Source organism: Shewanella avicenniae (assembly GCF_017354945.1).
GTDB classification, from domain to species: domain Bacteria; phylum Pseudomonadota; class Gammaproteobacteria; order Enterobacterales; family Shewanellaceae; genus Shewanella; species Shewanella avicenniae.
Window position 1 is genome coordinate 2,766,736 of sequence record NZ_CP071503.1, and the last position, 114,796, is coordinate 2,881,531.

114 protein-coding genes, 7 tRNA genes, 1 other RNA gene and 5 pseudogenes (1 of these 127 cut by a window edge) are annotated in these 114,796 nt (G+C 47.4%); 86 read left to right on the forward strand and 41 right to left on the reverse strand.

Going from position 1 to position 114,796, the window contains the following annotated elements; genetic code table 11:
- Positions 1–660 precede the first annotated feature (660 nt).
- Positions 661–2,010 carry a group II intron reverse transcriptase/maturase gene (ltrA, locus tag JYB87_RS12220; protein WP_207353715.1) on the forward strand — a complete coding sequence of 450 codons (1,350 nt, stop codon included), beginning with the start codon at positions 661–663 and terminating at the stop codon, positions 2,008–2,010.
- A gap of 146 nt (positions 2,011–2,156) precedes the next feature.
- Here the strand turns inward: ltrA and JYB87_RS12225 are convergent.
- Positions 2,157–2,720 (reverse strand): annotated as a pseudogene (locus JYB87_RS12225) (IS5 family transposase); the annotation flags it as partial.
- Positions 2,721–2,777: 57 nt separating this feature from the next.
- Between JYB87_RS12225 and JYB87_RS12230 the strand changes: the two are divergent.
- Positions 2,778–3,934, forward strand: a protein-coding gene (locus JYB87_RS12230) for an IS3 family transposase (RefSeq protein ID WP_207353773.1) whose coding sequence is annotated in 2 segments (ribosomal slippage) — positions 2,778–3,015 and positions 3,015–3,934 — 1,158 coding nt in all. Because the reading frame shifts where the segments join, the coding sequence is not laid out codon by codon here.
- Positions 3,935–3,944: 10 nt separating this feature from the next.
- On the opposite strand, the pseudogene JYB87_RS12235 reads toward JYB87_RS12230, so the two are convergent.
- Positions 3,945–4,313 (reverse strand): annotated as a pseudogene (locus tag JYB87_RS12235) (transposase); the annotation flags it as partial.
- A 17-nt stretch (positions 4,314–4,330) separates the two neighbouring features.
- Here JYB87_RS12235 and JYB87_RS12240 point away from each other — a divergent pair.
- Entirely contained in the window at positions 4,331–4,519 is a 189-nt protein-coding gene (locus tag JYB87_RS12240; RefSeq protein ID WP_207356765.1) for a hypothetical protein, read from the forward strand.
- A gap of 77 nt (positions 4,520–4,596) precedes the next feature.
- Here JYB87_RS12240 and JYB87_RS12245 read toward each other — a convergent pair whose 3' ends face one another.
- On the reverse strand, positions 4,597–5,328 hold the full coding sequence (locus tag JYB87_RS12245; protein ID WP_207353774.1) for a TlpA family protein disulfide reductase: 732 nt from the start codon (positions 5,326–5,328) through the stop codon (positions 4,597–4,599).
- Positions 5,329–6,012: 684 nt separating this feature from the next.
- On the opposite strand from JYB87_RS12245, the gene JYB87_RS12250 reads away from it, so the two are divergent.
- Positions 6,013–6,390 carry a DUF3192 domain-containing protein gene (locus JYB87_RS12250; RefSeq protein WP_207353775.1) on the forward strand — a complete coding sequence of 126 codons (378 nt, stop codon included), beginning with the start codon at positions 6,013–6,015 and terminating at the stop codon, positions 6,388–6,390.
- A 66-nt stretch (positions 6,391–6,456) separates the two neighbouring features.
- Here JYB87_RS12250 and purU read toward each other — a convergent pair whose 3' ends face one another.
- The 3 genes from purU to JYB87_RS12265 form a co-directional block, all read right to left on the reverse strand.
- Positions 6,457–7,293 carry a formyltetrahydrofolate deformylase gene (gene purU, locus JYB87_RS12255; protein WP_207353776.1) on the reverse strand — a complete coding sequence of 279 codons (837 nt, stop codon included), beginning with the start codon at positions 7,291–7,293 and terminating at the stop codon, positions 6,457–6,459.
- Positions 7,294–7,380: 87 nt separating this feature from the next.
- Positions 7,381–8,835, reverse strand: coding sequence for a PTS transporter subunit EIIC (locus tag JYB87_RS12260; protein ID WP_207353777.1), 1,455 nt, complete (start codon positions 8,833–8,835; stop codon positions 7,381–7,383).
- Positions 8,832–9,281 carry a flavodoxin gene (locus tag JYB87_RS12265; RefSeq protein WP_207353778.1) on the reverse strand — a complete coding sequence of 150 codons (450 nt, stop codon included), beginning with the start codon at positions 9,279–9,281 and terminating at the stop codon, positions 8,832–8,834. The genes JYB87_RS12260 and JYB87_RS12265 overlap by 4 nt, the downstream gene beginning before the upstream one ends.
- A gap of 117 nt (positions 9,282–9,398) precedes the next feature.
- On the opposite strand from JYB87_RS12265, the gene JYB87_RS12270 reads away from it, so the two are divergent.
- Entirely contained in the window at positions 9,399–9,584 is a 186-nt protein-coding gene (locus tag JYB87_RS12270) for a hypothetical protein (protein WP_207353779.1), read from the forward strand.
- On the opposite strand, the gene truC is transcribed toward JYB87_RS12270, so the two are convergent.
- Entirely contained in the window at positions 9,574–10,392 is an 819-nt protein-coding gene (truC, locus tag JYB87_RS12275) for a tRNA pseudouridine(65) synthase TruC (protein ID WP_207353780.1), read from the reverse strand. The two genes, JYB87_RS12270 and truC, sit on opposite strands and share 11 nt — an antisense overlap.
- On the reverse strand, positions 10,370–10,687 hold the full coding sequence (locus JYB87_RS12280; RefSeq protein ID WP_207356691.1) for a YqcC family protein: 318 nt from the start codon (positions 10,685–10,687) through the stop codon (positions 10,370–10,372). Before JYB87_RS12280 ends, truC begins: the two co-directional genes overlap by 23 nt.
- 99 nt (positions 10,688–10,786) lie before the next feature.
- Here JYB87_RS12280 and JYB87_RS12285 point away from each other — a divergent pair, with 99 nt between their 5' ends.
- From JYB87_RS12285 to JYB87_RS12295, 3 genes are all read left to right on the forward strand, one after another.
- Positions 10,787–11,803: a DUF3549 family protein gene (locus JYB87_RS12285; RefSeq protein WP_207353781.1), complete on the forward strand. Its 1,017-nt coding sequence runs from the start codon at positions 10,787–10,789 to the stop codon at positions 11,801–11,803.
- Complete coding sequence (locus JYB87_RS12290) at positions 11,800–12,183, forward strand: DUF3301 domain-containing protein (RefSeq protein WP_207353782.1); 384 nt, start codon at positions 11,800–11,802, stop codon at positions 12,181–12,183. Before JYB87_RS12285 ends, JYB87_RS12290 begins: the two co-directional genes overlap by 4 nt.
- 1,646 nt (positions 12,184–13,829) lie before the next feature.
- Positions 13,830–14,060 (forward strand): DUF2789 domain-containing protein, encoded by a 231-nt coding sequence (locus JYB87_RS12295; protein ID WP_207353783.1) that lies wholly within the window; start codon positions 13,830–13,832, stop codon positions 14,058–14,060.
- Between the two features lies 1 nt (position 14,061).
- On the opposite strand, the gene JYB87_RS12300 is transcribed toward JYB87_RS12295, so the two are convergent.
- Complete coding sequence (locus JYB87_RS12300; RefSeq protein ID WP_207353784.1) at positions 14,062–14,427, reverse strand: DUF3192 domain-containing protein; 366 nt, start codon at positions 14,425–14,427, stop codon at positions 14,062–14,064.
- Between the two features lie 153 nt (positions 14,428–14,580).
- On the opposite strand from JYB87_RS12300, the gene JYB87_RS12305 reads away from it, so the two are divergent.
- Positions 14,581–14,940, forward strand: a complete 360-nt coding sequence (locus tag JYB87_RS12305; protein WP_207353785.1) for a hypothetical protein — start codon at positions 14,581–14,583, stop codon at positions 14,938–14,940.
- Positions 14,941–15,714: a Zn-ribbon-containing protein gene (locus JYB87_RS12310; RefSeq protein WP_207353786.1), complete on the forward strand. Its 774-nt coding sequence runs from the start codon at positions 14,941–14,943 to the stop codon at positions 15,712–15,714.
- 5 nt (positions 15,715–15,719) lie between these two features.
- Here the strand turns inward: JYB87_RS12310 and syd are convergent, their stop codons facing one another.
- Positions 15,720–16,361 carry a SecY-interacting protein gene (gene syd / locus JYB87_RS12315; protein ID WP_207353787.1) on the reverse strand — a complete coding sequence of 214 codons (642 nt, stop codon included), beginning with the start codon at positions 16,359–16,361 and terminating at the stop codon, positions 15,720–15,722.
- A 58-nt stretch (positions 16,362–16,419) separates the two neighbouring features.
- Between syd and queF the strand changes: the two genes are divergently transcribed.
- A complete protein-coding gene (gene queF, locus JYB87_RS12320; protein WP_207353788.1) occupies positions 16,420–17,283 on the forward strand; it encodes an NADPH-dependent 7-cyano-7-deazaguanine reductase QueF in 864 nt (287 codons plus the stop codon).
- A gap of 49 nt (positions 17,284–17,332) precedes the next feature.
- Here queF and JYB87_RS12325 read toward each other — a convergent pair whose 3' ends face one another.
- The gene (locus tag JYB87_RS12325; protein WP_207353789.1) at positions 17,333–18,064 is read right to left on the reverse strand and encodes a 4'-phosphopantetheinyl transferase family protein; all 732 of its coding nucleotides are present in this window, start codon (positions 18,062–18,064) and stop codon (positions 17,333–17,335) included.
- A 212-nt stretch (positions 18,065–18,276) separates the two neighbouring features.
- Between JYB87_RS12325 and JYB87_RS12330 the strand changes: the two genes are divergently transcribed.
- A complete protein-coding gene (locus JYB87_RS12330) occupies positions 18,277–19,281 on the forward strand; it encodes a DUF4382 domain-containing protein (RefSeq protein ID WP_207353790.1) in 1,005 nt (334 codons plus the stop codon).
- A gap of 207 nt (positions 19,282–19,488) precedes the next feature.
- Positions 19,489–20,610, forward strand: coding sequence for a patatin-like phospholipase family protein (locus tag JYB87_RS12335; protein WP_207356692.1), 1,122 nt, complete (start codon positions 19,489–19,491; stop codon positions 20,608–20,610).
- On the opposite strand, the gene JYB87_RS12340 is transcribed toward JYB87_RS12335, so the two are convergent.
- Positions 20,605–22,539, reverse strand: coding sequence for a monovalent cation:proton antiporter-2 (CPA2) family protein (locus JYB87_RS12340; RefSeq protein ID WP_207353791.1), 1,935 nt, complete (start codon positions 22,537–22,539; stop codon positions 20,605–20,607). The two genes, JYB87_RS12335 and JYB87_RS12340, sit on opposite strands and share 6 nt — an antisense overlap.
- A gap of 172 nt (positions 22,540–22,711) precedes the next feature.
- Here JYB87_RS12340 and JYB87_RS12345 point away from each other — a divergent pair, with 172 nt between their 5' ends.
- Positions 22,712–23,599, forward strand: a complete 888-nt coding sequence (locus JYB87_RS12345; RefSeq protein ID WP_207353792.1) for a GGDEF domain-containing protein — start codon at positions 22,712–22,714, stop codon at positions 23,597–23,599.
- 86 nt (positions 23,600–23,685) lie between these two features.
- On the opposite strand, the gene sstT is transcribed toward JYB87_RS12345, so the two are convergent.
- From sstT to JYB87_RS12375, 6 genes are all read right to left on the reverse strand, one after another.
- Complete coding sequence (sstT, locus tag JYB87_RS12350) at positions 23,686–24,909, reverse strand: serine/threonine transporter SstT (RefSeq protein ID WP_207353793.1); 1,224 nt, start codon at positions 24,907–24,909, stop codon at positions 23,686–23,688.
- A gap of 120 nt (positions 24,910–25,029) precedes the next feature.
- Positions 25,030–25,917 carry a chemotaxis protein CheV gene (locus tag JYB87_RS12355; RefSeq protein WP_207353794.1) on the reverse strand — a complete coding sequence of 296 codons (888 nt, stop codon included), beginning with the start codon at positions 25,915–25,917 and terminating at the stop codon, positions 25,030–25,032.
- Between the two features lie 97 nt (positions 25,918–26,014).
- On the reverse strand, positions 26,015–26,437 hold the full coding sequence (locus JYB87_RS12360) for a hypothetical protein (RefSeq protein WP_207353795.1): 423 nt from the start codon (positions 26,435–26,437) through the stop codon (positions 26,015–26,017).
- Positions 26,438–26,516: 79 nt separating this feature from the next.
- Positions 26,517–27,047, reverse strand: a complete 531-nt coding sequence (locus tag JYB87_RS12365) for a methylated-DNA--[protein]-cysteine S-methyltransferase (protein ID WP_228729856.1) — start codon at positions 27,045–27,047, stop codon at positions 26,517–26,519.
- Positions 27,048–27,051: 4 nt separating this feature from the next.
- Positions 27,052–28,533 carry an AlkA N-terminal domain-containing protein gene (locus JYB87_RS12370; protein ID WP_207353797.1) on the reverse strand — a complete coding sequence of 494 codons (1,482 nt, stop codon included), beginning with the start codon at positions 28,531–28,533 and terminating at the stop codon, positions 27,052–27,054.
- Positions 28,526–28,663, reverse strand: coding sequence for a hypothetical protein (locus JYB87_RS12375; protein WP_207353798.1), 138 nt, complete (start codon positions 28,661–28,663; stop codon positions 28,526–28,528). The genes JYB87_RS12370 and JYB87_RS12375 overlap by 8 nt, the downstream gene beginning before the upstream one ends.
- A gap of 42 nt (positions 28,664–28,705) precedes the next feature.
- Between JYB87_RS12375 and JYB87_RS12380 the strand changes: the two genes are divergently transcribed.
- Both JYB87_RS12380 and JYB87_RS12385 read left to right on the forward strand, forming a co-directional pair.
- Positions 28,706–30,547 carry an ABC transporter ATP-binding protein gene (locus tag JYB87_RS12380; RefSeq protein WP_207353799.1) on the forward strand — a complete coding sequence of 614 codons (1,842 nt, stop codon included), beginning with the start codon at positions 28,706–28,708 and terminating at the stop codon, positions 30,545–30,547.
- Positions 30,548–30,705: 158 nt separating this feature from the next.
- The gene (locus JYB87_RS12385; protein WP_207353800.1) at positions 30,706–30,909 is read left to right on the forward strand and encodes a hypothetical protein; all 204 of its coding nucleotides are present in this window, start codon (positions 30,706–30,708) and stop codon (positions 30,907–30,909) included.
- A 59-nt stretch (positions 30,910–30,968) separates the two neighbouring features.
- Here JYB87_RS12385 and JYB87_RS12390 read toward each other — a convergent pair whose 3' ends face one another.
- Positions 30,969–32,594 carry a HAMP domain-containing methyl-accepting chemotaxis protein gene (locus tag JYB87_RS12390; RefSeq protein WP_207353801.1) on the reverse strand — a complete coding sequence of 542 codons (1,626 nt, stop codon included), beginning with the start codon at positions 32,592–32,594 and terminating at the stop codon, positions 30,969–30,971.
- Positions 32,595–32,871: 277 nt separating this feature from the next.
- On the opposite strand from JYB87_RS12390, the gene JYB87_RS12395 reads away from it, so the two are divergent.
- The gene (locus JYB87_RS12395; RefSeq protein ID WP_207353802.1) at positions 32,872–35,511 is read left to right on the forward strand and encodes a diguanylate cyclase; all 2,640 of its coding nucleotides are present in this window, start codon (positions 32,872–32,874) and stop codon (positions 35,509–35,511) included.
- Between the two features lie 109 nt (positions 35,512–35,620).
- Here the strand turns inward: JYB87_RS12395 and JYB87_RS12400 are convergent.
- The 8 genes from JYB87_RS12400 to gltX form a co-directional block, all read right to left on the reverse strand.
- Positions 35,621–35,696, reverse strand: a tRNA-Glu gene (locus JYB87_RS12400).
- Between the two features lie 36 nt (positions 35,697–35,732).
- Positions 35,733–35,808: transfer RNA gene (locus JYB87_RS12405), tRNA-Ala, on the reverse strand.
- Positions 35,809–35,841: 33 nt separating this feature from the next.
- Positions 35,842–35,917, reverse strand: a tRNA-Glu gene (locus JYB87_RS12410).
- 38 nt (positions 35,918–35,955) lie between these two features.
- Positions 35,956–36,031: transfer RNA gene (locus JYB87_RS12415), tRNA-Glu, on the reverse strand.
- Between the two features lie 65 nt (positions 36,032–36,096).
- Positions 36,097–36,172 (reverse strand) — tRNA-Glu (locus tag JYB87_RS12420).
- A gap of 65 nt (positions 36,173–36,237) precedes the next feature.
- Positions 36,238–36,313, reverse strand: a tRNA-Glu gene (locus tag JYB87_RS12425).
- A gap of 18 nt (positions 36,314–36,331) precedes the next feature.
- A tRNA-Ala gene (locus JYB87_RS12430) sits at positions 36,332–36,407 on the reverse strand.
- Positions 36,408–36,505: 98 nt separating this feature from the next.
- Positions 36,506–37,915: a glutamate--tRNA ligase gene (gene gltX, locus JYB87_RS12435; protein ID WP_207353803.1), complete on the reverse strand. Its 1,410-nt coding sequence runs from the start codon at positions 37,913–37,915 to the stop codon at positions 36,506–36,508.
- A gap of 391 nt (positions 37,916–38,306) precedes the next feature.
- Here gltX and JYB87_RS12440 point away from each other — a divergent pair, with 391 nt between their 5' ends.
- The 5 genes from JYB87_RS12440 to JYB87_RS12460 all read left to right on the forward strand — a co-directional run bounded on the left by JYB87_RS12440 (position 38,307) and on the right by JYB87_RS12460 (position 44,681).
- Positions 38,307–39,335, forward strand: a complete 1,029-nt coding sequence (locus JYB87_RS12440) for a TRAP transporter substrate-binding protein (RefSeq protein WP_207353804.1) — start codon at positions 38,307–38,309, stop codon at positions 39,333–39,335.
- 59 nt (positions 39,336–39,394) lie between these two features.
- A complete protein-coding gene (locus tag JYB87_RS12445) occupies positions 39,395–40,045 on the forward strand; it encodes a TRAP transporter small permease (RefSeq protein WP_207353805.1) in 651 nt (216 codons plus the stop codon).
- Between the two features lie 8 nt (positions 40,046–40,053).
- A complete protein-coding gene (locus JYB87_RS12450) occupies positions 40,054–41,448 on the forward strand; it encodes a TRAP transporter large permease (protein WP_207353806.1) in 1,395 nt (464 codons plus the stop codon).
- A 72-nt stretch (positions 41,449–41,520) separates the two neighbouring features.
- The gene (locus JYB87_RS12455; protein WP_207356693.1) at positions 41,521–43,317 is read left to right on the forward strand and encodes an ATP-binding protein; all 1,797 of its coding nucleotides are present in this window, start codon (positions 41,521–41,523) and stop codon (positions 43,315–43,317) included.
- Positions 43,314–44,681: a sigma-54-dependent transcriptional regulator gene (locus JYB87_RS12460; RefSeq protein ID WP_207353807.1), complete on the forward strand. Its 1,368-nt coding sequence runs from the start codon at positions 43,314–43,316 to the stop codon at positions 44,679–44,681. The genes JYB87_RS12455 and JYB87_RS12460 overlap by 4 nt, the downstream gene beginning before the upstream one ends.
- 6 nt (positions 44,682–44,687) lie before the next feature.
- On the opposite strand, the gene JYB87_RS12465 is transcribed toward JYB87_RS12460, so the two are convergent.
- Positions 44,688–45,920 carry an MFS transporter gene (locus JYB87_RS12465; RefSeq protein WP_207353808.1) on the reverse strand — a complete coding sequence of 411 codons (1,233 nt, stop codon included), beginning with the start codon at positions 45,918–45,920 and terminating at the stop codon, positions 44,688–44,690.
- A gap of 130 nt (positions 45,921–46,050) precedes the next feature.
- Here JYB87_RS12465 and JYB87_RS12470 point away from each other — a divergent pair, with 130 nt between their 5' ends.
- The 12 genes and pseudogenes from JYB87_RS12470 to JYB87_RS12520 all read left to right on the forward strand — a co-directional run bounded on the left by JYB87_RS12470 (position 46,051) and on the right by JYB87_RS12520 (position 61,511).
- Positions 46,051–46,932, forward strand: a complete 882-nt coding sequence (locus JYB87_RS12470; RefSeq protein WP_207353809.1) for a LysR family transcriptional regulator — start codon at positions 46,051–46,053, stop codon at positions 46,930–46,932.
- A 400-nt stretch (positions 46,933–47,332) separates the two neighbouring features.
- A complete protein-coding gene (locus JYB87_RS12475; RefSeq protein WP_207353810.1) occupies positions 47,333–48,013 on the forward strand; it encodes a TetR/AcrR family transcriptional regulator in 681 nt (226 codons plus the stop codon).
- A 158-nt stretch (positions 48,014–48,171) separates the two neighbouring features.
- Positions 48,172–49,167: a porin gene (locus tag JYB87_RS12480; RefSeq protein ID WP_207353811.1), complete on the forward strand. Its 996-nt coding sequence runs from the start codon at positions 48,172–48,174 to the stop codon at positions 49,165–49,167.
- A 141-nt stretch (positions 49,168–49,308) separates the two neighbouring features.
- On the forward strand, positions 49,309–51,024 hold the full coding sequence (locus JYB87_RS12485) for an FAD-dependent oxidoreductase (protein ID WP_207353812.1): 1,716 nt from the start codon (positions 49,309–49,311) through the stop codon (positions 51,022–51,024).
- A 1-nt stretch (position 51,025) separates the two neighbouring features.
- Positions 51,026–51,343, forward strand: coding sequence for a cytochrome c3 family protein (locus JYB87_RS12490; protein WP_207353813.1), 318 nt, complete (start codon positions 51,026–51,028; stop codon positions 51,341–51,343).
- Between the two features lie 485 nt (positions 51,344–51,828).
- Complete coding sequence (locus JYB87_RS12495) at positions 51,829–52,404, forward strand: RNA polymerase sigma factor (protein ID WP_207353814.1); 576 nt, start codon at positions 51,829–51,831, stop codon at positions 52,402–52,404.
- On the forward strand, positions 52,404–53,483 hold the full coding sequence (locus JYB87_RS12500; RefSeq protein WP_207353815.1) for a FecR family protein: 1,080 nt from the start codon (positions 52,404–52,406) through the stop codon (positions 53,481–53,483). The genes JYB87_RS12495 and JYB87_RS12500 overlap by 1 nt, the downstream gene beginning before the upstream one ends.
- Positions 53,484–53,674: 191 nt before the next feature.
- A pseudogene (locus JYB87_RS18915) lies at positions 53,675–53,932 on the forward strand (secretin and TonB N-terminal domain-containing protein); the annotation flags it as partial.
- A gap of 69 nt (positions 53,933–54,001) precedes the next feature.
- On the forward strand, positions 54,002–57,088 hold the full coding sequence (locus JYB87_RS12505; RefSeq protein WP_228729858.1) for a TonB-dependent receptor domain-containing protein: 3,087 nt from the start codon (positions 54,002–54,004) through the stop codon (positions 57,086–57,088).
- Between the two features lie 229 nt (positions 57,089–57,317).
- Positions 57,318–58,517 carry an amidohydrolase gene (locus JYB87_RS12510; RefSeq protein ID WP_228729859.1) on the forward strand — a complete coding sequence of 400 codons (1,200 nt, stop codon included), beginning with the start codon at positions 57,318–57,320 and terminating at the stop codon, positions 58,515–58,517.
- Between the two features lie 142 nt (positions 58,518–58,659).
- The gene (locus JYB87_RS12515; protein ID WP_207353818.1) at positions 58,660–59,763 is read left to right on the forward strand and encodes an amidohydrolase family protein; all 1,104 of its coding nucleotides are present in this window, start codon (positions 58,660–58,662) and stop codon (positions 59,761–59,763) included.
- Positions 59,764–59,774: 11 nt separating this feature from the next.
- A complete protein-coding gene (locus tag JYB87_RS12520) occupies positions 59,775–61,511 on the forward strand; it encodes an amidohydrolase family protein (protein WP_207353819.1) in 1,737 nt (578 codons plus the stop codon).
- A 100-nt stretch (positions 61,512–61,611) separates the two neighbouring features.
- Here the strand turns inward: JYB87_RS12520 and tyrR are convergent, their stop codons facing one another.
- Positions 61,612–63,156, reverse strand: a complete 1,545-nt coding sequence (tyrR, locus tag JYB87_RS12525; protein WP_207353820.1) for a transcriptional regulator TyrR — start codon at positions 63,154–63,156, stop codon at positions 61,612–61,614.
- Between the two features lie 376 nt (positions 63,157–63,532).
- On the opposite strand from tyrR, the gene galU reads away from it, so the two are divergent.
- From galU to JYB87_RS12550, 5 genes are all read left to right on the forward strand, one after another.
- A complete protein-coding gene (galU, locus tag JYB87_RS12530; RefSeq protein WP_207353821.1) occupies positions 63,533–64,438 on the forward strand; it encodes a UTP--glucose-1-phosphate uridylyltransferase GalU in 906 nt (301 codons plus the stop codon).
- Between the two features lie 3 nt (positions 64,439–64,441).
- Positions 64,442–65,458, forward strand: a complete 1,017-nt coding sequence (gene galE / locus JYB87_RS12535; protein WP_207353822.1) for a UDP-glucose 4-epimerase GalE — start codon at positions 64,442–64,444, stop codon at positions 65,456–65,458.
- A gap of 225 nt (positions 65,459–65,683) precedes the next feature.
- Positions 65,684–66,094 carry a bactofilin family protein gene (locus tag JYB87_RS12540; RefSeq protein ID WP_207353823.1) on the forward strand — a complete coding sequence of 137 codons (411 nt, stop codon included), beginning with the start codon at positions 65,684–65,686 and terminating at the stop codon, positions 66,092–66,094.
- 182 nt (positions 66,095–66,276) lie between these two features.
- Positions 66,277–67,272: a LysR family transcriptional regulator gene (locus tag JYB87_RS12545; RefSeq protein ID WP_207353824.1), complete on the forward strand. Its 996-nt coding sequence runs from the start codon at positions 66,277–66,279 to the stop codon at positions 67,270–67,272.
- Positions 67,273–67,521: 249 nt separating this feature from the next.
- The gene (locus JYB87_RS12550; protein WP_207353825.1) at positions 67,522–69,801 is read left to right on the forward strand and encodes an OmcA/MtrC family decaheme c-type cytochrome; all 2,280 of its coding nucleotides are present in this window, start codon (positions 67,522–67,524) and stop codon (positions 69,799–69,801) included.
- A 345-nt stretch (positions 69,802–70,146) separates the two neighbouring features.
- Here JYB87_RS12550 and JYB87_RS12555 read toward each other — a convergent pair whose 3' ends face one another.
- The 9 genes and pseudogenes from JYB87_RS12555 to JYB87_RS12595 form a co-directional block, all read right to left on the reverse strand.
- Positions 70,147–70,350 (reverse strand): cold-shock protein, encoded by a 204-nt coding sequence (locus tag JYB87_RS12555; RefSeq protein WP_207353826.1) that lies wholly within the window; start codon positions 70,348–70,350, stop codon positions 70,147–70,149.
- Between the two features lie 340 nt (positions 70,351–70,690).
- Complete coding sequence (locus JYB87_RS12560) at positions 70,691–71,359, reverse strand: DUF2982 domain-containing protein (protein WP_207353827.1); 669 nt, start codon at positions 71,357–71,359, stop codon at positions 70,691–70,693.
- A 9-nt stretch (positions 71,360–71,368) separates the two neighbouring features.
- Entirely contained in the window at positions 71,369–72,160 is a 792-nt protein-coding gene (locus JYB87_RS12565) for a YdcF family protein (RefSeq protein WP_207353828.1), read from the reverse strand.
- A 49-nt stretch (positions 72,161–72,209) separates the two neighbouring features.
- A complete protein-coding gene (gene mak / locus JYB87_RS12570) occupies positions 72,210–73,112 on the reverse strand; it encodes a fructokinase (protein WP_207353829.1) in 903 nt (300 codons plus the stop codon).
- A complete protein-coding gene (gene cysQ / locus JYB87_RS12575) occupies positions 73,109–73,948 on the reverse strand; it encodes a 3'(2'),5'-bisphosphate nucleotidase CysQ (RefSeq protein ID WP_228729860.1) in 840 nt (279 codons plus the stop codon). The genes mak and cysQ overlap by 4 nt, the downstream gene beginning before the upstream one ends.
- A gap of 5 nt (positions 73,949–73,953) precedes the next feature.
- Positions 73,954–74,700: a phosphatase gene (locus JYB87_RS12580; RefSeq protein ID WP_207353831.1), complete on the reverse strand. Its 747-nt coding sequence runs from the start codon at positions 74,698–74,700 to the stop codon at positions 73,954–73,956.
- A gap of 214 nt (positions 74,701–74,914) precedes the next feature.
- Positions 74,915–76,071, reverse strand: a protein-coding gene (locus JYB87_RS12585; RefSeq protein ID WP_207353773.1) for an IS3 family transposase whose coding sequence is annotated in 2 segments (ribosomal slippage) — positions 74,915–75,834 and positions 75,834–76,071 — 1,158 coding nt in all. Because the reading frame shifts where the segments join, the coding sequence is not laid out codon by codon here.
- A 316-nt stretch (positions 76,072–76,387) separates the two neighbouring features.
- Positions 76,388–77,352: pseudogene (locus tag JYB87_RS12590) on the reverse strand (IS3 family transposase); the annotation flags it as partial.
- Positions 77,353–77,614: 262 nt separating this feature from the next.
- Positions 77,615–78,376 carry an XRE family transcriptional regulator gene (locus JYB87_RS12595; protein WP_207353832.1) on the reverse strand — a complete coding sequence of 254 codons (762 nt, stop codon included), beginning with the start codon at positions 78,374–78,376 and terminating at the stop codon, positions 77,615–77,617.
- A gap of 189 nt (positions 78,377–78,565) precedes the next feature.
- On the opposite strand from JYB87_RS12595, the gene JYB87_RS12600 reads away from it, so the two are divergent.
- Positions 78,566–78,841, forward strand: coding sequence for a helix-turn-helix domain-containing protein (locus JYB87_RS12600; RefSeq protein ID WP_207353833.1), 276 nt, complete (start codon positions 78,566–78,568; stop codon positions 78,839–78,841).
- Between the two features lie 9 nt (positions 78,842–78,850).
- On the opposite strand, the gene JYB87_RS12605 is transcribed toward JYB87_RS12600, so the two are convergent.
- Positions 78,851–79,303: a hypothetical protein gene (locus JYB87_RS12605; protein WP_207353834.1), complete on the reverse strand. Its 453-nt coding sequence runs from the start codon at positions 79,301–79,303 to the stop codon at positions 78,851–78,853.
- 110 nt (positions 79,304–79,413) lie between these two features.
- Between JYB87_RS12605 and JYB87_RS12610 the strand changes: the two genes are divergently transcribed.
- From JYB87_RS12610 to JYB87_RS12830, 45 genes are all read left to right on the forward strand, one after another.
- Positions 79,414–79,899 carry a hypothetical protein gene (locus tag JYB87_RS12610; protein ID WP_207353835.1) on the forward strand — a complete coding sequence of 162 codons (486 nt, stop codon included), beginning with the start codon at positions 79,414–79,416 and terminating at the stop codon, positions 79,897–79,899.
- Positions 79,892–81,901 (forward strand): transposase domain-containing protein, encoded by a 2,010-nt coding sequence (locus JYB87_RS12615; protein WP_207353836.1) that lies wholly within the window; start codon positions 79,892–79,894, stop codon positions 81,899–81,901. Before JYB87_RS12610 ends, JYB87_RS12615 begins: the two co-directional genes overlap by 8 nt.
- 12 nt (positions 81,902–81,913) lie before the next feature.
- Positions 81,914–82,858 carry an AAA family ATPase gene (locus JYB87_RS12620; RefSeq protein ID WP_207353837.1) on the forward strand — a complete coding sequence of 315 codons (945 nt, stop codon included), beginning with the start codon at positions 81,914–81,916 and terminating at the stop codon, positions 82,856–82,858.
- Positions 82,858–83,088 (forward strand): hypothetical protein, encoded by a 231-nt coding sequence (locus tag JYB87_RS12625; RefSeq protein ID WP_207353838.1) that lies wholly within the window; start codon positions 82,858–82,860, stop codon positions 83,086–83,088. The genes JYB87_RS12620 and JYB87_RS12625 overlap by 1 nt, the downstream gene beginning before the upstream one ends.
- A 9-nt stretch (positions 83,089–83,097) precedes the next feature.
- A complete protein-coding gene (locus tag JYB87_RS12630; protein ID WP_207353839.1) occupies positions 83,098–83,304 on the forward strand; it encodes a hypothetical protein in 207 nt (68 codons plus the stop codon).
- Positions 83,288–83,908, forward strand: coding sequence for a DUF3164 family protein (locus JYB87_RS12635; RefSeq protein WP_207353840.1), 621 nt, complete (start codon positions 83,288–83,290; stop codon positions 83,906–83,908). The genes JYB87_RS12630 and JYB87_RS12635 overlap by 17 nt, the downstream gene beginning before the upstream one ends.
- Positions 83,909–83,922: 14 nt before the next feature.
- Entirely contained in the window at positions 83,923–84,147 is a 225-nt protein-coding gene (locus JYB87_RS12640) for an ANR family transcriptional regulator (protein ID WP_207353841.1), read from the forward strand.
- Positions 84,147–84,611: a hypothetical protein gene (locus tag JYB87_RS12645; RefSeq protein ID WP_207353842.1), complete on the forward strand. Its 465-nt coding sequence runs from the start codon at positions 84,147–84,149 to the stop codon at positions 84,609–84,611. The genes JYB87_RS12640 and JYB87_RS12645 overlap by 1 nt, the downstream gene beginning before the upstream one ends.
- Positions 84,612–84,613: 2 nt before the next feature.
- Positions 84,614–84,685: hammerhead ribozyme type II (locus JYB87_RS12650), an RNA gene on the forward strand.
- Positions 84,686–84,694: 9 nt separating this feature from the next.
- On the forward strand, positions 84,695–84,892 hold the full coding sequence (locus JYB87_RS12655) for a hypothetical protein (protein ID WP_207353843.1): 198 nt from the start codon (positions 84,695–84,697) through the stop codon (positions 84,890–84,892).
- Positions 84,889–85,464, forward strand: a complete 576-nt coding sequence (locus JYB87_RS12660; protein ID WP_207353844.1) for a gp16 family protein — start codon at positions 84,889–84,891, stop codon at positions 85,462–85,464. Before JYB87_RS12655 ends, JYB87_RS12660 begins: the two co-directional genes overlap by 4 nt.
- On the forward strand, positions 85,461–85,973 hold the full coding sequence (locus JYB87_RS12665) for a hypothetical protein (protein WP_207353845.1): 513 nt from the start codon (positions 85,461–85,463) through the stop codon (positions 85,971–85,973). Before JYB87_RS12660 ends, JYB87_RS12665 begins: the two co-directional genes overlap by 4 nt.
- A gap of 2 nt (positions 85,974–85,975) precedes the next feature.
- A complete protein-coding gene (locus tag JYB87_RS12670) occupies positions 85,976–86,401 on the forward strand; it encodes a Mor transcription activator family protein (RefSeq protein WP_207353846.1) in 426 nt (141 codons plus the stop codon).
- A 62-nt stretch (positions 86,402–86,463) separates the two neighbouring features.
- Positions 86,464–86,841 (forward strand): hypothetical protein, encoded by a 378-nt coding sequence (locus JYB87_RS12675; RefSeq protein ID WP_207353847.1) that lies wholly within the window; start codon positions 86,464–86,466, stop codon positions 86,839–86,841.
- A 75-nt stretch (positions 86,842–86,916) separates the two neighbouring features.
- Positions 86,917–87,219, forward strand: a complete 303-nt coding sequence (locus JYB87_RS12680; RefSeq protein ID WP_207353848.1) for a hypothetical protein — start codon at positions 86,917–86,919, stop codon at positions 87,217–87,219.
- A complete protein-coding gene (locus JYB87_RS12685; protein WP_228729861.1) occupies positions 87,212–87,718 on the forward strand; it encodes a lysozyme in 507 nt (168 codons plus the stop codon). Before JYB87_RS12680 ends, JYB87_RS12685 begins: the two co-directional genes overlap by 8 nt.
- Complete coding sequence (locus JYB87_RS12690; RefSeq protein WP_207353849.1) at positions 87,705–88,310, forward strand: hypothetical protein; 606 nt, start codon at positions 87,705–87,707, stop codon at positions 88,308–88,310. The genes JYB87_RS12685 and JYB87_RS12690 overlap by 14 nt, the downstream gene beginning before the upstream one ends.
- A 63-nt stretch (positions 88,311–88,373) precedes the next feature.
- On the forward strand, positions 88,374–88,607 hold the full coding sequence (locus tag JYB87_RS12695; protein ID WP_228729862.1) for a TraR/DksA C4-type zinc finger protein: 234 nt from the start codon (positions 88,374–88,376) through the stop codon (positions 88,605–88,607).
- Positions 88,600–88,935 carry a DUF2730 family protein gene (locus JYB87_RS12700; RefSeq protein ID WP_207353850.1) on the forward strand — a complete coding sequence of 112 codons (336 nt, stop codon included), beginning with the start codon at positions 88,600–88,602 and terminating at the stop codon, positions 88,933–88,935. Before JYB87_RS12695 ends, JYB87_RS12700 begins: the two co-directional genes overlap by 8 nt.
- Positions 88,936–89,241, forward strand: a complete 306-nt coding sequence (locus JYB87_RS12705) for a VpaChn25_0724 family phage protein (protein WP_228729863.1) — start codon at positions 88,936–88,938, stop codon at positions 89,239–89,241.
- 3 nt (positions 89,242–89,244) lie between these two features.
- The gene (locus tag JYB87_RS12710; RefSeq protein WP_207353851.1) at positions 89,245–89,517 is read left to right on the forward strand and encodes a hypothetical protein; all 273 of its coding nucleotides are present in this window, start codon (positions 89,245–89,247) and stop codon (positions 89,515–89,517) included.
- The gene (locus tag JYB87_RS12715; protein WP_207353852.1) at positions 89,507–90,079 is read left to right on the forward strand and encodes a DUF3486 family protein; all 573 of its coding nucleotides are present in this window, start codon (positions 89,507–89,509) and stop codon (positions 90,077–90,079) included. Before JYB87_RS12710 ends, JYB87_RS12715 begins: the two co-directional genes overlap by 11 nt.
- Before the next feature lie 159 nt (positions 90,080–90,238).
- A complete protein-coding gene (locus JYB87_RS12720) occupies positions 90,239–91,912 on the forward strand; it encodes a terminase large subunit domain-containing protein (protein ID WP_207353853.1) in 1,674 nt (557 codons plus the stop codon).
- The gene (locus tag JYB87_RS12725; protein WP_207353854.1) at positions 91,912–93,711 is read left to right on the forward strand and encodes a DUF935 domain-containing protein; all 1,800 of its coding nucleotides are present in this window, start codon (positions 91,912–91,914) and stop codon (positions 93,709–93,711) included. The genes JYB87_RS12720 and JYB87_RS12725 overlap by 1 nt, the downstream gene beginning before the upstream one ends.
- A gap of 1 nt (position 93,712) precedes the next feature.
- Positions 93,713–94,015 carry a hypothetical protein gene (locus JYB87_RS12730; protein WP_207353855.1) on the forward strand — a complete coding sequence of 101 codons (303 nt, stop codon included), beginning with the start codon at positions 93,713–93,715 and terminating at the stop codon, positions 94,013–94,015.
- A gap of 1 nt (position 94,016) precedes the next feature.
- Positions 94,017–95,213, forward strand: coding sequence for a phage minor head protein (locus tag JYB87_RS12735; protein WP_207353856.1), 1,197 nt, complete (start codon positions 94,017–94,019; stop codon positions 95,211–95,213).
- A 2-nt stretch (positions 95,214–95,215) separates the two neighbouring features.
- Entirely contained in the window at positions 95,216–95,701 is a 486-nt protein-coding gene (locus JYB87_RS12740; RefSeq protein WP_207353857.1) for a phage virion morphogenesis protein, read from the forward strand.
- 139 nt (positions 95,702–95,840) lie between these two features.
- Positions 95,841–96,152 carry a hypothetical protein gene (locus JYB87_RS12745; RefSeq protein ID WP_207353858.1) on the forward strand — a complete coding sequence of 104 codons (312 nt, stop codon included), beginning with the start codon at positions 95,841–95,843 and terminating at the stop codon, positions 96,150–96,152.
- 92 nt (positions 96,153–96,244) lie between these two features.
- Positions 96,245–97,435, forward strand: coding sequence for a phage protease (locus JYB87_RS12750; RefSeq protein WP_207353859.1), 1,191 nt, complete (start codon positions 96,245–96,247; stop codon positions 97,433–97,435).
- Positions 97,435–98,340 (forward strand): Mu-like prophage major head subunit gpT family protein, encoded by a 906-nt coding sequence (locus JYB87_RS12755; RefSeq protein WP_324032223.1) that lies wholly within the window; start codon positions 97,435–97,437, stop codon positions 98,338–98,340. The genes JYB87_RS12750 and JYB87_RS12755 overlap by 1 nt, the downstream gene beginning before the upstream one ends.
- Before the next feature lie 75 nt (positions 98,341–98,415).
- Positions 98,416–98,856, forward strand: coding sequence for an HI1506-related protein (locus tag JYB87_RS12760; protein ID WP_207353860.1), 441 nt, complete (start codon positions 98,416–98,418; stop codon positions 98,854–98,856).
- Positions 98,856–99,275: a gp436 family protein gene (locus JYB87_RS12765; protein ID WP_207353861.1), complete on the forward strand. Its 420-nt coding sequence runs from the start codon at positions 98,856–98,858 to the stop codon at positions 99,273–99,275. Before JYB87_RS12760 ends, JYB87_RS12765 begins: the two co-directional genes overlap by 1 nt.
- A complete protein-coding gene (locus JYB87_RS12770; protein ID WP_207353862.1) occupies positions 99,272–99,685 on the forward strand; it encodes a phage tail terminator protein in 414 nt (137 codons plus the stop codon). The genes JYB87_RS12765 and JYB87_RS12770 overlap by 4 nt, the downstream gene beginning before the upstream one ends.
- Before the next feature lie 2 nt (positions 99,686–99,687).
- The gene (locus tag JYB87_RS12775; protein ID WP_207353863.1) at positions 99,688–100,599 is read left to right on the forward strand and encodes a phage tail tube protein; all 912 of its coding nucleotides are present in this window, start codon (positions 99,688–99,690) and stop codon (positions 100,597–100,599) included.
- A 9-nt stretch (positions 100,600–100,608) separates the two neighbouring features.
- On the forward strand, positions 100,609–100,938 hold the full coding sequence (locus JYB87_RS12780; RefSeq protein WP_207353864.1) for a hypothetical protein: 330 nt from the start codon (positions 100,609–100,611) through the stop codon (positions 100,936–100,938).
- A gap of 8 nt (positions 100,939–100,946) precedes the next feature.
- Complete coding sequence (locus JYB87_RS12785) at positions 100,947–101,279, forward strand: hypothetical protein (protein WP_207353865.1); 333 nt, start codon at positions 100,947–100,949, stop codon at positions 101,277–101,279.
- Complete coding sequence (locus tag JYB87_RS12790; protein ID WP_207353866.1) at positions 101,279–104,353, forward strand: tape measure protein; 3,075 nt, start codon at positions 101,279–101,281, stop codon at positions 104,351–104,353. The genes JYB87_RS12785 and JYB87_RS12790 overlap by 1 nt, the downstream gene beginning before the upstream one ends.
- Positions 104,354–104,478: 125 nt before the next feature.
- Complete coding sequence (locus JYB87_RS12795) at positions 104,479–105,084, forward strand: hypothetical protein (protein WP_207353867.1); 606 nt, start codon at positions 104,479–104,481, stop codon at positions 105,082–105,084.
- On the forward strand, positions 105,081–105,704 hold the full coding sequence (locus tag JYB87_RS12800) for a hypothetical protein (RefSeq protein ID WP_207353868.1): 624 nt from the start codon (positions 105,081–105,083) through the stop codon (positions 105,702–105,704). The genes JYB87_RS12795 and JYB87_RS12800 overlap by 4 nt, the downstream gene beginning before the upstream one ends.
- Entirely contained in the window at positions 105,701–106,093 is a 393-nt protein-coding gene (locus JYB87_RS12805; protein ID WP_207353869.1) for a DUF6950 family protein, read from the forward strand. The genes JYB87_RS12800 and JYB87_RS12805 overlap by 4 nt, the downstream gene beginning before the upstream one ends.
- Positions 106,090–109,788, forward strand: a complete 3,699-nt coding sequence (locus tag JYB87_RS12810; protein WP_207353870.1) for a phage tail tip fiber protein — start codon at positions 106,090–106,092, stop codon at positions 109,786–109,788. The genes JYB87_RS12805 and JYB87_RS12810 overlap by 4 nt, the downstream gene beginning before the upstream one ends.
- Positions 109,788–110,096, forward strand: a complete 309-nt coding sequence (locus JYB87_RS12815; RefSeq protein ID WP_207353871.1) for a hypothetical protein — start codon at positions 109,788–109,790, stop codon at positions 110,094–110,096. Before JYB87_RS12810 ends, JYB87_RS12815 begins: the two co-directional genes overlap by 1 nt.
- On the forward strand, positions 110,096–110,836 hold the full coding sequence (locus tag JYB87_RS12820) for a hypothetical protein (RefSeq protein ID WP_207353872.1): 741 nt from the start codon (positions 110,096–110,098) through the stop codon (positions 110,834–110,836). The genes JYB87_RS12815 and JYB87_RS12820 overlap by 1 nt, the downstream gene beginning before the upstream one ends.
- 9 nt (positions 110,837–110,845) lie before the next feature.
- Positions 110,846–112,168 carry a phage tail fiber protein gene (locus tag JYB87_RS12825; RefSeq protein ID WP_207353873.1) on the forward strand — a complete coding sequence of 441 codons (1,323 nt, stop codon included), beginning with the start codon at positions 110,846–110,848 and terminating at the stop codon, positions 112,166–112,168.
- 144 nt (positions 112,169–112,312) lie between these two features.
- The gene (locus JYB87_RS12830; RefSeq protein ID WP_207353874.1) at positions 112,313–113,074 is read left to right on the forward strand and encodes a DNA adenine methylase; all 762 of its coding nucleotides are present in this window, start codon (positions 112,313–112,315) and stop codon (positions 113,072–113,074) included.
- Between the two features lie 79 nt (positions 113,075–113,153).
- Here the strand turns inward: JYB87_RS12830 and JYB87_RS12835 are convergent.
- Positions 113,154–113,342: pseudogene (locus JYB87_RS12835) on the reverse strand (transposase); the annotation flags it as partial.
- Between the two features lie 158 nt (positions 113,343–113,500).
- Here JYB87_RS12835 and JYB87_RS12840 point away from each other — a divergent pair.
- A protein-coding gene (locus JYB87_RS12840; RefSeq protein ID WP_407695816.1) for an IS3 family transposase occupies positions 113,501–114,717 on the forward strand; the annotation gives its coding sequence in 2 pieces (ribosomal slippage) (positions 113,501–113,816 and positions 113,816–114,717; 1,218 coding nt in all).
- Between the two features lie 10 nt (positions 114,718–114,727).
- On the opposite strand, the gene JYB87_RS12845 is transcribed toward JYB87_RS12840, so the two are convergent.
- On the reverse strand, positions 114,728–114,796 hold the end of the coding sequence (locus tag JYB87_RS12845) for a VCBS domain-containing protein (RefSeq protein WP_207353876.1). It continues 2,796 nt past the right edge of the window; only the last 69 of its 2,865 coding nucleotides appear in the window; its start codon lies off the right edge, out of view — the gene reads right to left on this strand; its stop codon occupies positions 114,728–114,730.

The window sequence follows — 114,796 nt, forward strand, 5'->3', positions numbered from 1 at the left end:
CTATTTCAGATTAAAATTTCTATGGCTTAACGCCCTGCTAAGAGGTGAGCAACGCAATACCGAAGCCGCTGCAAACCACCTTAATCACTAAAATCAACGCATAGTAAAAATGCCACGCGTTGCGAATCCCTCTTAAGCCGTTTGTGTACGCCCAGCATGGGCATGAACTAATGAGGTGAAAGTCCTCTGTAGGAAGGTCACCGTTCGATAACATGCTGTTATTAAACGTTAACTACTAGCGAATGGCAAGGGCTTACCCGTGAGGGGCGGTCTGAAGGAAGCCGCTAGCAAATTTGCGAGCTGATGAACAAGAACATCATATGAGGCGTAGGCTGAAGGTGAGTTGGCACAAGACGACGAAACCACGTGATCTAACGGCCACCGTAAATGATGCAGCAGTGCAAAGAAAGTTCATGTCCTTATCTGGGGAGATCTGCTTAGCATGCGATCGGTCATTAACCAGTAAGGCTCTGGTCTACAAGTGTCTTGGCTTTTCAATTTCATCGACTGGAAAGAGCGAATTAGATGAAAACCGATAGCGCATGACGGGGCAACTCGGCATGTGATTAAGCAGAAGTCAGCAGACGGCATAGTAGCCCAACGCCTATCGTAATGGATGGGATATGGTGAAGGCCTGAACATTTAGAAGAAGGAGGAGTCTTGCCAAACTTGTCGATACCCACTACGTCGACAGACGATTACTATCAACAGCGTATTAGCCAGCAACCAGCCTTCAGCAGCAATCTATTTCAGCAACTACTCGAACCTGAGAATCTACACCGAGCTTGGCGACAAGTGAAAGCCAATAATGGCGCGGCGGGCATTGATGGCATGACCATCGAATCCTTCCCGCGCTGGATGCAACAAGGCGGCTGGCAACAGTGTAAATCTCAGCTTGAGCGAGGAGAATATCAACCCTCAGCGGTCAGGCGTGTAGAGATCGATAAATCCGATGGCGGTAAACGCAAATTGGGGATCCCTACCGTGATTGATCGTGTGATACAACAAGCAATCGCTCAAATACTCACGCCGTTGTTTGACCCTCACTTTTCAGTGAATAGCTTCGGCTTTAGGCCGAACAGAAACGCCCAACAGGCGGTACTACAAGTCAGGGATATCATCAAACAGAAACGCAAATTTGCCGTTGATGTTGATCTGTCCAAGTTCTTTGACCGCGTCAACCACGATCTGTTGATGACTCAGTTAAGGAGTAAGGTGCAGGATAAGCGTCTGCTGGCGCTTATTGGCAAATACCTACGAGCGGGCGTCATGGTCAACGACCAATTTGAAGCAAGCTTCGAAGGTGTACCTCAGGGCGGCCCACTCTCACCATTACTATCAAATATCATGCTGGATAGTTTGGATAAAGAACTGGAAAGTCGAGGACATCACTTCGCCCGCTACGCTGATGACTTTATCATCTTGGTGAAGTCTCAACGGGCGGGAGAACGTGTTCTCAAGAGTATTACTCATTATCTTGGTACGAAGCTAAAACTGATCGTTAACGAGCATAAAAGCCAAGTGGTTAAGGTAGGCCAAAGCAAATTCCTTGGTTTCACCTTTAACCGAGGAAAGATCCAATGGCATGCCAACACGTTGCATGTTTTCAAACAAAAGATACGACGACTGACGAACCGCAATTGGGGAGTCAGTATGAGCTATCAACTGTTTAAACTGCGGCAATATATGCAAGGTTGGATCAATTACTTTGGCATAGCCAACGCTTATCAAGGGTGCGTCGATTTAGACCACTGGATCCGTCGCCGAGTGCGTATGTGCTTCTGGCGTCAGTGGCGAAAACCACGGACTAAGGTGCAAAACCTACTGAAACGAGGTGTCAGGATCCAAGCAGCCGTTGCTTGTGGGCTCACAAGTAAAGGCCCTTGGCGTAGCTCGAAAACGCCAGGCATACAGCAAGCGCTGAGTAACGAATATCTGACGAACGCAGGATTGTATTCACTAAGAGATGGATGGATTTCTGTTCATTATCCTAGCCAAATAACAGGTTAGGTGTTCTAGATGAACCGCCCTGTGCGGAGCCGCATGCAGGGTGGTGTGGGGGCTGGAGGCTAGATACCTCCGGCTACCCGATTAGCTACCGCGGCTTTGTTTCCTAAATCGGTTTAGCGAACCTAGTTGTTATAGTTGTTTAAATATCAAACGATATACTGAGTTTCAGGCATACCTAGTCCAATAAGCTTGTTTAAAGCCCTTATCATGGCGTAAGTCTCTCCCACCTGAGCGTTATAATTTCGCATACTCAGCGTCCCTCCCAGTAATTGCTTTATCCTATACATAGCTGTTTCTGAGATTGACCGCCGATGGTAACCATAACGTTTCTTCCACTTTTTATTGGAACCATAAAATTGCTGCCAACTTACCGCTAAATTACGTGGATGCCCACGTTCCCATAAGGCGGCACCTTCCCGTGGTGGGATCAGCGTAAACGCTCGCTTTTTACGAATTGCCATATGGCACTCTCGTGTGTCATAAGCTCCATCGCCTGAGATGCTACGGATTTTCCGGTGGGTTTGTTTGAGCAGATTAGGCAACACTTCTGCATCAGTCACATTTGATAAGCTGAGTTCTGCACCAATGATCTCATGAGTATGAGTATCGACGGCGATATGCAGTTTACGCCACACGCGTCGCTTACCATCTGTGCCATGCTTCTTCACTTTCCACTCACCTTCGCCATAGACTTTCAAACCAGTTGAATCGCCACTGATTTCCTAGACACCTTTTAGTTAGATAAACTAGCTAAAAAAGAGGTGTCCATGAGCCATAAACGTTACCCCGAACAATTCAAAATCGAAGCAGTAAAGCAAGTTACTGTTGCCGGTCATTCTGTTGCTGATGTTGCTCAGCGTTTAGGTACTACCACTCACAGTCTTTATGCCTGGATTAAGCGCTATGGTCCTGATTCCAAGGAACACCTTCAGCAATCTGCTGAGTCCGCCGAAATTCGACGACTACAAAAAGAGCTTAAGCGCGTTACTGAAGAACGTGACCTGTTAAAAAAAGCCGCGGCGTACTTCGCAAGCCACCCCGAGTAAGATACGCCTTTATCCAAGAGCATCATCACAGCCACTCTGTACGACAACTGTGTCAGCTATTTGATGTTCATCCGAGCGGGTATTACGCGTGGAGGAGCTGCGCAAAGTCGAAGCGACAACGTGACAATGAACGACTTACAGGTCAACTCAAACAGTGTTGGCTTGAGTCTGGTGGCGTCTATGGATACCGCAAACTTCATCGAGATCTGCGTGATCTTGGTGAGCAATGCGGTATTAATCGCGTACATCGCCTGATGCAGCGAGCGGGATTGCGAGCACAAGTTGGTTATCGCAAGCCTAGAGCTCGTAGTGGTGAGCAGCATGTTGTAACACCAAATCGTTTAGAACGGCAATTTAACCCCTTAGCGCCGAACAAAGCGTGGGTGACGGATATTACCTATATCAAAACACATGAAGGTTGGCTCTATCTTGGCGCAGTGATGGACTTGTTCTCACGTCGCATTATTGGTTGGTCAATGGGCAGTCGTATCACCAAAGAGCTTGCGCTAGATGCGTTATTAATGGCGGTATGGCGTCGTAAACCTGATGGCAAAGTGCTGGTTCATTCAGATCAGGGAAGCCAATACACCAGCCATGATTGGAATGAATTTTTAAGTGCTCATGGCTTGGAAGGTAGCATGAGCCGTCGAGGCAATTGCCATGATAACGCCGTAGCCGAGAGCTTCTTTCAACTGCTGAAACGTGAACGAATTAAGCTAAAAATCTATGCGACAAGGGACGACGCAAAGATGGATGTGTTTAATTATATTGAGATGTTTTACAACCCAAAACGACAGCATAGTTCCAATGATGGGCTATCACCGCTAGAATATGAACGTCAGTATTTTAATGAGGCTAAAAGTCGTCTAGTGAAGTAGTGGCGATTCAAGTAGAGTCGATAGCCAAGTGCTCAATAGTGCCTCTAGTCTTGGTTTTAAAAGCAATATTGACAGTCTTTGCTCGTTTGCTGATGCTGGTGTAATGTGGACAGGATAAAGGAATATCAGCGAGTTTAAACACCGAATTGATAAAGCCTTGCAGCGCTCGTAGTGGCATGGAGAAAACACGTTTAACCATCAGTGCGGTGGTAATTGCCAGGTCACTGAACAAACGAGGGCGGCCTTTCTTATTCCGTACAACTTCGGATTTCCAATGGGTAATAGCATCCTCATCAATCCAAAAGGTAAGCGAACCTCGATTAATCAAGGCTTGGTTATAGTGGCTCCAATTGGTCGTCTTGTAGCGAGGTTTTGGCACGGTGATAGAGGAAGTTAGTGGTCTGTGCCGATCAGATCTGCGGTTACGGTATTAGTTCAACCGATTTAGGAAACAAAGCCTACCTCTATTGGAAAAAGGATGAAGAGCAGGCCAAGAGCACCGCTACAGATGCTAAAGCGCTGCTGCTCTATTTCAGATTTCTCCATCAAAACAATCTCAATTATTGGCAGTTACTACAAGATTAATATAAACCCTCCACCCTATCCGGGAAGCCGACATGAAATTGTAGAGCTGTAGCAGAATTAGGATCTGCTATTTAGGGTCAGTAGTTACCATTTTCACGAGAAAGCAATTCCTCAATTTTTGACAGAGCATTGTTATCTTCGACTGAATATGCGGTATTGACACTTAACAACGTGCCGGAAGGAGAAAGTAACAAAATCGTTGGATATGCCTTGACTGAAATTTGGTCAAGCCAAGGTTTTGCCTCGGCAATAATTTCTGCTTTGACACTGAATTTAGCCGCAAAGCTACGACTTTCTTGGATTGAATCAAAAGTCACATATAGAACATTCACAGTAGGATGCTTATCTATGAAATCGTTAATTTGAGGAACTTCATGTATGCAAGCGACACACTCTGCAAAAAAGGCACTGATTAAAGTGTATTTATCAGCATTTAGATTCTGATTCACAGATCTACCCATTAAGTTTTTGCCAACTATACTTGGTACAACATCCCCAATATTCACACCAAGGAGTTTATTTTTATCTTCATAGTTCACTTTAATTATTGCAGTATGTTTTTCCGTGTCCTTAATTTGTACCAATTTTACATCTTTTTGTTGTTTCGCCGCTTCGGCATAATACTTCTGCATATTTGCCAAGAAATCTTCGCTTGAGACAATTATACCTTGTGGGTTTTCAAACTGTACATCATATCCTTGCAACCCGAAGGAATTGATCAAATTTTCCTTTGTTAACTCACCTGAACTAACGTTATTAGTTATCAATAAGATAAATGAATACAAAAGTACTTTTGCTAAGGTTTTCATCTTGCTCATCACATCCGAGTAATCCAATGACAATAAAGACACTATCTTTCAACGAGACACTATACTTCAAGTATCAAAATGTAACGATAGCGTTCGCATTTGTAATTAATGAAATTTAGTCAATTAACACAGGGGAACAAACCGCCCGCCATAGTGCTATGGCACGAAATAAGCATTTTAAACAAAGGTATGTCATCGCCAGTTTACTTAAAATGGTGATCCGCCCTAACGATAACTTCTAGTCAGCTTCAGGCTAGTATCAGGAATGCCGTCGAGGGCAGAACCTTATTTCACACCCGGCTTGTCACCAGAATATGTTCAAATTCCACTTATTACTCTTATTTATCAATCGTTCCGGTGAATCGCCACCATTACACTAGTCACTCTGTAGCATTACTAAAATTTGGTCAACATACTCGATTCAGCTCGTTTGGCCGAGTTTGGTTGCAACTCGCAATGGGGCATTTTCGATTTAGCAATGGCAACGTACCGACTGCAATCGCTGCCATTTTAGTATGGTACTCTAATACTCAGTATGAATCTTTATTACTTGGTATGAGACTTCATTACTCTCACACAATAGCATGGCTGCAACCACGGCAAATTATCTTACAATTCAGACTTGAAACTCTGTAGTAAATCATCAGATGATAGCGATTATCACTTTTTGCTTTCATTAAGCTCATGAAAAACAAAATCCCCGTAATTATCGGCGCTATCTTTTTGTCTTATTTAGCGTTTGTCGCGGTTATTATGCTGGTATATGAACCATCTCCAGATGATATGAGCTGGGAAGATCGGCAAGCCTATAACCGAGGAAAAATTAGTGAATTGCACCTTGGCGATCCGCTCGCACAAGTACAGTTGGCGATGGGACATGCCGACTTTTCTGAGGCAAAATTGTTTGACGGCAAGAAAATGCTGGTGCTGTTCTATCAAACCCAACGAACCGTATCCGATGGATTGATTACCCGAGATGAATGCACCCCGCTATTGTTTGTCGATGAGCAATTAGTGGCTTGGGGAGATGATACCTATCAGCAGTATTTACTGCCGAAGTAAGGGGCCTGTATAACGAAAAAACCGCCAATTGGCGGTTTTTTAACAAATAAGATAACGTTAGATCGCTTACTTAAACACCAGCGTCTTATTGCCGTTGACGACCACTTGGTTATTCACAACCAAGGCCAGCGCTTTTGAAAGCACACTCTTTTCGACGTCACGCCCCGCTTTTGCCATATCTTCGGCACTATAGCTATGATCCACCGGGATTACGTCTTGCTTGATAATTGGGCCTTCATCGAGATTGTCATTCACAAAGTGCGCAGTCGCACCAATAATCTTTACCCCGCGTTCCCACGCCTGACGATAAGGATTAGCGCCGATAAACGCCGGTAAGAATGAATGGTGAATATTGATAATTCGGTTCGGGAAACGACTCACAAACCCCGAAGTCAACACCCGCATAAATTTAGCTAACACCACATAATCCGGTGCGTATGGCTCGACCACCTTGAGGATGGCTTGCTCATGTTCTTCGCGGCTATAACCTTCATGGGACACATAGTGAAATGGCACATCAAACTTTTGTGCTAACGGCCCTAACGTTTCGTAGTTACCAACAACCGCGGCAATCTCGACATCTAAAGCACCATAATAGGCCTTCATGAGCAAGTCACCGAGGCAATGAGCCTCTTTTGTCACCAGAATAACTACGCGCTTACGCCCCGCATCGACCAAACGGGTGCGATTTTGCTTGGGTAATACCGCAGATAAGTCTGTCAGGAAACGTACCGAATCCAATTCACCGTCAAATTCAGTACGCATGAAGAAACGTTGCTGTTGGTTATCAACAAATTCGCTGTTTTTAATGATATTAAGCTGATGCTCGAAACAAACACCGGTGATTTTGGAAATCAAACCGGGCTCATCCGCACAATCTGTCAGCAAAACTTTATGTGCCATTTTAGCCCCCATACATCTTTAAGGCTGAAGAATATGCCACATAAAAAGCCAATTGGCTGCACAAACATCAAGATTTAGTTCAAATTATTAAACAGAACTTGCATCTATATGGGATTGCATTTGCTGCCGCACATCTTCAGCTTGAGTTCCTAACACCACTTGCACGCCATGTCCAAGCACTATCACGCCTTTAGCGCCCAGAGCAAGCAACTTACTCTTGTCGACATTTTCTGGAGAACGCACACTTAGACGGATACGGGTCATGCATGCTTTCATCTGCTCAATGTTACCTATTCCACCCAAGGCACTGATCAGTAATGCTGGACGTTCAGAGGTGCTACCAACCGGCAAATCAAAGCTTTCTATTCGACCTGGCGTTTTTAAATTAAATACCCGAATTGAGGTGGTAAATAGCGCGTAATAGATCAGCGCGGTCATAGGTCCTAACAACAAAAGCCAACTGCTGTTGCTTGATTTATTCCAGAGCAACAATAAATCGACAAACCCTTGAGAAAATGTCACGCCGTAGTGAATATCCAGCATTACACAAATCATGTACGCCAACCCGCATAGCAAGGCATGGACGAAATACAGCACTGGTGCGACAAATAAAAACGCAAACTCAATAGGCTCAGTAACCCCAGTAAGCCAACTGGTGGCTGCCGCAGAGAGCATGACCCCTGCAATACGGTTACGTTCAGATGGATTAGCGCTGTGCAGCATTGCAATCGCGGCCGCGGGTAACCCCCACATTTTGATCAAGTATCCACCCGCAAGATTTCCAGCCAGTGGATCTCCGGCTAAATAACGGGCTACTTCACCACGAACCACTTCACCCTGATGCACATATTGGCCAAACTCTAAGAAAAATGGCGTGTTCCAAATATGGTGTAATCCGATAGGGATCAGTAACCGCTCGACTGTAGCATATAGCGCAAATGCCCAAGCTGGCCGTTGATACACTGCCCAATTAGCGATGTGATCAATCTTGTCGGCTAAAGTTGGCCAGATCAACGAAAATCCCCACGCAACCAACATTGCCATTGGCAAAACGAGCATGGGAGCACTGCGACGACCCTCAAAAAACGAAAACATGGATGGCAAACGAACATACTGGCTCCAATGCATCGCCAGACAACTCATTAACCCCATGACCATGCCACCAGCAATGCCGGTATCCAACATTTGATTATTCAAGATCACCGTTGAGCTGGGATCGATATTTTGTCCAGTAAGCACGGTCATTGATGACGTGAATACGCCATAACCAAACACAGAGGTAAGTGCCGCCGTCCCCGGCTCTTTGCAAAAACCGGTCGCTATCGCCACCGCAAACAGCATCGGCATGATTAAAAAAGCAAAATTACCAATATTACGTAGTAATTCAGCCAACTGCTCGGGAAGATAAGGGTGTAATGAACTTGCAAGGCCAAGCATTACGCCGGCAGCTGGCAAGATTGCGATGGGCGCCAATAAGGTTTGACTAAGGTTCTGGGCAAACTTAAACCATTGAGTTGACCACCAGGTCAGTGATTTTCTCATTTTAATAACTTAAGCCATTTTTTAAGCCAGCCAAGCGCCTCATTTTCCGGTTCCATGGTTTCGCAAGCGTCAATTTCAAATACGTCGCCTAATCGCTTCGCGCAGAGTTCGCTAAAAAGTTCGTCTAATTGATGCCCACCACCACAGAAGGTGTCATAGCTTGAATCACCGAGGGCGACAACCGCATAGGTCAGTTCAGGCAAATAAGGTGCTCTGTCCTTCATTTGCAAAAACCAAGGCAGAATATTGTCGGGCAGATCGCCGTCGCCTGTCGTTGAACAGACCATCAATAACAGTTCGTCTTCATTGGGAACATAATCAGACAATGATTCGGGTTGATGCAATTCAACAGCAATGCCGCGATTTTCAAGCTCCCGATAGAGGGTGTCAGCTACCGATTCAGCACTACCATAAACTGATCCGAACACTAGGCTGATCTTTTTCATGCTATACTCCGCGCCTGAAAATTGAAGATACTGATCTTCAACATACTTTATCCCCTGTATAGCCTGCAACTAGACCAAAGCAGTCGATAAAGTCCATGCTAGACAAGGACGCAAAAAATGCGACAAAGCAGTCGACAAAAATTGCTTAAGCAACATCAACGCATTACCCATGTTCGCCGTGTTTGTTATTTCCACGCAAACCGACAAGATCCCCATCAATATCACTATCCGCTGGCGTCATATCAGCCGTTGATGGAGCTCATGCAACGACTGTCAGACGAACACGCGCTCGTTAGCAAATAAGCTGTGACGGCGCGTTATCTAACTGCGCGTCTGACCAACCCAATTCGCTAAATACCTGCAGCCACTCGGCTTCAAGCTCAGTGGTAATAGAGAGTGGCGTGCCCAAAACAGGATGGGTGAGTTCAAGTTTTTGCGCCAGCAACCACAAGCGATTGATCCCAAAATGCTCACGAAAGAAACGATTCTGTTTACCATCACCATGGGTGGTATCACCAATGATGGGGTGACGCAGGTGCGCCATATGGCGACGCAATTGATGCTTGCGCCCCGTTAACGGCTTTAATCGAATTAGACAAAAACGACTCGTAGGGTAACGCCCTGATGGATATGGGATTTCACTGTTGAGTAATGGCGCATACTGAGTCACTGCATCCTGCGCGTCTTTATCCTGCCTAGCGTGCTTATCAGCAATATCATCGAGCTCTTCGCGCAGCGGATAATCGAGTTCACCGGCTTCCTGCATATTGCCGCGCACCAAAGCGAGATAATGTTTTTGAATACCGCGTCCCGCAAATTGCTCACAAAGCATCTTCGCTACCTGACTGCTTTTAGCAAACAGCAACACGCCAGAGGTTGGGCGGTCTAATCTATGTACCGGGAAAACATGGCAACCGACTAAATCGCGAGTGAGTTGCATCGCGAAAAAGCGCTCATTACGAGCTAAATAGGTTTTATGCACCAGCAATCCCGCGGGCTTGTGGATCGCAACCAAGTGCTCATCTTCAAACAGAATTCGTAGCTCAGGCGCAACCTCTTCAGCAAGTTCTTCAGTTAATTCAAGCTGTTCATTGTTGACTGAGCAAGGCATCAATCTTCTCCAAAGTGTTGATAACGGGGTATCGTGCGGGGAACTCAGCCCATAACTGCTGCGCCATCGGCGCTATTGCGATTTTTTGAGGTAGTGGCAACTGTTGAGCGAGCAACTGCTGCATTTTGGGCAAAAAGATAAACTGCAACCAATTTTCAAAGCTCATCGTGTCACATGCAAACGGTGCGGTGCTGGCCAGCGCATCAACTGACGGTTGTAGCTCGCTCCACAACTGACTAGTTCGCAATTGCTGTTCGAGCGTTTCTAATAAGATTTGGGTTTGTTGGTACACCATTAATTTCAATTTAGTCGGCGTTTTAAAGCGCCGTATCATACCATCTGCGCCAAGATATCCCTATAATTGCGCCCTTCTGAACGACTAAGGGAACCTGCGATGACGACAATCAATACCTTGGGGGAGCTTCTCAAAGCGGCAAATAGTGATTATCTGGTATTTGATTTAGGCCGACGCGTACAGCCGATTGCCACCGCTATTTTTGAAGATTTTGAAAAACTTCAACTTGCTTACCCTTATCCCATTCAAGGGCATGCGCAGTTTGCGCTCGTCTTCGGCGAAAACACGCAACAACCCTTTATTTGGTTTTTGAAGTTTCCGTTAGATGAGCGAGGATTGCTCAACCCAGCAGCTCGCAGCCAGTTTATGCAGATGCTATCCGACGCCATGGGCAACGATATCACTCGCCCGTTGACGGAAGAGGAGCAACAGCGAATGGCCGATCATCCATTCAATGTGCGTCCATCTCAAGAAAAGTTAGCGATTTTTAACGCCCAGCTACGCAAGCAACTTAAACAACCAGCATCAGCGCAATATGAATTTGCTTGCCAATATTTGAGCAGAAAAACTGAAGCGCATTTGTGGCAAAGCGTTGGTTTACAGGGACTAGCAGATATTTGCGCCCGCGCGGATGATTTTGAACATGCACAACTGTTAAGCAATGCTCTCAGTTCACCTATTACTGAATTGCAGACCGCCGTCTGTCAGCTAATCGAACATGTGAACTTACCTACTTCATCCCAACAAACCATACAGCATGTGTTTGTTAATGCGTCAGCAGAGCAACGTAGTTATCTCCTAAGAGCGCTAGCATCCAATAGCGCTGCTTGTGAAACATTATTGCGACAACTCGCTACAGATGAAGAAAAGTTGGACCAAAACCAGCTCATTGCAATAGCAGCAAGATGTTGGACATGTCTAAAGCAGGACGACGTCCGCAAATTTTATCTTGAGTCATTAGCACATCAGCCACAGAGCTTTTTTAATCAAATATTTGCTGATATTGTGGCGATTCCAGAAATTCGCCACCCATTATTGAGTGAACTGCGAAATCCAGAACGCAGCGTTCAACTGTCTCAAGCGATTGGTGGGTTATTTAAGGCCACGACACAATGATGACTGACTTTTTGATGATAGCCGCCCTCGTCTTGATTGCTGCGTTTTTTTGGCAGTTGCGGCAAATGGCGGAAATCGCTAGACGTTATATGGAAAAAGAAGCCTCTCGACAACGCGTGCAATTGGTTGCGATCGCCATGGATGCAGCCCGACCATCTGTTGGCGGAGCAACAGGCCTTGGCTGGCGTGCCAGTTTCATGTTTGAGTTCAGTACCGACGGGATAAATCAGTTTAAAGGCAAACTGAAAATGCGCGGGAATCATATCGAAAAAATTGAATGGCCTATTTTCCCAGAGCCAGAATGGCAGCAAGCGCCATCGGCTAAGGGGAGCTTTGGCGGAGGCTGTGGCAGTAGTTGTGGCTCAAAAGGCTGCCATTAACGCCGTAGTCATTGAAATGACAGCGCGTTAGCATGACTAATTAACAAAATGATACCTGATAGCACAAAGAGAAAGGGCGCGACTAATGGTCGCGCCCTTCTGTTTTTGCGTTAAGCCATCCAGCTATAACTGTGCTTCCCTGCACCATCCGTGCGAATGTGTTGCTTCCTGCTCCCTTTCATTCCCTGAGCTTCCCTGTACTAAGTACATTTCCCTCATCACTGGCTATCCCTTTACCAGTCTTGCCTCATCCCGAAGCGTGTCCAACATCTTCTTCCGTGAAATCCTTGAATCCCTTTGCTCGTCCTGACGTCCCAATCCTAGGGAACATTCCTCACAATACTGTCTTCCTGGCAGCATTTTATCCTTGTATCATCCTTGGATTGTATCCGTACCAGCTCATCATCCTGATGAATCGTCTTCCTGACGAGTCCCTGTATCCAATCTCTCTATGGGTTTAATATTACTCTAAAGGGGTAATCCTTGTAGGATGGCTCACAAAAATAATTTAATCGTGATCCTAAGGCTTACTTGAAACTACGCTCATAATTTTCTTATTTTCAATTAGTTAACTTTTGATAATAAGACCAAGCCGTACAGTTAAAGGAGGAATATCTCACATCCTTGTAAGATATATCTCACAAGGATGTAGGTAAAACCGGAAAGCTATATAGTTTGCACCATAACGACAACTGAATTGTTTATTTGTTGAACAACGGAGCGAATGAGCTTCAATTGCGCCAACGAACAGCAACGCAAACTCTAAAGTCTTCGGAACCATCTCTGAGAAATTATTCGGTAACGGCGCTGCTGCCGCGCTAACAATATCCAATATCGCTATTCAGCTAACGTTATTGAGTGAGTGGGTACTCAAAAAGATAATAGCATTGGATCAAACACATCGAATTTTACCGTTCAATTTAAAAAGAGAAAGGGCGCGACTAATGGTCGCGCCCTTCTGTTTTTGCGTTAAGCCATCCAGCTATAACTGTGCTTCCCTGCACCATCCATGCGAATGTGTTGCTTCCTGCTCCCTTTCATTCCCTGAGTTTCCCTGTACTAAGTACATTTCCCTCATCACTGGCTATCCCTTTACCAGTCTTGCCTCATCCCGAAGCGTGTCCAACATCTTCTTCCGTGAAATCCTTGAATCCCTTTGCTCGTCCTGACGTCCCAATCCTAGGGAACATTCCTCACAATACTGTCTTCCTGGCAGCATTTTATCCTTGTATCATCCTTGGATTGTATCCGTACCAGCTCATCATCCTGATGAATCGTCTTCCTGACGAGTCCCTGCGTCCAATCTCTCTATGGATTTAATATTACTCTAAAGAGGTAATCCTTGTAGGATGGCTCACAAAAATAATTTAATCGTGATCCTAAGGCTTACTTGAAACTACGCTCATAATGTTCTTATTTTCAATTAGTTAACTTTTGATAATAAGACCAAGCCGTACAGTTAAAGGGGGAATGTCTCACATCGGTGTAAGATATATCTCACAAAGATGTAGGTAAAACCGGAAAGCTATATATAGTTTGCACCATAACGATGAGCGCTAATGACTATTTATTGTGCTGTTAATCTCTGCGTCAGCGAATTGCGCTAAAGTTAGTAGAGCAATACGGTGCCACTAAAGGAGGAACCAATGGACACAGTAAATCCGGATTTCACGTCACTATTTGCGCAGCTTGGACTGGAAAACGACGCTGCAGCAATTGAGCAGTTCATCAATACACATTCACTGCCTGCGCATCAGAGAATTGCAGAAGCCCCCTTCTGGAATGCCGCACAACGCACCTTTATTGAAGAAGCCATAACCCAAGATGCCCAATGGGCCGAGACAATTGGGCATCTTGATACCGCATTGCATCAATAAGCTATAGCTGTTGGTACGCTTTGTCTCCCCAACCCGCTAATTTGTCGGATCTGAAAATTAGCGGGGTACATTCATCTTTCGTGGTCTTACCGTCACTGTGCGCATGCTGCGTGCGATAAAAAAGTACCTGGACTTTCTCACCACTTGAGGCAAACGCCTCATTAAAATCTGGCGTCCCCATCAAGACTTCAACTTGCGATACCGACATTCCCAGATCGAGCTGCGATAATATCTGCTGATTATGTCGCTGAACTTGCTTCCATGATTCACTGTCATCCCAGCGATCGCTATCGCCGCCCACTTTCACAACACAAGCAGTTAAACTTAAGCTTGCAAGCCCCAGTAAAGGCAACAAAATTTTATTCATGTAGACTCCTTTTTTGAAATATATCTGTATGATGACGAGAGTCTCAAAGCAAAATAGTTGCCAAAATTTAAATTCAATTGTTATCAACAGGATACGAATTACAATTGGGTTTTACATTAGTCTATATCATCAATAATTGAGGTAATTCGCTAAATGTCATCTGTGGTTGATCAAGTTCTTACTATTGCCGCTAAACTCCACCAATCAGGAATTACACCGACCACTGCCACCGTCAAAGCTAAGCTCGGGGCAAAAGTGCCGATTCCCGTGTTAATTGAGGGGTTAACCCGCTTTAAAAGCTTGTCCGCAGAAGAAATCGAAGCGCTATCAGCGACACCAAAGAGCCCTGCGCTTTCTCAGCCAATTGATGGCTCTAGCGCGGCAGCGATGACAGATGACATTGATGAACTCAAGCAACAACTGCAGCAACTCATGCAATCCCAACAACAATTGGAAGCGAGAGTTGCAACCTTAGAAGCTTTGCTTACACGCGCTGAAAGTGAGTCAAACTAGATGTATGTTTGTGAAATAAGTTTTGAGTGTTTTGCAGACACGACCATTAGTGAAGCCGAGCGAGCGATTAACTACTTACTTGATGCGTGGCGCCAAAATGGCCAAGTATTAGGGCGAGAATTTGCAGTAGCGCTTAAGGATGGCGTATTCAAAGTCCGCTTATTACTGCCAGAAGAAAACAGCCTTGCCAATCGGTTTAACAGTCCATGGGCCAAGCAGGCACTGGATGAACTCAAGGATGCTAAGTTACTTCATCCTCGAGAAAAGCTCATCGGTATCGATATCAACTCGGAAACGAGTGCGACAGAAAAACCTAGCTGGCAGCTACTTTATACCAGCTACGTGCATATGTGCTCGCCGCTGCGAAGTGGCGATACCTTACAACCCATTCCGCTTTATCGTATTCCCGCCACGTTTAATGGGGATCATAAACAGATGATCCGTTGGCAAACGGAATGGCAGGCCTGTGATGAAATCCAGATGGCATCCGCATCGGCGGCGGAATTCGCAGCCGTCAACGAACTGGCGAATCATGAAAGTGATCTGTTTCGACGCGGTTGGGATCTTCGTGGGCGGATAGAATATCTCACCAAAATCCCAACGTATTACTATTTATATCGCATCGGCGGACACAACAAACAGCAAGAATTGGCACGTTGTTGCCCTCGCTGTGGCAATCCTCATTGGCGCCAACCCGAGCCACTGTTGGATTTATTTACGTTCAAATGCGATGACTGCCGCATCGTATCTAACCTGTCATGGGACTTCCAATAGACGGTTTATTTTTGCGGGAAAAGATTGCGCCACATCCGCTTTAAACTAGTAATAATGCCAGGATGATCAGTAAGCTGTTCATCAGGCCAATCATATTCAACGGCGGACGTCACTCTTGGTGTAACTGATTGCAACAAATCGGCGATAGAATCCGCCAGTTTTTCGCTGGGTTCATCGCCGGGTTTCTCCCGCCAAACCGAACCATCTTGATTATCAACGCAGATCATATCTTCGCCAGCGGCCAATAACCCGATAAACCAAGTTGGCCGCTGTTTGAGCTTACGCTTCATCATCAGATGACCGATGATATTTTGCTGTAACCGCAAAAAGTCATCTTCATTCCACACTTGGATTAACTCACCAACGCCCCAGCGTGAATCAAAGTGCAATGGCCCCGCCCATACGCTGCCATAGAACTGCTCAATATCTGAGTGTAATGACAGCGACAATGCTTGCTCTATGTTAGCAAAGCGCCCCAACTCATCGCGGTCACTAAAACGCCATTGTACTGGTTCAGCTTCGTCTTCAACAAGTTGAGCACGAGACTGTTCACCGGCGCTGTAGTGGCGAGGTAACTCATTCAATTCCGACTGATAACTTTGCGAATATTCTTTTAACCACTCACGCAGCGCAGTTTGGCAAGACACCTGATCTTTCCTCAAATTACGATATAATCAGCGCATATTTTGCATGGAATCATTTGGAATGTCACAAAATCCTCATTCAGATCCGTACCAGCAAGCACCGGAATTGGCGGAGTTGACGCTAGGAAAATCAGTTTCTTATCAACAGCATTACGCGCCAGAATTATTGCAACCCGTGCCGCGTTCACTCAATCGGGATGCGATTGCATTGGCTGAGCCACTGCCATTTCATGGTGTTGATTTGTGGACGGCATATGAATTGTCTTGGCTGAACAGCAAGGGCAAACCTATGGTGGCGCTTGCGGAAGTGGAAGTTGACGCCCATAGCCTGAATCTTATTGAGTCCAAATCTTTCAAGCTGTATCTCAATAGTCTCAACCAAACAAAATTTGAGTCTGTGGATGCGCTAAAAGCAGTGTTAACGAAAGACCTCAGTGAATGTGCAGCGGGCAAGGTTGAAATCACGCTCATTGAACCCAAACAGTTCAGCACTCAGCGTGTAAGCGAATTAGCTGGCCACTGTATTGATGACCTCGACATTGAGATAACGGATTACAGCTTCTCATCGGATTGGTTAATTGACAGCACCGATGAAAAGCAGATGGTGGCAGAAACACTCAGCTCTAATCTGTTAAAATCTAACTGTTTAATCACTTCTCAACCTGATTGGGGGAGTGTGATGATCCGTTATCAAGGGCCAAAGATTAATCGTGAAAGCTTGTTGCGCTACTTGATTTCATTTCGGCAGCATAACGAGTTTCACGAGCAATGTGTTGAACGAATATTTAGCGATTTGAAACAACACTGTCATTGCAGCAAATTAACCGTTTATGCCCGTTATACTCGACGTGGTGGCCTCGATATCAACCCGTTTAGAAGCGACTTTGAACAGCTGAAAGAAAAACACCGCCTCGCTCGGCAATAACCATAACCGATAACGCAGCCTTCATCAGGCATGGGTTAACGGTAAAAAGTTAAGCTAACGCTTGAGTATCATCAATGAGCTGCCAATTTGGTGGCTCATGTTGTTTTTGTACGCTAACGGCCAACATAAATTCAGGATACGCATCCACCAACGAGCAATGCCAATGTCGACCAGTATCATCGTTTAGCTCACCTATCGACAACAATTGCTGCTGAGTCAGCGCTGGGGCCTGCGCAAGTAATGAAGCAAAGTCGTAACGTCCCAGCGAGCCGCTAATGCCAACCCCCAGTCCTTTCAATACAGCTTCTTTTAATACCCACATGCGGTAAAACATAGCGGGCTGCTGTTCGCTTTGCAGACTAGCAAGAAACTGTTGCTCTTCAGTTGAGAAGTAATGTTGAGCAATTTCAGCAACATTGCGTCGGGATTTTGGCTGCTCCACATCTACCCCAACCGAGGTTCGCGAACTGATGGCAATTGCGAGATAGTCGCGACTATGGCTCATATTAAAGTGCAATGCATACTGTTGTTGCTGGGTCGCCACAAGCTGCGGCTTACCTTGTTGTCCAAGTTCAAATTGCCAATCTGACAGGGGCAATTCCGCCCATTGCGACAAATAGTGTCGCAACCAATAGCGACTTTGCAGCGCCACGGCCTGTCTGGCTGGCTGAGAAAACTGATTAATGCGGTTTAACTCTGCTGGCGGAAGCTGCTGGCGCATCATGGCTTGTTGCTGATTCGACAACGTTTCAAATTTTCGCAAATAAACTTTATAACTCAAAGTGTTACCTATTTTACATTGCGCCATTTTAGTTTTTTGTTCAGTGCTTAGACATTTTTGCTATGGGGATATTAGAAAATATCATAGCGATTAAATGGCTTATTAAGCGCTTTTTCAGTTACACGAAATATACAAATGTAAACTAATACAGGAAACGTTAAGGTGTCGAATGCGACACTGCCCCGGATAAATTGAGCCAACTGGAGGATCCAATGAAACTCAAACCATCCACGCGTAACTTACTGCTTACAGCGGCTTCCGCTTTAGTTCTCACAGCTTGTGGCGGTAGCGATGACAACGATATCAAACAACCACAAATGGCAAAGGTGTCTTTTGCTGTTTCTGATGCGCCTGTCGATAGTGCCGACCAAGTGGTTATTGCATTTGATCAAATTGAACTGGTTCGTGCAGGCCAAGACAACATTGTACTAGACGTTAGCGGCGAGAACGGTAGCACTTTCCGACAAGTTGACCTGCTGCAATATCAAGGCAGTGATAGCACTCTGATTGTATCAGACCAACTCATTCCGACAGGGACTTACGATAACCTTATTTTGCATATTCTTGACGAAAGTACAGGGTCAGACTTGAGCTTTGTTGTCGACCAGAATGGACAAATTCCACTGAAACAACCGAGTAATAAGCTGCAACTCGGCGGGTTTACGGTAGGCGCTGACAGTGTTCAGGCATTTACCATTGAATTTGATCTGCGTCAGTCACTTGTTGAGAACCAGAACGGGCAGCGCTACAACCTCAAACCTCATGGGGTAAAAATTCTTAATAACGCTGCTGTGGCAACGGTTCAAGGCACTGTACCTGTTGAACTCTCCTATGAACTAGGATGCAACGGCGCGGAGTTTACGGAAGAACAACAAGCGCACCTCGGCGATTTTGTTTATCTCTACCAAGGCACAGGGTTAACTGACCTTGGAGACCTATACGACCCAGACATGGCAACAACTACAGCTACAGCGCCTTACGCATCCGCACCGATTCACTATGACACTACTAGCGGTATTGGTGCTTTTGAGTTTGGCTATCTTCCCACAGGCAGTTATACGCTGGCTTATAGTTGCACCGCCGGAAATGACGATCCAGAACAATTTGATGATTTAACTATCCCAAATCCATCTGATCAAGTTCAACAAATTGAATTGATAGCGGGCCAAAACCAAACGGTAACGTTTACGCTACCGGAAGCTACCGTAGTCCCTTAATGGACGAGTAGCGCTCCCGTTAAAAGGGAACAACCATGCGTTATTACGTGGGTTGTTCTCTTTTTCTATATACACGCACAAAGATTTTTAACGGTTTCAAGTTGATACCTTGGTCTATACCGTAGCGCTGATATTCTGATAATTTACTAAACTAAGATCAGAACAATAAGAAATTAGAGGTTACCTTCGTTGAATAGCACAGCGCTGATGTTAGGGGGTGGTGGAGCTCGGGCAGCCTATCAAGTAGGCGTGCTTAAAGCACTAGTTCAGCACTATCCGCGCAACCATGCCATTCCATTTAGTATCATTTGTGGGACTTCTGCTGGGGCGATTAACGGCACGGCAATGGCGACACATGCCTCTTGCTTTCATCTTGGCGTAAAAAAGCTGGAGTGGGTATGGCAGCATCTAGACACCGGACGCATCTACCACTCATCGATTCCGCTGGTATTGCGTCATTTGGGCAAAATTCTGCTCAAAGGCATGCAAACAGATCTGGGCAGTACCGATGCGGGGAGCTTACTTGATAATGACCCATTACGGCATTTACTCAATCAACTGATTAACTTTGAGCGCATCGATCGCAATATTCAAAATGGTTACCTTAAAGCCTTGAGTATTGATACCTCGTGCTATAACACTTCACACTCCGTGAGCTTTTTTCAAGCGAGAGAAGACATCAGTAACTGGCAACGTGCGCGTCGCAGTGGGGTGAGATCGCGTTTAAATACCGAACACCTCATGGCCAGTGCAGCAATTCCGATGGTGTTTCCATCGATAAAACTCGGCAAATGGTACTACGGTGATGGTTCGGTGCATCAGTTAGCGCCGTTATCCTGCCCAATTCATCTTGGTGCCAACAAAATCCTGGTGATCAACTTAGAAAGTCCGCATAAGCACCTTCCAAAGGAACTGGAATATCATCCCAAAACAGCAACGATTGCGGGTCACCTGCTGGATACCATATTTTCGGATACCCTCAATAGCGATTTAGAACGGCTTCGTCGCATCAACGGTACCTTAGCCTTGATCCCTGAAAAACAACGCAATATTGCTGAGCTTAGGCCTATTGAGACCTTAGTGATTAAACCGAGTGAAGATCTGAGCGACTTAGCCAAACGCTACTATATGGAGCTTCCATTTGCGATCAGACGCTTACTTGGCCTGATTGGTATTAACAGTCAGTCAGACTCAAGTATTGTGTCGTATCTGTTATTTGAGAAGAAATTTACCAGTGCACTCATTGATCTCGGATTTCGAGATGCACAACAGCAAATGTCGCAGTTACAACAGTTTTTTGAGGTACCAAATCCATCAATAAACTCATAAACCGGTGAGCAACCACTGCTCTGCTCGCTCTAACTTTTTCGGTACACCTTGCAGCAATAGGATATCACCGGTAGCAAATTGCCATTGCTCATCGACTTCTTGCTCAACACCCGCGCGACGCACATTGGTTAACTTAATATCAAGGGTATCCCACGGAATATCGATTACGGTTTTGCCGACCACATAAGCACCTGCCGCCAACGGTAACGCAAATAACTGTTCATAGGTCAGATCACTTGCTCGGGCTGAAAAGTAGCCATGTAAATAGGGATATTGATGGCGGCGCTCATTTTCTAGCAAACGCAAAATTTGGCTTAATGGCACCCCTGAATGATGCAATACTTGCGAAACCAACATCAAACTCCCTTCTAACACCTCCGGAATAACCAAATCCGCGCCGGCTTGCTTTAATTGATTCATGGGTTTGTCATCGCGAGTTTTCACCAAGATTTTGCTGTTCGGTGCCAACTGGCGACAAAGCGCCACCAAATTATCGATATGAGGATGTTGCCCGAAGGTAATAATGATGGTTTGCGCGTGGCTAATCGCCGCCTGCTTTAAAATCGAGCGCTTAAACGAATCCCCAAAAAACAGTGGTTCACCCGCAGCCCGGCCTTGATAGACCTGCATAGGATCATAATCCAGTGCACGGTAGCTGATCTGTTGCTGTTTTAAAAAGCGAGCAATCACTTGACCGACACGGCCGAAGCCTAAAATAAGTACCTGGGTGTCACCAGCAGCAAAGCCATCTGGCGTTGAGGCGATTTTGCCGGATGAAAACCGTGAGTGCTTACGCGTCGCAATACGCATTAACAACGGCGTTATCGCCATGGATAACACACCAGACATCACCAACAGATTAGCAACCTCACTGAGTAACAACTGTTGGTTAACCGCCAGCGCTAAGATTACAAAAGAAAACTCGCCCATCTGCGCTAACGATGCTGCCGTGGCAAAGCAGGTTTTAAGATTTTCGCCGGCTAATCGCATCAAACCGATGATCACCAGAGCTTTGAGCAACACTAACCCTATGGTCAGTAATATCAGTTGCCACCAGAGTTCTATTAGATGACCGATATCCATTAACATGCCAATGGAAATAAAAAATAGCCCCATCAACAAATCTTTAAACGGTCGAATATCCGCTTCAAGTTGCCTCCGATATTGGCTTTCACCTAGCATCATGCCCGCTAAAAATGCGCCCAATGCCATTGAGAGCCCCAGCCAATAAGTGGCGATACCAGCAGTCAATGCCACCACCAATGCCGACAACACAAACAGCTCATTAATCCGCGAACGCGCAACTTCATCAAACAATTTGGGAAGTAACCACTTACCGACCGACATCAGTACAACAAACGCTGCTAATCCTTTGATTAAGGCCACGGTAAGCAGCGGCATAAACTCGCCGGGTTTGGCTTCCGCCAACAACGGAATCATGATCAACAAAGGTACAACCGCGAGATCTTGAAACAACAACACGCTCACCGCTAATTCACCATGACGATGCGCCAACTGGCCGCTATCACTGAGTAACTTAAGCACAATCGCGGTTGATGACAGCGCTACGGCAAAGCCAATGACCAATGCCTGATGTAAATCATTAATCATCACTAAGGTCAGCGCAGTAACCAGTAAGGTGGTGAGTAGCATCTGAATACAGCCTAAGCCAAAAACAGTTCGCCGCATCGACCACAATTTCGGAATGGAAAACTCTAGCCCTAGGGTGAACATCAATAACACCACGCCAAGTTCAGCGGCCGAATGAATGGTATTTTGAGAGATCCAGTTAAATCCTGCGGGGCCACTGATCACCCCAGTGAGTAGGTAGGCCAGCAAAGGAGGCACTTTAAGCCGCCGTAGTAGCACCATGGTCAACATGGCAATCAGCAACATCATCAGCAATTGCGTCAACATCTGGTGCGCCATTCACCCAACTCCTTAGAAGAAAATAGCCCTGTCAAAAAGCCGTCAGCGACACACTTCTTTGACTGCCCGTTCAAGCATAAGCGAGCATTCTTTGAAGGCAAATCTATGACTTAGCAATTCGGCACACATATTGCTTTGAAACCATCAAGCAGGTTACTACGGAGTATTCTTGATGGATTTTTTACACACAGCCGAAGGATACGCTGACACCTTTTACTGGCCAGAGACGCCAATCAGCCATAACAAGCAGCAACTTGATATGTTAGTTACGTTGCAACGACTACACGCAAGTCTTGACCCGCGGACAGTATTTGCCAGCTATGGCAAACAGCTGCAGTCGGCATTGCCGCTTTTAGGCCTTACGCTGCGCGATTTCACTACACCACTGAAATGGGGACGTAGTAAAGGCGTCAAACTTAGCCGAACAGTGTTAATTAATAATAGTGCAGTTCAGTTAGATTACTTTTTATCTATGCCGCTGAGCATTAGTGAGTTAGCGCAACTCGACACGATTGAGCCTTTATTATGCCAGCCATTGGCCAACGCCTATCGCCATCAAAAATTGGCTGAGCAGGCGATGCTAGATTCGCTAACAGGGATTGGTAACCGCTTTATGTTCAACCAAGCATTTAAAAATGCAACGGCGCGGGCACAGCGTTCAACCAATAACCAAGTCAGCTTATTGATCTTTGATCTCGATAACTTTAAGCGGCTCAACGACAGTAAAGGTCACCGCGAAGGTGATAAGGCGTTAGTGCTGTTTGCAGAGATCGTACGACATGCCATACGTTCATCGGATCAGGCGTTTAGATTAGGCGGCGATGAGTTTGTGATTATCGCTGAAGGTAAACTGGAATCAGCGCAATTGATTGCCGAACGGGTGTTGCAGCAAACCGCTGACAACCCATTTTTGCAGCAAAACCTGATATCCTGCAGCATCGGAATTAGTGTGTTTGACAAACGTTCAGCGCCATCCGCTGAGCAATTTTTTGAAGCCGCAGATCAAGCGCTTTATCGTGCCAAACATGATGGCCGCAACCGCTATTGCGTTGCCGCTTAGCGCATAGCGTTACAGCACAAACTACAAAGGCCAAAGCAATCGCATTGGCCTTTTCACTATCTCAGTGACTCGATTCAGACAGGGAGTTACTGCGCTTGTTTGTTTTCTTCTGCAATACAGGCCGCCGCAGTAAACACTACGTCAGTAGATGAATTCAACGCAGTTTCGGTTGAATCTTGCAACACGCCAATAATCATGCCCACGGCCACAACTTGCATTGCCACGTCATTACTGATCCCAAATAAGCTACACGCCAGCGGAATCAGCAATAACGAGCCACCAGCAACCCCAGATGCACCGCACGCGGAAATGGCCGCCACAATGCTGAGTAACAACGCCGTTGGCATATCAACGCTATACCCTAAGGTGTTGACCGCGGCGAGCGTTAATACCGTGATGGTAATTGCCGCCCCGCCCATATTGATGGTCGCGCCCAGAGGAATAGAGACTGAATAAGTGTCTTCATGTAATTTCAAACGTTCACACAACGCCATGTTCACTGGGATGTTGGCCGCACTAGAGCGGGTGAAAAACGCGGTGACACCACTTTCACGCAAACATTTCAGCACCAATGGATATGGGTTACGACGAATTTTGATAAACACGATAAGCGGGTTCACAATTAACGCCATAAACAACATAGTGCCGATCAGCACCAATAAAAGATGCACATAACTTTGCATCACGGCGAACCCCGTTTCTGCAATAGATACTGCAACCAAACCAAAGACCCCAATCGGTGCGAGGTGGATGACGAAACGTACCATCACAGCGACCCCATGACTGATGTCTGCAAATACGTTTTTGGTCGCATCGCTGGCATGTTTCAGCGTCACTCCAAGCCCTACGGCCCACACCAAAATGCCAATGTAATTACCTGTGGTTAACGCATTAACGGGATTATCCACCATCTTGAACAGCAAAGTATGCAGCACCTCGCCTATCCCTTGAGGTGGAGACATCGATTGTTCGCCCGTTTGCAATAACAGCGTTGAAGGAAACAGAAAACTCGCCGATACCGCAGCAATCGCCGCGCAGAAAGTACCAATCAAGTACAAAACCACGATTGGGCGTAAATTGGTTTGGGTATTTTTCTTTTGATTTGCAATAGAAGCCGCGACCAGCAGAAACACTAATATTGGTGCGATGGCTTTTAATGCGCCAACAAACAGGGATCCTAGAAACGCGATATTCATCGCCCAATCAGGAGCAACGAGGGCAAGGATAACCCCCGCAACAATCCCGATAAAAATCTGCAGTACTAGACTCGTGTTGGCAATCCGAGCCAACAAGGTTGAGAATAAGTTCATGAAGTTGCCTAATGTTATTATCTTAATGGCGGGCGCCAGAGAATAACGTTTTTATCGAAGATAGACGCTGTTGTCCAGCGTCATCAAAGAGGAAATGAGATCACAGCAAGATAACTGTTTTTAACCGTTGACCTGATTCGCTCCACGCAGCATCGCTTGGACTAACTCATGGGCATCAAATTTTGTAAGTGCTTCATTGGCGCCAACTTGGTGAGCCTGACTTACGCTGATTTCACTTGAAAGCGATGTGTGCAAAATAATGTAGGCTTTGGCTAACGCTGGATTATCTCGTACTTCAAATGCCAGTTCGTAGCCATCAAGCCCAGGCATCTCAATGTCACTCACTAACAGCGTAACCGGACGGCCATCGAGAGCACCCTGCTCCATAATATCCAATGCCTTTTTACCGTTGGATGTTACATCGTACGGCACATTGAGCGAGTCTAACGCATCACTCAGTTGCTTACGCGCGACACTCGAGTCATCCACTAGAAGAATCCGCATCGTCTTGAGTTGTTCACGCTGCACGTCGGTCACCGTCGCGGCTTTCGTGCTGGTTTGCGGGAATATTTTCGCCAGAAGCAATTCGATATCAAGCAACTGGATCAATTGATTGTCATAACGCGTAACGCCAGTCAATAACGCACTATGGCCCAAATTATTCGGTGGAGACTCAATGTCTCGCCAATTGCACTCAATAATCTTATCAATACCGCGTACCAAAAAACCGATCATCATACGTTGGCAGTCGGTCACTATGATATAGGTTTGACGCAACTCTTCTTCCGCTAATGGTCGATAACCAACCGCTGCGGCCATATCAATTACAGGAATGGTGTGGCCACGGAATGATGCAGTGCCTTTTATCGCAGGATGAGAGTTAGGCAAATGATTAAGCGGCTTGTATGGAATGAGCTCACGGATCTTTAATGTGCCCATGGCAAACATCTGCCGTGCAGACAGATGAAACAGGAGTAACCCTTGTGATTGATTCGCCTTATTTTTCATAAAGATCCAATGATTTCATCCCGAGAACAGCTTGGCTTTAGCATAGCATAATAAGCTGAGAGTTCAGCCCAAAGTAGCATGATCTCATCCACAAGTTTTATGCTTGTAACCGATATAACACGTCAAACACAAATTGATCCCAGCCATCTTCAACAAAACACTGTTCAAACATGGCGCGAACACGTGCGACGGCATGAACAGGTGCCGCCCCGTTTTCCATCAAATAATAAGCAAACCAAACACCTAACAAGTTGTATGAACAGGCAAACACCGCTGTTTGTTCAACTAAGGCTTCATCAATTTTTATCGATTGAATGGCTTCAACTACTGCAGCTAATACACTGTCGTCAGGAGAATCAATTTTAGGGAATACAACCACTTGAAGTTGTGAAGATAACTCTGACGTTAAACTCTCGACGTTATCCGTCAGCCAAATGCAGTGATGAAATGTTTGTTGGGAGACTATTTCTGAAATATTACGCGACTGCGCGTTTGCTGAAAGGGCTAAGCCACTTTCCAACTTGATGAATTCCATCTTTTACGTCCGTTTACGGCTAAACGGTGGCGAAGATAACCTAATTCTTAATTATAAACATTGATTATCTGCATAAATTTGACGCATAAATTCCTTCTAGCTGCAACAACTGCTGCTTCATAGCAATCCCCCAAGCATAGCCCGTTAAGCTTCCTTGCTTACCAATAACACGATGGCACGGAATAATAATGGCGATTTTATTGGCACCATTCGCAGCCCCCACCGCTCTTGCCGCACTCGGTTTGCCCATGTTCGCCGCAAGCTCACCATAAGTGCTTGTATGACCAAAAGGAACATTAAGCAGTTGCTGCCAAACCGCTTGTTGAAACGCTGTGCCCTGAGGCGCTAACGGCACAGTAAAGCGTTGGCAGTTGCCGCTAAAGTAGGCATCAACTTCTGCTGCGGCCATCTCCAACCATTGAGTCGCTAAAGAGACATTAGCATGAGTTTGAGTAAGCGATTCAGGGGCTAGAGGCCTGAGCGAACAAAGCCCTAACTCACTGGCTGTCATCCAGATTTCGCCCACTGGAGTTGGCATCGATAAACAGGCGATCGCCGCAGGGTTAGCACCAAGCTTTAACAAGGACTTGTTCACAGGATTAATCTCTCGATTGCGTAGCATTACGCCACAACATAAAAGTTAAGTAGCTTCCCCACGGGGAGGCTTGTTCAACTAACCAATGTTCAAATTCACGATCTGCTAAAGCAGATGAATCACGTAACAATTGGAGCTGCTTTTTTATCACCAAATCAGACGTTAGCAACACATCGGGCCAACTTTGGCCACGCATTTTTGCATAGGCGACCGTCCATGGGCCAATGCCTTTGATCGCAAGCCATTGCTCTGGGCTTTGATGATCATCGTGCTCATGACACCACTGACACAAAGCGTGAAGGGTATTTCGCCGTGATTGCGGCATTGGCAACGCAATATCGGCCGCATATGCCATTGCCGGTTCAGGGAAAAATAACCGCTGCTGCGCGCCAATCTGATATTTTTCACCTGTGCTGATGACCCATTGATTCAACAAACGAATGGCCTGTGTCACACTGACTTGCTGCCCGAGAATGGCACGAACCCCCGCTTCAAACATTGAAGCCACCCCGGCGATACGCGTTCCCTCAGTTAAACTCAACGAAGGTGTTAAATGAACTAGCGGCAACAAACGTTGCATGATCGCCTGCGGTTCAGCATCGACGTCTAAAATTCTGCGGATCGTTTGGACTAGCTGGGGTAACAAACGCAAATTGGCGTCGTTTTCTAGGCTAATCTTGACGTGCAAGCAATGCCGCTCTGGCTGTTGATACGCAAAAAATGCACCACGCAAACGGGTTTCAGCCCTACCTATCTGTAGTGTGCGACCATACCCCATCTGGCCATCCTCGCTAAACCATTCCATCCCTTCAACTGCTCGCAATTGAAAGAAAGCCACTAACGCATGCCAGTCATAAGGCGGACGATAGCTCATGGTGAGTGTGAGAGCATGAACATCGCGATTAGCATCCGAATCAGCATTACGGCGTAATGCTGACGGCGTCAAACATAACTGCTGCATAAACACTTCATTAAAGCGCCTGAGACTTCTAAAACCTGATGCAAAGGCAACATCGGTAATCGACAAATTTGTCTGGTGCAACAATTGCTTAGCAAATAATAAGCGGCAATAGTTGGCATATTTAGTGGGTGACACACCGAGTTTTTCAGCAAATAGATGGCGCAGATAACGTGAAGAGATGCCTAGCCGTTCGCATAATGGCTCAAGTAACAGTGCATGGTCACTATCCAACGCAGCTTGTTCAATCAGCGTTACCGCCCGTTTTAAGGTTGTGTCATTTCCCACCCACGCATGAGAACCGGGCGCACTCTCCGGGCGACAGCGTAAACAAGGCCGTAATCCTACGAAGGCAGCTGCGGCAGCACTGGCAAAATATTCTACATTTTGCTCTTTCGGCAACACCGCTGGACAAATGGGCCGGCAATAAATGCCGGTCGTTTTCACCCCGACAAAAAACACACCATCAAAACGCGGATCGCGGCTTAACCTAGCCTGCTGATACATTGGGTGAGTTGCCTTATTCATAAGCAGAATTCATTAACGATATGAATAGCATCAGGTTAGCCAACATCTTATTCTTAAACCAGCGGATTTCGGCAATGAACTTGCTCACGGTAAACTCTGCTGACAATTTGACCTGCCATGCATTCAACATATCCGTTATCCTAGGTTGTCTCATTGAATAACTAAATTTGTCATGATAAATCGCTTACTCGGTCTATTTGAATCTTGGACCAAACCACTACCTAATATTGAGCCCAGCCAACCTCCTCGCGGGCTGTGGGCATTTTGCCGCCATTACACTCAAGGATTTGAGCGGCCATTACTGCTGATGTCACTGCTCACCGCTACGATCGCGGTGCTCGAAGTCTCGCTGTTTGGTTTTATGGGGCAGTTAGTGGACTGGCTAGTAACCAAAAACCCTGAGACTTTGTTGGCGGAAGAAGGAACAACATTGATCGGCATGGGGCTGCTGGTGTTAGTTTTTATTCCGCTATTAACCCTACTCCATGCGCTGATTGTTTACCAAAGCTTGTTAGGCAACTACCCCATGGCGATTCGCTGGCTGGCGCACAAATACCTGCTCAGACAAAGCATTTCCTTTTATCAGAACGAGTTTGCTGGGCGAGTGGCGACAAAAGTCATGCAGACATCGTTAGCCGTACGCGAAACCGTGATGAAGCTGTTAGATGTGCTGATGTACATCTTGGTGTATTTCACCTCGATGGTGGTGATGATGGCTAAAGCCGATTGGCGGATGGTGATCCCTATGGCGTTGTGGCTCACTTGTTACATCTTGCTGCAATGGTTTTTCATTCCGCGCTTAAAAGCTGTGGCCAGCGAACAAGCCGATGCACGTTCAACCATGACGGGTCGTATCGTTGATAGTTATTCCAATATTTCTACCGTTAAACTGTTCGCCCACACACAGCAAGAAGCCAATTATGCGCGCAGCAGCATGCGTGAGTTTTTGGCAACCGTATACCGCCAAATGCGCTTGGTCACCGGCATTAACGTTAGCGTACAGGTATTAAACTATCTTCTGGCGTTCTCCGTGGCGGCGCTGTCAATTTGGTTGTGGATGGACAGCGCGATTACCGTGGGGGCGATTGCCATCGCCGTTAGCCTCGCATTGCGCCTAAATGGCATGTCGCAATGGATCATGTGGGAAGTCAGCGCCTTATTTGAAAACTTAGGCACGGTCTCCGATGGCATGAATACCTTATCGCAAACAGCCAATGTCACCGACGATCCCAATGCGGTGCCACTGAACATCAGCGCAGGAGCCATTCTATTCAATGATGTGTGCTTTGATTACGGTGAAAAAAACGGTGTGCTGAAGCACTTAAACCTAGCGATAAGGCCAGGTGAAAAAATTGGCCTGGTCGGTCGCTCTGGCGCGGGCAAATCAACCTTGGTGAATCTGTTGCTGCGTTTTTATGATATCGAATCAGGCGCCATCTTAATTGATGGCCAAAATATCAAAGATGTCAGCCAAGATTCACTGCGCTCAAATATCGGCATGGTGACCCAAGATACATCACTGCTGCACCGCTCCATTCGTGAAAATATTCTTTACGGCCGCCCGGATGCCTCTGACGCGGAGATGCTGAGTGCGATAGAAAAGGCGCAAGCAAATGAATTCATTGAACAACTGACCGACCCGCATGGAAATCGCGGTCTTGATGCACAAGTTGGTGAGCGCGGCGTAAAACTCTCAGGTGGCCAACGTCAACGGATCGCGATTGCGCGAGTATTACTCAAAGACGCACCGATTCTGGTACTTGATGAAGCGACCTCTGCACTCGACTCTGAAGTTGAAGCCGCTATCCAACAAAGCCTATACCAGTTAATGGAAGGCAAAACAGTTATCGCGATTGCCCACCGATTATCTACGATTGCAGCGATGGATAGATTGATCGTGCTAGATCAAGGTCAAATTGTTGAGCAAGGCTCACATAAAGAGTTGATAGCGCAACAAGGTATCTATGCTCAGCTTTGGCAGCGACAAACTGGGGGATTCTTGGGCGTTGACTAAGTGATGTAAGCATTGGCAACGTAGTACGTCGTTATCTGGCTCCATAGTGTAGTTAGCTGTTTAGGCTCTGTATGATTTGGCTTGCCACCTAATAACATATGTATTACATTTGCAACATTAAGACGCTCTATTCTTAAAGTCTGCGATGGAATGATGTTATGAAAACGATAACGCTAAACTATCCGCAGGAAGCGCCAATTTGTATGGAAACACTTTTAGATTACATCAGCACTTGGCATTTTGGCCGAAGTGTTAAGCAAGATGGCCAGCTAAAAATCACGCTAGATGATGAGATCGTGCAAAGCGAACTGATGATTTTACGCGAACATTTCCCATGGCTTAGCGTACTCGTGGTGAATTGATAAAAAAGCGGACCACACTATTGGGTCCGGTCTTATTACCGACAACATAGAATAGCTTATTAGAGTTCAAATTTCGCCAAATTATCTTGTAACCCATGCGCTAACTTACTGATTTCAGCACAGGCAATCGCGGTTTGCGAGCTACCTTCTGCCATTTCATGAGATGCGCTATTGATTTGTACCACGCTTCTATTCAAGTCTTCTGATACCGCATTCTGTTCGCTACACGCTGTAGCAATTTGGGTACTCATATTGGCGATTTCCAACACCGCATGTTCGATATCCCCTATTTGCGTTTCTGTATTCTGTGCTTGCTTCACACACTCAGAGATACCTTCACGACAGAGTTCAGTTGAATTTCCCATCAGTTTGGATTTTTGTTGTAGCTGCCCCACAATTTCAACAATCTGTTTGGTTGAATCCTGAGTACGTTGGGCTAAGTTTCTAACCTCATCAGCCACTACCGCAAAGCCTCGCCCCTGTTCACCAGCGCGAGCCGCTTCAATGGCCGCATTCAATGCCAATAAGTTTGTTTGCTCTGCAATTCCACCAATCACTTCAACCACAACGTTAATATCGTTTGAGCTTGCTTCTAACTCTCCGGCTATGTGGCCAGTTTCGTTGATGGTTTTAGACACCGTAGCGATAACGCTCATCATTTGCTGGAGTTGACGACTACCTTGCTGAGCTCTACTCGCTGAGCTATTGGCCGCAGCGGCCGCCTGCTCAGTGTTTTGCGCGACTTCAGCAACCGCGGCCTGCATCTGTGTCATCGCCGATGCTACGGAGCTCAATTCCATTTGCTGACTCTGCATGCCTGACGCAGTTTGAGAAGAAATTGCACTTACCTCTTCAACCGCCGATGTCAGTTGAATCGTGGCGTCATTAACTTCCGTCACCAATTCATTAAGATTTTTTTGCATTTTTGCTATTTGGCGCAACAGGTTACCCAACTCATCTTGGCCAAGATCTCGCTCATCTAATCGAGTGTTCAGCTTGCCACTAGCGATTGCGGATGCAAACGCTAATGCTCGCTGAACCGGTTGGCGAATAGAGCGAATAAGGCCTAACGAGGCAAGGACAATCACGGCAATCACGATAATGCCACCAATAGCAGAGACTAAGGTCGTTGTTTTCAACCCCTCCGCCACCGATGTTTCAATCTCGTGTATGGCGTCCATATTGACTTTGATGGCGTCGTTTAAAGTGCTCATTGCCGCAGTATATTGTCCAAAGCTATTCAGTACCGCATCGTTGGCAGGCTGTAGCTGCCCACTCAGCATAAATTGATTGTATTTGGCGGTCGCTTCACGGTAGCTATGCCAATTCTGCTTGAATTTATCTAAAGCTTGAATCTCTGCCGCAGTGAGAGGATACGACTCATATTCAGTTATTTTCGTCGTTACTAAGGCTCTTTTTTTATCTAAATCATCCAGCCAACTACCCAACTGGGGATTTTCAGCGTTAGGAATTAACGAGAACTCATCTTTACGAATATCAGTTAACACCACTTGAATCGATTTGAGCGTACTGATTGAAGGCAAACTTTTGCTGCTAATTGTGTCAACATCAGCCTTCAGATTGGAAAGGCTAACACCCATCACAATACTGATGATAAGAAAAATGAAAAACACCAGAGCAAAACTGCCCCATATCTTTTTCCCAACACTTAGATTGTTAAACATTTGAGGTTCACCTATTCGCTGGTCTTTTTCTAATGATAGTAGGGTTTTATCAGCGTGTTGCAGGAAATTTATATCGAGAACCGACGTTAATTGTCGCCGAAGGCGAACCGCTGAAAGTTAATACAGGGATAACGTCACTCCTTTTCTATTTTAATTGCAATTCGCAATCGAAAAAGCGAATTAAAACTCACTATCTTATTGCTATCATTAAATTTATTTCACTTCTGGATGGCTAAACTATTATTAATAGTATCGTGGCCAGCTTTCAGGTTTAAACGTGTCCAGATCTCGCAGTCGCTTGAGCAACATTCGCAACTTCTACCTGCTGTTCTTCATGACGATTGTAGGGTGGGTCGCACTCGCCTATGTCACGATGGAGCAGTTGATATCAGAGGAAAGCACTTATGCAGAACTGATTAATATCAGCGGCAAACAGCGAATGCTGTCGCAACGCGCGACGCTTTATGCCATGACATCACGCTCAAATGATGAGCTTACCGCAAAAAGAGAGGTATCTAACGCACTTCGAGAAATGTTAGCTAACCACGAATTCATTCTCGATAATTCATCAACGTCAGTAGTCGAAAAATATTTTTTTTCTGAGCCTTACGTTATAGATGAAACATTGAAAGTGTTTATTGACACGACGAAAAGGCTGACCTTCGGTGCGGATGATTTTGATATTAACAACACCTTAAAAACGTCAGATGAACTTCTTAAGAAACTAGACGCAGCAGTCAATGAATATCAACGCGATGCAGAAGTTATCAGCACACAACTGTTAGAACGTGAACTACTCATTTTAGTTGGCTCAATTGTCACTTTGTCCTTGGAATACCTGTTTCTATTTCTGCCTATCTTTAGAGAGCTTAAAGAAAACGAACAGCAGTTAGTTAAAGCCAATGAAACATTTGACAAAATTGTTCGTAACTCGCCGGATGGAACGCAGATAATCTCCCGAGATGGAAAATTAAAGTTTTACAGTGATTTATCCAGGCAACGCTTAGGCTACACCGATGAAGAAATGCTCAACCTGCGCATTGCCGATTGGGATTGTGGCTTATCTGCGCTGGAAATAGATCTCCTAGTAAAATCACTGTCGTACAATGAAACCTCCCTGTTTGAAACCAAGCATCGAACCAAAAATGGCGACACTTACGATGCACTAATAAGCGCAAAACTAATTGATCTTGATGGCGAACCCTATATCTATGCCTCAGTGAAAGACATCACCCATCTCAATCAAATGCGGCGACTAAGCAATATTGATGCGTTAAAGCTTCGTGTGGCCGCAGAATCCGCCAACATGGGGATTTGGGAGTGGGATTTAAGCTCAGGGAAAGCCATTTGGGATCATAAAATGTGTCAAATCTTTGAAGTCAAGGCGCCTTTATCCTTCGAAGAGTGGCAAAGTTATATCGTGGAAGATGATAGAGCGAGAGTCGTTCGAGAAATTCAAGATGCACTAGACACTAATGGCTCGTTTCGAACCGATTACTGCGTACAATTGCCGAATGGAATACGCAAGCGACTCGAATCCTCCGCGAAACCCATGCTGGATGACGAAGGTAATGTGACGTTGCGAGTGGGCACGATACGCGATATCTCCGACGCCTATAGAAATAACATGCAACTCAAAACACTCAATTACCAACTGAGTCAGGCGCAAGCGTTAGCCAAAATTGGCCATTGGGAATTTAATCACATCACCCAAGAGCTATATTGGTCAGATGAAATCTATACGATTTTTTCTATAGATCGCGAGAAAGTAAAACCCTCTCTCAACCTTTACCTGTCGTCGATTCATCCCGACGATAGGCCGGCCTTCGATGATATCTACCAAACATCCATTAGGACAAAAAAACCTTACGACGTAACCCACAGATTCGTGCTTTCGGATGGCAGCATTAAGTTTGCTCGAGAAATTGGCCAGACGGTTTTTTCAATAGATGGCAAACCAAAACGCACGATGGGCACGGTTCAAGACGTTACCGAGCAACAGCTGAGTCAAATCAAGTCGGAGCATCATTTAAACTTAATTGACCAGTACATTATCACCTCGGAAACCGATCTCAATGGCGTCATTACTGACGTATCGAGTGCTTTCTGTAAACTCTGCGGTTACTCAAAAGAAGAACTTATTGGTAACACCCACAAGATGCTAAGCCATCCAGATACGCCAAGGTTCTACTATGAGGCGCTTTGGAAAGCGTTACTCAGAGGCGATACATGGCATGGAGAAATACAAAATCGAGACAAGTCGGGTCAATGCTACTGGCTCGCGTCGACCTACTCTCCTAGCGTTAATGCCTTTGGCCAAATCGTCGGTTATATGGAGATCAGTCAAGACATTACCGCCAGAAAGTTAGCTGAAGACCTGTCGATTAAAGACCAATTAACTGGTCTTTATAACCGGCTGCACATCGACCGCATGTTGGCAATAGAAGTTGAACGTTCACGTAGATATGGTGGCGCGCTATCGCTGATATTACTCGATATCGATCATTTCAAATCAATCAATGACACTTATGGTCACCTTGAAGGTGACCAAGTGCTCAAGCATTTAGCGCGATTACTGCAAAGCTATTGCCGCAAATCAGACTGTGTGGGGCGCTGGGGAGGCGAAGAGTTTATCGTGATTTGCCCAAACACTAATAGCAAAGCAGCCAATGTGTTAGCTGAGAAGTTACGCCAAGCGATTGCAGAACAGCACATACCCACTGTCGGACATATCAGTGCAAGCTTTGGTGTGACAGAAAGGGGAAGCGATGAAACAAATTTTAAATATCTAATTGAACGCGCAGATAAAGCCCTTTATCAAGCCAAAGATCAAGGGCGTAATAAGGTCGTGGTTGGATTAATACAGGTTACCCCAGCACAACAGGTAGAAATGAGTAACAATGATGACAAGCAATGACAACAGATTACTTACCCAAATCACCGAGATCTTCGATAGATGCAAAGTGGCCATGTCATCCAGTTGAATTTCAAGCATAAAAAAACCGCCGTAAAGGCGGTTTTAAATTTGGCATCCCCTAGGGGATTCGAACCCCTGTTACCGCCGTGAAAGGGCGGTGTCCTAGGCCTCTAGACGAAGGGGACCCTGGACTTCACTTTTTAACGAAGTGACAAACGATTTGGTGGAGCTAGACGGGATCGAACCGTCGACCTCTTGCATGCCATGCAAGCGCTCTCCCAGCTGAGCTATAGCCCCGAAATTCTGTTCAACACAAAACTTCAGAAAATGTGGCATCCCCTAGGGGATTCGAACCCCTGTTACCGCCGTGAAAGGGCGGTGTCCTAGGCCTCTAGACGAAGGGGACCCCGGACTTAAGCATTTATACTCCGCTTAAAAAGAGTTTGGCATCCCCTAGGGGATTCGAACCCCTGTTACCGCCGTGAAAGGGCGGTGTCCTAGGCCTCTAGACGAAGGGGACCCATGGACCGTGTTTTACTTCGCTGCCGAAGAACTTGGCTTTATACTCTGCCCTGTTAGAGAGTTTGGCATCCCCTAGGGGATTCGAACCCCTGTTACCGCCGTGAAAGGGCGGTGTCCTAGGCCTCTAGACGAAGGGGACCCATGGACCGTGTTTTACTTCGCTGCCGAAGAACTTGGCTTTATACTCTGCCCTGTTAGAGAGTTTGGCATCCCCTAGGGGATTCGAACCCCTGTTACCGCCGTGAAAGGGCGGTGTCCTAGGCCTCTAGACGAAGGGGACCCTGGACTGCGACCAATTTGGTGGAGCTAGACGGGATCGAACCGTCGACCTCTTGCATGCCATGCAAGCGCTCTCCCAGCTGAGCTATAGCCCCGTGGTCGCTTCACACCCATTAACCGGAAGTTTTCACCGCCATGTCCCTGAGTGCGAGGCGCATTCTATGCATGACACCGAAATGTGTCAACGCATTTTTTAGGAATTTATTCTGCTTGCTACAAATTCAACCGCTTTGGATATTCTTTGCTCGCAACGGGTTTTCCCAATGAGAAACAGCGTGATATCCAGAGATGGTGATTGGCCAGCACCGGTAACGGCTACACGCAGTGGCATACCTACTTTGCCCATGCCAACGTCGAGTTCCGTCGCTGTTGCTTCAATGGCGTCATGAATTGCTTCAGGCGTCCATTCAGTGAGTGCAGCTACTTTTTGTTGCACTAACTTCAATGGCTCTAACGCAACACCGCGCAGATGCTTCTTAGCCGCAGCTTCTTCAAACTCTTCAAAGTCCTCATAGAAGTAACGACTCGACGCCGCCAGTTCTTTTAAGGTCTTGGCACGCTCAGCAAGCGCCGTCACTACATCTTTCAATGCTGGGCCATTGCTGGTATCGATGTTCTGATCTTTCATGTGCCACTCAAGGTGTGATGCCACATATTCAGGATCAGCCGACTTAATATAATGTTGGTTCAACCACAGCAGTTTTTCTGTGTTAAAGGCAGACGCTGCTTTGTTGATGTCATCCAGCTTGAAGAACTGCACCATTTCATCAATCGAGAAGATTTCTTGATCGCCATGAGACCAGCCCAAACGCACCAAATAGTTCAACAAGGCTTCGGGTAAGTAGCCATCATCACGGTATTGCATCACACTGACCGCGCCGTGACGTTTTGACAACTTAGCACCGTCGTCACCAAGGATCATCGCCACGTGCGCATATTCAGGGATAGGAGCACCCAATGCTTGCAGAATATTGATCTGTTTGGGGGTGTTATTGATATGGTCTTCACCACGAATTACGCAGGTGATGCCCATATCCCAGTCATCAACCACTACACAGAAGTTATAGGTAGGTGTGCCATCGGTACGGGCAATAATCAAATCATCCAACTCTTGGTTAGAGATTTCGATACGTCCACGTACGTGATCATCAAACACTACGCTACCGTCGAGCGGATTTTTAAAGCGAACCACATAAGGCTCGTCGGTGTCACGCGGTGCATGATCACGGCAACAACCATCATATCCCTGACGTTCGCCTTTTGCCGCTTGCTCTTCACGTAATTTTTCTAAACGTTCTTTTGAGCAGTAACATTTATAGGCAGTGCCCTCTTCCAGCATTTTGCCAATCAACTCTTTATAGCGGTCGAAACGCTTAGTCTGGTAGTACGGACCTTCATCCCAATTCAGGTTTAGCCATTCCATCCCTTCTAAAATGGCATCGACAGCTTCCTGAGTCGAACGCTCCAGATCCGTGTCTTCAATACGCAATACGAATTCGCCGTTATTGGCACGAGCATGTAGCCAAGAATAAAGGGCTGTGCGAGCACCGCCCACATGGAGATAGCCGGTTGGGCTAGGAGCAAAACGCGTCTTGATGGTCATAATCGAGCTTAAACCTTGATTTATTAAGAAGCCTACGCTGAGGCGAAAGATAAGGCCGATATTCTATCAGCCCTCGAACAAAAAGGGCAAAATTCCACAATAACAAGATCTGCATCACACTTGGCATTTTCACAACCAGTCAGATGTGTGGAAATCCACACATTGACACCGTATTTGTGATTCAAATCTCGCACAAATAATAAAATAGTGTGATGGTCATCAATTAACCTACACTTTAATAACCAATGAGTTACATACTGTTAAACAAATTGGCCTGTAACTTGCCTTTAGTGTTTCAACCATTGGGGAATTTAGTGGTTTTCCCGGGTCAGATACGTAGTGATGGGGCACGTGTCTAAACAACTTAAAAAGTGTCAGAAGGATAACCAAGATGACTATAAGAAATACCAAGCACATCAGTTTTATCTCACAACCGCTGAAAACTATCGCTATGGCAGCATTTGCTGTTGGGGCAATGGCGACAAGTTTTATTGCTGCAGCTGAACCGGTAGAGATTAAGTTCTCGCACGTGGTTGCAGAAAACACACCTAAAGGCCAAGCTGCTTTGAAATTTAAAGCCTTGGTTGAAGAACGTTTACCAGGCGAATATACCGTTAGCGTATTCCCTAACTCACAATTGTTTGGTGACAACAACGAATTGGCTGCACTGCTGCTGAACGACGTTCAATTTGTGGCGCCATCCCTGTCTAAGTTCGAGCGTTACACCAAGCGTTTACAACTGTTTGATCTGCCGTTCCTGTTTAAAGACATGGATGCAGTTGAAAAATTCCAAACGAGCGATGCAGGTCAATCACTGCTGAGTTCAATGAAGCGCAAAGGCATTGAAGGTATGGGTTACCTGCACAATGGTATGAAGCAGTTCTCTGCTAACGATCCAATGACCTTACCTAAAGATGCATCAGGCAAAAAATTCCGCGTAATGGCCTCTGACGTGCTTGCGGCTCAATTCGATACCCTTCAAGCAACTGCAGTTAAAAAACCATTCTCTGAAGTGTTTACCCTGCTGCAAACCCGCGCGATTGATGGTCAAGAAAACACTTGGTCAAATATCTACTCTAAAAAATTCTATGAAGTACAGTCTTACATCACTGAAAGTAATCACGGCGTTTTGGATTACATGGTCGTGACCTCTTCTGCATTCTGGAAAGGCTTACCTGCTGACAAACGTAAAGTGATCAAGCAATGTTTGGATGAAGCAATTGCCTTCGGTAACAAGCTGGCTGCTGACAAAAATGCTGAAGACCGTCAACTGATCGTTGATTCAGGTGTAACTAAAGTGGTTGAGCTGTCTGACAGCGAACGCCAAGCTTGGATTGATGCAATGAAGCCAGTATGGAAACAGTTCGAAGATCAAATCGGTAAAGACATGATCGATGCTGCTGTTGCAGCAAACAAATAAGTAAAACTATAAATGTCCCGGGGGTGAATTAGCCCCCGTTTCCGACTGGGGATCGAATTATGCTTTCTCGTATTTTCGCTTACTTTGAGGAAGGTGTGCTCAACCTGACAATCTCCCTCATGACCATCCTCGTGTTTGTTGAAGTAGTTGCACGCTTTTTCTTCAACACCGGGTTTCTATGGATTCAGGAACTGACGCTGACATTGGCGGGCTGGTTTGTACTCTTTGGTATGTCCTATGGCGTTAAAGTGGGCGCGCATATTGGGGTTGATGCCTTTGTGAGTAAACTTCCCAAAACTGGGCGAAAAGTTACTGCGTTGATAGCCGTCACTATCTGTATAGCCTACTGTGGCTTGTTCTTAAAAGGCAGCTGGGATTACTTATCTCAAATGTACGCTGTGGGTATTCCAATGGAAGATCTTCATCTTCCTAAAGCACTGGTTGACAGCATTGACCCAGATAAACTCTGGGATATCTGGAAAATCGACGCTGAAGATCCGGCAGTACCGCTGTGGATTTCGCAAAGCATTCTGTTGATTGGTTTTGTAATGCTGACATGGCGCTTCGTTGAATTAATGATCGCGATTATCACCAACCGTTCTCTTGGCTTCGCCTTCCACGATGAAGCAAAAGAAAGTATGCATCTAGCGGATGAAATCAAAGCTGAAGAAAACGCTGATGCCACTTCTAAGACCAAACAAGATCAATAGGTAACGCCATGACTATTGCGACTCTTTTTATCGTTTTATTCTTCTGTATGCTGCTTGGCATGCCGATCGCGATTGCGCTTGGTTTCTCCAGCATGCTGACAATTTTGTTGTTCTCGAACGACTCACTTGCTTCTATCGCGTTAAAACTCTACGCCTCTGCGTCAGAGCATTACACTTTGCTGGCGATTCCGTTCTTCATTTTGTCCTCAGCATTTCTGTCAACTGGCGGTGTTGCTCGACGTATTATCGATTTCGCCATGGACAGCGTCGGCCACATTAAAGGTGGCTTGGCAATGGCGTCGGTAATGGCATGTATGCTGTTCGCGGCGGTATCGGGGTCATCACCTGCAACGGTAGCGGCAATTGGTTCAATCGTTATCGTGGGTATGGTAAAAGCCGGTTACCCAGAGAAATTTGCCGCTGGCGTTATCACCACCTCAGGCACACTGGGGATCCTTATTCCACCGTCAATCGTGATGCTGGTTTATGCAGCAGCAACCGAAGTATCAGCCGCCAAAATGTTTATGGCGGGTTTGATCCCAGGTTTGATGATGGGCGGTCTATTGATGGTGGCGATTTACATCACCGCGCGTGTTAAAGGTTTGCCTTCTCGTCCATTCCCAGGCTTTAAACAATTAGGTATCTCCAGCGCCAAAGCGATCGGCGGCCTGATGCTGATTGTGATTGTACTTGGCTCAATCTACGGCGGTGTAGCATCACCTACCGAAGCCGCGGCCGTTGCCTGTGTTTACGCGTATGCCGTTGCTGTGTTTGGCTACCGTGATATCGGCCCACTGAAGAATGTGGCTTGGCGTAAACAAGGTGAAAACCTAGGTAGTGCGATTGGCCGTAACCTATGGCATATGGCGTTAGGTTTAATCAAAACGCCAGCGGATAAAGAAGTCCGTACCGTGGTACGTGATGGCGCCAAAGTGAGCATCATGCTGCTGTTCATCATTGCCAACGCGATGCTGTTCGCGCACGTACTGACTACTGAGCGTATTCCGCACACCATTGCAGAAACCATCGTAGGTTGGGGATTGCCAGCGTGGGGATTCTTAATCATCGTGAACTTGCTGTTGCTGGCCGCAGGTAACTTCATGGAGCCATCTGCAATTCTGCTTATTATGGCGCCAATCTTGTTCCCAATTGCAGTTCAGTTAGGTATCGACCCGATCCACCTTGGTATCATCATGGTGGTGAACATGGAGATTGGTATGCTAACACCGCCGGTGGGGCTCAACCTCTTTGTGACGGCGGGGATAACGGGCAAGAGTATCGGCTGGGTAATTAAGTCCTGTGTACCTTGGTTACTGCTGCTGTTAATGTTCTTAGTATTGATCACTTATGTTCCAGCGATTTCACTGGCATTGCCAGACTACCTCGGTAACCTGCGCGGATAATATCCCTTGAAAAATCCGCACGTTTCGGCGAGTCTTGATCAGACTCGCCGTTCTTCAGGGCTTCCGCTAGATATGCAACCTCAGGTTTCTCTTCGTAAACGTCTTAGTATTAGTTTGATAATGCTGCTGGGACTGTGTGCGACCTTAGCGACAACCTATTGGTATCATCTAGAACAAGGATTTGCCCGGATCCAGCCGCTCGCGAACCGTCAGTTAACTGAAGTCATTAACTTTATTGATGGCGCGTTAATCCGCTACGAAAGTATTCCCCATGTGTTATCAACAAACCCTATGTTAGCCAGTGCCCTTGCCCATAGTGATAACCTTGAAGAAATCCGTCATATCAATCGCTATTTTGAAGAGATCCAACACGTTACCGAAGCCTCGGATATCTATTTACTAAATAGCCATGGTGATGCAATTGCTGCCAGTAACTGGCAGAAATCCTATTCCTTTATCGGACAAAATTATGCCTTTCGCCCCTACTACACCGAAGCGATTGCCGGACGATTAGGCAGTTATTACGCGGTAGGGACGTCATCGGATACGCGCGGTTTTTATTTCTCATACCCGATTGTAGAAAAAGGCAAAGTGCTCGGTATTATCGTCGTCAAAGTGGATATCGCCGATATTGAAGAGCAACTGACTGGGCTCGCCAAAGCAGGCCAATATGAACTTGCGATTAGTGGCTTGGATCATGTGATATTTCTGGCAAGCATGGACAGTTGGCGACTGAAATCACTGACACCGCTAACAGATGAAGCGCAAAATGAAATTTATCAGAGTCGCCGTTATGCCAATCGCATCATCTCAGCGCTGAGCGTAAAACCACCTTATGACATCACGCACAGCAATAACCGCGCACTCTATCATATCGCCCATGATGATGGACGAGAGGAGTTTCTCGACACCCGCGGCACGATGATTAAAGCCGGATGGGACGTGCATGTGCTGACGCCGGTAAAGCCGTTATACGCCTCGTTACCACTGACATTATTACTCGCCGCCAGCGTGTTTTTACTACTTGGCTTGGGGTTGATGTTTAGCTTAGAGCGCCGCAAAAACATGCGCCGAATGCAGCAGGCCCATAATCTGTTGGAGATGCGGGTTAAAGAACGCACCCAAGAATTAGAAAGTGCCAATATTAAACTGCAAGAAACTCAAGATGAGTTAGTACAAGCGGCAAAACTAACGGTCATCGGCAGTCTATCTGCCAGTATCAATCACGAAATCAACCAACCACTTGCCGCATTACGCAGCTATGCGCAAAACACGCAAACACTGCTGCAGCGTGACATGCAGGACAAAGCCAAAGAAAACCTAAGTACGATTATCTCTCTGGCTGATCGTCTTGCTGAAATTGTGGCGCAATTTAAGAGCTTTACGCGTAAGAGCCAGGGGCAAGAAAAAGCCAATTCGCTCAACGACACCTTAGGTGAAGCACTGACGATTGTTAACCCCGAAATCGTCAAGCAGCATATTGAACTTCGGCTGTCATTGCCTGAGCAGCCCGTCAGTTTTTTTGGTGACAAAGTGCGCCTACAGCAGGTGTTGGTCAATATCATTAGCAACGCTATTGTTGCGATGCAACAGGTGGATTATCGTTTACTCACCATCAGCGTGACACAATCTGATAAACTGCAAATCCAAATAAAGGATTCAGGTCCTGGTGTGCACGAGAGCCAAATGGAAAAGATATTTGAGCCTTACTTCACCACCAGCCAACGACAAGGGTTGGGACTAGGACTATCCATCTCAAGGCGTATTATCGAATCGATGAACGGCACCATTAGCGTCGCCAATGCAGCTGAAGGTGGCGCAGAGTTTGTCATTTTACTGCCGTTATGTCCGGAGAATAACCAAGGATGATCGACAATCCATACACAGTACTGATCCTCGATGATGAACCCCATATCGGTACCGTATTGACTCAACTCTTTGAGCTTGAGGGCATTCCAGCAAAAGCCAGCACGCAACCGCAAGAAATTATTAAACTCATCCAGCCTAATTGGCCGGGCGTGGTCATTACTGATGTGAATATGCCGAGCACCGATGGCATTCGTGTGATGCAGCAAATCATGCAGCAAGACGCGGATATTCCAGTTATTCTCATCACCGGGTTTGGTGACATCGCGATGGCGGTTAGCGCGGTTAAGCAAGGGGCTTATGATTTCCTTGAAAAGCCGTTTAATAACGAACACATCTTGGATGTCGTCAAACGCGCGTTAGAAAAGCGTACGCTCACCTTAGAAAACCGCTCGTTAAAGCGTGAATTAGAGTCTCAAAGTTCGCCGGGACCACGTATTTTGGGTAATAGCCCAGGCATGCTGCAAATGAAACGCATCATCCACCAAGTGCTTGATACGCCAGCAGATATATTAATTGAAGGCGAAACCGGCACCGGCAAAGAGCTGGTTGCCCGATATCTGCATGACCATAGCCCTCGTGGCAACGCTAACTTTGTTGCTATCAACTGCGGTGCGATACCTGAAACCATCATCGAAAGTGAACTCTTTGGTGCTGAAGCAGGCGCGTTTACTGGCGCAGACAAAATGCGCGTGGGTAAGTTTGAGTTTGCTAATGGCGGTACAATTTTTCTCGACGAAATTGAAAGCACGCCAATGGCATTGCAGGTCAAACTGCTGAGGGTATTGGAAGACCGCAAAGTGGTACGCCTTGGCTCCAACAAAAGTATCGACCTCGACATTCGAGTGATTGCCGCCACCAAAGTGGACTTGAAATCACTCTGCGATCAGGGCGATTTCCGTCATGATCTGTATTACCGACTCAATCTGGTGACCGTGGCGATTCCCCCACTACGGGAGCGCCGTGAAGATATTCCGCTCCTTTTCCTACATTTTGCCCGCGTTGCGTCAGCGCGTTACCACAAAGAGCTGATCGCGCTCGATACCGAACATCGTGCACGATTAAGTACCTATGAATGGCCTGGTAACGTACGCGAGCTTAGAAACCTCGCTGAACGTTATGTGTTATTAGGTGAAGAAGCCGCATTTTCTGGCGCGATTGCCAATAACGATAAACTCCACAGCGGTATGTCATTGACCCAACGGGTGGAGTTTTTTGAACGGGTATTGATTGAAGATGCCCTAAGTCATAACAAGGGCTCGATTAAAAACACCATGGAGCAGCTAGAACTGCCCCGTAAAACCCTTTACGACAAAATGCGAAAGTATGGGTTAGAAAGAAAAGATTTCATCAACGATGAGCTTTAACAGAATCTAACAAACGGGATGCGGCAACATCGCCTGACGTTGCCGATATCCCAAGCGCCAGACAAACACCGCAATTAAGCTTAACAGCACCATAGAGCCGGTGATCACCCCTGCCCATCCTGAGTGTTGCCAAAACAACATTAAGTAAGGTCCGCCTGCAGCAGCACCGAGATAATAACAGCATAGATACAGTGATGTAGCCTTCGCCCGATGCGTTGTCGCCCGCAGCGCCACAAACGAGTTACAGCAGCTATGCGTGACAAAGAAGCCGCAACTACTCAGCAGAAATCCAATGCAAATCGCCACTTCGGTATCAAACAAGGTAACTAACGAGCCCACCAACATCATCGCTAATGAGATGCGATATAACGGCAGTTGCCCATGCTGACTTATCCACCGTGCTGTAAAGTAAGACGCAATGGTACCGCTGGAATAACAGAGAAAAATAAGCGTGACTTGAAAGCGACTCCAGTTAAATGCGTCCATCAAATGCAACTGAATAAAACTGTATTGGTTCACCATCATCATGAAGGTGATACCACCAATCAAATAAGCCAGCCGCATCTGACTATCGCGCAAGTGGTGCATAAATCCGGCAATGTCTTTTTTGAAATTAAGCCGTTCAGACCATGATTGACGAATGTGCTCTCGTTTGACGGCATCACGGGTTCTTGACAGCAGATAATGCGTCACCCCAACGCCGACAATACTGAACAACAAACACACCAACATCGCCGATTGCCAATCAAACAATTGCGACATTGCACCGCCCAGCAACCGCCCAACAATGCCGCCAAAGCTGTTAGCCGTAATATAGACTGCCGCCGCAGTAAGCATGATTTGTGGTTTAAGCTGCTCTTTGAAGTAAGCCATAGCTATCGCGGGCAGCGAGGCCAACAGCCCCCCTTGCAGGAACCGAACAAACAGCAAAGTCTGAAAATCATCAATAAAAACCAGCAGTAAATTGGAAAGCGCTAAAGCCCATAAGCTCACCACGATTGGACGATGACGCCCGACTCTGTCAGACACCACCGCATAAACCAGTAGACTCAACGCCAACGTAAAGCTCGTAACCGAGAGCACTAAGGTTGAACGCGCGCTGGTGACCTGAAAATGTTCAGCAATCAGCGGCAACATCCCTTGCATCATGTACAAGTTGATATAAATCACCAGCGAAGCAATACACAGCGCCCATACCAGTCGCAAATCGCGCACTCGACGCCGAGCGGTCATATTCATTAGTCATGCCTAAAAAATCAGTATGACCAAAGCATAGCAGTGGATATTGGATAACAATAATAGATAAAAAATATCAAACTGATTAATTTTTGTTATATTTAATTTTTATTAGCCAAATAAGAGAGTTGCGATGGAGATCCGCCAGCTACGTCACTTTTGCGCCTTGATCAAATATGGCAGTTTTACCAAAGCAGCAGAAAAACTCGACATAGCCCAACCCGCCTTGAGCCAAAGTCTTAAACGACTCGAACAAACACTTGGTGTCACCTTAGTTCAACGCCAAGCGCGAAAACATGCAGGCGTGATCAAGCTAACCGCTGAGGGCCAAGTGCTCAAACAGCACGCGGATTTAATTCTGCAACAAGTGTCTCAAGCCGAAAGTCATATTCGTCAAATGGCCGATTTGAGTCGTGGTGAAGTACGGGTCGCGGTACCTGGCATGCTGGGGTCGTTTTATCTTCCCACACGGTTAATGGCATTCAGGCATCAATACGAGAATTTAAAGCTGAGTTTGTTTGAAGGTGGAACCCGAGACGCCTTGAAAATGCTCGAACAGCACGAGGTCGATATTGCCATCATCACCAAATCCGATCTCAAACCCGAGTTTGATTCCTGCGTATTAATTAATGAAGAAATTGTGGTTGCGGCTGCCTTTGATCATCCCTTATCAGAACACACCTCCGTAACCATGGAGCAATTCTTTGAACATGAACTGGTAATGTTTAAGCCAGGCTATTATCACCGTGAATGGATGCTCAATCGCGCCAATGCTCTTGGGCTTACGCCAAGAATCGCCTTCGAGACCAACCTCATAAACCTGATTAAACAAGTGGTTCAACAAGGATTTGCCGTCGCAACGCTGCTGAAAATGGTGGTGCAACCCAAAGATAACATCAACACTATTTCTCTCGATCCACCCGTCTATGTTGAGCTACATATCGCCTGGAAAAAACATCGCCCGCTCAGTCAAGCTGACCAAGCATTCGTGAACTTCTTGCTAGAGAATAGGTAAAACAGCAATCAACGAACGTACAGGTAAAAAAGTCATCAAATTGCTCGCTAACGCAAGGATGGCAAAACCCAAATTCCTACATTTAAGCTATTGCTGAAATAGATGAATATTTAATACCGCATTATTTATGTGTGTTTATCAAGTTAATATTTCCGACGTTAAACGTGATGAAGGTTTTATTTTCTATAGAATCAATACACAAATCTCACCACGGGTAATTTTTTAAGATTAAATTAATAAAATAGCTATTATTTTAAGCTTTATTTACAAAAATCTAATTCATCTATTTTTGTAATATTGCCATAAATTCCCACAAGTACAAAATGTACCCACCAAACATGATAACAATCACAAAACGACCTCCAACCAAATTATAATATTTTTCGCGGAGGTAGCCACTATGTCAGAAATTGAAAACAAAATAATTGAATGCGCATCCCAGCTAATATCATTAGAGGGGCTATCCTCATTTTCATTCACAAAACTGGCTAAAATGTGCTGTTGCTCAAAATCAACACTCTATTCAAATTTTGACAGTAAAGAAGATCTCATCATTGGCATTTATATCAAAAAGGTGGATGAGATTGTTGCATTCAACAAATGCATCATTGCCAACCCACAATTTAGTGCTGCAGAAAAATTAATAATGGGCTGTATGTACGACGTAGTACGTGTAGCAATGGACTATAAATCTTCAGACAGAGTCTCTTTAATTGCTGCCACCGCGCAAATCTACCAATTCGCGTCAAAACACTTACTCTGTCGATTAAAGGAATCATTACTGGCACTGAATGAAACATTTAACCAGATTGAACAAGAACTGGTTTCAAATTGTAATTTGAAAGAAGATCGAATCCACCAAGCCCTTAAGACTTATCGACTACAAGCTAGAGGCATTGTAAGTTGTGTTTCAAACAAAATATATGTAGAAAACTGCATTTCATCGACGATTGAAGAACTTTATGATGGATTCGTATCAATCATTGCACCAGAAATAATTGAAAATACATCTATTTCATTTTTGGATTGTTTCGAAATTATCAATAAAAACTTAAAAAACAGATGTAATACAGACATCTAAATTTAAACAATAAAAATCAGTTTCAAATCTCATGGTTTAAAAAAACCTTGAGGGCTAGTAATGCTCAAAATTAGTTGAATTGGATTTAAGAGTTAATTGTTACTGCACGTTGCAGTAAAAGTCATGTCACTGAGAAGTTAGATATTTTGGGGAATAATATGAAAGCTTACAAATTTGCTATTGGGCTTATCGCACTGTCATGCACTAGCGCTTACGCAGCTGATGGATTTTACGGTGAAGCCAATGTTATGGCCAGTTGGAAAACAGGCTTAGATCAGCAGACCGGTATCGCAACTGGCTATGCGGGTTACAAAGATGGTCTGAAAATCAAAGATATTGGCGTAGATTACCAACTAGAAGGCTACTATGCTGCAAGTGGAGATCGTTTTGTAAATACAACAGAAAGTGATGAATTTTCGATTCGTGTTGCTTCATTAGTATTTAAAACCGACTTAGGTGCATTATATGTTGGTAAAGGTTATTCCGGTGCTTACATGAACCTTTACAAACGTGTCGATATTCATCCATTCACTAACACCGAACAATATTCAATGAATAGAATGTTGTTCAAACAAGGGAAATACTCAGACAATATCATTGCCTATATCTCACCATGGTACAACTCTTCACTAGGTGACTTTCAGGCTAAAGTTGCTCTGGTAAACCCACATTGTAGAGATCATGCAAATGATGATGTTCTAGTTGGTCGCTTATTGTACAAAAACGGTAAATTCAATGCTGCAATTAACCTTAACAGAATTGATGAAAATTTTAGTGGCAATCCAAATAACCATACCTATAACCGTTATTCTGTTGGTGTTGATTACTCATTCGACCATATCACTATCGCCTATACTGGTGAATTTAGTAAAAGCGCTTTTTATGGTGTAACTACTGAAGGCTACGACGAGCAAGTCCACACAGTTGCAGTCACCACAACAGTTGATGACTTTAAATATGGTGTGTCTTACCAATTACGAAATTCAGACTATGAGATAAATGATGATATCGGATTAGCCATTGGCAGCATTACTTACGCATACGATAAAAGTTTGGATTTCATGATTGAGTATGCAACTTATACTGGTAGCAATGAATATTTAGACTACGCAGAAGATCATTCATTTACGGTTGGTGCTCGCTTCAAGTTCTAGATTACAAGCTAACACTTACATTTTAAAAACTTAATTCATATTTTGCTTCAACAGAAGCAAATAGGATAGTTACGCTTAAATTTATACCGATATTAATTAATATCTAAATTGATATCTAATTGTAACTAATATGGTGAAATTATGATAAATTCAAAAACAGATCTTTCAAGAAGAAGTTTTATTAAAGGAATAGGCGCCACAAGTATCGCCGTTGGGACGTCTGCAGTTTTCAGTGAGTCAGCAGAAGCCAAAGATGTCGTTAAAGCCCCAGAAAATGTATATGAATCGGTTTTAGGTGACGACGTAAATTGCATCTATGTCAAAAAAGGTGATTTTAACGGACCTAAAGGCCCTATCGGCTTCGAAAATCGACAAATAGCAAAAAGCGAAATCACTAAAGAATATAACTGTGATGTTGCTGTCGTCGGCGGCGGTATTTCAGGACTGATTGCAACATTAAAAGCCGCTGAAGAAGGCGCAAAAGTTGTTTTAATTGAAAAAATGACGGAAGGCCGCGGGGCATTTGAATGCTTTGGCTCAGTAAACTCTCGTACCCAACGCGAAGCTGGCGTAAAAACAGATAAAGCAGTTTTGCTGGGTGAAATGCATCGTTCTGCAAGTTATCGGATTGGTCCAGATGTGGTCAGAACCTACGTTGAAAAATCTGGCGAAGCCACTGACTTTATGGAACAGATGTTCAAAAAAGGTGACAAGGGATTTGTGATTGCACCAATGCCTTTGCGTCCAAAATACCCTAATACGGGCGCTCCCGTGATTGATGCGGAGTGTATGTTCTACAACACCCCAGGACTTCCAAAAGATGTACGTTTTAGAAGTGGTCATGTCGGTGTTTACATCATCCAAGACTTAACAAATACCGCGAAAAAACATCCAAACGTTACCGCCAAATACAGTACACCTGCAGCGCAATTGATCACCGATAAATCTGGTCGTGTTACCGGCGTGATTGCTAAAGAAGATGGTAAATATATTCAAATTAATGCGAAAAAAGGTGTGATTCTGGCAACGGGCGGTTATGACGCTAACCCAGAAATGATGAAAGCCTATCTGCGTCCTGAAGACTACTCTTCCGCCTCTTGGTGGAACCCATGTTGGGGCACAACCGGTGACGGTCACATGATGGGTCTTAAAGTCGGTGCAGCGATGGATCCCGTGCCACACGCAGTGATGAATTTTACCTTCGGTAGCCCAGAGTCATTCCACATTCCTGCGGTGCGTACACTCCGAGCGATGGGGTTATACGCAGTGGTTAACGATGACGGTGAACGTTTTGTTCGTGAAGACGCAGCCTTCCAATCTATTTCCAATGCAACCAACCGACAAGCAACCTTTGGTAAAAAAAGCTGGCTGTTATTTGACGACACCATGATCTCTAAAAATAAAGAGATCTTTGATAAAGCCATCGCGGCCTTTGCACAGCTAAAAACAAAGGGTTGGTTATTTGAAGCAAACTCTGCAGCAGAGCTGGAAGCCGTAATGAAGATGCCAAAAGGCAACTTGGTCAACACCATCAATAAATTCAATGCCTTCAAAAAGGCTGGCGTAGACCAAGACTTCAACCGCGATATGGAATTTGCCAAAGAATTTGACGGTAAAAAATATTACGCCTTGGTTTGTAACAGCGTCATTCTCGCTACTGTAAGCGGCTTGATCATCGACGAACATGGCCGTGTATTGAATAGCAAAGGCAATGTAATTGAAGGGCTTTATGCTGCAGGTAACGCTTCTGGTGACTTCTTCTCTGGTAATTACCCTCGCCACATTCCTGGTACTTCTATGGGCCGAGCAATCACCTTTGGCTATCTGTCTGCACTACACGCTGTAAAAGGAGCTTAATATGAAATATTTAACAAACCGTAAACTAAGCTTGGCAACTATCCTGCTATTTTCAGCGATGTCTGTTATCGGATTTAGTGCAAATGCTGATTCGTCAATTGACAAGATGCACAAAGGCTACGACAAAGCCGAACAATGTTTGGGATGTCATGGTTCTTATGAAGAAAATGCCAAAAAAACTGCAAATCTAGGTAAATGGAACCCACACAACTCCATTCACGGCGGGTATGTTGACTGCACCAACTGCCATAAGCAAAACAAGGTAGAGAAAAACTACTGTGCCTACTGCCACGAGTACCAACCTGCTGCTAAAAAGTAATCCTAGTTAACAGTTAGCTTTTACTGCGCCAGCTCTGACGTTCGCTCCCGGACGTATTACCCAAACTCAGGGTTGGCGCAGTTCTCATGCTCATCATCCACCCCAGAACAAATTTGTTAAAGCGGTAGATACTCAGCAATTTTTTTGCTCGTGATTTCGATAGCTCTGGCCGTTTAAAAGGGCTGATTATCGACAACGCGCGTCACTCGCTTTTGAGAGTTTCACTTCTTCATCCCAACTACGCATTTTATGAAATTTTGCTAACACTCCTATCAATTAATCAGCGTAAACATAAAAATTTACAACTAATGTTAACAATACGTTATTGTAAATTAATGTATATCTCATATAGAGTGTCTATCAGCGTAATGGGACTGATTTCAGACAAGAAATGTCCTCTTCGCTATCTAACTTACTATTTCCCAATAAAATTTGCGCCAATGTGGGGTTGAGTTTCGTTCTAAATAAGTTGCTGAAGGGGGGTTATGTCTAATTCAGAGAAAAGTGAGTCGGTAATCTCTGTGTATGCAGAGTGTAAATACTCCCTACGAAAAATGATCAGTAAATACCTTAATCGTGCCAGCGATGTTGAGGATGTGCTGCAAGAAACCTTCACCCGCACCTTTGCGGCAGATAAGAAAAAATCGATCGATTTCCCTAAGCTGTACCTTTTTAAAACGGCAAAGCATCTCGTCTACAACGAAAACATAAACATCACCAATACGTTAACCGAATATTTAGATGACTTCGCTTCATTTAAAAACCCTTCCAAGTCAGAGAATCCGCTCGATCTGCTTACCGAAGATGAAGAACGTGCATTACTGCAGCAAGCGATGGCAACATTACCTGAACAATGTCGTCGCGTAACCCATCTTCGACTTACAGAACATTTTGCGGTCAAAGATATCGCGGTAGAACTTAATCTATCCTTGAGTACTGTGGAGAAACATCTTGCCAAAGGTATTGAACGTTGCGACCGATATATGCGCGAATTCGTTAATGAGTATCAAAGCCAAGAGTTTCAAGAGTCTCAGCTGCACGGTAAAAGGGAGTCTTGTTAATGCCAAGAATTGTCAAATTCCCTAACTCGTTGGAACGCATTCAAAGTGAAGCGGCAAGTTGGATCAGCAGAATACAAACTGGCAAGCTGTCCGACTCGGAGCAAGCTGAATTAAGAGCTTGGGTTTCACAAAGCAAGACACATGAGCATGAATTAAGGGTCATGTCAGAAAACTGGGATCGATTGCAATCGATGGCAGATCGTTGCAACGAAACAGCATCTCAACCTCGCGACTTAACCCTAAAAGATTCAAAACATTCATCACAATGGTCCAAAACTGCAATCCGTTTGGTAGCAGCTGTGGCACTGATTGTGACGATTCCATTTATGTACATTGAACTGGTTAATCAAGGCTTAGATCAGGGCACAAATGGACAATACGCCACAGCTGTCGGCACTCAGAAAACATTGACCTTGGCAGATGGATCAATCGTCACGCTCAATACCGACAGTAAGCTGGTCGTGAACTATAACGATGATATTCGAGAAATTACTCTTGTCCGCGGAGAAGCTAATTTTGATGTTGCCAAAGATAAACAGCATCCATTTATCGTTAAGGCTGGCCATGGAGATGTGCAAGCCTTAGGTACTAGTTTTGCCGTTAGACTAGAGGGTGAAACAGTAGATGTGTTGGTATCGCATGGTACGGTGAGAGTTCGTGCAGATGAGCAAGTAATCACCAAGCAACAAATCGATAACCCTGAAATTTCCTCCGAAGAACATAAGGCCAACCATCAACAGCAAGTTGTCCTTGCAACAGCCGGTAAACGAGTGGTGTTCGACCAAAAAGTTGTCAAATCCGTCACTGAAGAGCCTAAGAAGGATCTCGAAAGACATCTGTATTGGAAAAGAGGATTTCTGGACTTCACCGAGCAGCCACTCACCCAAGTCGTTGAGGAAGTTAGCCGCTATACCAATTACAAAATTATCATCTCCTCTCCCACACTGAATCAACTGCGAGTAGGGGGCTACTACCCTATTAATAATTTGGATACCGTGTTTGAAACACTTGAAATGAACTTTAACCTCGACGTTAAAAAGCTGGAAAACGGTACATTTATCATCAAGGAGAAAGTCTAATTTTCAATTAGTTAAGATTTTTTCAAAAATTTTTCAAATTTGAGTAGCGGTTTTTGTTTCAAATTTGCTTGTTATGTTGCAAGGCTGATAAAAGCTAAACAGATGATTAACATTTACTCAGCCGATACGTGGGAAACATGATTGAGAGATATTGTCGGAAGACTAAACACGTTATTTTTTTCATGCTGTTGATGTTGCCCCTAACAATCTGGGCTCAGGTTGCTACAACATCATCAGAGAGAATCGTAACGTTTAATATTCTTTCCGCTCCAGCGTCTGAAAGTTTAAAACACTTCGCTGAGCAGACGGGTCTCGCCATCTTATTCCCACACAACTTAGTTGCCGAGTTACATACCCCCAATGTTAACGGCAGCTATTCCATTCAAGACGGACTTAACCTGTTACTTAATGGAACAGGTCTTAGCGGAAATATCTCAGCTAAAGGCACTATTTTCATCAAGGTGGCCAAAAAAGCTGGGGACACATCTCCGACACCGTCGCTGATAGAAGCAAGCAAAATGAATAATTCTGAACCGAAATTTAAAATTAAAAAAACCGCGCGAAGTGTTATTGCATCTTTACTCGCTGCAGCTTCAGCCACGTCTTATGCTCAAGATGTCGCTGACGATAGCGCAGACAAAAAAGAGAAACAGCCACAAGAGAAAATCACTGTTGTGGGTTCCCGTATCGCTGGCGCCTATGTAGGTGATGCGCTTCCCGTCAGTGTGATCGGTACTGATGAAATTGAAGCAATCGGCGCTGTTTCTGGCGATGAGTTGTTTCGCTCCATTCCACAATTTGGCGACGTTAGCTTCAACCAATCCTCAGGGCAAACTAGCAGTAACTTCGCTCGTGGCGATGTGGGCTCAGTCGATCTACGCAACTTAGGTGTCGGCAGCACCCTAGTGCTGATCAACGGTCGCCGTGGTGTCAATTACCCAAGCAGTCAGGCAAGTGGCACTTTTGCCCCTGTTCTTACCTTTAACTCCAACACCATTCCTATGAACGGTGTAAAACGCGTTGAAATTTTGCGCGATGGCGCGGGGGCAATTTATGGCTCTGACGCTGTAGCAGGCGTCGTCAACATTGTACTTAACGACGATTTTGAAGGCGCAAAGGTTGAAGCTCAGTATGGTACCGCTGAAGGTACCAATATGGACGAAGTCAATCTCAGCGGTACGTTTGGTAAAAGCCTTAACAATGGCAAAGGTAATATCAGTCTATTTGTAAACTACACCGACCGCTCGGCCTTGCTTGCCTCAGATCAGGAATTCTCTGCATCTGGCGACTTGCGTCCGCTATTTGTGGGAACAGAGTTCGAAGGCTCTGGTTCTCTTCGAAATGACAGTACCACCCGTCCTTGGGGTAACTTCCAAACAATTGGTGGGATTCCGGTTTACCAAGATGGCAGTTTACTTACCAGCTCTGGTGGCAGCTTCCACGTGCAGCCATCAATGAACGCCGGCTGCCGAGCAAGTTTAGGCGATGGTATTTGCCTTGATGACGGCTCAGCATCAACCACCAGCACGGATGAAAACACTCGCTGGGATGCGCGCCAAAATTATCCCATCGCCTTAATGCCAGATCTTGAACGTCTTAATACATTCGCGATGGCAAAATATGATCTCTCTGATAACTTGCAGCTGTTCGGCGAAGCCAGTTACTACCGCGGTGTCACCAAAAGCATTCAAGACAGCGTGTTCTCAATTGGCTCATTACAAATGAGTATTCCAGCATCAAACTACTGGAACCCGTTTGGCCCAGTTTACTTTGATGATGGCACCTTGAATCCGAACCGACTGCCAGGGATTGATGCCCCAGAGGAAGGTTTACCTGTCACTATCAGCACCCTACGTTACACAGATTTAGGACCAACCAACGTTCGAGTAACCGCTGAACAATATCGTGTTTTGGGTGGATTACGCGGCAACACCGCTAAGTGGGATTGGGAAACTGCGATGTTTTACAGTGAGGCCACTGTAGATGATCGCCAAGAAGGGATAAGTTCAACTGCCTTACAAGAAAACTTGGCACTGTCGACACCTGACGCCTATAACCCTTTCAATGGTGGTGACCCATTAAATCCTGGTAGTGATACCACTATCAGTTCTCAAGCTGCGATTGATGCAATTTCTATTGAATCAAACAGAAAGAACAAAACAACACTCTTTCAAATTGATGCAAACGCTTCAACACCTGATCTATTTACCTTGTGGGCCGGTGATGTTGGCGTAGCAGTAGGCGCTGAATTTAGACGCGAAACTCAGCTAGATGATCGCGACCCTAACGTTGATGGCACTAACCTCTGGTATGACTTTGTCACTGGTGTACAACAAGATAGTAACCTGTACGGTGTGAGTCCTACGCCGGACAACTACGGCAGTCGCAAAGTGTTTTCTGCCTATGCTGAATTGGCGGTGCCATTAGTCAGTGAAGAGATGCAAATCCCGCTAATGCAATCGCTCTCGATGCAAGTCGCTGGTCGTTATGAGCATTACAGTGATTTCGGCAGTGTCGCAAAACCTAAAGTCAGCGCTTCATGGGTGGTTAATGATTATGTACGCTTCCGCGGTGCATATTCTGAAGGCTTTAGAGCACCTAACTTGGAGCAGGTAAACGCGTCGATTGTGACTCGTGGTAATAGCCGTACTGACTGGGTGTTGTGTGAAGCAGACTTAAGAGCAGGTCGTATTGACAACTTTTCCGATTGCGATGCCAGTCGAGTAGCCACTGCTCGCCGCTCGGGTAACCCAGATCTGAAAGCGGAAGAGTCCACTAACTGGACCACAGGTATTGTATTTATGCCTGACTTTCTGCCAGAAAGCTTAGGTCATTTTACTATCTCGGCTGATTACTGGTCGATTGAGCAAGAAGGAATTGTTGGCGTCTTTGGTGAAGGCAATGCTTTGATTGTTGACTACCTAGAAAGGATGCAAGGAAGCTTCAACCCTGACGTATCTCGCCGAGAGCCAACCGCTGATGATATTGCTCGATTTGCCGGCACAGGAATAGATCCTGTAGGGCAAATCATGTACGTCGATGACATGTATCGCAACTTACAACCACAGAAAGTTCGTGGTATCGATTTAAGTTTGATCTGGCAAAAACGTAATACGGAATTTGGTAGCTTCGATTTCAATTTAAGTGCATCACACTTACTTGAGTATTCTCGCGGCAATCCACCAGCGATTGAAGCACTATACACCGCAAGGGATGCCGGACTGATCAACGAAGGTACAGAGTTGCCAGAGTCTTCTGACTTGATTGAGCAAAACGGTAACCCAGATTGGCGCGTTTCTTCGTCATTAACATGGTCATATAACAATCTACGAGTGGGCACCAACGCAACCTACGTATCTGGCTTCTATGACACTTCGTTATTAAGTGCTGGTAATTACTGGCACGTAGATGACCATACCGTGGTCAATCTCTACGCTCAGTACTCGTTGCCAGAAGATATTCTGATGGGAACTAAGGTCAAAGTGGGGATCCGTAATCTGTTTGATAAACAACCCCCATTGGCAGACGAAACCTACGGTTATTACGGCGCCGTACACTCACCAACCCCAAGATACTTTTACATTAACTTCCTGACTCAATTTTAAGTTTTGAGTGATATGGCATTGGCTTAACTGAGCCAATGCCAGTTTTCAATTCGATTAATTAAAGTATCTTTTCTCAAGGAATTAGAACTCTATGCCTACGTTTAAATTAATGACGCTAGCGCTGTTGGTTGCGTCATGCGGTTATGCTAATGCCGCTAAACAACTGCCCTACCCTTCAACTTATACAGCGCCAGAAACCCAAAATTATGCCATTGTTGGCGCCACCATTATGCCAGCTAACGGACCTGAAATTACTAACGGTGTCGTTTTGCTTAAAGATGGCAAGATTTACGCTGTTGGACAGGACATCAAAGTACCAAAAAACTTTGAAGTGATTGATGGTCAAGGTAAATGGGTAACACCTGGCATTATCGATATTCACTCTCACCTCGGCGCTTTTTCATCACCTGGTATTCCTTCAATGAGAAACGGTAATGAAAAGACGGATAAAAACACCGCTGAAGTATGGGTAGAACACTCTGTTTGGCCGCAGGATCCAGCGTTTCAACGTGCTCGAGAAGGCGGTGTTACCACCATGCTGGTGCTACCCGGCTCTGCAAACCTATTTGGTGGCAGATCGGTTGTCATAAAAAATGTGCCCGCAGCGACTGCACAAGAGATGAAATTCCCTGACACCCGCTACGGTGTGAAGATGGCCTGTGGCGAAAACCCTATCACCTATGCAGCCAAAGGCCATGACCCTTATACCCGCATGGGGAACATGGCAGGATTTCGTAAAGCATTCATCGATGCACAAGAATATCTCGCTAAGAAAAAGAATGGGTCTCCCGTCAAAGAAGACTTAGAGTTAGAAACTTTGTCTGGTGTGCTTGCTGGAGACATTGACGTCCATATCCACTGTTATCGCGCCGACGAAATGGCACAAATGGTTGATCTTTCACATGAATTCAACTTTAAAATTAACAGTTTCCATCATGCAACTCAGGCATACAAAATCGCTAACTTGCTAGCTAAAGAAAAAATCGCGGTTGCGACTTGGTCCGATCGTTGGGGCTTTAAAATGGAGGCTTACGATGCTGTGCCAATGAATGCTGCGGCACTGGAGTGGGCTGGGGTAAATGTCAGCATTCATTCTGATAGTAGCGTATTAATCCAACGATTAAACGTCGAAGCCGCGAAAGCAATGGCACAAGCGAAACGAGCTAATCAACCCATTTCGCGTGAACAAGCACTACGCTGGATAACACTAAATCCGGCGGAAAAAATGGGGCTCGCTGACCGAATTGGCAGTATCGTCAAAGGCAAAAATGCCGATGTGGTACTTTGGGATCATGACCCGTTCAGCATCTACGCCAAAGCAGAAAAAGTCTTCATTGATGGCAAGGTGGTCGTCGACCGAAACAGCCCACATACCTTCTCTTCAGATTTTCTTTTAGGACAACCAGTTTCGGAGTCCCACTATGAATAAGTTTAGTTTTCTTGCGCTTTTTGTATCACTTTCACTTTGCCATACAGCCACAGCCGAAACCCTGCTGTTGAACGACGCCCAAATTATCACTGCATCGAGCCAAGGGACCTTAAGCAATGGCGATATTTTGATTAAGGACGGTGTGATTGTCGAAGTATCGCCAAAAATCACCGCTAAAGCAGACAAAACGATTGAGATGGCTGGCAAAGTCATCACCCCTGGCTTTATTAATTCTGAAAGCTCGTTGGGGATCACCGAAATTAGCGGTGGAGCTGATGCCAATGAAATGTCATCAAAAGATAAATCTTTCTCCGCCGCCTTTAATACCGCCGATATTCTGAACCCTTACTCAATTGCGGTTCCCATTGCACGTCGAGGTGGTGTTTCAACAGTAATCGTGGCACCAAGAAGCAATGGAGATAATCATTTTGCAGGCTTAGCTACTCAATTCACGCTAACTGATAGTCAAAATGAAGTACTCAATACCGAAGGCATTGCGGAGTTTTGGGACTTCAAAGCAATAGCCGAGGGTCGAGGCGCAACGATTACGCGTTTTAAAGAAGAATTAGCTGATGCAACGTCATTTGCTGAAAATAATGATGTCTTCTACAAAGGCCGCCTAAAGTCTCGGAGCTGGTCGTTATACGATTTGAAGGCGCTTGAACCCATTGTAAAAGGTGAAAGAGTGTTAGCGCTTCGAGTGGAGCGAGCCACTGATATTCGAGCCGTATTACGGATCCTCAAGGGCACAAAAATTAAAGCCGTACTTGTTGGGGTTGCTGAAGGTTGGATGGTAGCCAAGGATATTGCTGCATCAGGCGTGTCCGTTGTTGTTGATACCACAGAGAACTTGCCAAGCGATTTTGATGTGGTTAACGCAAGCAATGAAAATGTGCGGGTGTTATATGAAGCCGGTGTCAATATTGTCATTGGTGGCGCGGGTTCAGCACACGACACTGGTAAGATCCGTTACTTTGCCGGGATGTCTGTTGCAAATGGTTTGCCTTATGACGCGGCTATCGCTGGTCTAACAGCTAATGCTGCAAAGGCGTGGGGACTCAAAGATGTTGGTAGTATCCAAAAAGGAATGCGCGCAGATTTAGCAGTATGGGACGGAGACCCTTTAGAGCCACTCTCCTTGCTAACTGCGTTATATATTCAAGGTGAAAGCCAGTCGCTTGTCACTCGCCAAGATCGCTTAGAGCAAAAATATATTCCGCAAGCAACCAATGTATATCAGAAGTAAGGATGCTTGATATGAAATGTAGTCAATATTGGATGGGGATCCTCTCCATCGCATCTTCAATTAGCCCCCTGGGTGGTGCTGTTGCAGCAGATACGCTATTTAATGATGTCACCGTTTTTGATGGTACAGGCAAACAGCCATTCGTCGCAGATGTACTGGTTAAGGATGGCAAAATCGCCACAATTGCTAAGCAAATTCAAGCAACAACTGACGCTGAAGTTATTGAGGCTAAAAACTTCACCTTAATGCCTGGATTAATCGATGTGCATACCCATTGGACAGCAAGTCGGGCAGAAATATCTACGGCGATGCTGACCCATGGTATTACCACAGTAACCGATTATCACTCATCACCGGACTCCTACGCGGCTAAACGAGAATGGCATAAAAGCTTGATTTCGCCACACGTGCTTTATGCCGCGCGGATAGCGCCTCCTGGTGGGCATGGTGCTGATTGGGCCGATGAAAAAATGACGCGTCTTGTTGCCTCAAAAGAGGAAGCAAAAGCAGTTCTGGAGTATCTAGATCAGTATCAACCTGATTTTATTAAAGTGTTTGCTGATGGCTGGCGCTATGGCAATCCAGAAGAAAATACTGACATCAGTCTGGATGCGTTTGAAGGGATAGTAGAGCAAGCGAAAATCCGCCATCTGCCAGTCGTAACCCATACGGTAACTGTCGACGGCGGGATAAAAGCAGCAAAGGCAGGTGTGACAGCTATTGTGCACGCTATGCAAGATGAAAAGGCGGATGCAAGACTCGTCGAACTCATGAAGCAAAAAGCTGTGTATTACGCGCCAACCTTAGCGGTTTATGAGCCTAGACCAGAGAAAGTTAAAAAGTTGAACCCTGAAAAACTGGCTCAAACCAACGAGAGACAGGGGTTTTCAAAATATAACTTAGGCTTGCTGCATGATGCCGGTATCAAATTGGGCTTAGGGACTGATTCTGGGATCAGTAAAACACCATTCGGGGAATCTTCTGTACGGGAGCTTGAGTTATTGGTGGATTTTGGCATTTCCCCCGCTGAGGCCCTTGTCGCAGGAACCAAAGGCAGTGCCGAAATAATCGGTGTAGATCAAGTAACGGGTACGATTGAAGTAGGAAAGCGCGCAGATTTGCTTCTGATTGAAGGCAAGCCTTGGAAGCAAATTTCTGATATCCGCAACCTTAAAGCTGTGTGGGTTGATGGTAAACCTGTCGTGAAAGATGGTGCACTAGTTGGTCAACAAGGGCCATCGGTGCCTCCCGCAATCAAGATTGGAGCGGTCATTGATGACTTTGAACAGGGTGCGTTGACATCACTCGCTAGTGTGAGAAAAACCAACATTGATTATGGTTTTCCTCGCAGCACAATTTTGATGCAACCTAAGCTCAAATCAGTAACAGAGAGTAACCACGTATTGGATGTTATGGTGGCATTAGAAAACAAAAATGCCCCTTACGCCCAATTGGTATTTCCACTAACACCTGGCGGCTTCGTTCCCGTAGATGCGAGCCGCTATACAGGGGTATCGTTTAGTGTGAATGGCAACGCCAGAAACTATACCGTGGTACTCGATAGCTACAATGGCAAGAGTAAAGCAACGCTCGAAGCAATCTCAGGTTGGCAAACGATTGTGGTCCCATTTAGCAAGTTTGAGGGTGATTGGGATAAAACGTCCTTAACAGCGGTGTCCATTGAAGTTGATGGCAAAGCCGAAGAACAATATTGGATTGAGCTTGATAACGTAAAATTTACCGAGTAACAAAACGGCACCCTAGATAACTCCCGATCAAGGGTGCTCGACCGGCCACCCTGAATGATTTCATTCAACCCAACATCATTCAGAGGTGGCCTTTTTTAGGCTACTTATTGGGTTTATTAATCCCATATTCGCGCAATTTGTTAGCTATTGCGGTATGAGATACACCCAGTTTTTTCGCCAGTTGTCGTGTACTTGGGTAAGTAGGATACAAACGCCGCAGTAAACTCGATTCAAACTTCTTCATCGCTTGATCGAGTGAACCATCAAAATCAGCATCAAAATAACCTTGCCCTTCTTCATACGATGGCAGTTTTAACTGCTCCACGGTAAGTTCAGTCGACGAACCGTCCCACATCGAAACCGCTCGGAATATGGCATTTTTTAACTGTCGCACGTTACCGGGCCATGCATAGGCTTGCAGGAAAGTCCGGCATTTTGCGGAGATGCGTTTGACTGGGCAAGACAGCTGCTGGGAGTAATGCTCTAAGAACATTTCTGCAAGCGGCAGAATATCAGCGCGGCGTTCACGTAATGCTGGCAGATGGAATCCCAACACATGGATACGGTAATAAAGATCTTCTCTAAACTTCCCTTCTTGGCAACGTTTAGCCAGATTCTCTTGTGTAGAGCAGATGATACGAATATCTGGGCGAATATCCTCTTCCCCACCCACCCGGCGGAAACTGCCATCTTGAAGTAATCGCAGCAGTTTTACTTGCGCTGAGTTGGTCATCTCAGCGACTTCATCTAAAAACACTGTGCCGCCTTTGGCCTCTTCGAAAAAGCCCTGCTTGGTCAATTTGCCATTGCTTACATAACCAAATAGCTCTTCTTCTACCGCACTATCAGGAATAGCGGCACAATTGATTGCGACGAACGGCTTTTCTCGTCGCAGGCTGGCATCATGACATGCGCGCGCCATCATCTCCTTGCCAGTACCAGTTTCGCCGGTGATTAACAACGGTGCATCAAGTTGTGCAATCCGCTGCGCTTGCTTCACAATTTCTTGCAGCTTTTCACTGGCAGCTAAAACGTTTTCAAAGCCTTTGTAACGACGTTGCAACGCATTGAATTGCTTACCAACACGATCAGGCGTTTTCAAGGTGATAACCGCGCCCGCGAGTAAACATTGTTGTTCATCTTCGGGGAGTTCGATGGGTAACATCTCGGCGAGGTACTCATCATTGCCGATATGCACGCGAGCCGTTTGGCCAATAACCGCAGATTCGCTCATCCAACGGGCGAAGTTAAAGCCCTGAACCCAGTGGTTCAATGGCTCATCAGCCACTTCATGTTCTTGCATCCCCAACATGAATAATGCGGCTTCATTTACAAAGCGAATTTTGCCTTTTGCATCAATAGAAAAGACGCCGTCAGGCAGTGTCTTCAGTAATGTTTTAAGGGCGTAACGCTCCTGCTCTGATGGCATAACGGCAACAGTTCGCACATCATGAACACCGTCCACTTTACGGACTTGGGGCATTAATTCTTTTAGGGTTTCAAAGGGGACTTCGGCAAACTGCAAATACAGACATCCTTTGGTCATAGCATCAATAGACACAAGGTTGATGCTATAACGTTCGAGGACCGTCAAAATATCCTTGGCCACACCTACTCTGTCGAGGCAAGTGACTTCCAACCGCATAAACGTTTCTCTTATTTTATTCTCGTTTTGGGATTTCCAGCCGCAGGACAAAAGATATGCCAACGACTATTGCTATAAGGTAGAAGTTTAACACAGATGTGGCAAGTCAGGTTTACACTCCAGTACAAATATGTGGCCAATTTTTAGCCACTCAAAACACCATCCTCAACTATTCCTAACCATGAGTACTGCGCCTTTGTTAAATAGCCTTGTTAACAAATGGTGAACTGCTGGCGAAATCATGTTTAATCATGATTGGGAATAGCGATTTTTATGGTAAACGAACGAATGGCTTGTCGAATCGTGGTAATAGTTTGCCATTGAGATACAATTACCTCATTTACAACTACACCATTTACCCCCGAAAAGGACGTCTATGAAGTCAAGTACCATTCGAAAGGCAGTCATCCCTGTTGCCGGCCTCGGCACCCGCATGCTGCCCGCCACAAAAGCTATTCCAAAAGAGATGCTGCCGGTCGTTGATCGCCCTTTAATCCAATACGTCGTGAATGAAGCGATTGCTGCTGGCATTAAAGAGATTGTGCTGGTCACTCACGCCAGTAAAAACTCGATTGAAAACCACTTTGATACCAGTTTTGAATTAGAGACCCAGTTAGAACGTCGTGTTAAACGTCAGCTATTAAACGAAGTTCAATCAATCTGCCCTGATGATGTCACTATTATCAGTGTGCGTCAGTCGCAAGCGAAAGGACTCGGCCATGCCATCCTTTGTGCGCAGTCAGTTGTTGGTGATAACCCATTCGCAGTAATTTTGCCAGACGTGCTGATCGATGATGCCAGTTGCGACCTAAAACAAGACAACTTGGCGTCTATGGTGCGCCTGTTCGATGAAACTGGCCACGGCCAAATCATGGTTGAAGGTGTACCAGAAGACATGGTCAATCAATACGGTATCGCCGACGTCAATGGTCACGAGTTACATCCAGGCGGCTCAGCGCCTTTAGAACAATTAGTTGAAAAGCCAAAGATTGACGAAGCACCATCAAATCTTGCCGTAGTAGGACGCTATGTCCTGCCAGCCGACATTTGGTCGCTGCTTGCTAAAACTCCGCTAGGAGCCGGTGGCGAAATTCAGTTAACCGATGCGATTGCGATGCTGATGGAATCACAACAAGTAGACGCTTACTACATGCTGGGTAAAAGTCATGACTGCGGTAACAAACTCGGTTACATGCAAGCAATCATCGAGCATGCAGTGCGTCATAAAGAAGTTGGTGATGAATTTGTGACTTACTTAAAAGAGTTTGTAGGGAAACTTTAAGCCATGACAGTATTAGTGACAGGTGGTGCAGGATATATTGGAAGCCACACACTCGTCGAGTTACTAAACAACAATTACCAAGTCGTTGTTGTTGATAACCTTTGTAATTCATCAGTTGAATCATTACATCGGGTAGAAAAAATAACAGGAAAATCCATCCCTTTTTACCGAGGTGATGTATTAGATAAATCGTTATTAGTTGATGTAATGACGTCTCATAATGTCATTTCGGTCATTCATTTTGCAGGGTTAAAAGCCGTTGGTGAGTCTGTTGCTAAGCCAATTAAGTACTACCAAAATAACGTAGCTGGTAGTTTGGTATTATTAGAGGCAATGACTGAGGCAAACGTGTTTAACTTAGTTTTCAGCTCCTCTGCAACTGTTTATCGCGAATCTGCAATTCAGCCATTAAAGGAAGATTTTCCATTAGGAACCACAAATCCTTATGGACAGTCAAAATTAATGGTAGAGAACATTCTGGAAGACCTTTCTCACGCAGATAAACGATGGAATATCGCTCGGTTACGTTATTTCAATCCTGTTGGTGCACATGAAAGCGGAATGATTGGAGAAGATCCTAATGACATTCCTAACAACCTAATGCCCTTCATCTCACAAGTGGCCATAGGTAAGCGTAACGTTCTAAGCATCTTTGGAAATGATTACCCAACAGTTGATGGAACAGGTGTTAGAGATTACATCCATGTTGTCGACTTAGCTGATGGACACGTAAAAGCACTCGCTAAGCTTGCACAAGCACCGGGGCTGATTACCTGTAATTTGGGTACTGGCAAAGGTGTAAGCGTTCTGGAGATGCTAAAAGCTTATGAACAAGCCAGTGGTAAAGAAATCGCTCATCAGTTTGTTGCACGACGAGCTGGGGATATCGCTGAATACTTTGGAGATCCTAGCCTAGCAAAAGAACTCCTACAATGGGAGGCTAAGCACACGCTCGAAGATATCGTTTCTTCTAGCTGGAAGTGGCAATCGCAAAATCCTAATGGGTACCACGGTTCCTAAACCAGTCTTTATTTTATTGAATTTAAAGCGCCCGACGAGTAGTCGAGCGCTTTCTTATTCAACCGAGTACATCGCAGTCTATAGCCTAATTTCTACTACATATTCCAATTCGCCAATATTCAAGCGCTGCGCCAATTATTAATTGTTTTTTTATCGTAAGGTTATCGGTAACATCTGACGTCTAAACCGCAACAAATCCTATAACAATTACATACGGTGGTCGTGATGTTTGGAAGCAAACCTAAAAAATCAGAAATTACCTATATAGCCAAAGGGACCAGTGTCACAGGTACCATGTATTTTGATGGAGACACGCTGGTTTCTGGTTCTCTTCAAGGGGATATTCACGCCGATTGCGGCATATCAATCGAGCCCAATGGCATCATTGATGGTCAGTTAAGATGTGTTGAACTGAAAGTTTCAGGCGTTTTTCGAGGCAAAGTCAGCTGTGAAAAGCTGATTATCACCGAAAGTGGTACTGTCGAAGGGGAAGTCTTTAGTACTAGCATGGAGATATTCGAAGGTGGCCAGTTTATCGGTGTTCGCGTTAAAGAACAGGTAAACCTCCTGGATGAGGTGCCATCACTTCTAAAAAATGCTACTCCAACGCAAAAATTGAGTTTTGAGACGGATTAAAATTCGGCCGGCAGAATTGCAGCCAGGTGTGACCATCATCGCATTTCTGCCACAATTTCTCATTTTAAATCCATCAAATAGCGATTATCACAGTTAAACGCCATAAGATTGTTTAGCATTAGGTGAGATACGAAACTTTTTTAACTTACCAGAAGCCACCTTTTCTAGGCTGAACAATATTTATGACCAGCAGACTCCTTAAGCAATTGTGTGAGTTAGATATTTTTACGCTAATGGTGTTTAAGAATATCTATGAAACAGGGCACGCCAATATCACAGCACGGGAACTCTCAGTTTCCGCGCCGAAAATTAGTCGCTGCTTAAGCGCCTTGCGCATGGCGTTTGACGATGAGCTCTTTTACCGCCGCCAACAGAAACTGAAAGCAACTCCGCTGGCTGAAACCCTCTACCATCCAGTTTGCGATTTTATTCAAACTGTCTACCAACTCGAGCAACAAGCCAAAAGCAGTAAAGACTGTCGAGCCGATGGCTGTTTGCATATTGCGGTAGGCTATGGACTTATGTCGGCACTATCCCATGTGCTTGGACAAACCGACATAAAAGCCCGCCTCGGGAAAGTACGTTTGTATAAGTGGCAAGATGAATCCGCAGATTTGATCCACAGTGGCGAATTGGATCTGGGGATCACCTTAGAGCAAGTGGATAACCAAGAGCTCATCAGTACAAGCCTTGGGGAAGTTCAAGAGCTAGGGTTTATCTGTCGCGAAGACCATGTTCTTTGGCGCAATTATCCTAAAATATCCATCGAAGATATTGCTCGACATCCATTTGTTTATCTTACGATTAGAGGCTTTAACGAGCGTATCGATCCTCTCGAACTCTATTGCCAACAAGAAAACATTCCACTTAACGATATTGAGTGCATAGAAGATATTGAAGAGTGGTACGCCCACCTACTCACTATGGACAGTGTTGCCTTTGCACCAGCCACAGAACTTTGTCACATTGAGCAAGTAACTGGGTTACGTTGTGCGGTATTGCCTCCGGCCGAAGTCGATAAACTGCATCGCACAATTTCAATGCCAGCGTACAATATTATCGAGAAATCAGAAAATTACCGAAGGTACAACGAAAGCCAAAGACAGTTGCTGGTCGATATCATTTCGCGTCTATTAGACTTCCAGAATAAAGAAGATTTACGCCAGTTCGGCACATAATTATGCAGTCAAATTTCAGACACTAGTGCGGGGTACTTTCCCCTCTAGTGTCTGAAAGTCTGATGACAGTCTCACTTATAATCCTATATTACGTTTTATAAAATTACACATTTCATTTTTTGAAATTTCCATATTCCTTTCTTAACCCATAATTCACAAATCGAACATCTATTAACTCTATACCCACAAAGAAATAGTTATATTTAATGTACTGCAAAAGCAGTCAATATAATTTCAACAAGGGACGCAATGATGAAAAATCATAATATGTCATTACTGGCGCTGATGCTGTCCGGTATGCTGGCATTAACCGCTTGCGGTGATGGTAGCGACGGTGCAGACGGTGCTGCTGGTGCTCCAGGCGCTAATGGTGCAGACGGTGCTGATGGCGCAGATGGTGCAAACGGCCTGAACGCAGGTGAAGTAGTATCAACTGTATATTCAGCTGGTGACGTAACCTTTACCATCGATCCAGCAGAAAATACTCTGGCGGGTAGCGATGCATTCGTACTGAAGTTTAAAGCTACTGCTCTTAACCAAGCGGGTGAAGTTAAGCCTTTGTCTGGCTTAGATTTGATCCGTGTATACTCAGTAACTGCAATGCCTAATGCGACCAATGATGGTCCATCAGTATTCTGGCAAAGCAACGGTACCGTATACTGTACTCCAGAAGGCATGCGTGGCACTGCTGAAGCATGTACATTGACTGAAGATCCAGCTAACCCAGGTAGTTATACTGGTACTTGGGCACATGAAGGTAACGCACCTATCATGAGCGCAGCTGATGATCTAAGTGCTCCACATCGCGTTATGGTTCGTGTTTACAACATGACCGACGCTGATGGTAATGCAATCAGTGAAAAAATCCTGCCAAGCATCGATTACATTCCAGCGACTGGTGAACTTGCCACAGCAACAGGCAAAGACACTGTTGCAGATGCTGCTTGTAAACAATGTCACGGTGAAAGCGAAGCTACTGGTAAGATCGCTAACATCGGTGCGCACGGTAACTACCAAAGCGTAGAAAACTGTATCTTCTGTCACAACCCAGCAAGACAGCCAAGCGAAACACAAGCTGCTGAAGGTTATGTATTTGACCTGCCAGCGATGATTCACCGTATCCACGGTGGCGCGCACTTAGCTGAACTGGCGCAATACGGTTTCATTCAAGCTGAAGAATGGTCAGAAATTGGCTATCCAGCACCATTAAATGAATGTACTGTTTGTCACAGCGCAGACGAAGGCAAAACTACTTGGAATGATGAACCAACACGCGCTGCTTGTACTGGTTGTCACACCAACATCAACTTTGCTACCGGTCAAGGCCATGCTGAATTCCAACTGGCTCAAGCTGATGATTCTCAATGTTCATTCTGTCACTCAAGTGGTGGCTTAGCTCCTGTTAATGCACACCGCGTAGGTGAACGCAAAGAACTGGCTAGCTTGGTTCAAATCGACTTCACCGGTGCAAGCGTTGCGGCTGGTACTCTGACTGTAACTGCTGACGTAACCGTGAACGGTGCTCTGTCATCAGATCTGTCTGTACTGGGTGTTGCTGCAACTCTGATGGGTAATGTGGATGACAACGGTGCGGTACATCGTTGGGCTGCACGTCCTGCTTTGACTGCTGGTACCTTCTCTGACACTGGTAAACTGGTTCTGACTCGTGCCGTAACTCCAGAAGAAGCAACTGGTACTATCTATGTAGGTACTGAAGCGACTTTCTGTGTGGCTACTAACCTGCAAGCTGCAACTTGTGATGCAACTCAATCACGTGCTTACGGTAACCCAGTTGAAGTTGTACACGGTAGCCCTGTGTTCTCTACTGCAATCGGTGTAACTGCTGAAACTAAGTTCTTTGACTTAGACACCGCAGCTGCAGACGATGAAGGTACCTCCGCTCGTTTCGCAGGTGGTGCTCAACTCACTGTATCTGAAGCTAAGTGTGAAGCTTGCCATAACAACCTTGACGTAACCAAAGGCGCAGGCCATGGCGTGTACAAGTTCACTCAATGTATGGACTGTCACAACAATGACTACGCGGGTTCTTACCATCCAAATGCGTTCTATGTTGATGCTGAAGGCAACCAAGCAGTTAAAGCTATCACTGCATTCCGTAACCGTGATTTGGTAACTGTAGTTCACCGCTATCACTCAGGTAACTTCGACGTGGTTGAAGGCGTACACTCAGCAATCAACTCTCGCACTGGTGCAATGGAAGTTGTTGGTTTCCCTGGTGTTCAAGGCGACTGTACCGCATGTCACACTGGTAGCAACCTGTTTGCTGCAGACGGTGGTCTGGCTTCTGGTAAACGTTCTATCGCTGTAACCGGCGGTTACATCAGCCCAGTTGCTGAATCATGCCGTGCATGTCACGTTAGCGAAGCAGCTCTGGCTCACTTCAAGTCTAACGGTGCAACTACTGCTGATGCTCCAGACACAGCAGTTAACCTGCCAGTTGAATCTTGCTCAACTTGTCACGGTGAAGGCAAAACTTACGGTATCGACAAGGTACACGTGAAGTTCTAATCACTAAGTGAATAGTTCTGATGATAAAGGGCCTCTCGAGGCCCTTTTCTTTTGCCTATCCATCTTAAAATTAACTATTACACAATGGCGAAGTACGCCGCTAACGCTGATATTCCGGAATATCCAAAACGTCACTAGACGATGGGGAACAAGTGAGCTGGCAAGCGAAACATCGACTGACGCCTGCTTATGTCGATAATGGGCTTATGAAACTCGGGGGAAAAATTGAAGCAGTTTGCAGCAAGCGATCTTGGCGCTACTGATGGCCTGCTGAAGGCATCAATAAAAAACCCGCGTAGGATCACCGCGGGTCTTTCTGATATGGCTATGGATAGATAACGATATTTATAACGGCTTGACGTTAACCGCACATGGACCTTTTTGGCCCTTACCGATTTCAAATTCCACTTTCTGGCCATCATTAAGTGATTTATAGCCATCCATTTTAATTTCCGAATGATGAACGAACAAATCTTTGCCACCATCATCTGGAGTAATAAACCCGAAGCCTTTATCTCCGTTGAACCACTTAACTTTACCTGTACTCATCGTTTCAATCTTCTTTTTGGTGAACTATGACTGACAAATCTTGCTATCACCATGACAAAAAATGCCTTAATTCAGGAATTAAATCTGAGCCTTAGTGGCGTTTGTTACTATAGAACTCTCCACCGTAACCTGCAATAAGCAGACCTATCCTTTTACTACGATTGGACATTCATGAATTTTGACCAACAAGATAACATCGAATATTTAAACAAGCTGATATCAAACCAATATTAACAGAATGACGATGGCGGCAGGCGCTGAGCTAAATTTGGCGATCTAGCTGGAACCCTTAGTAACTCAGTACAGTTGCTCAGTTGTTCTCAATGCTTAATTGGCAACATCAATCAACAAATCGCCGTTCATTCCACACCTTGCGCAACAGGCTTAGGAACTCTTGCGGTGAGTTTTCAACAAATTCGGAAGGAAAATAAAGATGATATCCGAGATACTTGTCGAGTGTCAGACAACGTCGCCCGAACATTGAAAGTAGCCCGCGGTAACGATCACCATTAACTACTAGCGGCTTAAATTCGGCGCTTAAATACTGCTCTAACGCGTTTAAGTCCTCATCGTTGGCCAACGCCGTCATGGCAAGTGAACGCTGCTCCGACAGCAGCCCAGACGCTAAGCGAGGGGAAATATTATCAAGAATCGGATTAATGGCCTGCAGCTTAACGCCAATAAATGGCAGTTCAATTTGATCTAAACCGCGTTGAACGCGCGGAAAATCGAGCCGCTGAATGTTGCGCCATTCGATAAACATAGAGCCGCGGCGATGAAAATAACGCAGGCCGTCACTTTCTAACGCCATGAGCACAGCAGGCTCATACTGCTTCGCAACGCCGATAACCAGCGCTACAGCACCGAGCACAAACAGCACCAAGGCAACATAAAACAGGGATTTCACACCTAGAAACAAGGCAAACGCAATAATCAGCGCGCTTGCCCCGGCTACGGTAAGTGTTAGTGCGTTACGTCGAGAAGTGGAATAGATCTCTATGGTCTGCACCGGAGCTCCTTAGAACCCTAGCAACATGCGAATGCGCAGCCAAACTGTACCCATATATTCGTGCATCGCCTTGGCAGAGTTATCGAGGTTTTCAGTAGATAAGCGCCACCAATGGTCTTGCCGACCTAAAAAGTCTGTCGGTGCAGCGACAGGATCAAAGCCGAGGCCGACAAAGATTTCCATCGCACGCGGCATGTGACTCGCCGAGGTCACCACAAATAGCTTACGCCCGCCAACCACTTCATCGCCAACATCAGTTGCCGAGGCACCGAATGTCTGTCGAAGCGCCAACGCTTCTTCGATGGTATCTTTCGCTTCATCAAGTGTGAGAATACGCGCGGGATCAGCGCCCATTTCGACAGCAGCTTGCTTCATCTCAGCAGCGTGCGAAGTATGATTCGAACCACCGCCTGTCCAACCGCTGAGCACTAACATACAGTCTTTGGAAGCCGCCTTTTTAACCAAGGCGACACCTTCTGTAAGACGCGCTAATGCAGTTGTTGACAGTTGATGGCGGGCTTCACCTTTGATGCCATCATCATGGCCAGAGCCTAATACCATCACTACACAACTATGCGGCATCGGTTTATCATAAACCGCGAATTGCTGTTCCAACGGCCACAGTAACCAGTAGCTGCCAAAGCTGCTTGCCAACATCCCCAACCAGAGTATCGATGCCACGATTAAACTCTTGGCTAACTTAGGCCGGCGACCAAACTGCCACAATGCTACCAGCAGCAAAATCACCGCAAACGGTACTGGCATAAACATTTGAGAGAATACTTTTTTCAGCAAAAACATCGTTCAGGTAATCTCTTAGTTGGGAATGTCGTTTAGAGTGTGTAACTTCTTACAAAGGCCACAACCACGCAGCTCCACGTACACCAGATGAACCGCCATGAACATTCTTCACAATTGGCGTTTCACTCTCGCGACCAACAACATAACTCGCAACGCGCGCTGGCAACTCTGGATAGATCGCATCGACAGCTGACATTCCACCGCCTAATACAATCACATCTGGATCCATGATATTGATCATTTGTGCCAAACTGCGCGCCAGACGATCAAGGTAGCGTTCAAAAGTAGCGATTGCACCGGCATGGTTCTCAGCGATCAGAGCGGTGATATCTTGCCCGGTTTCCACCTGTAACTCAGGGTGGCGTTCGTTAAAATCTCTTACGAAGCCAGTACCTGAAATGTAGTTTTCAATGCAGTCGTAGTTGCCGCAGAAGCATTTCGTTGAACGGAACTCTTCAGGCTCCATCCATGGCAATGGCGTGTGCCCTACTTCACCCGCAATACCATTACCGCCCGTATGTACTTGGCCATTTACAGCGATTCCAGCACCACAGCCAGTACCAATAATCAGCCCAAGGACAAAACCTTTACCAGCGGCAGCACCATCAACGGCTTCAGACACGGCAAAGCAGTTAGCGTCGTTAGCGACACGCACTTCGCGATCAAGTAATTCACCGAGGTCTTTATCGAGTGGATGGCCGTGCAACCAAACAGAATTGCCGTTCTTCACCAATCCAGTGAAAGGAGAAACAACACCTGGGATGCCGACACCTAAGCTACATTTTTCACCTAGTTCAGCTTCAGCCATGTTGACCAATTGAGCAATGGTAGTCAGAGTGCCCGGGTAATCATGGGCAGAAGGTTCACGGTGACGGTAAAGTTCAGTTCCATCTTCTGCCAGAGCAACGATCTCTGTCTTAGTTCCACCTAAGTCAATTCCCAATCTAATCATGGAGTATCCTCAATCCAACCTGGCCTGTAGGCAATGAACCAGGGGTTTTCTAATTCAGGCTTAGTATTGTATCGCAGCGGTGAATGACTGTTGTGAAGGTAAACACAACCACCCGCCGCAGATAAAATTGCATGAGCAGCAGCAATATCCCACTCATGCGTAGCGCCGAGTCTAGGATAAATATCAGCCTCGCCGCTCGCAAGGAGGCACATCTTCAACGAACTCCCCACTTCACGCAAGTGAAAATCTTTGAATTCGCTCAAAAAGCCAGCAAGCCCAGGCGTTATATGCGAGCGGCTAGCAAGAATCACTGCTTTTCTAGGCTCAGAAAGACGTTTTAGAGGCTGTCGTACGTTTAAAATTGTGTCAATTGAAGGAGGTTCTTTCGCACTATCTTGCTGAAACTCCCACGCCCCGTGATCTTTCATACCAAAGAAACAGCGCCCTAATGCCGGCGCATAAACCACACCCGCAATAGGTACATTATCAACAATCAAAGCAATGTTGACAGTAAACTCTCCGTTTCGCTTGATGAACTCTTTCGTGCCATCAAGCGGATCTATTAACCAATAACATGACCAATGTTGTCTTGTCTCCCAGCCAATCTCAGCAGACTCCTCTGATAAAACCTCAATGTTTGGGAATTGCTGCGTCAGCGCATTAACAATGCTGTGGTGACTCGCGAGATCTGCCGCAGTTAACGGGGTACTGTCTTGCTTGGTTTCAATATCTAGGGTTGACTGATGATAAAACGGCATTATCGCCTGCCCCGCGTGCAGTGCAATCTGAACCACGGTTAACAGCTGTGTTTCGGTTAAGGTATCAACTGCTGGCATTAGCATCACTCAGCAAAATGACGTAAAAACACATCCAAGGTTTGATGGCCGCGCTGTGTTAAAAATGTGAGCAGTTGCATTGGGCTATTGTTTAGCAATCGATCGCGGGGATAGTCGGCAGCATCAATAATACTCAATGATTGTTCGAAGCCGCCGAGAGTGAACGCGACATGAGAATCTGAGCCCATCACCAACTGTGCATCATAAAGTTTGGCTAGTTTGGCAATAGCTAAGCAGTTGGCCTCGCTGCCTTTACGTGAATGGAGAAACGAGGAGTTGTTGATCTCAAGTGCGACATTATACTCTGCCGCCGCTTTAACCACCGCGTGTTGATCAATTGGGTAACGGGTATTGCCTGGATGGGTAATTACATCCACTTTGCCACTACCAATACAATTCACTAGCGCGGCGGTGTTGGATTCACAATCAGCAGGTGCCAACACCGGCTCGTGCAAACCGGCCAGCACAATATCCAACTGCGCGAGATAGTCACCAAAGAAATCGATATCGCCGTCAACACTTTTGATGTTGGCTTCAATACCACGCAGTATCCCTACGCCATCAACAATACGGGGGATCACCGTCATATTCACAAAGTGCCAGAAGTGTGGCGCATCCGCCATAGCAGGGCCATGATCGGTCAGCGCAAACAGCTGTAATCCACGATTTTTAGCTTCAGCTAAATAATCATGAACCGTACTGTAAGCATGAGTAGATGCTACGGTGTGAGCGTGAATATCAACAGGATACATAAGGACCTTTATAGCATAATATCAACGCCATAAGTCTACACGATTAAATGCGCATTTCCGAAAAAGCTATGGGGAGTATATTCATCGAAATTTAACGCGCGATAGATGTTGATTAATGAATGATCTTGATAGTTATATAGACTACGATGAAACCTCTAAAATCTAAGCTTGGCGGAATTGAGTTAAATGCATTGCGAGTTCTTTTGAATCGCCACTACTTCACTAGACGACTTTTAGCCTCATTAAAATACTGACGTTCATATTCTAGCGGTGATAGCCCATCATTGGAACTATGCTGTCGTTTTGGGTTGTAAAACATCTCAATATAATTAAACACATCCATCTTTGCGTCGTCCCTTGTCGCATAGATTTTTAGCTTAATTCGTTCACGTTTCAGCAGTTGAAAGAAGCTCTCGGCTACGGCGTTATCATGGCAATTGCCTCGACGGCTCATGCTACCTTCCAAGCCATGAGCACTTAAAAATTCATTCCAATCATGGCTGGTGTATTGGCTTCCCTGATCTGAATGAACCAGCACTTTGCCATCAGGTTTACGACGCCATACCGCCATTAATAAAGCATCTAGCGCGAGCTCTTTGGTGATACGACTGCCCATTGACCAACCAATAATGCGACGTGAGAACAAGTCCATCACTGCGCCAAGATAGAGCCAACCTTCATGTGTTTTGATATAGGTAATATCCGTCACCCACGCTTTGTTCGGCGCTAAGGGGTTAAATTGCCGTTCTAAACGATTTGGTGTTACAACATGCTGCTCACCACTACGAGCTCTAGGCTTGCGATAACCAACTTGTGCTCGCAATCCCGCTCGCTGCATCAGGCGATGTACGCGATTAATACCGCATTGCTCACCAAGATCACGCAGATCTCGATGAAGTTTGCGGTATCCATAGACGCCACCAGACTCAAGCCAACACTGTTTGAGTTGACCTGTAAGTCGTTCATTGTCACGTTGTCGCTTCGACTTTGCGCAGCTCCTCCACGCGTAATACCCGCTCGGATGAACATCAAATAGCTGACACAGTTGTCGTACAGAGTGGCTGTGATGATGCTCTTGGATAAAGGCGTATCTTACTCGGGGTGGCTTGCGAAGTACGCCGCGGCTTTTTTTAACAGGTCACGTTCTTCAGTAACGCGCTTAAGCTCTTTTTGTAGTCGTCGAATTTCGGCGGACTCAGCAGATTGCTGAAGGTGTTCCTTGGAATCAGGACCATAGCGCTTAATCCAGGCATAAAGACTGTGAGTGGTAGTACCTAAACGCTGAGCAACATCAGCAACAGAATGACCGGCAACAGTAACTTGCTTTACTGCTTCGATTTTGAATTGTTCGGGGTAACGTTTATGGCTCATGGACACCTCTTTTTTAGCTAGTTTATCTAACTAAAAGGTGTCTAGGAAATCAGTGGCGATTCATTTAGAATCAACGGGGTTTGAATAATAGTAGCCATGAAGCTGATCACACTCTATTGATGCCAAATACTCAAATTCTTCCTAAATGTGGGTATGATAACTGTTTGAACTACATTGCTAAATTCATACAATAAGACTACACACAAGTTTCGTTCATCAATATACTGTCTTCTTAAATATCAATCAGTTTTGATGTAATCATGACCATTGACGAAACTCCTCACTTTGATCTGATCCAGTAATAGTGGACACTTTGCTAAGCACTATTTTTTAATTCAAAGTTTTCTGGGCTCAAATAACCAAGAGCACTATGCCGTCTGGTCCGATTGTAATCAACCTCAATGTACTCAAATACAGCTTGTCTCATTTGATCTCGTGTCATGAGAGGCTCATCTTGCAGCGCTTCAACCTTTAATGTGTGGAAGAAGCTTTCCACGCAGGCATTATCCCAACAATTTCCTTTACGGCTCATGCTTTGTACTAACTGATGTTTCTGAAGCAAAGCACGGTAATCATTTGCGCAGTATTGGCTGCCTCGGTCGCTATGGACAATCACGCCGGTAGGAAAGCTTCGGCGGAATAAAGCCATCCTCAATGCATCACAAACAAGCTCCGATGTCATTCTGCTTGCCATCGACCAACCCACCACTGTGCGAGAGTAAAGGTCAATGATTACAGCCAGATATAGCCATCCTTCGTTGGTGTACAGATACGTGATGTCGCCAGCCCACTTCAGGTTCGGCGCATTTGCAGTAAAGTTCTGCTCTAGCAAATTAGGTGCGACTGGATGCTTGTGGTTGCTGTCGGTCGTTACCTTAAATTTCTTCGCTGCCTTTGGCACTAAACACTGCCGTGACATGCTGTCCATAATGGTTTTGATATCCGCCTTACAGTCATTATCCGCTAAATCTTGCTGAATACGCCGTGCGCCATTGCGCTTCTTGGAATCGTCAAAAGACGCTTTAATCAGCACATCACGGGCCGCACGCTTAATCGCTCTTGGGCTCAGCGTCATGCCGTTCTGCCGCCAGGTGTAATACCCACTACGCGATACCTTGAGTACCTCCACCATTCGCTTGAGAGAAAAACGGTGCTGATGCTCGAGGATGAACTCAAATCTGGCTACTTTTGGTTCTTCGCGAAGTAGGTGGCCGCCTTTTTTAGGATGGCCAAATCTTCCGCTTGTTCAGCAAGTTGGCGTTTAAGCCTTGCGACCTCAGCAGTGTATAGGGTCTTAAGTATTGATAAATGAACAAAGAAACCGAGAACAAACGAGAAAAGCTGAAAATTCGTGAGATCGATTTCCTTGGAAAGCCTATATATCAAGGCTTAGCGACGATACATGCTTAGGCGGTAGTGAGTTAAAAACCGAGAAGATCTGAAAAATCGAGATTTGATCAATGAGGCGCAGTCAAACGGTTTGCGCCTTTTATTTTGATAAATTCATAAATCCTACAACTTGGCTTTAAAAGGTCTTTAAAAGCTATTCACCAACGTCACGAGAAATATGCACCACCTGTCCAATGATTTCAAACTGCCCCTGCTCTGTCATAGGGATCTCAATTGGAGGATATAGCTTGTTCTCACTGAGTAAAAGCCATGAGCCAGGCTTGACCTGAATACGCTTAACCCACACTTGATCGCCGTTGCGGATCACGTAGATGTTGCCATCTTTAGGTTGCTTATGGCCAGTGTGAACAACCAGCGTGCTTTTATTGGGGATGGTTGGTTCCATGCTGTCACCGTTAGCCATTACCACTGCCAAGTCGTGTTCATCAAAGCCGCGCCATTTCAACCATCTGCGACGAAACGCTAAATGCTTCTGTGGGTACTCATCGCCAACAAAACTCCCATTACCTGCCGACACGGCCACTTGGTACACGGGGATCAACGCATATTCGTCTTGAAACTCTCGGTATAACGCCGCCTCAGTAGGCATCGTGTTATAGCTATAAGTTTTTGGTTCACTAAGTTCATACATCTGGCGTTCGCTAGCTATGGATGATTCATGATGCTTTGGGCCTTCCCCAGTCGCTAACCATTGAAGACTCACTCCCCCAGCCTTTGCCATTTCCACAACAGGTTCAATTGTTGGCTGACTTGCATTTGTGATGTACCGATATAGTTGAGATTCTGAAATTTCAACCATATTTGCAAGCTTTCGTTTGCCACCAACAAGCTCGCAAACTTCCAATATGCGAGATCCTATAGTCCCTTCCGAAACGGAACTTTGTTCCTTTCCCATTTAATCACCATTCTGAAAATTTCATTTATTTGATTTATAAAGGAAATATTTGCACAAGCGTGATGACTCTCATATGTGCAGAAAAGGATCTACACAATATGCTTGATTCTCTTTCATATATGGGATAATTTTAATTTGACGATTAAAAATCTCTCATAAGAGAAACAGCTAATAACTGGAGCCAAAAAAATGCGCAAGAAAACCTCACGCACATCTAACGACTGGCACAGACAAGACATCCTAGCGGAAGTCCGTAAAGCCTGTGGTTCACTCACCAAGTTATCAAAAGCCCATGGTCTGGCTTCTAACACTCTGCAAAACGCACTTGATCGAAAATGGCCTAAAGGCGAGCAAATTATTGCTGAGGCCATTGGCGTTACTGCAGCGGAAATTTGGCCGAGTCGTTACGAGGACGAGTTTAGCACATCTACTAATAGCGATGTACCTCAGCGTGAGGTGGCGTAATGCACTCACCTAAAAGAACACCCCACCAATGTATGCAGGGTAAAGCTGACCAGCAACCAGCATGCTCCAGCGCATATGCCACACCGGTGGCACCGCAAACAGTTGGCAGTGATGATCTTCAACCAGCCCAATCCATTGATGCTCCAGCTTACGAAGGCGAGCGTGAAAGAGTGCGATTTGCTTCTGTGGAAGAAGCGAGAGCGCATATTGCAGCTCATCGTCAGTGGGTGTTGCAGCAAAAGGCAACACGCTACCAACACATTCGGCTAGCGCCAGTACGCTGGATGTTGAGGTGTCTGGTCGCACTTCGGGCACTAATACGTCTGGCAAGAGATTGCGTATTTGTTGCAGCTCAGCATGCAAAGCATGAGTGGAAACGAAGATGAAGTTGGTTACATCACTATGCAACGTTTCAGCATCCATTTGTATGAGTTCATTAGGGACTTGCAGTGGCTTGCTCATGACGCGTTCTGTGTCAGTTGTTGATGTTGCTCAGTGTATGAAGCCGACCGCTAAAAGCCTAGATCCACAATCTGGATTTATTTGGAAACAAGAGATCAGGAGCTGATCCAATGGCAAAAAGAAACTGGAAAAAGGTCACTGCCAACAGCCTGCGCCATGCCATGGAGTTGTGCTTAGAGCATGCCCGTGAGCGGAAAAACTTATCGGTTGACCGTGTGGCCGACCTGATGGGATTACCTAACAAATGGACGCTGTACAAGTGGCTTGAGAATGGTCGGATGCCATCGGTACTTATCCGCCCATTTGAGTATGCATGTGGCATCACCTTAATGACTCGCTACCTCGCTACCTCTGGCGGGCAACTGGTGATTGATATTCCAGCCGGTAAACGTGCAGATGTCAGCGATATTAACGCGCTTCATAGCAGCTTTAGTGACGCGATGGGCTTGTTGATCAAGTTCTACGATGGTCAATCAGAAGCCGATGAAACCCTTGGCGCGTTAACACGGTTAATGGGCGGGATAGCTTGGCACCGCGAGAACGTTAATAAGTCACTGACTCCAGAACTCGAACTTTTTGGGGGCAGCGATGAATAACGAAATATGGGTAACGGTAAAGGATTGTACCGGATTACCAGCAATGCCGGATTCTGATCGTGGTTGTCGCAAAGCATTAGAGCGATATGCCGAGAGTCATCCAAGCCTACAGCGTAAAAAACAGGGCACTAAAGCATTTGAATATCATTTGAGCATCCTCCCTGCTGCCACCCGTGCCGCCTTACTCGCTCGCCAAGGCAAGCTTGAGTTTGACGGCAAACTGCTGAACTTACCTAAGCCAGCACAACCACGTTATGACCGTGATGCACTATGGGCAGTGTGGGAACGTGCAGGCAGCAAGGCACAAGAAAAAGCCAAACGCAAAGTGGAATATGTGCGCGCCTTTCATGCCTTAGTGGCTACCGGCTGCGGCAAGATGGATGCCTATGCGCATATCTGCCGTGAGTTTGATGTGTCCAAGCCAACGCTCATCCGCGACGTGTTGAAAGTGGTTGGGTATGACACCGCAGACTGGTTGCCGCAGTTGCTCACCAAACACCAAATTGGCGCCATCAACTCCGCCGATGAACGCCGTGCTGATGTTGATGAAGAAGCGTGGGCGTGCTTTAAAGCCGACTATTTACGGCTAGAACAACCCTCATTTAAAGGCTGTTATTACCGCCTTAAAGATGCTGCCAAACAAAAAGGCTGGGCAGTGCCATCGGTCAAAAGCCTAGAGCGCCGTTTAAAAGCCGAAGTGCCGCACGAGCAACAAGTGCTATTGCGCCAAGGTGAACATGCCTTAATGCAGCTGTACCCACCGCAAGAACGTACCGTTGAAGACATTGTTGCTATGGAATGGATCAACGGCGATGGCTACCTGCATAACGTGTTTGTACGTTGGTACAACGGCGACATCGTGCGCCCTAAAACATGGTTCTGGCAGGATATTCGTACCCGTAAGATCTTAGGCTGGCGCACAGGTATCAGTGAAAACACTGACACTATTCGCCTGAGCCTAATGGATGTGGTACGCGAGTACGGCATCCCTCGTGAGATCACTATCGATAACACCCGCGCCGCAGCCAACAAATGGCTGACAGGTGGCGTACCTAATCGCTATCGCTTCAAAGTGAACAAAGACGACCCACTGGGTTTGATCCCAATGATGGGCATTAAGCTGCACTGGTCATCTGTTTACTTTGGCAAAGGCCACGGCCAAGCAAAACCGATTGAACGTGCCTTTGGCGTAGGTGGTTTAGATGAATTTGTTGATCGTAACACCGCACTTGCAGGGGCATACACTGGGTCTAACCCCACCGCCAAACCAGATAACTACGGCAGTAAAGCGATACCTGTTGAACTATTCATGCAGGTATTGGCTGATGGCATACGGCAATACAACCAACGGCCTAACCGTCAAACCGAGGTTTGCCGTGGTGTATTGAGCTTCGAAGACGCCTTTAACAACAGCTACGCCAACGCCGTCGTGCGCAAACCTAATGCGGAACAAGTTCGCATGCTGATGTTGAGCGCAGAAGCCGTGCGTGTTGGTCGCCATGCCACCGTTACGTTAGATGCTGGCGGCTGTATTGCTGGTCGTAAAAACCGTTATCACCATGACGCCTTATTTCAACACATCGGCAAAAAAGTGGTGGTGCGCTTTGATCCCGACAACCTGCAATCGTCCGTGGTGTGTTACACGCTCAACGGCTTACTGATTGCCGAGGCCGCATGTATTGAGAAAACCGCCTTTGGCGATACCGATGCAGCACGTGAACACAAACGCCATCGCACGCAGTTTGTTAAAGCCAACAAGTTGGCAGCAAAAGCTAATCAGCAAATGGACGCCATTGAGGCCGCAGAACTCATGCGTCAAACCACACCCGACACTCCAACAACACCCGCCCCAGCCGCCAGTGAACTGGTACACCTGCGCCACGGTAACACTGTGCGCAAAGTGGCTGTGGCCGCAGATATCGAGGAACAAATAGACACTGACACCCTGTTTGATGCCGGAGTTGCACAGCTCATGGCAGCCAAGAAAGCCCGCGAACTTTAAGGAAGGAAACCTATGAACAACGTCGTTGAAATAGAACAACCATTGAATCAACAACAGGTGATCGACCAGCTCAAACCACTGCTTGAAGATGGCACTATCAACCAAACCCAACTTGCCAAAGAGATTGGTAAATCAGATGCAGTGATAAGTGAGTACCTGAATGGCAAGTATACCGGCCGCGTCGCATACGTTACAGAGCAGCTAAGCAAATGGCTGCAGATGCGTAATGCCCGTAAAAGCCAAGTTGTTGCCCCTAGCTTTGTTGAAACCCACACTGCCAAACAAATCATTAACGCGCTCAGTTATGCCCATGCTGCGGAGCTTATTAGCGTCGTATTTGGTGCTAGTGGTGTGGGTAAAACCACGACTTGCCGCCAATACATTAGCAATAACAACAACTGCTGGATGATCACCGTATCCCCTGCCGTCAGCGGCATTGGTGAATGCCTGTATGAAATTGCCTTAGAACTCGGCATGGATGATGCGCCAAAGCGCAAAGGTTCACTGTCTCGCGCCATTAAACGCCGCCTCATTGGCACCGGTGGCCTGCTGATTGTGGATGAAGCGGATCACCTCGATTACCCATCACTCGAAGCCCTGCGCATTCTGCAAGAACAAACAGGCATTGGCATGGTGTTAGTCGGTAATAACCGTGTTTACAGCCAATTAACGGGTGGTCGTCGCAACGAAGATTTTGCCCGCTTGTTCAGCCGCGTCAGCAAGAAAGTCGGCATCCATAAAGCCAAACAGAATGACGTGAATGCTATCGCCAACGCATGGGGGATCAGCAATCAAGCTGCCATCAAACTGCTGCAAATGATTGCCGAAAAGCCCGGTGCGCTGCGTTTACTCAATCAAGTGCTGCGCTTGGCTTCCATCATGGCCAACGGTGCCGGTAAAGCCATTGATGAATCACTGATTAAAGCCGCGTTCCGCGATTTGGAAGGAGATGCGTAATGACCCTACAGCAACAGAAATACGGCATTGTCGCTGCGCTTAATTTGCGCGGGATGAAAGTGCTGAAACTCGGTAAAGGCATTGGCGACAAGGTGATCACCATCGAACGCCCAAGCCGCGACTTTCGCCGCAAAGCGGTACAAATCACTGAAAGCCTGTTTGGCAAACGCCAGCAGTTTTACGCCATCCGCTTCAACGGCTTCACCATCCGTTGGGACGTTAGAGACTAGGAGCAATACATGAGCGAAGCATCAATCCGCATAACGCTGCGCCAGCTTGAAAACGGCAAGATTGAAGTCAGCTGTGACTACAAAAACGGCGACTCAGTATTTCTGAATAAAGCAGCGCTTCACGTTGCAAACGCCATTCCGATGAACGTTAACAACGCCATCATCGATTATATGAAACAACTTAAAAAAGAGGCTAAACATGGAAACGTCCACTAACCAAATCCCTGCGGGCTTCCGCCAAAACGCTATGGGACACATGGTGCCCGAAAGCCAAATCAAAGAGATCGACAAATTGCGCGACGAAGTGGTGATGTCGATTGTGATGTTAGCGCAGGAGCTGCAAGCCAAGATGAGCATCTTCAAAGCTAACTCCATGGCACAAGTGGCCGACTTTGTGGACGTGTCAGCCGCTGAGCACGATGTGAAATACGGCGGCGCTAAAGGCAACGTCACCTTGCTGTCGTTCGACGGCAAATACAAAGTGCAGCGCTCAATTGGCGAACACCGCATTTTTGATGAACGGATTCAAGCCGCCAAAGCCAAGATTGATGACTGCATCAAGCGCTGGTCGGTAGGTTCAAACGACCACATCAAAGCCTTAGTTAACTCGGCATTTCGCGTGGATAAGCAAGGCAATATCGATGTAAACCAAGTGCTGAGCCTGCGCCAACTAAACATCACCGATCCTGACTGGCGGCAAGCCATGGACGCCATTGGCGATTCCATCAAAGTCACCGGCACCACGCCATACCTACGGGTTTATGAGCGCCAGCAAGATGGTGCTTACAAACAGATTTCACTCGATATCGCCAAGCTATAAACAGGGAGAACACCATGGTTAAACATCGTTTAAACACGCTTTATAAAGAAGCCGCTGAGACTGCGGTGGCTTTGGAACACCAAGGCCGTTATGGCGAGGCGGCAAGTTACTGGACGCATGCCATCCGCTTTGCTGGCCATTACGCCAATGAAGACTGGGCGCAAAGCCGCCTAGAGTTTTGCCAACGCATGGGGCGCCGCATAGAAGCGGCCAACCGTGACAACAAGAGGGCTGCGTGATGACGATTAGCAAAGAAAAGTGGAAACAGATTGAAGCTGAGTTAGCTGCTGGCTTGGTCGACGTGGGCTTTCGCTATCAAGGGCATGAGCTGTCTATTTATCGCGTAAGCAAGAGTGAAACCACCACCGTGCTTGCGGTGTATATCGATGGCCTTATCAAAGGCGCTTGGTTTGAACGCATCGATAAGCTGCCAGAGGATGCGCCAAAGATTCTGGCTGAGGTTTGGTATCACCGCACTATGGCGCGCTACAAGCAAGAACAAGTGGCTAATATCGAAAAAATCTACGGTAAACGCCGCGCCAAAAAGGAATGGCCCGATCTGCACAGTCGTATCGAGTGGATTGAAGCTTACTTCCCTAAAGCCTCGGTGCTGTGTCGCCAGTTTAAAAAGCTACAGGGGTTGGAGCTGATTAAGGCGCTATGCCTTAGTGAGCCCTCCGAGACTGAACGAGCCGCAAGTTGATAACGCGAAACCACTGGCTTTCGGGCCAGTTGGTCTGCCAAGCGTGGTGGCTTGGTACTGATGAGCAGCCAAAAGGATTAATCATGACCAACCATGCCGCGACGTTGCTGAGTTATCTCAGCAAGCGCTTGCCACTCAAAAGCAAAAATCCAGCAGAACGCCGCGCCAATGCTGAGCGCTGGTTAGATGAACATTGCGCTGGTTGGCGCGATCATCAAACGCCAGAAGCCAAGCACAGTGTGTTGATTGTCAGCAAAGCAGACGAGGATGAAGAGGAATGACACCAAAGGTCGAAGCCCGCAAAAAGCAGCTGATTAAGTTAATCAACGTGGGCAAAAACACGCTGCAGCTGGATGAGCCAACCTATCGCGCCATGCTCAAAGATGCCGTGCATAAAGACTCATTGCGGCAGATGACCCTTGGCGAACTGGAGCAAGTGAACCACTTGCTTCAATCCAAGGGGTTTAAACCCGTTTCAAAGGCCAATAACAATGGCAGTAAACGCCGTTTTAGCAAGCCTAGTGGCCAGACAAAGAACCCTGTGATCGACAAGATTGTGGCGGTGTGGATCAGCATGGCTAACCACGGCGTGGTGAATGACGGTAGCGAAAGCGCACTTGATGCCTATGTGCGCCGCATGACGACTAACAATATCGCCAGTGTGCGTTGGGTTACTGAGCAGCAAGCCGATCGCGTATTGGAGTCTCTGAAAAACTGGCACCGCCGCGTATTGGTGGAGCGCATAGCGCAGCGTGGTGGCATTAGCACTACCAATCCAGACACTGGCCGCTTGTACCACTACGACGCGATTGTGCAGCTGTATGAAGATTTCTATATGGAGGATGCGCAATGAAGTTGTGCCGTTGCCCTGTGTGCCACAGCAACATCCATTTAGATACCTTGGTGCAAGACGATGCCGCGCGCGAAATGCTCGCCATACTAGCGCCAATGGATGGTGGGCTTGCCCGCATATTGGTGGCATACATCGGTTTATTTAGACCAGAAAAATCCGACCTCAGTTGGAACCGTGCGCTGAAACTGATTAACGAAACATTGGCAGTGAGCAACAACCGTGACTGGTTGCGCGCGGCCTTAGAGGAAACGGTGAAGAAGCTGCGTGAAAGCCGCATTGGTGGCACCTTTCGGCCAGTGACTAACCACAACTACCTCAAAAAAGTATTAGAGGGCTTAACGGAGGGCAGCATGCAACCGGCTCAGCCAGTGGGGCCGCAGCACACTAAACCCGCTATTGAGGTTAAAAGCTTTGAACGTCCAGTATCTGCTGCTGAACTCAACCGCCAGCACTTTGAGTTTGTCGCCAGATTCCAGAACAAGGGTACAACGTCAGGTAAGGATGAATAGCCATGAGTGATGACCAACTCGATCTACTGCCAACGCATACTGCGGAGTTAGAGCAGTTGTTAGAAACTCAGCGGCAACTGCGCCCTGATGAACGTGAGGACTTTACCGTGCGGTGGCCTGCCACGTTGCAGAGCTTGTGTGAAGTATTGCGCGTTACGCTTGATGCGGAAAAGGTGGAGAACTCTAAGCACCTCAGTGAAGCCATGGCGATTGCACTAAGTTCGTATCTTGGTGGGCGCGATCTTTACATGCCCAACGGTGCCCGCTTAAAAACAGCATTGCGTGATATTCGTATCTGGCGAGAGTTTAAAGGGAACAACCTAGAGCAGTTAGCAAGAGAACATGGCTTAACTGAACGGCGGATCAGTGAAATCGTGGCAGAACAACGCTCAGCGTTCATTGCTCGCAAACAACGCAAGTTGTTTTGACTAACACATAACAGCGTGTATATTCCTTCGGCAGCGGGGACATGCATAATAAGGAGATAATCATGCGTAAATTGATAATGGTGTTGGCGGTAATAGCAGGAATATTTATCAGTGGCTGTGCCACATCTCATTATTCTACTGGCCGAGATTTCGATAGCAGTAAAATAGCTCAAATTGTTAAAGGCAAAACAACGGATAAAGAATTAGAAACGTTAATGGGAAATCCATTTTCTAAAAATATTGTTAGTGCCAGTAGTGAAAGTTGGCATTACCTATTTACTGACGTTACAGCCAAGGCTAAAAGCTATGTTTTTAGCACCACAGTAGATACTAATGGTATTCAAAAAAAACTAGATGTATTGATTGAAGGTGGTGTAGTGACTAATTACACCTACACAGAATCACCGTTAGGTAATCAAGCCGTTACTACCATGCAATAACCCCGAAACCTTTCATATCCAGCCATAAAGCATAAGCCGAGACAATGATGCAAATTTCATTGTCTCGGTTTTTTTATGGCTTTCGGTTATCCCAAACAGCAGTTTGCACCTAACCGCGCGAAGAGTGCGGTAAATAGTGCCCCTATTGCTGGTTCGCACGAACACCGCACTAGCAACCCCGTCTATCGACAATGTTTTCTTTATGGCCGTGAGCGCCGCATTGCCGCCGAACGCGCAGGCAATGTACCTAGCGATGTGCCGCTTTATTCTCACAACACCACCCGCCAAGGTTACTTTACCAGAGGCTGGCATTCAGTCAGCGCAATGGACCTTATTCGTGCCGAAGTGGATGCCAGACTGGAGCCACGCCATGAGTAATGCGCCCATGAAACAGCTACGCAACTGGCTAGCGGGAATTGGCCTAGGTGCTGGCGCCATCACTGGTGGTGTGTATGTCGCAGATTACGAAGGCTACAGCGCCACCGCGTATTACGACGTAGCGCAAAAGCTGACTGTGTGCCGTGGGCATACCGGCGCGGATATTGTGGAAGGTAAAACGTACTCCCAAGCCGAGTGTGATCAGCTGTTCGCCAAAGACATCAAAGCTGCTGACGATGCGCTGCTGCGGCTGACCGCGCCAGTGCCGCTAACTAACGGCGAGCACGCCGCCTACCTCTCATTTATCTACAACGTTGGTCAAGGCAACTTTGCTAGCTCGACCCTGCGCCGATTGCTGTTAGCAGGCCAACGCTTAGAAGCCTGCAATCAATTACCGCGCTGGGTGTACGCCCGAGGTATTCAATGGCCGGGGCTGGCAGCTCGCCGCGCTGGCGAACGTGAACTTTGCTTATCGGAGTTAGCCCATGGAAGCCGCTAAACGTTACGCCCTACTCATTGCATTGGCATTGCTCGGTGTCATAGCTCTCGTTCTGCTGCTGTTGTGGTTGTATTCATCCCATCAATACAGCCAAAGCCAAAAGAACTTAGCTACCGCGAAAGCCACCACGCAAGTGCTGCAATCAGACGCCATTCAACACTTAGCCGCCATCAAACTGCTGAGCGTAGAGAACACCAACCTAGTGCGTGATCAGCAGCTGCTCGCCGCCCAGCTTAAAGCGAGCACTCAACAAAAGCTGGCATTGCAGCAATCGCTTAATGAACTGCAGCAACAACTTACCACCACCTTAGCTGAGGCCAATGATGAACACACTCAAGCGTGGCGCGCTGACGCTGTGCCTAATGATGTTGTGCAGTTGCTCAACCAAGCCGCCCATCGTGCGCTATGTGCCGGTACCACAGACCCACTATGTGCTGATGCCAGAGGCACTGCTGCCGTGGTGCCACATCACCCCGTTGCCGCCAGCGGTAGCGGAGTGCTTGCGCCAACAGCCTATGCCAGCCAGCTGCATGCACAACCCACAACTACCTGCACTGGTGATATCGCTCTACGGCGATCTTGGCAAATGTAACGTAGACAACGCTGCTGCCAGAACGTGGCAGCAGCAAAAACAAGAACAACAAAAGGATGACTGATGGATGTATTTGATAGAGCCAGTGACCGTGAGCAGCAAGAGCGTGACGCTGCCATTGCCGCCGTGCTCGATGCCAGCCGCCCCGACAGCTTAGCCACCGGTTACTGCATGGATTGCGGCGATGACATTGAGGCAGAACGCTTAGCGGTTATGCCTCATGCGCCGCGCTGTGTGAGTTGCCAACAGTTGGCCGAAACACGCCAACATATTCGTACAGGAGGTCGCCGTGCTTGAAGTGCTATTTAAGGTGTGGCCCATCGTCGCCACCATTGGCTCGGTGCTTGGCACCTTGGGTATGGCGTGGCTAAGTCGCAAGTTCGTTCCCATGGCTGAGCACAGCAAGGTGGTGGAGATGGTAGACGCACACGAAACACGGCTCAATCAAGTCGAACAGCATTTGGATGCGATGCCAACCCGTGAAGAGTTACATGCGCTCGACAAGATGTTGACTGGCTTAGGTGAGCGCCTTGGTGGAATGGAGCGCGGTATCAACAGGCTGGAGAACAAGACTGACATGCTGCTTGAAAATGAACTGCGTGAAAAACGCCGAGGGGATGACTAGATGGGACAAGAGATGAGAAACGTGATGGCAGAGCATCAGCGCCTGTCGATTTTAATCAGCTTAGAGCAAGTGCCTGGCTTTCAACTTAACGAGTCGATTATCCGCGACACGCTGGATATGTACGGGCTGGACATTGGCCGCGATGCCTTGCGCACGCACCTCTCATGGCTTGAAGAGCAAGGGCTAATCACCATTGAGCAAATCAATAATCGTGTGTGGGTGGCGACCATCACCGGCCGAGGTGAAGACGTGGCCAACGGTGTTGCCATAGTGCCCGGTGTCAAACGCCCTCGGGCGGGAGGTTAAGCCATGGCCGTAAAACCACTTAACAGTTCACAAAAGGCTTTATTGCGCAACCTTGCGTTAGCAATGGCCGTGGCAACGCTTGAGAAAGACGTGTTAAAGCCAAGCATCGAGGCCGAGGGCAAAACCTTCAAAGATGGTGAGTTTCGGCGTAGGTACTTCAAGAATATGCCACAGGTAGCGCAGGCAGAACGCGCATTAGGCAAAGCTTTAAGGCAGGCATACACCGAACTTGCGGCCGCAATGAAAGCAGACAACGGAGGCCAAAATGGCGAATGACACTCGTGGTCGCCGCTCCAAGGTTGACTTGCTGCCCGACAAAATCCGTAAGCGTTTAGATGCGGGGTTACGTGATGGCTCTATCACCCAAACCGAGCTGCTGGATGAAGTTAATGCGCTGATTAAAGCCGCTGGTCTGCCAGAGGATAACCAACTCTCTCGTGCCGGCTTAAACCGCTACGCAACCAAGATGGAACAAGTGGGCAAAAGCCTACGCGAGATGCGCGAGATCACCCAAGTGTGGACGGCAGAACTCGGCGATAAACCCACCGGCGAAGTCACCAAACTGATTTTAGAAATGGCCCGTTCACAGCTGTTTAAAGCGCTGTTAAACGAGTCAGAGGACGGCCAAGCCGCTGATGTAGGCATGATTAAAGATGCGATGCTGGCGGTGCAACGGTTGGAGTCTGCCGCTATGGCTAGCCATAAGCGCGAAAAAGAGATCCGCGCGGCGTTTGCCGAAGAAGCGGCTAATGCGGTGACCGAAGAACTGCGCGGTGAAGACGGTATGAGCGAGCAGCTCGAAGAACGTATTCGCGGCATTCTATTGGGGAAAGCGTAATGCAAACATTCTGCTGGTTTGCGGTTCACGTCTTTGGCGTTTGTTTCGTTGTCTGCACTATTGTGGCTTTGGCTAGTGCGGCTTTGATCCCCGCTACATTTTTCGCTGGGCTAACCCTTTATCTGGCGCATGACCTGCCTTGGAAACTTGGAGGTAAACATGTCTGACAAAGTTGCTGGCATGAAGGCGGTATCGGCCCCGCGCAAAATTGACCTCGCTGAAGAGATGGCGCTGGCGGGTGTTGACGTGCCGCAAGACATCAGCGACGCACAGCCAGCTAATGCCCCTGTTTATTTACCCTATCAACAGCGCTGGTTTGAAGACCAAGCGCAAATCATGATCGCCGAAAAGTCACGCCGTACGGGGTTAACTTGGGCCGAGGCTGGCCGCAATGTGATCAATGCTGCCAAGCCGCGCCGCCGTGGTGGCTGCAATACCTTTTACGTGGGCAGCAAAAAAGAGATGGCATTGGAATACATTGCCGCCTGTGCGCTGTTTGCTCGCGCCTTTAACCAGTTAGCCAAGGCTGACGTATACGAGCAAACCTTTTGGGACTCTGACAAGCAAGAAGAGATCCTGACGTACATGATCCGCTTCCCCAATACGGGCCGCAAAATTCAGGCGTTGAGTTCGCGACCATCTAACTTGCGTGGTCTGCAAGGGGATGTGGTTATCGATGAAGCGGCATTCCACGAGTCGCTAGAAGAACTGCTGAAAGCCGCACTGGCATTGACCATGTGGGGCAACAAGGTGCGGCTCATCAGTACCCATAACGGCGTAGATAACCTGTTTAATGAACTGATTAATGATGCCCGTGAAGGCCGTAAAGACTACAGCATTCACCGCATTACGCTTGATGATGCGATTGCCGATGGTCTGTACCAACGTATCTGCTATGTGACTGGGCAAACATGGTCACCAGCAGCTGAAAAGAAATGGCGTGATGACCTCTACAAAAACGCGCCCAATAAAGAAAGCGCCGATGAGGAATACGGCTGCGTGCCGAAGAAGTCAGGCGGTACCTACATCAACCGTGTGCTGATTGAAGCGGCCATGGTGGCTGACCACTCAATTCCTATCTACCGCTTTGACGCACCTGAAGACTTTATGAGTTGGACGACCGAGATGCGTGAGGCCGAAGTGCGTGATTGGTGTGAGGCCAACCTCAAGCCAGCACTGACGCAACTATCGGACAACTGCCGCTATGCCTTTGGGGAAGACTTTGCCCGCCGTGGTGACTTATCGGTATTTGTTCCACTGCAAATTAAGCCTGATCTGCGCAAGCGTGTGCCGTTTGTGGTGGAGCTGCGCAACACCACCTACGACCAACAAAAGCAGATCATGTTCTACATCTGCAGCCGCTTGCCGCGTTTGATGGGCTTGGCCTTTGATGCCACCGGTAACGGCGGTTATCTGGCCGAAGCTGCCGCACTGGAGTACGGCACCGAGATGGTAGACCAAGTCAACCTATCGCAAAGCTGGTACCACGAATGGATGCCCAAACTTAAAGGTGAGTTTGAAGCCTTTAACCTTGAACTGCCGCGTCACCAAACTGTGCTCGATGACGTTCAGCACATCAAGCTGGTCAATGGTATTCCCGCTATCGACAAAGGCCGTAAAGACGATGTGCAGTCTGGCAAGGGCAAACGCCATGGCGACTTTGCGGTCGGGTTATGTATGGCGGTACGGGCTTCTTATATGGAAGGTGGTGCCATTGAGTACACGCCACTACCCGCGACCACTAGCCGCTGGGATGGTCACGCGCAGCGTGACTTTAATCGCCCAGATGATGACGACGATTTTAGCTACAACACCAAAGGAGGCTGTTGGTAATGATTAGCCCACAAGATATTAAAGCGCGGCTGGGTCGCAATAACTCAGCCTTGAAAGAAGTACAAACCGACCGTTCGCAGGTCGGTTTTATTGCCCGTGAATGGGAAGGACATCCGTCGTCTGGCCTCACGCCAGCGCGTATTGCTGAGATCATGCTCAACGCCGAGCAAGGCTATCTCACTGACCAATTTGATTTGGCCGACGACATCGAAGAGAAAGACGGCCACATTATGGCCGAGCTGCAAAAGCGCAAGAATGCGCTGCTGGGTAAAGAGTGGCTGATTAAACCACCGGCTAACGCCAGCGCAGCAGAGAAGCGCGATGCCGATATGGTGACCGATATCATTCAAAGCCTGCCCGATTTTGAAGACCTGATCCTCGATATGGGCGATGGCATTTTGCGGGCAATCTCCAACAGCCAAATCCACTGGGAAAGCGAAGGTAAACTGTGGTACCCCGGCAAGTTTGAAAGCTTGCCCGCACGCCGCTTTGATGTAGATGACGATGACCGCAACAAAGTGATGCTGCGCCTAGACGGTGGGCAGAAAGAAGCATTGTGGCCATTCGGTTGGGTGCAACACACCCATAAAGCCAAGAGCGGATATGTGGCACGCGCTGGGTTAATCCGTGTGTTGGCGTGGCCGTTCCTGTTCAAAAACTATGGGGTGCGTGATTTAGCCGAGTTCTTAGAGATCTACGGCTTACCGCTGCGCTTGGGCAAATACCCGAGCGGTGCCAGCACCGCCGAGAAAAACACCTTGCTCAATGCGGTGATGAGCATTGGTCACAATGCCGGTGGCATTATCCCTAAAGGGATGGAGATCGACTTTCAAGAAGCGGCTAAAGGCGGCGAAGGGCCGTACATGTCAATGGCCAACCTGATGGAACGCACTGCCTCTAAAGTGATTTTGGGTGGCACGCTCACTAGCCAAGCCGATGGTAAGTCGTCCACCAATGCGCTCGGTAACGTGCATGATGAAGTGCGCCAAGAGTTGTTGGCATCTGACTTGCGCCAAATCGCCAGCACCTTAACCCGTGATCTGGTGTGGCCGTTGGTGTTCTTCAACGGCTCGACATACAACAGCCAACGCCGTCGGCCACGGTTGGAGTTTGATACCCAAGATCCTGAAGACTTGGCCAAGTTCTCTACTGCCATTCCGTCACTGGTGAATGTAGGCGTGAAGATCCCTAGCGAATGGGTGAACAACAAACTGAAAATCCCACTGCCTAAAGCAGACGAATTAGTGCTCGGTACGCAGCAACTGCCTGCCGCTACACCGAATGTGGGCGGCGAACAACCTACCGCAGTTGCGACAGACTCTGTGCAACAAACGGCGCTGAACGGTGCGCAGATCACCTCGCTCAGTGAAATCATCCAGCAATACACTGCCGGTGCGTTAGATAAAGATGCCGCAGGTGCGCTGATTAAGGCAGGGTTCCCAGCTATCCCTGACGAACTCATCAGCAAAATGCTCAGTGGCCAACAGCGAAAGCAGACGCCCATTGACCAAGCTGCTGCTGCACTGACACGCATTGTTGCGTTAAAACAAAATCCACCCGCCAGTGCGAATATCGATCCACTCACCGAAGCCTTAGCGACAGCCGCAGGGCAGCAAGTGGATGACAACGTAGCGGCGATTGCGGATTTAGTTAATAAGGCTACCAGCTGGGAAGACGTTGAGCGGGCATTGATTCAAAGCTATGCCAACCAAGGTGCGGCCAACCTTGCCAGCATTATGCAGCAAGCTATGACCGCCGCCGCATTAGCAGGCCGTTACGATATCGAGCTGGGGAACTGATATGTTTAAAGATCTGAAACAGCAATACAAAAATGCCAAGGTGCTAATTAGAAAACTGCGCGCTGGTGACTTCACGTTTGAGGGGTTTTATGAATACGAATGGAGCGAAAAGTTCACTTGTTATACCGCGACCGATGGAACTACGGAATTATGGGTAGCTAATGGAATAAGCTTTTTTGGCGTGCGTGATAAGCCGTGGGAATTGGGGAACTTTCGCTATTGGGTGTGGTTTGCTGGCAGAGTTAACCATCAACGGAGAACTCTGGAAAAGGTCAAGCGTCGTAGACCATCGGAGTTAAAGTAATATGCCACAAGCCCAATATGGTAGCGTGCAGTTTAGCCAAGCAATCGACTTCTTTCGTGGCAAGCTCAACCTGCCCACCGCCGCGTGGGATGACCTATGGGGCGCCATGCACAGCCGCGCCTTTGTGGTTGCCGGTGCGCAGCAGGCTGACCTGCTCACCGATCTGCGTAAGTCCGTAGACGCGGCCATTAGTGACGGCATGAGTTTAGGTGAGTTTAAAAAGCAGTTTAAAGACCTTGTCGCCAAACATGGCTGGGACCACAAAGGCGATGCAGATTGGCGGGCGCAGATCATCTACGACACCAACATGCGCCAGAGCTATAACACAGGCCGCTGGCAGCAGTTGCAGCAGTTTGAATACTGGCAGTACAAGCATGGCCACCCCAAAGTGCCGCGTGAAGATCACCTGTTGTGGCATAACCTCGTGCTGCCACGCAATCACGTATGGTGGCAAACCCACTTTCCACAAAACGGCTGGGGCTGCACCTGCTCAGTTCGCGGGTTAACGGAGGGGCAACTGCGCCGGCTAAACCTTAAAGTCAGCCAAGCGCCTGACGGTAGCACCTACGAGTGGACCAACCCCAAAACGGGTGAATTGCTCGATGTGCCAAAAGGGATTGATCCGGGCTTTGACTATTCGCCCGGTGAGGCCGCATTGGGGCAACAGCTATCTGATGCTGCCATGCAGCAATGGGATGCGATTAAGCAAGACGCATGGCAGCAGCTCACGCCTGGCTCATGGAAAACCGCCGCACTGCCAGAGCGTTTGCCCGTTCGCCCGTCTGCGATTGCGTTGGCTGAGCGTGTCACCGATGCCGCTGCACTGCAGCAGCAGATCATCAATACCCTTGGCGGCGCTGAAACCGTGTTTCAATCTGGCGCGTTATCGGTGTACGCCAACGCTGCTAGCTTAGCTAAGCAACTGGACGTGGCGCAGTCTGTGTACGTGCCGCTGCTGCCAACACTATTCAATCAACCCGATGAAGTATGGGCTAGCTTTGAACGCCATCAAGGCACTGGCCGCGTAGAACTGCGCTGGCGTTTGCTGCGCATGGTAGACAACGGCGGCGGGCAGCTGCTGCTCGCGCAAGTGGTTAAGGGCGTGATTGAATCGCTGCAAGTTATCCCAGCCACGCAGCTTAACAACATCAACAAGCAGCGCTACGGCTTGCTGTTCAATGCTGCAAGTGAGGAGTAAGCATGGCTGGCGTTAATTTAACTATCAGTCAAACGGGCTTTGACAAGGTTGCAAGCGCGTTTAAACAGCTGAGTGATCGCGGTGATGACTTGCAACCGGCCATGAGTGCCATCGGCGAGTATCTGCTGGGCAGCAACCAAGACCGTATGGAGCAAGGCATCACACCATCAGGCGAAGCCTTTGCGCCACTCAGTGATGTCACCATTGCACGTAAGAACAAGAACCAAACCACGCCGCTCATTCACAACGGCTATCTGTTTAACTTGGTATACCAAGCCACCAGTGAAGCGATGGAGTTAGGGACGCCAATGATCTACGGTGCGGTGATGTTCTACGGTGCCAAGCAAGGCGAGTTTGGCCGCGTCAATAACCACCCTGTGCCATGGGGGGATATTCCCGCCCGTGAGTACCTTGGCATTAGCTCCGCAGATGAAGATGAGATTGCCGCCATCGTGGGGGATTTTTTGTTAGCCGGCATCGGTGAATAGCCCCTACCGCTAAAAAACGCTTGAGCCACTCAAACGCGCTGTAAGCAACGCAGCTATCAAACTGATACAACGAGGCGCACAAAAACCACTTAAACGCATTAGAGAGGATTTAAACGGGTTTTAAACTGGGTTATGGTTGGTGGCGTTGCAGGTATTGAGATGGAGTTTTGATTTGCAAAGTCATTCAACAATTACGGCGGACGGTTATTATCAGCTTCTGTCGAATCATATAGTGACACTAGCTCCCGGTGGTGGAGGTATGGAACCGCTTAAACCAAAGCTTGATGATGGCGGCTCAGGTCTTGAACCACAGGCCCAATCCATGCCTTCATCAATTGCGCAAGATGCTGCCACACAAACTAATGACAACGCGTTTGGAACCAATGGATTTATCATAGTGGCTGTAGTTGTCGTCGTTCTCGCTGCCATCTTCTGGCATAAGCAGCGGTGACCTACTGATATTAACCCCGAAACCTTTCAGATCCGCTAGCTAGCTCGAACACTAGACACTAGGCACTCAACGTTAATGTGAGTGCCTTTTTTATGTGTCAATCAAAAGCTGTGTTGGTGTTAGGTGGTGCAGTCGGTGTTGCTCATAAAGCTATCGCCGCGCTTAGCGCTACCGCACACCATGATCATGTGGGCACGGTTGCCTGCAGTTTGGTGTTGCCAACCAACAACAGCGAACTAGATACCCGCGTACAACTGCTGCCAGATGGCTTGTTTAAAGCCACGGATGGTCGCCCATTTGACGTACCCAGCGGCCAATGGTTGATGGATGAACGTGCATGGCAAAGCTTGCAACAGCATGCCGCCGCCCGCACCAACGACTACGTTACCGATTACGAACACCAAACCCTACGCACCGAAGAGAACGGCCAACCCGCACCTGCTGCTGGCTGGTTTAAACCGTCTGCCTTGGGTTACGAGCCAGGCTTTGGTTTGTTTGCCAGCTCGGTTGAATGGACAGCTAAGGCGCGCGCCTACATCACCGCCAAAGAGTACCGCTTTATTAGCGCCGTGTTTGCTTACGACAAAGCGACCGGCCGTGTGCAGGAACTGCTGCACATCGCACTCACCAACAACCCCGCGCTTGATGGCTTAAAGGCCATTGCCGCACTCACTAAAGACTTTTCAACCACTCCCACTAAGGAGAACACCATGAACCAAGCACAGCGCCTGCTGGCGGCTTTGGGTGTCAGTATTGAGGGCGTTGACCTCAATGATGCCGCTGCCGTTGAAGGGCTGATTGATAAAGGCGTGGCGGCATGCACTGCGCTCAAAGCCAAAGAAGAGGAACTCAACGCGCTTGCGGCGTCAGTAACAACACTGACTTCAGAAGTGGCCGCGTTGACCTCGCAGCAAGGTAAGTTTGATTCGAGCAAGTTTGTGCCGATTGCGGTGCATACCGAGCTGCAAACCGCCTATGCGGCGCTGAGTAAGCAAAGCGGTGACACTGCGATTGCTGACTTGCTGGAAGCGGAAAAGGCCAAGATTTACGGCCCCGCAGATCGTGAGTACTTGCAGAGCATTGGTAAAGAACGCGGCGTTGCAGCGCTGACCAAAATGCTCAACGAGCGCTCACCCATTGCTGCACTGACGGCGACCCAAACCACCACCACCGATGACCCCGCTAAGCTAGGCGTAGTGGCGCTGACTGCTGATGAAAAATTGGTGGCCGATCAACTGGGCATTAGTCACGCTGACTTTGCCAAAGCCAAGGAGAACAAATAATGATTATTACTCCATCCGCACTTTCAGCTTTGATGACGGGCTTCCGTGCCGACTTCCAAGCTGGTCAAGGTATGGCTGCTAGCCAGTACCAACAAATTGCCACTGTGATCCCTAGCTCAAGCAAGTCAAACACCTATGGCTTCTTAGGCCAATTCCCACAGTTCCGTAAATGGGTTGGCGCACGTGTTGTGAAAGATATGGCTGCCCATAGCTACACCATCACCAATGAACCATTTGAAGCCACCGTTGGCGTTGACCGCGATGACATCGAAGATGACAACATCGGCATCTACAAACCGATGATGCAGGAGCTTGGTCGAGCCTCAACGGTGTTCCCTGACGAGTTGATCTTCCCTCTGCTCGATGCTGGGCCAACGTCATTGTGTTACGACGGTCAGAACTTTTTTGATGCTGACCATCCTGTTTACCCGAATGTGGATGGCACTGGTGTCGCTGTAAGTGTCAGTAACTACGACGATGACGGCGGTAGCACTGCGCCGATGTGGTTCTTACTGGATACCACCCGCGCGATTAAACCGTTTATCTACCAAAACCGTCGCTCTATGCAGTTTATGCAGATGACGGACGCGAAAGACGAAGAAGTGTTCACCAACAAGCTCTACCGCTATGGCGTTGATTGTCGTGCTAACGCCGGTTATGGCTTGTGGCAAATGGCGTACGCCAGCCGTAAGGCCATCACTGGTGCCAACATCTGGGATGCTTACAAGAACATGCGTGGCTTTACTGCTGATGGCGGGCGCAAGTTAGGGGTTAAACCTAACGTTCTGTTGGTGCGCGGCGAGCATGAAGAGCAAGCCCGCGAAGCGGTTAAAGCCATCATTAACGGCGGCGAAACCAATACCCTGAGTGGCTTGCTGACAGTGATGGTTGCTGACTGGCTGTAAACCAACCCCTATTTACTGGCTCAACTGGGCGCAGCGGCTCACACCAACGCGCCCAGCATTAGGAGAACTCATGTTATGTCTAACAAAATTACGATTATTTCGGTTGCCCATGACGGTTATCGCCGCGCTGGCCTCGCTTTTAACAAAGGCGAAAATGAGTTGGATGCCGACAAAGTTAGCGCCACCCAGCTGGCTGCTATCGAAAAAGACCCTCGTCTTGCAGTCAAAGGAACGGTTGTTGAAACGACCGCTACGCAAGGGGCCGTGGACACTGCTGGCGTGGGTGCAGGCGTAAAAGTGGTGGATGGCTTTATCGCAGGTGTGGCCGATGCTGATGGCAAGGTGACCGCGCTGAAAGACATGAAAGCCGATGAACTCAAAGCCTTGGCAAAAGACTTGGGCATTGAAGGCTACGCCAACATGACCAAACCAAAATTGGCTGAAGCCATTGCCGCTGTTCCCGTGCAAGCACCCGCTGACGGCGACACCGCCGCTGATGCTGGAGCGACTGCATAATGCCTTACGCCACTGAGCAAAGCATGGTGGCGCGTTTTGGTGAGGACGAACTTATCGCCCTCACTGACCGCAGTGGTGCCGGCAGTATCGACAGTGCATTGGTTGCCAATGCCTTGTCAGATGCTGCCGCAACCATTGACGGTTATCTGCAAGCTCGCTACCCGCTGCCGTTAGCCACGGTGCCTGATGTGTTACAGCGTTTGAGCTGTGACATCGCCCGTTACTATCTCTATGACGAGAACGCCAGCGACCAAGTCACCAAACGCCACGATGACGCGCTGAAAATGCTCGGCCAAATCAGTAATGGTGTGGTGACCTTGGGGCTACCCGATGCTGATGTACCAGAGAGCAGCAACACCGCAGAGATGCAATCAGCGGGCAGTATCTGGGCACGGGAAAAGAGTAAGGGCTTTTTATGATCAACCTTGAACCGCTGATTATCGCCCGTCTTAAAACCCAGTTTGCCGATGTGGAAGGCTTAACTGAACTGGCCGAACTCGGTGACAGGAACGTGAGCAGACAGACCTTGTTTGTGATTGAGATGGCCGAGTCACCAGCACCGTTGATCGAGGGCACTGGCTTGATGCGGCACCGCATCGGTAACAGCTACGGCGTGTTGTTGGTGACGCCAGCTCGCAATAATCAACGCCCAGATATCACCGCAGACCGCCAGCAAATTCGTGATCTGCTGTTTGGCTGGGCACCGCACGAAGATTATGAACCGTTTTCTCTCGGCAATGGTGGCCTGCAACCCTCGCGCAAAGGGGTGATTGCTTGGCTATCGCGCTTTAACACGCAATATACGGAGGACGCCATTGGCGTGAGCTAACTATGGGCCGCAAAACCAAAAAGAAAGTGCTGCTGTTTGCAGCTGAAACCAATTACGGCGTCGATGCTATTGCCGCTGAGGAAACCACTAGCGCAGTGCTGGGACGTGAAGTGACCATTACGCCGATGGCTGGGGATAACACGCCGCTGGCGTATGACGATGGCACCATGGGTAACAAACCCGAACTGGCTACCGAGATCTACGCCACAGTGCAGTTCACTTGCGATATGGCCGGTTCCGGTACCGCAAATGTTGCCCCAGCGTGGGCGCCACTCATGGCGGCATGTTTACGCGCTGTTACTGTTGGCGCGGACAACGTGAGTATGCCAATTAATGAAGACGCCGAAGACTCGCTGACCTTTTACTTCTACTACGATGGCGCGCTGCACAAACTCACAGGTGCCCGAGGCACCTTCTCGCTGGCCGCCCAAGCCAAGCAGTTACCCAGTTTGCAGTTTACCTTTACCGGCTTGTTCGCGCCGGTGGTGAATGGGGTGATGCCAGCCACTACCTTTGACGCATGGCAAACGCCAGTGCCAGTTGGTGCGCAATACAGCTCATGCACACTGAACGGTGCTGCGGTGCGCTTGATTGCCTTTAACTACGACCAAGCTAACCAAGTGGTGCATCAAGAATACGTGGGCTTAGAAGAGGTGCAGATCACCGACTACCAACCGACGGCGAGTATCACCATTGAAGCCGAAGGTCTGGATGATTTTGACCCGTTCGCGTTGGCGCAAACCAATGCGGAAGTCCCGTTTGAGTTCTTGCATGGCCCCGCAGGTAACCAGTTTGGCTGGGCAAGTGGTCGCGTTAGTCTCAAGCGGCCAACCTATGGTGACCAAGACGGCACTTTGACCTATCAGATTGACCTCAACGTGATCGGTAACACCGGTACCATCACCACCAAATAAGGAAGCGTTATGTTTGTATTTACTGATACCCGTGTGGTTAAGCAATGGCCTGAGCGCCTGTTGGTGGGGGAAGATGGCGGCAACGTGGTTGAGTATCCAGTGGCGTTCGACTTGGAGCTACTGCCTGAGAAAGACTATTTGGCGCTGCTCAAGGAAGGCCCTGAAAAAGTGATGAATAAAATCCTTAAAGGCTGGTCAGGGATTGGTGACAAATCTGGTGCACCGATGGCAGACACACCAGAGAACCGCAACGCGTTGTTCAACTGGACGCCATTCACCAGTGCCGTGTTGCGCGCTTACCGTCAAGCATCGAGCGGGGAAGCTGCAAGAAAAAACTAACGGAGGGAGTGCGGCAATGGTATGCCAGCGCTCCAACACTCAGCGACACCGAGCAACAGCAGTTAGATAAGGAGATGGCTATGCTCGGTGTTACTTGCCGCAAGGAAGCAGAGCCTGAGCCGGTGGTGTTTTGGGATGAACACCGCTCGGCAATAGAGTGGTGGCTGCAGGTGCAAGACTTGCTGCGTTGGCAAGGGCCAGTATGTGAAGGCTTGGATGTTAGCGCAGTAAAAGCCGATGCCGAAATGAGTGGCCGCACCATCAACGCTGACGATTATCACCGCTTAAAACTCATTTCACACACCGTTAAAACCCTCTTTAACGACAGGTTGAAGCACTAATGAACGAATTAAAACTGTCCATAAAAGTCACCGCCGATGGCAAGCAGCTCGTTACCGTGATGGGTGATGGTGAACGCAGTGCTAACAACCTGTCTAATGCATTGAACTCTACCGGTAAGTCAGGCAAGGCGGCATCAACTGGCATTGATACCGCTGCAACCTCTTCACTTAAAGCAACGACTCAATTTGATGGACTACACAAGGCGGTGCTGGCCGCGTTAGGTGGTTTATCAGCGATGGCGCTAGTGGATAAAGCCGACGCATGGGGGCAGATGGCCAGCCGCGTTAAAATGGCGACCACCTCAGTGGCGGAATACGACTATGTGCAATCGCGCATGGTGGCCAGTGCCAATGAAACCTACCGCAGCATTAACGAAACCCGTGAGAGCTTTATCTCGATGTCGCCGATTTTGCGCGACCTTGGCTATGGGCTGGGGCAGTCTATCGATATCGTTGATAGCTTTAGTGCCTTGCTGGTGATCAACGCAGCGAGTAGCGATAAAGCCTCGCAGGCGCAAGATGCGCTGTCCAAGTCGATTCAGTCTGGCCGCATTGAGGCAGATGCGTGGCAGTCGATGTTTGGTGTTATGCCATCGCTGCTGAACAACCTCACCGCCGTGACTGGTAAGACTGGCAGTGAGATCCGCCAGCTTGGTGTGTCAGGCAAGCTGTCTATCTCTGACCTGACCAACGCGCTGTTGCTGTCGCACTCACAGAATATTGAAGCGGTAAAAGAGATGCCAACTACGGTGCGAGATGCACTGATGGCTATCAACAACGTGTGGGATGACTACCTTGGCCGCAGCAATGAGGCGCATGGCGTAACGGCGATGATGTCCAGCGGCTTAGTGACCTTGGCCGAAAACTTCAACACGGTTGCTAACATTGGTGGTGGCGTACTTGCCGCAGCAATCACGCTGTATCTCACCAACATGGGCAAGGCCGTGGTGACCAGTGGCATGGCGACGGTAGCCAGTGCCGCCCATGCAGTACAAGAACTCAAGACCGCCCAAGCGCAAGAGGCGCAAGCCGCGATCACATTAGCGCAGACCCGCGCGATGTTTGGTTTAACCACATCACATGCCCAAGTGGCCGCCGCTGAAGCGGCTCATGCAGCAGCGTCTGCCCGCTTGGCAGCAGCACAAGCCGTGCTAACTAATGCCTCGCGAGCCGCCGCGCTGGCACTTGGCCCCGTTGGGTTGGCACTCATTGTGGGTACCGCTGCCGCGTCGTTCTTAACCATGCGCGATGCGTCGCATGAAGGAGCGCAGGCGCTCAAAGACATGCAGCAGCCAGTGAAAGAGCTGCGCGAAGAGTTCCGCAAACTCAATGATGATCAGCGGGCGGCGCAACTGGTGAAGTGGTCAGACGCTGCGGCTGAGGCAACAAAAAAGGCCAAGGCATCATTTCAAGATCTTAGGGGTGCCATTGAAACAGAGTTTACAGTTTCATCAATGACCAGCGCCTATTTGGCTGGTATGGCAACTGAAACACCAGTGTTAACTCAATACCGTGCACAGCTTGAAGCCGCTATGGAAGCGGGTAAGCCTCTTGCGCCGTTGTTAAAAGAGATTGGTGCCGCGAGTGGTGTTCCAGAATCAACAATTAATAACTGGGTGAAGTTAGCCGGCGCGTTCGCTGATGCTCAACAGCAAGCGAACAATGCCAATAAGGTCGTCAGCGATATTAAAACCAACTTCTACACACTAGACGGTGCGCTTGATGACTTGGTATCTGGCCCATTATTCACGGGCGAAGCAAAGATTACCGCGCCAGTCATCTCTGACCCCGGGCTAACCAAATCCGCACAGGAGATGATTAATAAGCTCAACGAGCAAACCACGCTGTTTGGTGCGGCTACTGAGTCGGCCAAGGTGTTCTATCAGCTACAGGCAGGCGCGTTAGTTGGGTTAGACCCTCTGATGGCGGAAAAGCTGATTAAAGCCGCTGCCGACCTCGATGCGCAGAAAGCGGCAGAGGAACAAACAAAGAAGAACAAAGCTGCAGAAGATAAACGGGCTGAAACTTTAAAAACCCTGCTCGGTCATATCGACCCAGTGACCACTGCCGCTAAGCAATATGCTGAGCAAGAGCAGTTGCTGAAAACCTACTTTGAACAGACCAACACACCGTTGGCTGAGCGGACGCGTTTGCTTGCTGCTCTCAAAAACCAGTACGAGCAGAGCACACCTTATAGCCAACTGCGTAACCAGCTAGACCCGAGTTATGCCGAGGGACAAGCACACAACACCAACATCGATGTGCTTAACAATGAGCTAGCCGCTACGCCTGAAAATGATGTATCAAAGCGTGCTGAAATTAACGCGCTGATTGAGGCTGAGCAGCAACGTCATGCTGACAAGATGAACGAGATCAACAGTGGTGTATCGATCAACTGGAATCAGATGTGGCAAGACAGTCTTGACCGCATGACCAGCGGCATTGGCGAAGCCACAGCTGATGCCTTGTTTGAGTCGAAAAACTTCGGAGAAGGCGTAAAAGAAACTATTCGCGGCACAGCAAAAGCATTGGTGCAGATGTCTATTGAATGGGGCGCAAGAAAGCTAGTGATGGCTGCATTGGATCGCAGTATTGCGACTACAAGTGCTGCAACCAATGTTGCCACTGCGGCGGCAACAGGTACATCAATGGCCGCTGCTTATGCCCCAGCAGCTGCAATGGCATCGTTAGCCTCGTTCGGGGGAAACTCGATTCCTGCGATGGTGGGGATTACTGCGACAACCATGTTAGCTGAATCTCTCTCTATTCTCGGTATCGCCCACGATGGCCTACCGATTAACCGCAACGAGGGTACTTACTTGCTACGCCAAGATGAGATGGTATTGAACCCCAAGCAGCGAGATAACTTTGAATATCTTGTGGACTACGCAAAAAACGGAAACAACGGCGGCGCTAATCAGGTGAATCTCACCGTATCACCGACCATAGTTGTGAGCAGTGAATCACAAGTGAGTGACGTGCAAGAGCTATTACCGGAAATTGTTAAGGCCACCAAAATTGCTGTGGCTGAAGACTTCGCTAATCGCGGTATGATTTGGCGTGCTGCAAACTAATTTGAGCGCGTGTTTTTAGCTTTCCGTGAAAGTCAGCATAACCCCGAAACCTTTCATATCCGCCAATGAAGCCGTGACCGAGATAATCCGTCACGGTTTTTGTTTTTCTACGGGCGGAGTATTGCGTGCTGACCTTTCCTGACGGCATCCTTCCAACAGAATGCGCTTGGCAGCTGGTGTCGCGTTCCAAACAGTTTAAGAACCCGTACACCAACGGCGGTGGGCAAACCTTAGCGTTGCCCGGAGTGTACTGGACGGCAACACTGACGTTTGGCGTGCTCACTCGCGCACAAGCGGCGCTGATGGCGGGCTTTATTGCTGAAATGAACGGCATGGCGGGCAGTATGCAGATTTGGGATCATGCCTTCGCCATCCCGCAAGGCAATGCGGGCGGTACGCCAGTCGTCGATGGTAATGGCCAATCAGGCATCACGCTGAACATTCGCGGCTGTACCCCATCCGTCACATGGCTCAAAACGGGCGACTACTTTCAACTCGGTAATCAACTGCACATTATGACCGCCGATGCGGCGACTGATGTTACAGGCCGCTGCACATTAAGATTCCGCGCGCCGATGCGACAACAACCTGCCGATGGCACCGCACTTATCACAATTAAGCCAAAAGCCATCATGAGGTTAAAAGACGATAACCAAGGAATGCGTCGCTCGACCAAAAAACTGGTCATTTCTTCTTTTAGCCTCGAACTAGAGGAGGACATCACAGCATGAATGGTCTGTTTAGTCCTGAGATGATGGTCATTCTTAGACAGCGCAACCTCACCGCGGCGCTGTTGGTGTATTTGGATTTTGCTTCTGGTCCTGTCTATCTGCATAGCGGCGTCGGACAACTGGCCTATCAAGGTAACACCTACTTAGGAATTGGCACGCTTGGCAGCATTGGTGCGGTGACTGAGTCTGGCAAAGTTGCCCCTAAAAAACTGCGGCTAACGTTGTCTGGCATTCCGCCAGAGCTGCTAAGTTCGGCACTCACTGAATACTATCAAAATCGACCAGCACAAATCCGCTTTGCCATTTTGCATAACGATACTTATGCCGTGATTGGTGCTGATTTGCTGTTTGCTGGCCGCATGGATGTTATGACCTTGACCGATGGCGATGAATCAACGCTGCAGTTGGATGTGAATTCGCGCGGCATTGACTGGAAGAACGCTCGCAATGGTCGCTATACCGACGCCGATCAGCAATCGCGATATCCCGGTGATAAGTTCTTTGAGTTTGTCTCGCAAACTGTCGAACGCGAATTGCAGTGGGGTATTCCAAGTAAGTCCAACACCAGTAGTGCGGGTGGTGGAGGTACCAGTAATAGTACGAGGATGGCACGTCGATGACCGACTTAAACACATTTATTAGCGAACGTCGTCACCGCCAATTCGTATGGGGTGAAAACGATTGCTGCTTGTTCGTTGCTGATTGGCTACTTGCAAAAGGCAGTGACGTTGGAGACATTGCTGCTGAGTTTCGTGGTACCTATAACAGCCAGCAAGGCGCGTTTAAACAGCTCTTAAGTCGTGGATATAACGATATTAAAACAGCATTTGAAGTCAAGCTTGGTACACCTGTACAGCGCTTGATGCTGCGCCGTGGTGATGTTGTATTACTCGATACTAATAATGGCGATGTTATGGGGATATTTGCGGGGCAATGCTGCTTTGCTTTGGCGCAGAACGGCGTTGATAGCTACTCCATCTTTAACATAAAACAAGGATGGTGGGTGTGAGTGATATTATTGAAGGCACCCTCAAAGGTGTACCAGTTGGCAAACTACTATTTAATCGACTTGGTATTGATGCGTGGTGGGAGGTTGATGCGGGTAAATGGGTGCGCGATGCGCTCATGCCTTCGGTACCGGACTTTAGCAATGATGCGCTCAACCAACAGCAGATGGTCAAGAACCCCATCGAAGCCCGCCGCACTATCTATGGTCGCGCCATGGTATCGGGGCCGATGGTTTACGCCGAAGAGTCTGGCGACGATAACGAGTATCTGCATATTGTTATCCCACTGGCCGCGCACAAATGTGATGCAATTGAAGAAATCTGGTTTGATGACGTGCTCGTGTGGGATGGCGCGTTAAATAGCGACTACAGAGACCACGCGCGCATCAAAATTCACTTAGGCGACCAAACCAATGCCGATAGTGAACTGGTCGCAGAAGCCAGCAACTGGACAACTGAACATGTTGGCGTTGGCATCACCTACATCTATGTGCGCTTACTTAACGATGGGGAGTTTTGGACATCAGGAGTGCCGAACGTTAAAGCCTTGGTACGCGGCAAACCTGTTTATGATCCCCGCAAAGACAGCACTATTGGTGGCAGTGGTAACCATATAGTCAGCGATGACAGTACGTGGGAATGGAGCGATAACTGGGCGCTGTGTGTACTCGATTTCACCTTGTTTGAAGCGGGCATCGGTGCGGCAGTGTCTGAGGTCAATATGACCAGCTTCGCCAATGCCGCCAACGATAGCGACCAACGGGTAATCTACAACGAAAGTGGCGACAGTGAGCGCCGCTACACCTGCAACGGTACCTGCACTCAAGCGCAATCACCGACCTCCATTTTAGAAAAGATGCTCACTGCTGGCGCGGGCATGATGGCCTACATTGGCGGTGAATACACGCTCACATCCGGTGTTTATCAAGGCCCGTATGTCATCGAGCTGACAGAAGATGACTTGGCGGGCAACATCGAGCTGCGACCGTTCAATGCGCGGGCGAACCTGTTCAATACCGTCAAAGGCACCTTTGTAGATCCTGATAGCGCCTATCAGGCCACTGACTTTCCGCCCTATGAGTCTGACTACTATCGCAACCAAGACAACGGCGAGTACATCACCAGTGATGTGGACTACCCCTTTACTCAATCAGTCTATACCGCGCAGCGCCTTGCCAAACTCGCGTTAGAAATGAACCGCGCAGGTCAGCAAATCTCGGTACCCGTCAACATGATTGGCTTGGCCATCAACGTCGGTATGGTGATCAAACTGAACTTGCCACGCCTTGGGATTAATGCCGAATATCAGGTCTTAGATCGCGAAGTGAAATTGGGCGACCCAGTTTACCTCACTCTGCGTATTACCAGCGCAGAACTGTACGACTATGCCATGGGCAGCTACACCATTAAGCCGCTCACACCGCCGCTGAACTTGCCAGATCCATCGGTTGTGCCCTCACCAAAAAACCTCACTTGGACATCATTCGATAGCGATGCCAGCCAACTTGGTCAGCTCACATGGGAAGCGCCGGGTGGCGTGAGTTCGTATCGATATCGCATTGAAATCCAAAGCGGTGACTTTCTTGCCTACCAAATGAACATCACCGGCACCGTGCTCACTGTGCCGCGCATCGATGCCGGTAACTACACCGTCAAAGTGTGGGCAATCAACATGTTCAGCAATCGCAGCAACAATCCTGCCGAACTCTTACTGGCTGTTGCTACGGCGCCGCCATTGATCGGCATCGATGTTGACGCATCACTGTTTGAACTGCGCATTACCCCTCGTACAGCGGTGAGTACGGCCACTAGCACGGTTTTTAACGTCAAAGGCGGCGAAACCGAGAACGTGGCCGATGCCACCGACATTGGAACGGGTAAAACGGTGGTGTGGACAGGCCTGCGCTCTGGTTGGTCTTATTACCTTTGGGCGCAAACGGTGAATGATTACGGCATCAGCGAGTGGTTCGGCCCCGTTGCTGTATCAACCAGCAGTGATAACACCCGCTTAACTGATAGCCTCGCTGATAGCATCACCGAGTCCATGCTCGGGCAAGCGCTGTTGTCGAAAATCGACTTAGCCACTCAGTCAGGATCAGCCTTAGCCGACAACTTAGCTGCTGTACGCCAGTCGATAGACGATGCAAAACAGCAACTATTGTTGGCTCAGTTTGATATCAGCACCAACCAGCAGGACCGCGTTGCGTTTAACGCCCGTATTGCGCTATTAGATGAAGCGCGCGAACTGATTGATAGCCGCTTGGGTGAATTGGGGGACCAAGTAGGCACTATTGGCACCCGCATCAGCAATGTGGAGACTGAAAACGCCGGTACCGCCGCGCGCTTATCCGCCGTTGAAGCCAGCAGCGAACAAAGCGCCAGCCGTGTTGCATCACTTGAACAAGCCAGCGATGAGCAAGCGTTATCAATTGATGACTTAGAAACGGTTAACGCCAGCCAAAGCAGCCGGTTAACGAATGTTGAGCAAACTAATGCATCACAAGCGCAAAGCCTTACACAGCTGCAAACTCAGCAAAATAGCCAAGGCACCAGCATTGCCAACTTGCAGCAAACGACTGCCGACCAAGCGCTGGAGATACAGCAGATTGAAGCCGAGCAAGGAAATCAGTCCAGCCGCATCAACAATCTACAACAGGCATCGAGCGACCAAGCGCAGCAATTCAGCGAACTGGAAACCGAGCTTAATGACCAGTCAAGCCGAGTGTCACAAGTAGAAGCTACAACCGCTACTCAGGCGCAAAGCCTCACGCAGCTGCAAACGCAGCAGAACAACCAAGGCACTAGCATTGCTAACTTGCAGCAAACGACTGCCGACCAAGCGCTGGAGATGCAACAGATTGAGGCGGAGCAGGGTCAGCACTCAAGCAGTATCAACACTCTGCAACAAGCATCAAGCGACTATGCGCAGCAAATCAGTGAGCTTGAAACCGAATCAAACGATCAAGATGTACGCATCACTGAGCTGACAAAAACTAGCATCGATAGCGCAGAACGAGCCGCCCAGCTGCAAGTTGAAAAAGACAACGCCGCCGCCGAAATGCTGTTGCAAGAATTCGCCAGCGCTAAAGAAGTGCGCCGCACCGCTGCGTTATCTGTTCGGGCTGGTGAGGCTGAGTCGAACATCACTGAGCTGCAACAAGTTACAGCAACAACCGCCAAATCCGTGCAGCAGTTATCAAGCAAGACTGATGACAATGAGGCCGCGATTGAAATCTCCGCGCAAACGCTTGCAGATCTTAACGGCCAGCTCTCAGCAATGCTCGGTATCAAAGTGCAGGTTAACAACCGAGGCGAGTTAGTGGTTGCGGGCATTGGTGTTGGCGTTGAAAACACGCCTGCAGGCTTACAGTCTCAAATCTTGTTCCTCGCCGATCGCATTGCGTTTTTAAACTCAATCAACGGCGATGCAACACCGCTATTTGTGATGCAAGACGGCGTGGCTGTGTTGAATGCCGCGATTGTCGGTGATCTCACTATCGATTTTGCAAAGCTCAAAGGCACGCTACGGTCGGCTGATTATGTGCCTGGTGAGAACGGGTTTATGTGGTCTAAAAACGGCGGTTACGAAATTGTTTCCCCGCTTCCGGGTGGTGGTAAGTCTAGACAAACACCTGGGCTGATAGAACTTTTTTACCCTAATGGCAACAGATCATTAAGGCTAGGAGGCTGGACATAATGCCAATTGGCCTCGAAATCTACGACGTAGAAGAAAACCCGCTGTTTAGCGTAACTACCCACGTGGGGCGTTTTCTGGGCTCATTCAGCACTGGCGGACAGCAAGAAGGCAGCGTAGTGGATAGCCGCATCATCAACCATACGGCGTTTGCTTATACGGCAATATTCAGCGGCAAGATTGGTGGTCCAACATTCACGTTTGACAACACAACCGGCCGCATCAGCTGGAAGTACAGCTATGTAGTTAACGGCACTGAAAGTGTTAATGCAGCTGATATGACGCACACAGTGCGCTACGGGATCTACTAATGCCGACAGGACTGCAAGTTATGCTTGGTGGCACCGCAACCACCCAAATCACTAATGAAGATGTCTATTTCAGCCTATTCAGCAAGGGAATTTTGACTAATCAGCTGTCATGGGCGCAAGAAGGCAATAACAGCAGTGTGTATGAGCTAACTATCAACGGCGTAACTGCTGATGATGAACCCATGCTTGCACTGCGCTGTGCGGGCGGCACGTGGGCTGAATTGGCAAGTAGCACGCCAAACTCAGTGAAGTATCTCATATACAGAGTGGGTACCGCTGATGTGCTCTGGTATCTGTTCACAGCTAAATCACCCGCCGCTATTACGGACGGTCTCGAATTGTACGATATCGATGGCAATGTGATTTTTAACTCTGGACACCCCATCGCTAGACCACTCGGGACGTTTTCAAATGATGGCTACAGTGGGCTGGATTTGACAGGAAGAACACTTGCACACGTGCCTATGAAAATGGGCGCAACGGCATATCGTTTTTTCACTCACGGCTCGCTTGGTAGCTGTATGTCTGGCGGTGCTTATCCGGGATATCAAACATATCAAACCGAGGGCTGGCAACGCTCTGCAATTGCGATAAATAACCAAACAATAGCGATGGAAGCTCGCGAGCAGCGACTAGGACCATACCCTTATGCGTGTCTGCTTAACCCGCCACTGACTGGCATGAACAACTTTCAATCGCTTGATTATTCAAGCTTGATTTTAGACGTAACCTATTACTAAGGACTTTATATGTGGATTAAAGCAACTCAAGCCAGCGTTAGCGCTAACGGCACAATCATCACGGTGAATAGCGGCGAATCCTTTGCATCAGTGCAGCCGGGTGATGCAGCTATTCTTGGTACCAACCCACCCGTGGAGATTTTAAGAACGCAGCAAGCTGCTGGCGGCGCATGGCAATTGGTATTAGAAGAGGGCTGGCCTTATGCCGCTGTGACTAATGGCCGCTTACGTGTGCAGCCAAACGGTGGACGCTTTGCAGCGGCGATGCAGGCGATGCGTGATGTTAACACCTATGCTGCTAACACCCATGCAGCGATGAATGCATGGCTTAGCAGCACCGCCGCGACTATCAGCGTAGAAAAAGCTGATGGCTCAAGCATCAGTATTCCTACCTTACATAGCTACACCAGCAATTGGGGGACGGCTGCGACAAGGGATGTTGGTACTGCGGCTGGTAACGTGATGGAAGTCGGCGCTTTTGGCATTGGGAGTTATAACAAAACATGGTACTCAGGCATGACGACTGTGGTAGCTCGTTGGGTTAATGTTTGTACTGCTACAGTTGCTGATGGAGTTCGTACAATTTTAACTCTTAATATAGGTAAAGGGTTTTCGGCAGGCTCTAATGGCTCATCGTCAATAAACTTCATTTCAATGACTGGTGGGAATAACTTAGGTTCAGAACGAATGCTGGTACAAGGATTCGTTATGTCATCTAATGTTGGTGTTTTGGGAATTGTTGCATCAGATAATGGCAATGGTACATACGAAATTTGGGTGAAACTACCTGATTACTCAAGTGTAACTGTCAATGCCATTGGTAATATGAATATTTCGACGAAAATTGGCGTCTATAGTGACACGGACCCAGCTGGCTTCACTAAACCTCTCCAACTAATCCGAAATTCGATTAACACAACGATTGATAGTAATGGCTTTATCAAATCTGCATCACCCATCATCAAGCTGTTTGCTGATGACATCGACACCAACGCGCAAGCCGCAGAACAGCAACCTAAGTTCATCAAAAATGGGGTGGGTGATTACACCATCACTGGTACTAGCGGGTTAGCTAAAGAGGGTTGGTGGATTGAGACGCCAAAGGACTCCAACGGTAACACCAAAGTCATCATCCAAGCGCTTGAAGAAATCGAACAGCCAGATGGAACGTTCAACATCAACATTAAAACCACAGAACCACGCTATGGGCTTGATGAAACTGGTCGGCTGATTGGTATCGGTGACCCCTGCGACATCCCAGCAGGCCGTTGGATTGATATCCGTTTGCAGCAACTACCTATCGATACACCAGAAGAAGTACCAGCAGAGTAAAAAGAGAGCGGCCTGCTGATGCTACCAACACCAACAGGCCGTTAACTACACAGGAATGCACCCTGTGAGCCAACCAAGGCTCTCTCACCGCGTCGACACGGCGAGTCAGAGCCTAACATACTTTTATCAAAAAAGGAGGCTCACATGCCAAAGCCGATCATCCCTTGGATGGGGGGTAAGCGCCGATTAATTAAACATATTTTACCAATATTTCCTGAGCACACAGCTTATGTAGAGCCGTTCTGCGGAGGTGCGGCAATGTTCTTTGCCAAGCCGGAATCAAAGGTGGAAGTCGTAAATGATATTAACGGTGAATTGGTAAACCTTTATCGGGTACTCAAATACCATTTAGAAGAGTTTCTAAGGCACTTTAAATGGGCTTTAGTAAGTCGTGAAGAGTTTATATGGCAGCAGAATACTAACCCAGAAACGCTAACAGATATTCAACGCGCAAGCCGTTTTTACTATCTGCAAAAGTTAGCCTTTGGTGCAAAAGCAACTAGCCAGACATTTGGAGTTACGCCAACACGGCCAGCTGGGCTAAATCTACTGCGGATTGAAGAAGATCTGAGCACAGCCCATTTGCGCTTGGCTCGTACATGCATAGAGCATCTGAGCTGGGATGAATGCGTTAAACGGTATGATAGAGATGGCACTTTATTCTATTTAGATCCGCCTTATTGGAATACGACTGGCTATGGCTGCGATTTTGGCTTTGAACACTATGGTCATATGGCTGAACTAGCAAAATCAATTAAAGGTAAGATGGTGATCAGTGTTAATGATATTCCTGAAATGCGGAAAGTGTTTGAGGGGCTATCGATGAAGTCAGTGCCAATCAACTACAGCGTGGGGGGGAATCAACGAGGTAAAGACCGTGCTGAGTTAATTATCTGGAACTGGTAGAAAATAAAAAGGTCCTTCGGGACCTTTTAGCTTTTCTCATTTAGACGAATCCGTTTCTCATTTAGCTCGACGCGCTACAAGCAGCAAGTTCTGCTTCCCTAGACGTAGTATTGGATTTCTTCTCAGTACTGGAACGCCAATTGTAGAGTTGGGATTCGTAAAGATTAAGCTCACGCGCTGCGGCGGCTACACCAATCTTTTGAGCGAGCTTAAGAGCTTCGGCTTTAAATTCTTGCGTATGGATCTTGCGGGGTTTCTTTGTTGACATACTTCACCTCAATAAGCGATTTTACTCACTTAGCGAGATGTCCAAAAGTACCGGATCGGATCAATACCATAGCGTCCTGTGACAGTGTAATAGCCCCCGATTAAAACGGACACTCATTAGTTAAGCGATAGGCTTAGACCTATCTTTAAGGAGTGTCTATGGAACGTATTGAAATTATTACTGGCGAACAACGTCGCCGTCGTTATACTCCGCAAGAAAAAGCAAAGTTCGTTGCCATGACTATGCAGCCGGGCTATTCGGTTTCGCTGGTTGCCAGGCAAAACGGCATAACCCCGAGTCTATTGTTTAAGTGGAAAAAGCTCATGCAAGATGGTGGTATGTCTGCTATCCAGTCTGGTGACGAAGTCGTCAGTGCTGCAGACCATAAGGCGCTTCAAAAGAAAGTGAAACAGCTTGAGCAGTTGCTCGGCCGTAAAACGATGGAAACCGAAATTCTAAAAGAGGCGCTGGAGATAGCTCAGTCAAAAAAGTTGATATCGCGCATGCCATTGCTACCACCGGACGATTCCCTGTCCTCCGAGTAGCTGCGGCTCTTGGCGTGTCGCGTTCGAACTTATACCAACGTTTGTCCGTGCGCCGAGAAGGCCGCTCAGTACGCTACAACAAGGCTGATGATGCGCTGTTATTGCCGTTAATAATCGACCTCTGCGAGGAGCGTGGAAGCAACGGCTATCGCCGGATTACTGCGCATTTAAATCGCCAGTTGAAAGCAGAGCAGCATGTAATTACACGAGTGAATCCCAAACGCGTCTATCGCCTGATGCAACAAAACAACTTGCTGTTACGCAAACATACCGGTCGTGTAAGTGAGCACCGCGCTCATGACGGTCAGGTTATTACGTTGCACCCAAACACTCGCTGGTGCTCAGACGGCTTTGAAATAACGTGCTGGAACAAAGAAAAAGTGCGCGTGGCATTTAGCTTAGATTGCTGTGATCGTGAAATTATGAGTTATGTAGCCACAACGACGGGTATCCGCGCTGACATGGTTCAAGACATTTTGGTTGAAAGCATGGAACAGCGCTTCGGAGATGTCCGAGAGTTGCCACATACCGTGGAATGGTTAACCGATAATGGCAGTTGTTATATCGCCGAAGAAACACGGCAGTTCGCGAAGTCACTCGGTTTTAAGGTGTGCACGACGCCAGTTAGAAGCCCGCAAAGCAATGGCATGGCAGAAGCTTTCGTGAAGACGTTTAAACGAGATTATGTATACCTGAATGACCGTCCAGACGCAGCCACGGTGCTTGCAAAGCTCGCTGAATGGTTTGACGATTACAACAATTACCACCCACACAGTGGATTGAAAATGATGTCACCTAGAGAGTATCGAGCTCTCAAAGTGGCGAGTTAAACTGTCCGTTTTAGTGGGGGCAACTACAGACAGTTTGATCTATCGCGCTACTACCAATGGCAGAGCTGCTTCCTTCAGT

What these genes read in the sequence shown, in the direction of transcription:
- JYB87_RS12680 (WP_207353848.1), top strand. Translation starts at nt 86,917, where the DNA reads ATGGCTTTCGGTTATCCCAAACAGCAGTTTGCACCTAACCGCGCGAAG.
- JYB87_RS12610 (WP_207353835.1), top strand. Translation starts at nt 79,414, where the DNA reads ATGGCAAAAAGAAACTGGAAAAAGGTCACTGCCAACAGCCTGCGCCAT.
- JYB87_RS12345 (WP_207353792.1), top strand. Translation starts at nt 22,712, where the DNA reads ATGGATTTTTTACACACAGCCGAAGGATACGCTGACACCTTTTACTGG.
- JYB87_RS12615 (WP_207353836.1), top strand. Translation starts at nt 79,892, where the DNA reads ATGAATAACGAAATATGGGTAACGGTAAAGGATTGTACCGGATTACCA.
- JYB87_RS12720 (WP_207353853.1), top strand. Translation starts at nt 90,239, where the DNA reads ATGTCTGACAAAGTTGCTGGCATGAAGGCGGTATCGGCCCCGCGCAAA.
- sstT (WP_207353793.1), bottom strand. Translation starts at nt 24,909, where the DNA reads ATGAACTTATTCTCAACCTTGTTGGCTCGGATTGCCAACACGAGTCTA.
- JYB87_RS12540 (WP_207353823.1), top strand. Translation starts at nt 65,684, where the DNA reads ATGTTTGGAAGCAAACCTAAAAAATCAGAAATTACCTATATAGCCAAA.
- JYB87_RS12305 (WP_207353785.1), top strand. Translation starts at nt 14,581, where the DNA reads ATGTCATCTGTGGTTGATCAAGTTCTTACTATTGCCGCTAAACTCCAC.
- JYB87_RS12715 (WP_207353852.1), top strand. Translation starts at nt 89,507, where the DNA reads ATGGCGAATGACACTCGTGGTCGCCGCTCCAAGGTTGACTTGCTGCCC.
- JYB87_RS12295 (WP_207353783.1), top strand. Translation starts at nt 13,830, where the DNA reads ATGGACACAGTAAATCCGGATTTCACGTCACTATTTGCGCAGCTTGGA.
- JYB87_RS12595 (WP_207353832.1), bottom strand. Translation starts at nt 78,376, where the DNA reads ATGGGAAAGGAACAAAGTTCCGTTTCGGAAGGGACTATAGGATCTCGC.
- JYB87_RS12450 (WP_207353806.1), top strand. Translation starts at nt 40,054, where the DNA reads ATGACTATTGCGACTCTTTTTATCGTTTTATTCTTCTGTATGCTGCTT.
- JYB87_RS12765 (WP_207353861.1), top strand. Translation starts at nt 98,856, where the DNA reads ATGCCTTACGCCACTGAGCAAAGCATGGTGGCGCGTTTTGGTGAGGAC.
- JYB87_RS12470 (WP_207353809.1), top strand. Translation starts at nt 46,051, where the DNA reads ATGGAGATCCGCCAGCTACGTCACTTTTGCGCCTTGATCAAATATGGC.
- JYB87_RS12620 (WP_207353837.1), top strand. Translation starts at nt 81,914, where the DNA reads ATGAACAACGTCGTTGAAATAGAACAACCATTGAATCAACAACAGGTG.
- JYB87_RS12645 (WP_207353842.1), top strand. Translation starts at nt 84,147, where the DNA reads ATGACGATTAGCAAAGAAAAGTGGAAACAGATTGAAGCTGAGTTAGCT.
- JYB87_RS12270 (WP_207353779.1), top strand. Translation starts at nt 9,399, where the DNA reads ATGCGACAAAGCAGTCGACAAAAATTGCTTAAGCAACATCAACGCATT.
- JYB87_RS12735 (WP_207353856.1), top strand. Translation starts at nt 94,017, where the DNA reads ATGCCACAAGCCCAATATGGTAGCGTGCAGTTTAGCCAAGCAATCGAC.
- JYB87_RS12815 (WP_207353871.1), top strand. Translation starts at nt 109,788, where the DNA reads ATGCCAATTGGCCTCGAAATCTACGACGTAGAAGAAAACCCGCTGTTT.
- JYB87_RS12790 (WP_207353866.1), top strand. Translation starts at nt 101,279, where the DNA reads ATGAACGAATTAAAACTGTCCATAAAAGTCACCGCCGATGGCAAGCAG.
- JYB87_RS12780 (WP_207353864.1), top strand. Translation starts at nt 100,609, where the DNA reads ATGTTTGTATTTACTGATACCCGTGTGGTTAAGCAATGGCCTGAGCGC.
- JYB87_RS12385 (WP_207353800.1), top strand. Translation starts at nt 30,706, where the DNA reads ATGAAAACGATAACGCTAAACTATCCGCAGGAAGCGCCAATTTGTATG.
- JYB87_RS12705 (WP_228729863.1), top strand. Translation starts at nt 88,936, where the DNA reads ATGGGACAAGAGATGAGAAACGTGATGGCAGAGCATCAGCGCCTGTCG.
- JYB87_RS12380 (WP_207353799.1), top strand. Translation starts at nt 28,706, where the DNA reads ATGATAAATCGCTTACTCGGTCTATTTGAATCTTGGACCAAACCACTA.
- JYB87_RS12265 (WP_207353778.1), bottom strand. Translation starts at nt 9,281, where the DNA reads ATGAAAAAGATCAGCCTAGTGTTCGGATCAGTTTATGGTAGTGCTGAA.
- JYB87_RS12760 (WP_207353860.1), top strand. Translation starts at nt 98,416, where the DNA reads ATGTCTAACAAAATTACGATTATTTCGGTTGCCCATGACGGTTATCGC.
- JYB87_RS12245 (WP_207353774.1), bottom strand. Translation starts at nt 5,328, where the DNA reads ATGAAAACCTTAGCAAAAGTACTTTTGTATTCATTTATCTTATTGATA.
- JYB87_RS12770 (WP_207353862.1), top strand. Translation starts at nt 99,272, where the DNA reads ATGATCAACCTTGAACCGCTGATTATCGCCCGTCTTAAAACCCAGTTT.
- JYB87_RS12310 (WP_207353786.1), top strand. Translation starts at nt 14,941, where the DNA reads ATGTATGTTTGTGAAATAAGTTTTGAGTGTTTTGCAGACACGACCATT.
- JYB87_RS12600 (WP_207353833.1), top strand. Translation starts at nt 78,566, where the DNA reads ATGCGCAAGAAAACCTCACGCACATCTAACGACTGGCACAGACAAGAC.
- JYB87_RS12505 (WP_228729858.1), top strand. Translation starts at nt 54,002, where the DNA reads ATGAATAATTCTGAACCGAAATTTAAAATTAAAAAAACCGCGCGAAGT.
- JYB87_RS12830 (WP_207353874.1), top strand. Translation starts at nt 112,313, where the DNA reads ATGCCAAAGCCGATCATCCCTTGGATGGGGGGTAAGCGCCGATTAATT.
- JYB87_RS12695 (WP_228729862.1), top strand. Translation starts at nt 88,374, where the DNA reads ATGGATGTATTTGATAGAGCCAGTGACCGTGAGCAGCAAGAGCGTGAC.
- JYB87_RS12520 (WP_207353819.1), top strand. Translation starts at nt 59,775, where the DNA reads ATGAAATGTAGTCAATATTGGATGGGGATCCTCTCCATCGCATCTTCA.
- JYB87_RS12665 (WP_207353845.1), top strand. Translation starts at nt 85,461, where the DNA reads ATGAAGTTGTGCCGTTGCCCTGTGTGCCACAGCAACATCCATTTAGAT.
- JYB87_RS12375 (WP_207353798.1), bottom strand. Translation starts at nt 28,663, where the DNA reads ATGTTGAATGCATGGCAGGTCAAATTGTCAGCAGAGTTTACCGTGAGC.
- JYB87_RS12800 (WP_207353868.1), top strand. Translation starts at nt 105,081, where the DNA reads ATGAATGGTCTGTTTAGTCCTGAGATGATGGTCATTCTTAGACAGCGC.
- JYB87_RS12660 (WP_207353844.1), top strand. Translation starts at nt 84,889, where the DNA reads ATGACACCAAAGGTCGAAGCCCGCAAAAAGCAGCTGATTAAGTTAATC.
- JYB87_RS12455 (WP_207356693.1), top strand. Translation starts at nt 41,521, where the DNA reads ATGCAACCTCAGGTTTCTCTTCGTAAACGTCTTAGTATTAGTTTGATA.
- JYB87_RS12545 (WP_207353824.1), top strand. Translation starts at nt 66,277, where the DNA reads ATGACCAGCAGACTCCTTAAGCAATTGTGTGAGTTAGATATTTTTACG.
- gltX (WP_207353803.1), bottom strand. Translation starts at nt 37,915, where the DNA reads ATGACCATCAAGACGCGTTTTGCTCCTAGCCCAACCGGCTATCTCCAT.
- mak (WP_207353829.1), bottom strand. Translation starts at nt 73,112, where the DNA reads ATGATTAGATTGGGAATTGACTTAGGTGGAACTAAGACAGAGATCGTT.
- JYB87_RS12280 (WP_207356691.1), bottom strand. Translation starts at nt 10,687, where the DNA reads ATGGTGTACCAACAAACCCAAATCTTATTAGAAACGCTCGAACAGCAA.
- JYB87_RS12670 (WP_207353846.1), top strand. Translation starts at nt 85,976, where the DNA reads ATGAGTGATGACCAACTCGATCTACTGCCAACGCATACTGCGGAGTTA.
- JYB87_RS12340 (WP_207353791.1), bottom strand. Translation starts at nt 22,539, where the DNA reads ATGGCGCACCAGATGTTGACGCAATTGCTGATGATGTTGCTGATTGCC.
- JYB87_RS12605 (WP_207353834.1), bottom strand. Translation starts at nt 79,303, where the DNA reads ATGAGCAAGCCACTGCAAGTCCCTAATGAACTCATACAAATGGATGCT.
- JYB87_RS12740 (WP_207353857.1), top strand. Translation starts at nt 95,216, where the DNA reads ATGGCTGGCGTTAATTTAACTATCAGTCAAACGGGCTTTGACAAGGTT.
- tyrR (WP_207353820.1), bottom strand. Translation starts at nt 63,156, where the DNA reads ATGCGGTTGGAAGTCACTTGCCTCGACAGAGTAGGTGTGGCCAAGGAT.
- JYB87_RS12755 (WP_324032223.1), top strand. Translation starts at nt 97,435, where the DNA reads ATGATTATTACTCCATCCGCACTTTCAGCTTTGATGACGGGCTTCCGT.
- JYB87_RS12820 (WP_207353872.1), top strand. Translation starts at nt 110,096, where the DNA reads ATGCCGACAGGACTGCAAGTTATGCTTGGTGGCACCGCAACCACCCAA.
- JYB87_RS12330 (WP_207353790.1), top strand. Translation starts at nt 18,277, where the DNA reads ATGAAACTCAAACCATCCACGCGTAACTTACTGCTTACAGCGGCTTCC.
- JYB87_RS12370 (WP_207353797.1), bottom strand. Translation starts at nt 28,533, where the DNA reads ATGAATAAGGCAACTCACCCAATGTATCAGCAGGCTAGGTTAAGCCGC.
- JYB87_RS12490 (WP_207353813.1), top strand. Translation starts at nt 51,026, where the DNA reads ATGAAATATTTAACAAACCGTAAACTAAGCTTGGCAACTATCCTGCTA.
- JYB87_RS12625 (WP_207353838.1), top strand. Translation starts at nt 82,858, where the DNA reads ATGACCCTACAGCAACAGAAATACGGCATTGTCGCTGCGCTTAATTTG.
- truC (WP_207353780.1), bottom strand. Translation starts at nt 10,392, where the DNA reads ATGCCTTGCTCAGTCAACAATGAACAGCTTGAATTAACTGAAGAACTT.
- JYB87_RS12510 (WP_228729859.1), top strand. Translation starts at nt 57,318, where the DNA reads ATGCCAGCTAACGGACCTGAAATTACTAACGGTGTCGTTTTGCTTAAA.
- galU (WP_207353821.1), top strand. Translation starts at nt 63,533, where the DNA reads ATGAAGTCAAGTACCATTCGAAAGGCAGTCATCCCTGTTGCCGGCCTC.
- cysQ (WP_228729860.1), bottom strand. Translation starts at nt 73,948, where the DNA reads ATGCCAGCAGTTGATACCTTAACCGAAACACAGCTGTTAACCGTGGTT.
- JYB87_RS12445 (WP_207353805.1), top strand. Translation starts at nt 39,395, where the DNA reads ATGCTTTCTCGTATTTTCGCTTACTTTGAGGAAGGTGTGCTCAACCTG.
- JYB87_RS12825 (WP_207353873.1), top strand. Translation starts at nt 110,846, where the DNA reads ATGTGGATTAAAGCAACTCAAGCCAGCGTTAGCGCTAACGGCACAATC.
- JYB87_RS12460 (WP_207353807.1), top strand. Translation starts at nt 43,314, where the DNA reads ATGATCGACAATCCATACACAGTACTGATCCTCGATGATGAACCCCAT.
- galE (WP_207353822.1), top strand. Translation starts at nt 64,442, where the DNA reads ATGACAGTATTAGTGACAGGTGGTGCAGGATATATTGGAAGCCACACA.
- JYB87_RS12500 (WP_207353815.1), top strand. Translation starts at nt 52,404, where the DNA reads ATGCCAAGAATTGTCAAATTCCCTAACTCGTTGGAACGCATTCAAAGT.
- JYB87_RS12690 (WP_207353849.1), top strand. Translation starts at nt 87,705, where the DNA reads ATGGAAGCCGCTAAACGTTACGCCCTACTCATTGCATTGGCATTGCTC.
- JYB87_RS12750 (WP_207353859.1), top strand. Translation starts at nt 96,245, where the DNA reads ATGTGTCAATCAAAAGCTGTGTTGGTGTTAGGTGGTGCAGTCGGTGTT.
- JYB87_RS12655 (WP_207353843.1), top strand. Translation starts at nt 84,695, where the DNA reads ATGACCAACCATGCCGCGACGTTGCTGAGTTATCTCAGCAAGCGCTTG.
- JYB87_RS12565 (WP_207353828.1), bottom strand. Translation starts at nt 72,160, where the DNA reads ATGTTTTTGCTGAAAAAAGTATTCTCTCAAATGTTTATGCCAGTACCG.
- JYB87_RS12485 (WP_207353812.1), top strand. Translation starts at nt 49,309, where the DNA reads ATGATAAATTCAAAAACAGATCTTTCAAGAAGAAGTTTTATTAAAGGA.
- JYB87_RS12260 (WP_207353777.1), bottom strand. Translation starts at nt 8,835, where the DNA reads ATGAGAAAATCACTGACCTGGTGGTCAACTCAATGGTTTAAGTTTGCC.
- purU (WP_207353776.1), bottom strand. Translation starts at nt 7,293, where the DNA reads ATGGCACATAAAGTTTTGCTGACAGATTGTGCGGATGAGCCCGGTTTG.
- JYB87_RS12730 (WP_207353855.1), top strand. Translation starts at nt 93,713, where the DNA reads ATGTTTAAAGATCTGAAACAGCAATACAAAAATGCCAAGGTGCTAATT.
- JYB87_RS12805 (WP_207353869.1), top strand. Translation starts at nt 105,701, where the DNA reads ATGACCGACTTAAACACATTTATTAGCGAACGTCGTCACCGCCAATTC.
- JYB87_RS12465 (WP_207353808.1), bottom strand. Translation starts at nt 45,920, where the DNA reads ATGAATATGACCGCTCGGCGTCGAGTGCGCGATTTGCGACTGGTATGG.
- JYB87_RS12550 (WP_207353825.1), top strand. Translation starts at nt 67,522, where the DNA reads ATGATGAAAAATCATAATATGTCATTACTGGCGCTGATGCTGTCCGGT.
- JYB87_RS12725 (WP_207353854.1), top strand. Translation starts at nt 91,912, where the DNA reads ATGATTAGCCCACAAGATATTAAAGCGCGGCTGGGTCGCAATAACTCA.
- JYB87_RS12555 (WP_207353826.1), bottom strand. Translation starts at nt 70,350, where the DNA reads ATGAGTACAGGTAAAGTTAAGTGGTTCAACGGAGATAAAGGCTTCGGG.
- queF (WP_207353788.1), top strand. Translation starts at nt 16,420, where the DNA reads ATGTCACAAAATCCTCATTCAGATCCGTACCAGCAAGCACCGGAATTG.
- JYB87_RS12675 (WP_207353847.1), top strand. Translation starts at nt 86,464, where the DNA reads ATGCGTAAATTGATAATGGTGTTGGCGGTAATAGCAGGAATATTTATC.
- JYB87_RS12635 (WP_207353840.1), top strand. Translation starts at nt 83,288, where the DNA reads ATGGAAACGTCCACTAACCAAATCCCTGCGGGCTTCCGCCAAAACGCT.
- JYB87_RS12355 (WP_207353794.1), bottom strand. Translation starts at nt 25,917, where the DNA reads ATGAAAAATAAGGCGAATCAATCACAAGGGTTACTCCTGTTTCATCTG.
- JYB87_RS12335 (WP_207356692.1), top strand. Translation starts at nt 19,489, where the DNA reads ATGTTAGGGGGTGGTGGAGCTCGGGCAGCCTATCAAGTAGGCGTGCTT.
- JYB87_RS12480 (WP_207353811.1), top strand. Translation starts at nt 48,172, where the DNA reads ATGAAAGCTTACAAATTTGCTATTGGGCTTATCGCACTGTCATGCACT.
- JYB87_RS12290 (WP_207353782.1), top strand. Translation starts at nt 11,800, where the DNA reads ATGATGACTGACTTTTTGATGATAGCCGCCCTCGTCTTGATTGCTGCG.
- JYB87_RS12300 (WP_207353784.1), bottom strand. Translation starts at nt 14,427, where the DNA reads ATGAATAAAATTTTGTTGCCTTTACTGGGGCTTGCAAGCTTAAGTTTA.
- JYB87_RS12440 (WP_207353804.1), top strand. Translation starts at nt 38,307, where the DNA reads ATGACTATAAGAAATACCAAGCACATCAGTTTTATCTCACAACCGCTG.
- JYB87_RS12775 (WP_207353863.1), top strand. Translation starts at nt 99,688, where the DNA reads ATGGGCCGCAAAACCAAAAAGAAAGTGCTGCTGTTTGCAGCTGAAACC.
- JYB87_RS12640 (WP_207353841.1), top strand. Translation starts at nt 83,923, where the DNA reads ATGGTTAAACATCGTTTAAACACGCTTTATAAAGAAGCCGCTGAGACT.
- JYB87_RS12390 (WP_207353801.1), bottom strand. Translation starts at nt 32,594, where the DNA reads ATGTTTAACAATCTAAGTGTTGGGAAAAAGATATGGGGCAGTTTTGCT.
- JYB87_RS12630 (WP_207353839.1), top strand. Translation starts at nt 83,098, where the DNA reads ATGAGCGAAGCATCAATCCGCATAACGCTGCGCCAGCTTGAAAACGGC.
- JYB87_RS12580 (WP_207353831.1), bottom strand. Translation starts at nt 74,700, where the DNA reads ATGTATCCTGTTGATATTCACGCTCACACCGTAGCATCTACTCATGCT.
- JYB87_RS12475 (WP_207353810.1), top strand. Translation starts at nt 47,333, where the DNA reads ATGTCAGAAATTGAAAACAAAATAATTGAATGCGCATCCCAGCTAATA.
- JYB87_RS12495 (WP_207353814.1), top strand. Translation starts at nt 51,829, where the DNA reads ATGTCTAATTCAGAGAAAAGTGAGTCGGTAATCTCTGTGTATGCAGAG.
- JYB87_RS12285 (WP_207353781.1), top strand. Translation starts at nt 10,787, where the DNA reads ATGACGACAATCAATACCTTGGGGGAGCTTCTCAAAGCGGCAAATAGT.
- JYB87_RS12685 (WP_228729861.1), top strand. Translation starts at nt 87,212, where the DNA reads ATGAGTAATGCGCCCATGAAACAGCTACGCAACTGGCTAGCGGGAATT.
- JYB87_RS12710 (WP_207353851.1), top strand. Translation starts at nt 89,245, where the DNA reads ATGGCCGTAAAACCACTTAACAGTTCACAAAAGGCTTTATTGCGCAAC.
- JYB87_RS12250 (WP_207353775.1), top strand. Translation starts at nt 6,013, where the DNA reads ATGAAAAACAAAATCCCCGTAATTATCGGCGCTATCTTTTTGTCTTAT.